Here is a 114740-nt window from a genome sequence, read left to right on the forward strand (position 1 = left end):
ATGGTTCTGCGGTGAGGTGATCGCCCTGACCTCCGTGCGCCCCCCGGCCGCCGGCCGTCCCGCCCCGCCCCGCCGTCCAGCGAAGCGAACGCGCCGGTCGGAGGCAACCGATGCCTTCGCCGTGCGGACACTGGGTGCGCCTGGTGGACAGGGCGTACGGTGGCGGCCCCGGTGGGTGAGCGGAGGCCGCGCATGGAGGCGCGCAGGGACGGCGGTCCGGTGACGCGCACCGAGCTCGTGACCGGCGACGTCGACGAGGCCCACGGCTATCTGGGCCGGACCTATGTCGGCCACCGGCCCCGGTTCAGCGGGGACCGGGCCGCGTTCCGGTTCCGGGCGGCGACGGCCACCGAGGGCCGTCTCTCGCTCGGCCGGATCACGCACACGCTCGGCACCCGGCTGGTCACCGACCCGCGCGACTTCCTCGTCGTGGTGAGCGTGCTGGACGGGGCGTACGCGGTGGAGGCGGGACGGGACGAGGCGCGGGCCGTCCGGGGCGGGTTCGTGGCGCTGCCGCCGGGCGGCCCGGCGCACGCCCGCTGGCCCGGCGCGGAACTCGGTATGGTGGGCATCACGCGGCCCGCGCTGGCGCGGGCGGCGCTGGAGGTCCTGGGCGCGCCGGTGACGCCGGTGCTGGCCGGTCCGCTGTCCGGGGACCGGGTGCGGCGGTGGTGCGGGGCCGTCCGGTTCGTGTCGCACGAGCTGCTCGACGAGGCGTCCGGCGCGGTGGGCCCGCTGCTGCGGTCGGAGGCCGTCCGGCTGCTGTCGGCGGTGTACCTGACGACGTTCCCGGTGCTGGTCGGTGAGCATCCTGGGGCGGACCGGACGCTTCCGGCGGCGGTGCGGCGGGCGCGCGCGTTCGTGGACGAGCACGCGCACCGGGACATCGGCCTGACGGAGATCGCCGAGGCGGCCCGGACGAGTCCGCGCGCCCTGCAGGACGGGTTCCGGCGCGTCCTCGGGACGACGCCGACCGCGTACCTGCGGGAGGCGCGGCTGGACGGGGCGCACCTGGCGCTGCGGGCGGCCGACCCGACGTCCGGCGACACGGTCGCGGCGATCGCGCGGGGCTGGGGTTTCGCGCACCTCGGCCGCTTCGCCGCCGCGTACCGGGAAAGGTTCGGCCGGACGCCCCGCGAGACCCTCCGCGAGTGACGAGGATCATTCCCGCAAGGGTCCCGGAATGTGATGGAGATCATTCCGGAGGTGCCGCCGGATTCCGGACGTCCGGGTCTACCTGCAGCCGATCTCGGCCAGGAGCTCGGCGATCGCCTGCCGTTCGATGGCGGGGTCGACCATCGGCGCGAGCGTCTCGATGTGCCGCATCAGGGCGTTGTGGAAGCCGGGGTCTCGTTCGGCCCGGTGCAGGGTCTCCGCCAGGGCCGCGGTGTCGCCGGGCGGGTAGTAGCCGGGGTAGTCCTCCCCCAGGAGGCCGACCGAGCCGGAAATCCGGGACGCGACGACGGGGACGCGCGCGGCCAGCGCCTCGGAGATGACGTTCGCCCCGCCCTCGTGGAGTGAGGTGAGCGCGAGGACGCGGCTGCGGGCGAGGATGTCCAGGGCGCGTTCGCGTTCGACCTGGCCGAGCCAGTCGTAGCGGAAGTTGCGGACGGCCTCGGCCGCGAGGGTCTCGGTGAGGGCGTCGTCCCGGCCCTCGCCGACGTGGGTGACGCGGACGCGTGAGTCGGCGGGCAGCAGGCGCGTCGCCTCCGCCAGGCGCAGCGGATCCTTCACCGGACGGACGTGGGCGAGGAACGCGACCTCGAACCGGTCGTCCAGCGGCGGACGCGGTGGGATCGCGGGCACCGACTGCACGATCACCCGCGTCCGCTCCGCCAGGGCGGGCCCGACCTGGCGGAGTCCGTGCGGCTGGAGCACGATCAGCCGGTCGGCCAGCGCCAGAACGGAACGGTCCACACCGGTGGCGTCCAGGTCCGGGTAGAGGTCGGTCCCGGTCAGCGCGATCACGATCGGGGCGTGGGGGTGCTCGGCGTGGAAGGCGCGCACGGCGTCCGCGCTCTTGCGGGCGTGCAGGGCGAGCAGCGCGGTGTGGTCGCCGCTCCGGTGTCCGCCCGCGACCTCCACCCGGTGGCCGAGGTCGTCGAGGATCCGGGCCCAGCGGCGCGCGGACACTCCGTTCCCGTACGTGCTGCCTGGCGTGGTCGGGGTGACGAGGAGGATCACGGGGAGACGGTACAGGTGCGCAGGCCACCGAGGATGTCCCGGCGGTCCTGCGGGAAGTAGTTGCGCATCGTGGTGCGGACGAACCGCCCGCGGGTCGCCCAGGAGCCGCCGCGCAGCACCTTGCGCCGCCCGAAGAACTGCTCGGAGTTCTCGGCGTAGGCGTCGCGCTCGAAGTTCGGATAGGCGGTGAAGTCGCTCGCCGTCCACTCCCAGACGTTCCCGATCATGTGGCGGCAGCCGGACGGGCCGTCGCCGTCCGCGCAGGCCCCGACGTCCGCGGGACCGGCGCCGCGCCAGTCCGTCGCGGCCTGCTCTGCGGTCGGCGCGTCCTCGCCCCAGGGGTAGGCGGCATGCCCTCCGCCGGTCGCGGCGAACTCCCACTCGGCCTCGGTCGGCAGCCTGCGGCCTGCCCACCGGCAGTAGGCGTCTGCCTCCCACCAGCACACATGGCCGACCGGGACGTCGGGTTCCAGGTCGAGCCAGCGGTCGAAGTGCCGCCGCTGCCACCCGCCGTCCGGTGCGGGACGCCAGTACAGCGGACGCGTCGCGCCCGTGGCGGCCAGCCAGGCGCCCTGGTCGCCCCACAACCGCGTGTCGGTGTAGCCGCCGTCCTCGACGAAGGCCGCGAACTCCGCCTGCGTCACCGGTGCCCTGGCGATCGTGAACGGCTCGACCCGGACCTCGTGCGCCCACTTCTCGTTGTCGTAGACGAACGGGTCGGACATGAGCGCGCCGAGGACGAACCGCCCGCCGTCCAGCCGGACGTCGCCGGGCAGCGCTCCCCCGCCCTTCGGGGCCGGGCCGTCGGTCAGGCCGGGCAGCTCCGGGGCCGGGTGGCCGAGGCCCTGCCGCGTGTAGGTGAACGCCTCGGTGTGCGTGTCGTAGTGATGGACCGTGTAGCGCGCGAAGTGCCGCAGCACGTCCGTCGCGTCCGTCCGGAGGACGCGCTCGGCGACACGTTCGGCCACCGCGCGCATGTACGCGACGGTCTCCGCGCAGGACGGCAGGGCCAGCCGCCACCGGGTGTCGTGCGGAATCGCGCCGGAGTCGTAGAGCGCGTCGCCGAACGGCAGCATCGGGTCCTCGCCGCACGCGTCACGTAGGACGAACTTCTCCTGAAACCACGCCAGATGCCCGATCTCCCAGATCAGCGGGTTGACCGTCGGGAGCAGCGGCCCCACCATCCGCTCGTCGTCGAGGTCGGCGACCAGCTGGACGGCGCGCTCGCACCCGTCGGCCACCCACCCGGCCAGGACCTCGTCCGCCACCGCCGAAACCCGCCCCATGCCGCCTCCCGGTCGCCGCTGCGGAGCCGCTTCTGCCGCGTCCCTCCACCGAGCGTGTCAGCGGACGTCCCGGCACTCCGAGACGTGACCGAAAGTGGCCTGTTGATCCATTTTTCACCGATTCCTTGTCGGCCGGGATGGCCCGGAGGCGGTGGGCTCGACCATGATCGGCTCAGGAGGTCAGCCATGCTGAAACGCGCGGCCGCCGTCGTCACGGCGGCCATCACTCCCCTGTCCCTGGTCGTCGGTGCAGTGCCGGCGCGCGCCGGCGAGCCCGCCGCGACGGTCGTCCCCGTCCAGGTCACCGGGGATCCCGCCAAGCGGTTCAACCTGGTCGTGCTCGGCGACGGGTACACCGAGGCCGACATGCCGGCGTTCCGGCAGAACGTCGACAAGCACCTGAACGTGCTGTGGAGCATCGAGCCGTACAAGTCGTACCGCAGCTACATCAACGTGTACCGGGTGGAGATCCCGTCGAGGACGTCCGGCGTCAGCTGCGACCCGGGTGTGAACGACGCCAAGAAGGACACGCCGCTCGGGATGTCGTTCTGGAGCGGCTGCCAGGCGGACGGCATCCAGCGGCTGCTCGTCATGAACGAGGACGCGGCGAACACGTACGCGGGCCTGGTCAAGGACGTCCCGGCGGCGAACCGGCAGATCCTCGCGCTGGCCAACAGCAGGACCTATGGCGGCGCGGGCGGCACGTACGCGACCGCGTCCGGCGGCAACGCCATGTCCGCGCTGATCTCCCCGCACGAGCTCGGCCACTCGGTCGGCGGGCTGGACGACGAGTACGACTACTACTACCGGGGCGTCCCCGGCGGGACGTACACCGGTCCCGAGCCCGACTCGATCCATCACACGCTGCTCACCGAGGCGCAGATGCGCGAGCAGCACAAGAAGTGGTGGCGCTGGCTCGGCGAGCGCAGCGAGGCGGGCGGGACGATCGGCCGCCACGAGGGCGGCATGTACTACAGCAAGGGCGTCTGGCGGCCGAGCGAGCACTCGATCATGAAGAGGCTCGGCTACTACTACGACCAGGTCGGCCGCGAGCGGATGACGCAGGCGATCTCGGCGAAGGTCGACCTCATCCAGGACTCCACGCCCGAGGGCACGGTCGGCGCGGACCGGGTGCTCTGGCTGGAGACCCTGCATCCCGTCGACCACGCGCTGCGCGTCGCCTGGACCGTCGACGGACGTGCCGTGCGCGCCGGCCACGATCTGGACCTGCGGGGTCTGCGCCTGAAGAGCGGCGTGCACCGGGTGAGTGTCTCGGTGGACGATCCGACCGGGTTCATCCGCGATCCCGCGGTCCGGGCGTCGTTCGCCAGGACGCGTTCCTGGACGGTCGACACGTCCGTGCGGACGCCGCCGGACGCCACGTCCCCCGGCTTCACCACGACGACGCCGACCGATCGTCCCGTCGGCGCGCACAGCGTCATCGCCGCGGAGACCACGCACCCGGCGACGTCCGCGCCGCGTGTCGAATGGCGGCTGGACGGACATCCCGTCAAGGCCGACCGCGACCTGCGCCTGCCGTCACTCCGTCCGGGGACGCACCGGGTCACCGCGTCGGTCGGCACGGAGACCAAGGCGTGGACGGTCGACGCCACGCCACCGACCGTGAGCGCCGAGGCCCAGCAGCCGCCCGCGGGCGACCAGCTCACGGTGAAACTCACCCCGACCGACGACCAGCCCGGATACGTGGTCGCGGAGTTCCGCGTGGACGGCGACGGTTGGTACAACTACTACGGCTGGCCGACGGACTCGACGCGTCCGTTCCTGTTCACCAAGACGGGGACGAACATCGACGACCTGATCTACGGCAAGCTCGCCTCCGGACGCCACACGATCGAGTACCGCGCGATCGACGCCGCCGGGAACTACGGGAAGCCGCGCAGCTTCACCGCCACCCTGCGCTGACCGCCCGGAACGGGAAGGTCCACCCGGCGTCCGGTGCGAACCGGGCGCCGGGTGGACGGACCGCGCGGGCAGGGCGGGGACTCAGGTGATCTTGCGGCGGTAGGTGAACGTGGCGAGGCCGTAGGCGACCACGAGGACGCCGAGGCACCAGGCGAGGGCCGTCCAGATGTCGTCCCCGACGGGCTTCTGGGCGAACAGCTCGCGGACGGTGTCGACGATGGACGTCACCGGCTGGTGCTCGGCGAAGGCGCGCACCGGGCCGGGCATGGTGTGGGTCGGCACGAACGCCGAGCTGACGAACGGCAGGAAGATGAGCGGGTAGGAGAACCCGCTCGCGCCGTCCGGCGACTTGGCGGTCAGCCCGGGGATGACGGCGAGCCACGTCAGCGTCAGGGTGAGCAGGATCAGGAGCCCGGCGACCGCGAGCCACGCCGGCACCCCGGCCCCCGAGCGGAAGCCCATGAGGAGCGCGACGAGCACGACGACCACGAGCGAGATCACGTTGGCGACCAGCGAGGTCAGCACGTGGGCCCACAGGACGGACGACCGCGCGATCGGCAGGGACTGGAACCGTTCGAAGATGCCGCCCTTCATGTCCAGGAAGAGCCGGAACGCGGTGTAGGAGACGCCCGAGGCGATCGTGATGATCAGGATGCCGGGCAGCAGGTAGTTCACGTACCTGCCGGTCCCGGGCTGGATCGCACCGCCGAAGACGTAGACGAACAGCAGCATGAAGGCGATCGGCATGACCGAGGTCGTGATGATGGTGTCCGGGCTGCGCAGGATGTGACGCAGGGAGCGGCCGAGCAGGGCGGAGGTGTCGCCGAGGAATCGGGGGGCCATCACTGTTCCTGAGGGGTCGCGGCGGAGGCGCCGGTGCTGGCGTCGGTGTCCTTGTCGCTCTTGTCGCTCTTGTCGCCGACGATGGCGAAGAAGACGTCCTCGAGCGTCGGCTGCTTCTCGACGTACTCGACCTCGGCGGGCGGGAGCAGCTCCCTGAGCTCGGTGAGGGTGCCGTTCACGATGATCCGGCCTTGGTGGAGGATCGCGATCCGGTCGGCGAGGTGCTCGGCCTCGTCCAGGTACTGCGTCGTGAGCAGCACCGTCGTGCCGCGCCCGGCGAGCTCCCGGACGGCGTCCCAGACCTCGATGCGCGCCTGGGGGTCGAGGCCGGTCGTCGGCTCGTCGAGGAAGATGACCGGCGGGTTCCCGACGAGGCTCATCGCGATGTCGAGGCGGCGGCGCATACCGCCGGAGTACGTCGCCACCCGCCGTGCGGCCGCGTCGGTGAGCGAGAAGCGTTCGAGCAGGCCGTCCGCGATCCGGCCCGGGTCCTTGAGGCGCCGTAGCCGGGCGACCAGGACGAGGTTCTCCCGTCCGGTGAGGATCTCGTCCACGGCCGCGAACTGGCCGGTGAGGCTGATGGACTCCCGGACGTCCGCCCCCCGCGTCGCGACGTCGAAGCCGTTGACACGGGCCGTCCCGGCGTCGGCCCGCAGCAGCGTGGCCAGGATGTTCACGACCGTGGTCTTGCCCGCCCCGTTCGAGCCGAGCAGGGCGAAGATGCTGCCGCGCGCGACGTCGAGGTCCACGCCGCGCAGCACCGTGAGCTTCTTGTACGCCTTCTCCAGCCCCCGCACGTGGATCGCCGGGGCCTGACGCTCGGTCATCGAACGGTCCTCCCTCTCTCCGGCCGCGGTCATTCGCAGAACACCTGCACCTTGCCGCTCGGGTCGTCGACGTCGACGCGGACGCCGCCGAGCTGGTCGACGAACTCCTCGACGTCCTGCGGCTTGAGCTCGGTGAGGTCGATGGGCACCCCGGACCTGCTCAGCTCCTCGTTCACCTTGGCGAGCGCCTGCGGCGGGACGAGGCTCGCGAGGCGGACCCCGGCCCGCAGCAGCTGGAGCGGGATCCGGATGTTGACCCGGCTCGGCTCGGCCCCGCCGGTCTCGGCCTCCGCGTGCACGACCACGCGCAGGTACTTCGGACGGGGGTTCGGGTGGGACGCGGCCCCGGACGGGGTCTCGGGCCGCTCCGGCTCGAGGGCGTCGATCAGCCGCTCGGCCTCGTCCACGGTGATCCTGTCCTCCGCCAGCAGGCTCAGGACCTGGCGGTGCTGCTCGTCCATGTTCTCGCTTCTCCTCATGTTCGCCTGAGAGTTCGTCCGGCGCTGACGGGCGCTCCCGTCCGGACGGAAGGGGTGGCGCACGAGCGCGGCGAGGAACACCTGGTCGTCGCCGCCGTGCTCACACCTCAGTTGTACATTGAGTTTTTTAACTCTGCAACGCCAGATTCTTGATTTCCTTGAACTTAAGGTTCGAAATTTTTGATCCGAGTGCGTTTTGCCTGCTCAGAAGGATCCCGGCCGCAGGGCACGTCGAAGCCGCGCCGGACGGCACGGGCCGGCTCGTCCAGATCGAGGGGTGGCCCGGCGGCGCGCAGGGGTGTGCGGCGGTGAAGGAAGCCGCGACTCATGCGGCGGAACGCCCAGGTCGGCGAGGCGCGCTGGGCGGGGCGGGGCGGGACTATGCGGGGGCTAGGAGCCCGCGAGGGCCTTGGGAGGGAGGGAGATGTCGGGCAGCGGCGGTGCGGGGTGGGCGCCGATGATGCTCAGCAGGGCGGTGGCGCGGTCGGCGCTGTTCGGCAGGGAGCGGGCGAGGGCGGTGGCCTGCTTCAGGAGGCGGGCGGCCAGTGGCGGGTCGCCCGCGGCGGCCTTGGCGATCTCGGCCAGGGCGCCGACGCGCGCGACGGGGTTGCCGATGGAGGCGGTCGTCCGGAGGGCGCCGGGAAGGTCGCCCGCGGCGACGGCCGCGACGACGGCGTCCAGGCTCGCCCAGTCGCGGTCGAGGGGGTCGTGCTGGTCGTGGACGGCCTCCCGGACCTCGTTCGCCAGCGCCAGGGCACGGTCGCCCCGGTCCGCGACCGCGAGGCCGCGGATGACGGTGAGGAGCAGGCCCGTCCGGACGTGGGGTTCGGGGGCGGAGCGGGCGACGCGTTCCGCGCGCTCGAAGTCGTTCCTGGTCACCGCGTTGCGGAGCAGTTCGTTCTGGACGAGGGAGCGCACGTGCTGGTCGGCGATGCGGGACAGGGCCGCGTCGGCGTGGTCGAGTGAGCCTCCGGCGTCGGCGATCCTCGCGATGTCGGCGAAGGCGAGGTCCCGGTAGCGCGCGGAGTCGATCGTCAGGGCGAGCGCGTGCGCGTGGGCGAGGTCGCCACGCGCCGCGTTCGTGATGATGAGGTCGTGGCGATCGCTCACTCGGCGGTCAGCCGCCCACGTGCACGGAGAAGCATGGGTAAAGGAAACCCCATCCGATGGTCTGCCGCCAGCATCGACGTGCCGGTGTCGACCCGCCGGACGGGGTCGCGCCCTGCCGTGTGGGCGAGGTCGCTCCGGTGGCTCAGACGCTGCGGAGCACGGAGACCACGACGCCCAGGATGGTGGCGTCGTCGCCGTCGATGTCCTCGTAGGCGGGATTGCGGGGCTCCAGGACGACGTGGCCGCCGCGGCGGCGGAAGACCTTGACCGTGGCCTCGTCGCCGAGCATCGCCGCGACGATCTGACCGGAGTGCGCCTCGGGCTGCTGCCGGACGACGACCATGTCGCCGTCGCAGATCGCGGCGTCGACCATCGAGTCGCCGCGAACGCGCAGGGCGAAGACGGTGCCGCGGCCGGTGAACTCGCGGGGCAGCGCCAGCGTGTCGTCGACGTGCTCCTCGGCGGAGATGGGCGCCCCGGCGGCGATGCGTCCGACGACGGGCACGGTCACCGCGGTGTCGGCGGGGGCGTGGTCGCCGGGCTCGCGGAGGAACGTCCGCACGTCGATCGGACGGGACACCGAGGACGACCGGGTCAGGAAGCCCTCGTCCTCCAGGGCCCGCAGGTGGCGGGAGACCGAGGACGTCGAGCGGAGCCCGACGGCGTCGCCGATCTCGCGCGTGCTCGGCGGGTACCCGTGCCTGACCACCCAGTCACGGATCGTGGCGAGGATGCGCTGCCGCCGCTCGGACAGGGCCGACACGTCCAGGCCCCCGAAACCGTCGAGATCATCGTAGGTGGTCACGTGCGGAATCGTAGAGGCCCCCTCTGACAACCCGCGGGACGCCCGTGTCACGGCGCGCGTCCCGCGGGCCCGTGGCGCGTGGCCGTGGACCGTGGCCGTGGACCGTTCCGCAGGCATGTGAGGCGTGCGAGGTGACTGGCGCTATCTGTCGTAATGCCGGGTTCTTTACTGGCACATTTCGGATCTTCCGGGCTTCGTGCTGCTGATCTAGCATCACGCTGACATCGCTTGGTCCCGAGTCCTGACACCCCGCCGCGGACCGCGGCGGAGACCGTCCCCCCGCCCGAGAGGACCCGATCGACATGACCCGACGTCTCATCGGGGCGGCCGTCGCCGCCCTCACCGCCGGCGCGCTCCTCGCTGGCCCCGCCGTCGCGGCGAACGCCGACCCCGCGCCGACCGCTCCCCGTCCCGCGCGTCCCGCCCCGACCGCGCCGCTGGCCGCGACGGACTACCACGCGATCGTCGCGCTGAGCAACTGCTCGGGCTCGGTCGTGCGCGGTCCCCTGTCCACCGACAACGACCCCGCGCTCGTCCTCACCAACGGCCACTGCAGCGAGCTCGGCATGCCCGGACCGGGCCAGGTCGTGGTGAACCACAGCTCCTCGCGGTCGTTCAGCCTGCTGAACAAGACCGGGACGGGCACGCTGGCCACGCTGCGCGCGTCCCAGATCGAGTACAGCACGATGACCGACACCGACGTCACGCTGTACAAGCTGCGCTCCACGTACGCGCAGCTCAAGTCCCAGTACGGCGTGGACGCGCTGCGCCTGTCGACGAACCACCCGACGGCCGGGACGGTGATCAGCGTGGTGTCCGGGTACTGGCGCACCACCTACAACTGCAGCCTCGACGCGTTCGTGTACCGGCTGCACGAGGCGGACTGGACCTGGAAGGACTCGCTCCGCTACACCGCGTCCTGCAACACCATCGGCGGGACGTCCGGCTCCCCGGTCATCGACAACGCGTCCGGGCAGGTCGTCGGGGTCAACAACACCAGCAACGAGAACGGCGAGACCTGCACGCTCGACAACCCGTGCGAGATCGACCAGAACGGCGCCACGACCATCCACCCGGGCATCGGCTACGGGCAGGAGACCTACCTGCTCGCGCAGTGCCTCACGGCCACCAACGACATCGACCTGACGCAGGCGGCCTGCCAGCTGCCCAGGCCCGCCTGACCCCCTCAGGCGGGTGAGTCCGGCCGGTGGGTCCGGCTGGTCGCCCCGAGCGGCCCGGGTGTTCGTGTTCGCCCCGCGAACGCCCGGGCTTCGCCGTTCCCCGGGGTCAGGCGTCCCGGACGGTGCGGCCGGAGATGTGCTCGAGGAAGCGGTGCAGGGCGGGGTTCGGGTTGTCGCGGGACCACGCGAGCGTGATCGGGACGGTCGGGACGGGATCGGCGAACCGCCTGATCAGGACGCCCGGAACGTGCAGGGCGGCGGCCTTGCCCTCGGTGATGAAGCCGATGCCGCGCCCCTGGGCGACGGCGTGCAGCATGTGCTCCTCCTCAGGCTCGGAGTGCGCGACGTCCGGGCGCACGCCCTCGCCGAAGACCTGGTCGAGCATGCGGTCCCACATGCGCGGGCCGTGCTCGCGCGGCCAGTACACCAGGGGGCGGCCCGCCACGTCCGCGCGCCGGAGCCGGCGCTTGCGCGCGAGCGGGTCGCCGCTCGGGACGGCCGCGACGATCGGCTCGTCGCCGATGGTGCGGAAGGCGAGGTCGTCGCGCGGGTCGTCCAGCATCCGCAGGAACGCCGCGTCGATGGAGCGCTCGCGCAGCCGCTGCTCGTCGCGGGCGGTGAAACCGCTGGTCACCCACACGTCCACGGCGGGGTGGGCGGCGCGGAAGGTGTCGACGAGCTCGGTGACGACGCTGCGCGGCGCGGACCTGGTGAGGCTGATCGCCAGGCGTCCGGCCTCCCCGGCGCCGTAGCGGCGGGCCAGGTCCACGGCGGCGTCGGCGCGGGCGAGGATGTCCCTGGCGGCGGGGAGCAGGGCCGTCCCGGCGTCGGTGAGCGCCACGCCGCGCCGGTTGCGCGCGAACAGCTCGACGCCGAGCTCCCGTTCGAACGCCCTGATCTGCTGGCTGAGCCCGGGCTGGGCGATGTGCAGCCGCCGCGCGGCGCGGCCGTAGTGCAGTTCCTCCGCGACCGCGGTGAAGTACCGGAGATGCCGCAGTTCCATGCACCTCACCCTACCCGCTGTGATCACTGCGGCTTATCACAGGCGAAGATCCTGGACTTGGACGCGGCAGCGCCGCGGGTGGCGGAATGGTCCCATGACTCAAGTGATCACCCCCCGTCCCCCGGACGTCGCCGCGGCCGCCTCGAGGCGCCGGTGGGTCGCGCTGGGCGCGGTCCTGCTGGCCACGTTCATGGGCGTGGTGGACGCGGCCATCGTGACCGTCGCCGTGCCGTCCATCCAGGACGGCCTGCACGCCACGTTCGGCGAGGCGCAGTTCGTGGCCGCCGGGTACACGCTGGCCTACGCGGTCGGGCTGGTCACCGGCGGACGGCTCGGCGACCGGTACGGCCGACGCCGGACGTTCCTCACCGGGGTCGTGCTGTTCGTGCTCGCGTCGGTGGCGTGCGCGGCCGCGCCGTCCGCGCTCGCGCTGGTCGGGGCGCGGGTCGCGCAGGGGCTGGCGGCGGCGGTCATGCTGCCGCAGGTGCTGTCGATCATCCAGGACGGGTTCACCGGACGGGCCCGGGCGACCGCGCTCGGCGCCTACGGCGCGACGATCGGGCTGGCGTCCATCGCCGGGCAGGTCGTCGGCGGCGCGCTGCTCTCCTGGAACCCGCTCGGCCTGGAGTGGAGGTCGGCGTTCCTGGTGAACGTCCCGATCGGGGCCGTCGCCCTGGTCGTCGCGAGCCGGACGGTGCACGAGAGCCACGGCGCACGCGCCCGGATCGACCTGGTCGGGGCCGGGCTGCTGGCACTGGCGCTCGTCGCGTTGCTGCTGCCGCCCGTCCTCGGGAAGGGGTGGCCGCTCGTCGCCGCCGGGGTCGCGGTCCTCGCGGTGTTCGCCCGGGTCGAGCGGCGGCAGGCCGATCCGCTCGTGCCCCTGCGGCTGCTGACGCAGCGGCGGGTCGTCCGGGGGCTGCTCACCGTCCTGGCCTTCTACACGGGCACGGCGGGGTTCTTCCTGCTGCTGGCCTACCACCTGCAGGCCGGGCTCGGCCTCGACCCGCTGGGCAGCGGGCTGGTCTTCGCGCCGCTCGGCGTCGGCTTCGCCGTGACCAGCCTGGCCGGACGCCGCCTCGGCGGGCCCGCCTTCGGCCCCGTCCTGATGACGGCCGGTCTCGGCGGGGTGCTGGCGGTCGTCCTGGCCGTCCCGCAGGACGGCCAGACCGTCTGGCTGCTGCCCGCCCTGGCCCTCTGCGGGGCCGGGCAGGGGCTGGTCGCCCCGCCGCTCATCGGCACGGTGCTCGGGGAGGTGGACCCGTCGGACGCCGGGGCCGCGAGCGGTGTCCTGCTGACCGCCACCCAGATCGCGAACGCCACGGGCGTCACGCTGATCGGCGGCCTGTTCGCCCGCGCCCTCGGTTCCACCCCCGGGACGTCCGGGCTCCCGTTCACGAGCTACACGCACGCGACGGCCGTGACGGCCGCGGCCGTGCTCGTCCTGGCCGCGGTCACCGGCCTGCTCACCCGCAACCGCTGAAACACGGACGTCGCGCAGCACCCGCGTGCCGAGGTGGCCGCCGCCCTGAGCCGGAGGCTCGGGCGGCGGACGCGGGTCACGGCCGGTAGTGGCGGAAGTTGACCGAGAGGCGGTTCGGGGCGACGTCCAGGACGTGCATCAGGGAGCCGTCCGGGCGCGGGAGGAAGGTCAGGGCCTCGACCTCGGTGCCGGACGGGAGGCTCGGCGTGAGGACCTGGGTGACGGCGCCGGTGTCGAGGGCGATCTCGTAGACGGCCTTGGTCCCTCCATCGGACGAGGCGTAGAGGTGGCCGTCGTAGACCTTCGCGCCCTGGACGTGCGGGATGGGCTGGCTGAGCGGGATGCGTTTGACCAGATGGCCGTCCGTGAGGCTGTAGGCGTTGATGGCGGTGGCGTCGTACTCGGAGGAGAGGAGGTAGCCGTCGCCTATGGCCGTCCAGGGGACGCCGTCGCGTTGGATGTCCTGGGGCAGGGAGAACGCGGTGCCCGTGTAGGCGAGCGTGGCGGCGTCGTAGATGGCGATGTAGGGGTGCTGGTACTTGCTGCCGTCCTCGATCGGGGCGTACAGCTTGCCGTTGTAGAAGTCGATGCCGCCGATGTGGTTGTCGCCTTGGAGTGCCAGCTGGGCGGGGATGGCCGTGGGCTTGGACGCGAGGGTCTTGCCGTCCAGGGAGACCTTGCTCAGGCCGTACTGCCAGGAGAAGTACCAGACGCTGCCGTCCGTCGTGACGCCCTGGGAACGCTGAAGGGCGTCGGTCAGGTAGTAGGTGTCGTTGGAGACCTGCTGCCAGGCGTCGGCGGACGCGGGCGCGGCGGTGAGGGTGACGGCCAGGGTCGCGGCGGCCAGGAGGCTCGGGACGCGTCGTCTCATCGGTTTCGGCGGGGGCGTGCGCATGGGAGCCGCTCCTCGAAGGGATCTCAGCCTTGCGGGTGGATGGTGCAGGGAAGTCCGGCGCAGGTGTCGATGATCCGGCCGGTGCGGAGGAAGGCGGCGAGCTGCGCCATGGCCTCGGCCGAGCCTCGCGTGTCGCCGTGCGGGTCGCTGCCGGCGGTGTTGGGGGTGTTGGTGAGGGGTGGCGCGGGGGTGCCGCTGTCCCAGATCACCAGGCCGGATCCCGTGGCCGGGAACCGGGTGAGGGCCGGCAGGTTCCAGAACGGGGTGACGTCGGGCTTGCGTCCGGGGGCGAGCGCGGGCCGCCGCACCGGGACGTCCCCCATGGTGCGCGCCATGACCTCGGTGGCGATGTTGGCGACCTGGTGGTCGCCGAACGCCTCGTGGACGAGGACCTGGTGCCTCGGGGTGCCGGGCAGCGGGTCGCGGGTGACGTGCGCGGCGTAGCCGTCGCCCTCGCCGCGGTCCCAGAGCATCTGGATGAGGTTCAGGACGAGCTGCTGTTCGAGCCTGTCCGGGTAGCTGATGTTGAGCAGCTTCTCGTACTGGGAGAAGTCGACGCTGCGGTTCAGCATCGTGCTGTAGTTGATGCCCGGGACGATCAGCGCGGACCGCCGCCAGTCGGTGGCGAGTGCGGTCAGCGCCACCCCCTGGATGCCGCCCTGGCTCGCTCCCGCGTACTCCAGACCGCCGCCGATGAGCGGACGTCCGCCGTCCGGCGAGCGGAACGCGGCGTTGCCGGTGAAGCCCTTCGGGTGGACGAGGTCGCGTCCGAGGAACAGGAAGTCCAGGTAGCTCTGCTGCTGCCGGTCCGGGACGGTGTTGAACCGGGAGACGTTCAGCAGGACGCTCGCGACGTTCGCGATGTCGCCCTGCGACATCCCGATCCAGTCGGTGGCGCAGAGCATGATGTCGTGCGCCTGCGCCGCGCGGCGCAGCTTCTCGCTGTCGATCTCGGACGCGCTGCCCATGAGTCCGTGCCCGTACAGGACGGGCTGCGCCGGTGCGGTGAGCGCGCTGCGCGGGATGTTGCAGCGGAAGTTCGCCTTCTGGACGTTGCCGGGGAGCTGCGCGGGCAGGCCGTCGCGTCCGTAGTGCAGGGACGAGCCGGGCGGACCACCGGGCAGGTCGAGGTAGCTGGGGACGTCGACGGTGCCCTCGACGCGCCGGGCCAGATACGGGTCCTGGTCGGTGGTGAAGTCGGTGACCTTCCCGACCTTGAACGCGGGCGCGCGCTTTCCGAGTTTGCGGAACGCGTCGTCCCGCATGTGGACGGCCCGCTCGGTGAGGCTCCGTGTGGACGCGACGGTGAAGTCCCAGGCCAGGTACAGCCCGGACGTGGAGACGTGGTGGCCGTTCAGTTCCTGGACGGTGTGGCGGAGGGCGGCGCCGCGCTCCTTCTCGATGCCGCCGATCGGGTGGCCCGACAGCATGCGCCGGACGGCGGGCGTCGCCTGGATCGCCTTCCCGTCCGCGGCCTTCAGGCCGCGCAGCAGCACGAGGTAGCGGTGGCCCTCGCGGAAGTTGCGGGCGGGACGCACCAGGAGCAGCCGCCGGGACTCGGGCGCGTTGGCGTCGAGTTCGGCGAAATAGGGCCAGCGTTCGCCGGTCGCGGCGTCCATGAGGACGATCGGCGCGTCCGGGGCGAGCGAACGGGCCATGTCGGTGATCGGGGCCGCGCCGGTCCGGGACAGGTCGAGGCCCGGGACGCGGGTGAGCATCGCCGAGCCCGGGGAGAAGCCGTCGCCGCGGTTCCACTCCTTGGGGTCGGCGGGGAGCACTCCCCCGGCGCGCGGGGTCGCGAGCAGCGACAGGTTCACGCGCCGTCCGGTCGCGGTGGACCGGTCGGGCACGGTGAACCAGTTGTTCGGGAAGGGCAGCATGCACGCCGCGGTATCGGCCGGGTCACACACGTGCGCCGCCACCGAGGTTCCCGCGGTGCCCGCCTCGGCCGCGGTGGCCGGGACCACCACGGCCGGGGCCGCCGTCGTGAGGAGCGCCACCAGCGCGGCCCCGATCCTCATCGGGCCGCCTGGATCTGACCGGCGATGATGCGGGCGTAGTTCGCCTCGCCCTGCTGGTTCGGGTGGAGCGGCGCGGCCGGGGACGTCGGCACGAACCCCTCCAGCCACTTGGCCGACGCCGACTGGCAGGCGTCGTGGCCGGTACTCGGCGTGACCAGGTCGATGTAGGTCATGCCGTGCCCGGCGGCCTGCCGCGCGATCACACCGTTCATGCGGTCGACGTTGCCCTGCAGCCAGTCGGCGTCGCCCGGCAGGACGGGCACGACGGGCCAGCAGCCGCCCGGTTTGATGTACAGGCCGTAGCCGGTGACCACGACGCGGGCCTGCGGCGACCGCTGCCGGATGCCGTCGAGGACGGCCGAGAGCTTCGGCTCGAACGCGTCGATGCGCGCGGCGACCTGGTCGACGCCGCCCTGGGTGTACTTGGTCTTGCAGGGCGTCCCGGTGGGAAGCAGGTTGACGCAGTCCTGCGCGACGCCGACGAGCCCGGCGTCGTTGCCGCCGATCGTCAGCGTGACGAGCTTGGTGTCGGCGGTCAGCGCGTCGAACTGCGGCGGCGCGGTTCCCGCGGGCTGCCCGAGGATGCTGAGGTTCTGCGGCTCGGTCATGTGCTTGGTCGCGGCGCCGCTGCACGTCACGTCGTTCAGGCCCGCGACGCCCAGCGTGGACGCGAGGTCGTGCGCGTAGTTGTGCGTGGAGCGCGCGCAGGCGATCTGGCCGGTGATGTCGGGGATCAGCGGGCCGGACGCCATCGAGTCGCCGAGCGCGACGTACTCGGGCGCGGCCGCGCGGGCGGCGGGCGCGAGCGCGAGGGCCGCGAGAGCCGCGGGGACGAGGGTGACGAGGGTCCGGCGGAGCAGGGGACGGGCTCTGAGGGGCACGGGGTCCTCCTTGGGGGGCGATGCAATACTCAGCCCGCCGGGCCCGATGACCATCAGGGAAATATCCAGAGATGGGCGGGAGATCCTGTGACCGAGACCAAACCGGCCGGTAGCCCCGCGTCCTCCGGCGGGCGGGGCGCCGCGCCGCCAGGCGGGCAGAACCCGACGCCGTCCGGCGGTGGGAGCGCCGCGCCGAGGATCGGCGGGGTTCCGGCGGACTCGCTGCTCGGCGCGCAGGTGCCCGCGCTGGCGCGCCGGATGGTGGCGACGTTCGCCGACCGTTTCCCGACCTACTCGGTGCTCCCCCGCGAGGAGCTCGCCGGGGACATCACCCGCGTCGTCGAGGGCAACCTGCGGGTGTTCGTCCGGACGCTGCGCACCGGACGGCTCCCCGTCCCGGCCGACCTGGCGGAGATGACGCGTTCGGCGGCCCGCCGCGCCGAGGAGGGCGTGCCGCTGGGCGCGGTGCTCTCGGCGTACCACCTCGGCTGGCGGATGGGCCTGGACGCGCTGGTCGTCCGCGCCGGACCGGCCGACCTGGACGCCGTCGTCGAGGTGCAGCGGATCCTGCTGGACGTCCTGCAGCTGGTGTCGGCGGCCGTCGCGGACGCCTACGTCGAGGAGCACCAGGCCCTGCACGGCCAGGACCAGGCGGCCCGGCACGAGGTGCTGTCCGCGCTGCTGGACGGCCAGGACCCGCGCGAGGCCGCCCGGCGCGCGGGCGTCCGCCCGGCCCCGGCGTACGCCGTCCTCACCCTGGCCCTCGGCGCCCACCCGGACGAGACCGACTCGGGGGTGAGCAGCAGCGTCGCCGCGCGCCGCAAGCTCCGGCGCATCCAGGCGGAGATCGACCACCATGGCGGGGACCGGGCGCTGCACGCGCTCAACGCGCACGGCGGGACGGCGCTGCTGCCCGTGGACGACCCGGAGACGGCCCTGACCGGCGGCTGGGAGCGGCTGACCGGCCTGGTCGCCCGCATCTCGGACCGGGCGGGCACGGCCGTCCACGCCGGGGTCGCCGCCACCTCCGCCGCGTCCGTCGCCGACGCCGCGCGGCAGTCGGCGGACATCCTGGAGATCGTCCGGATCACCGGGCGGTCGCCGGGGGCCTACCGGATCACCGACGTGCTGCTCGACTACCAGCTGTCCCGTCCCGGGCCCGCCCGCACGCACCTGGCCGGCCTGCTGGGCGTCCTTTCCGGTCACCCGGTCCTGCTCGAGACGCTGCGCGCGTACGTGGCCAGCGAGTTCAGCAGGCGGCGGGCCGCGCCGCTCCTGCACGTCCACCCGAACACCGTGGACTACCGGCTGCGGCGCGTCGCCGTCCTGACGGGCCTCGACCCGACCTGCCCCGGAGACCTCCCCCAGCTTCGCGCGGCGCTCGTCGCCCACGACTTCACCTCGTCCTGACCGCCCTCCTCGGGACGGTCGCCGCGAGCAGCGACGCACCGGCCATCCGCACCACGACGTTCATGCAGGCCCATCGCAGGGCAGGGATGACCTGCGAGAACGGGCCGAGGCCCGGCCCGGCCCGTTCGTGACGGCCGGAAGCGGATCCTCCGGATCCGGAGGATCTTTCGGCGGAGCTGTCACAGGGACCAGGGGCGTCCGGTCATAGCTGACGACCGGGTGGCGGACACCGCCCGGAACCGAAAAGGGGCAGAAATGAAGATCGTGGTCATCGGGGGCACCGGCCTCATCGGCGGCAAGATCGTGGCCAGGCTCGGGGAGCACGGCCACGAGGCGGTCGCGGCCGCGCCGAACACCGGCGTCAACACGCTCACCGGCGAGGGGCTGGCGGACGTGCTGGCCGGGGCGTCGGTGGTGATCGACGTGTCCAACTCACCGTCCTTCGAGGACGCGGCGGTGCTGGAGTTCTTCGAGACCTCCACCCGCAACCTGCTCGCGGCCGAGAAGGGCGCCGGGGTGGGCCACCACGTCGCGCTGTCGGTGGTCGGCACCGGGCGGCGGCCCGACATCGGCTACTTCCGGGCCAAGCTCGCCCAGGAGAAGCTGATCAAGGACTCGGGCATCCCGTTCTCGATCGTCCATGCGACGCAGTTCTTCGAGTTCGCGCGCCGGATCGCCGACGAGGCGACCGTCGACGGCTCGGTCCACATCCCGCCGGTGCGGTTCCAGCCGATGGCGGGCGACGAGGTCGCGCAGGCCGTCGGCCGGGCCGCGGTCGGCGCTCCGCTCGACAAGGGCGTCGAGATCGGCGGGCCCGAGCAGTACCGGATGGACGAGTTCTTCCGCGACGCCCTGTCCGCCTGGGGCGACACGCGCGAGGTCGTCACCGACCCGAAGGCGCACTACTTCGGCGCCGAGATGCACGACCGGGACCTGGTGCCGCTCGACGGCGCCGCCCTCGGCGAGATCACCTACGCCGAGTGGCTGCCGAACAACCCCGCCCCCGGCAAGTGACCCGCACGGAACAACGAGAAACCGGAGGAAGCACCGTGTCCGACGCTCCCAGCCCCACGTGGATGAACGCCCTGACCATGGTCCAGGACGCCGCCCCGCCGTCCATCCCCGCGGGCGCGCACGCGATGACCGTGACCATCGAGTACCCGCCCGGCGACGCGGGCGCCCCGCCGCACCGGCATCCCGGCCCCGCGTTCGGGTATGTACTGGAGGGCGAGATGCGGTTCGAGCTCGAAGGGCAGGGCGAGCGGGTCGTCAAGGCCGGTGAGGCCTTCTGGGAGCCCGGTGGGGACGTCATCCACTACCAGGACGGCAACGCCCGCGACGACGTCCCGGTCCGGTTCCTGGTCACGATGCTCTGCGCCCCCGACCAGCCGATGTTCGTGCTGGTGGACGAGGCGGAACTGGCCCGGCGCAAGCACCTGAGGAGCCCCGGCGGCGCCTGATCGCCGCACCACCGACCACCGGCGGGCGACGTCCTGTCCGTCGGTGGCGAGAGCACCGGTGCGTGGTCGCACCGGATCGGGGAGGTCGACCGTGTCCATGTCCTTGTCCGGGTCCTCGTCCGGGTCCTCGTCCGGGTCCGCGCTGACGGCCGAGTTCGACGACGTGGCCGGCTGGACCGCCGACGCCGTGGAGCGGCTCGGCGCGGCCTATGCGATCCCCGCGGCGTGCCGGGGCAGCGCGAACCCGGCCGCGCTGGCCTGGCTGGCCGAGGCGTGCGGGCTGTCGGCCGGAACCCGGCTGCTGGACGTCGGGGCGGGCCTCGGCGGCCCGGCCGCCTGGGCCGCCGAGCGGTTCGGCGTCCGGCCGATCCTGCTGGAGCCGATGCCCGCCGCGGGACGGGCCGCCGCGCGGCTGTTCGGCCTGCCCATCCTCGCCGCGGACGGCACCCGCATCCCGCTCCGGGACGGGTCGGTCGACGCCGCCTGGTGCCTGGGCGTGCTGGACATCGTCCAGGACAAGGCCGCCCTGCTCAGCGAGATCCACCGCGTCCTGCGGCCGGGCGGGCCGCTCGGCCTGCTCGTCGTCGTGGCGCAGGGACGGCAGCTCCTGCCGACGCCGGAGGGCAACGTCTTCCCGACCCGGCGGGAGCTCAGCGGGCTCCTGGACGCGGCGGGGTTCGTCCCGGTCCGGCAGATCGACCGTCCGGAGGACGTGCCGCCGTCCTGGAAGCGCAGGGCCGAGCGGGTCGCCGCGGTCGTCGCGTCCCGGCACCGGGACGACCGGGCGATGGCGCTCGCCGACCGGCAGGGCGAGCGGTTCACCCGGCTGTTCGACGCCGGGCAGATCGCGGTCCGGCTGGTGCACGCCGTCCGGCGGCCCGCGCCCCGCCCGGCGCCGCCGAACTGAACCATCTGTGAAGGAGTGAGATGAGCCGTCCGACCGGCGACAACGAGTTCGAGGTCGAGTTCGAGGCGGAGATCGAGGTGGAGCTGAGCCTCACCGAGTCCAGCGACGCCGGGTGGGTCGCCGGCCTGCCCGTCGCGGAATGGGCGTTCGACCCCGCCGACGCCGAGCGCGAGGAGATCGGGCTCCGCAACCTCCTCGGCGCCGCCCGGGAGCTGGAACACGGCTCCCGTCCCGACACCCCCGAGCGCTGAACCAGCTTTCCGAATTGAAGCGAGAGAACACTTTGAGCCAGGCAACACGACCGCAGTCCGCCCCGGGCATCTCGACGATCGAGGACCTTCGCGAGCACCTGCAGTGGGCGATCGAGCTGGAACACGCGACGCTGCCGCCCTACATGAGCGCCCTCTACTCCCTCGACCCCGACCGCAACCCCGACGCCGTCGAGGCGGTGGCCGGCGTCTTCGTCGAGGAGATGCTGCACCTGGCGCTGGCCGCGAACCTGCTGAACGCCGTCGGCGGCACCCCGCGCCTCGACCCGCCGCAGGTGCTGACCCCCCACCCCCGGCGCATGCCGCACGCCGACCCGTCCCTCGAACTGTCACTGCTGCCGTTCGGCCCGGACGCGCTCGACATGTTCCTCCGCCTCGAGCGGCCCGCGCCGCCCGGCGCGGCCGCGGAGGGCGAGGGCTACGAGACGATCGGGCAGTTCTACGACTCCGTCGAGGCCGGGCTGCGCGAGCTGTGCGACCGGCTCGGCGAGGAGAAGGTCTTCACCGGCGACCCGTCGTCGCAGGTCCGGTCGTCCCACTTCCAGCACACCGCGGGCGAGATGGTCGCGGTGACCGACCTGAAGACGGCGCTGAAGGCGATCGAGGAGATCGTCGAGCAGGGTGAGGGCGGCTCGCGCGGCACGGTCTGGGACGGCGACCCCAGCGTCCACCACCCCGAGCGGGACGAGGTCGCGCACTACTACCGCTTCCAGGAGCTCCGCGCCGGACGCCGCCACCGGCGCGGCGACACCCCGCAGTCCGGGCCGACCGGCGAGGAAATCGCGGTGGACCTGGAGGGCGTCGCCCCGATGCGTCCCAACCCGCGCCTGGACGACCACGCGCCGGGCCACCCGGTCCGCGTCGCGCAGGAGGAGTTCAACCGGACCTACGGGACGCTCCTGCAGATGCTGGAGGTGGCGTTCAACGGCGACCCGACGATGCTGCGTCCCGCGGTCGGCGCCATGTACAAGCTCAAGGGCCAGGCCCAGGCCCTGATGAGGATGCCCGACGGGGACGGCATGACCGCCGGGCCCACCTTCGAGTACGTCCCCGAGGAGGGCGGCGAGGGGGACGCGGCCTGACCGGCGCCGCCGTCCTCACCCCGAGCGTCCTGAATTCCTCCTGACGGACTGTCACAGATCGGCGGGCTGTCCTGTCAGAGCTGTCCGAGGGCCGGAGACACCTGATCACCGGCCCCGGAACCTGGGGAATGGGGCGATCATCGTGGGTGAGGCCGTGGCGGGGGCGGACGGCGCGGGCCGTCCGGCGGCGGACGGTGCGGACGGGCTCGACCACGCCCTGGCGGTCTACGCCGAGGCGCGGCCGAGGCTGTTCGGCATCGCCTACCGCATGCTCGGCAGCGTCACCGAGGCCGAGGACCTCCTGCAGGAGGTGTGGCTGCGCTGGCAGTCCTACGACCGCGCCGCCGTGGCCGACCCCGTCGCGTTCCTCGCGACGACGACCACGCGGCTGGCGATCAACGTCCTGCAGTCGGCGCGGGTCCGGCGGGAGAGCTATGTCGGGCCGTGGCTGCCGGAGCCGGTGGAGACGGCCGACGACCCGTACCTCGGGGCCGAGCGGGACGAGGCGCTGGGCTTCGCGGTGCTGCTCCTGCTGGAGCGGCTGTCGCCCACCGAGCGCGCGGCGTACGTGCTCCGCGAGGCGTTCGACTACCCGTACCCGCTGATCGCCGACATCGTCCAGGTCAGCGTGCCGGGGGCCCGGCAGCTGGTCAGCCGGGCCCGCAGGCATGTGCGGGCAGGGCGCCGTGCCCCGGTGGACACGTCCGAGCAGCGCCGCCTGCTGGAGGCGTTCGTGGCCGCCGCCCGCGTCGGGGATCTCTCCGGGCTGGAGAAGATCCTCGCGGAGGACGTGGTCAGCTACGCCGACGGCGGCGGGGCCGTCCGGGCCTCGCGGTTCCCGGTGGTGGGCGCCGAACGCGTCGCGAAGTACGTCCGGGCGTTCGCGGATCACTTCTGGGCGGGCGCGGACGTGCGGGTGGCCGAGGTGAACGGGCAGCCCGCGGCTGTGCTCAGCAGGGACGGCGAGCTGTCCGCCGTGGTCGCTCTCGGCGTCTCCGAAGGCGGTGTCGACCAGATCCACTGGCTGATGAACCCCGCCAAGATCGCGCCGATGGCGCACCGCGTCTGACGGACACCGGGTCCCCGGCCGGAGAGCGGCAAGGGACCCGGGGCCTTTCAGTGGACGTGCGGACCGCCGGTCATCTCCGGCTTTCCGGGCGGGACGAGCCACAGGGACAGGACGGCGGCCACGCCGGCGGTGACCGCGAACGCGGTGTACGCGCGGGTGAAGCCGTCGACGGACGGCGCGGCGGCGATGCCGGAGGCGGCGAGCGTCGAGGCGAGCGCCACGCCGATCGCCGCGCCCAGCTCGTGGAAGGTGTTGACGACGCCGGAGACCAGCCCGGCCTCGGAGTGCGTGACGTGCGCGAGCGCCGAGGTGGTGGCGGTGACGAACACCGGTCCCACGCCCGCCGCGGCGATCGTGATGCCGGGCAGGAAGTGCAGGGCGACGCTCCCGGTCGACGGGAGGAGCGTCAGCAGGCCGGTGCCGGTCGCCACCAGGCCGAGGCCGGCGACGGCGACCGGGCGGCGTCCGACCGTCCCGACGAGGCGTCCGGCGAGGTGGGCGCCGACCCCGGTGGCGAACGCGGCGGGCAGGAACAGCAGGCCGGTCCGCAGCGCGCCGATCCCCCGCAGGTGCTGGAGGTAGAGCGACCCGAGGAAGAACATCGAGATCAGCAGGCCGGACCCGATCAGCATCAGGAACCCGCCGACGGCGACCGGACGGCGACCCAGCATGCGGACGTTCATCAGCGGGTTCCGGACACGCCGCTCGACCAGGGCGAAGAGCGCGTAGAGCAGGACGGCGGCGGCCAGCGGCAGCAGCGTCCCGAGGGTGGGCCACCCGGCGTCGCCCGCGTGGACCATGCCGTAGATGAACGAGCCGGTGGCCGCGGTGACGGTGGCCGCGCCGAGCAGGTCGAGGTCGCGCGGGGCCGCTGCGCGCGCGGCGCCGAGCGTGGCGGGCAGGACGGCGAGCAGGACCAGCCCGACCGGGACGTTCACGAAGAACACCCAGCGCCAGCCGGGTCCGGCGGTGAGCGCGCCGCCGAACAGGACGCCCGCGGCGAAGCCGATCCCGCCGAGGGACGCCCAGACGCCGAGGGCCTTGTTCCGCTCGGGCCCGTGGAAACCGGTCGTGATGGTGGACAGCGCCGCCGGGGACAGCAGCGCCGCGCCGATGCCCTGGGCGACGCGTCCGCCCAGCAGCAGGGCGGCGTTCCCGGCGAGGCCGGTCGCGAGCGAGGCGACGGTGAACAGCGCCAGGCCGGTCAGCAGGACGCGGCGGGCGCCGAACGCGTCGGCGAGCCGTCCGCCGAGCGCCATCAGGCCGCCGAAGAACAGCGTGTAGGCGGTCACGGCCCAGGTCAGGGCGGTGCGGCCGAGGTGCAGGTCGGCGCCGATGTCGGGCAGCGCGACGTTGACGACCGTGACGTCCAGGATGAGCATGAACTGGGCGATGCTCAGCAGGACCAAGGCCCGCCAGCGGCGCGGGTCGGGCGCGCCGCCGTGCGCTGCGTGGCCGTGCGCCTCGCCGTGCGCTGCGTGCGCGCCCTGGGCCGGGTGCGGGTCGTGGGGGGCGTGGGGGTGGGCCACCGGACTTCTCCTCTGAACAAGGGACATAAACCGAACAGCACTGTTCGATTTAAGGTACCCCGACCCGGAGGCGAAATCCAACAGGCTTGTTCGACTTACGGGGTAGGGTGGGGGCCATGCCGAGTGCGGGAACCACGCGCCGCCGCGCGGACGCCGAACGCAACATCGCCGCGATCCTGGACGCCGCGACCGATCTGCTCGCCCGCGCGCCGGACGCCGGCGTCGGCGACATCGCCAAGGCCGCGGGCGTCGGGCGCGTCACGGTGTACGCCCACTTCCCGTCCCGCGAGGACCTCGTCCGGGCCGTCCTCACGCGGGCCATCGAGGAGAGCATGGCCGCGGTGACCGGAGCCGCGGGCGGCGAGGACGGCGACCCGCCGGACGTGGCGTTCGCGCGGCTGATCCGCGAGAGCTGGCCGGTCCTCAGCCGCTACGGACGCCTGCACGAGGCGGCGGTCCGAGCGCTGCCCGCCGAGGAGGTCCGCGAGCACCACGACCAGCCGATGGAGGCCGTCCGCGCACTGGTCGAACGCGGCCGCTCCACCGGCGCGTTCCGGACGGACCTGACCACGGACTGGCTGGTCACGACCGTCTACGCACTGCTCCACGCCGCCGCGGACGACGTCGCCGCCGGCGCGCTCGACCGGGACGGCGCGGCGGGCGTCCTCCAGACGACCCTTCTGTCGGTCCTGCGGCCCGCGCCCTGATCCACGCTTGACCTCAGGCCGGACGAGGTGGCCCGCCGGGCCCGGGAACTCTTCCGCTGAACGACGGTCCGCCGGACGGAACCGCTAGCCCGCGCGGGAGCCGAGCCGCCCCGCCGGGCCGAGCAGGAGAAGGACCGCGGCGACGCCGAAGGCCAGGCCCACGCCGAACGTGAGGGCGAACACCGTCGGCACGGACGTGATCGGCGTCGGGCCGGGCCACAGCGCGTTCCGGAACGCGGCCACGAGGTGGGTCGCGACGGCCCCGACGACGAACGAGGTCTCGGCCACGCGCCATCCCCGCGGACGCGGCGGACGGGCGAGGAAACCGGCGACGGCATTCGTCAGCAGGCAGAACGTCAGGAAGGCCGTCAGCTCGACGGCGAACATCCAGGTGGCGAGCAGCGGGTCGGTCCACCGCTCGCCGATCGCCTGCGCGGCGGTGATCCCGGTCGCGGCCACCAGGCTCGCCGTGGTGAACACGGCCAGGGCGTGCCGCCGCACCCGGTCGGCGACCTCCGGACGGGCCCAGCGTCGCAGCACCGGGGCCCGTGCCCCGAGCAGGAGGACGTCGCCGAGCCAGTCGTGGCTCCATCGGCCGGACGAGCCGCGCGGCGCGCGTCCCCGCCACAGCAGCGCCATCACGAACCCCGTGAGCAGCGAGTTCGCCACCAGGCCGCCGATCAGGAACGACGTCCAGCCGTTCCAGTCCGCGTGGCCGACGCGGCCGATGACGGCGGCCCACTCGGCGACGAGGGTCAGCGCGACGAGCGCGAGCATCGCCCCGGCCGCGCGCGCCGTCTGCTGCGCGCGGTCCGGGCCGCCGGGCGCGCGCCAGACGGGCAGCCGCAGCAGGACGACCGCCGCGAGCATCGGCACCGCGAACTGGCAGAGCGACACGGCCGCATCGTACGGGTCGTCCTGCCAGGGGCTCACCGCCCTGACCGTCTTGTCCTGGGTCGCGAACACCGTCAGCGCCTCGAACAGGCCCGCCGCCACCAGGCTCATCCCGATCACGCCCGCCCGCACGGGCGCCTTCCCGAAAGGTTCCACACGCCAATAGTACGCGCCCCGTAGTACGCGTTGTGTATTAGTTGGCGATGAACGGCCCCGCCCCGTTCGCGCGGCGGACCGCCGCTGCCTGATACTTGACGCGTACCAGGACACATCGGAGGGGGATCCGTGCAGGTCAACGACTCGCAGACGCTCGTGCTGTGCGTGCTGGCGAACGGCCCGATGCACGGCTACGCCATCAACACCGCGATCGAGGAACTCACCGGGAGCCGGCTCGGGCCGGGCAGCCTGTACGGCGCGCTCACCCGGCTCGAGGCCAAGGGCTTCGTCGAGCATCTGGACGGCGAGGGCCGCCAGCGGCCCGTCCGGCTCACCTCCGAAGGACGGCGGGCCCTCGAGGAGGAGCTGCGCGCGATGGCCCACGTCGCGGCGGTCGGCCTGCGCAACCTCGGCGCGTCCCCGGCCTGACCGCGCGTCCGGGCACGCCTGTCCCTGGAGGCGCTCCGTCAGCGGCCGATCTCGTCCAGCTCGGCGAGGTCCTTGCCGGCGAGGACGAGTCCCGCACCGGCGATGTTCTCGCGCAGGTGCGCCACCGAGGAGGTGCCGGGGATCAGCAGGATGTTCGGTGACCGCTGCAGCAACCAGGCCAGGGCGACCGACATCGGTGTCGCGTCCAGCCGGGCGGCGACGTTCGACAACGCCGAGGCCTGCAGCGGGGTGAAGCCGCCGAGCGGGAAGAAGGGCACGTAGGCGACGCCCTCCGCCGCGAGCTCGTCGATCAGCGCGTCGTCCTGCCGATAGGCCAGGTTGTACATGTTCTGCACGCACACGATCGGCGCGATCGCGCGGGCCTCGGCGACCTGTTCGGCCGTCGCGTTGCTCACGCCGAGGTGCCGGATCAGGCCCTGCCGCTGGAGCTCGACGAGCGTTCCGAACGCCTCGGCGACCGGCTCGGGCCGAGGCCCCTCGGCGTCGCCGAGCCGGAGGTCGACCAGGTCGAGCGTCTCCAGGCCGAGATCCTCGAGGTTCTCGTGGACGGCGCAGCGCAGGTCCTCGGGTCGCCGGGCCGGGGGCCAGCCGCCCTGCTCGTCGCGGATCGCGCCGACCTTGGTCGCGACGTGCAGCCCGTCGGGATAGGGATGCAGCGCCTCCCGGATCAGCCGGTTGGTGACGCGCGGGCCGTAGGCCCCGGCGGTGTCGATGTGCGTGATGCCGAGGTCCACGGCCTCGCGGAGGACGGCCAGTGCGCCGTCCCGGTCGGCGGGCGGGCCCATGACCCCGGGACCGGCGAGCTGCATGGCGCCGTACCCGAACCGGGAGACGGGCATATCGCCCAAGGTCCAGGTGCCGCCGGGAAGGGAGTGGGAGGACATGCTCGTACCTCTGTCTTCGTCCTTGGTGGTGTGTTGCGGAGGGAGCCTTCGCGGCTCCTCGTCCACCCTGGGGTAGTAGCTTCCTTATAGGAAGTAGGCACCTGAAAGTGCGTAGCACACCTCGTGCGGCGAAGGAGCGAGCGGTGGCGACGACGACGGCGGCTCAGCGGCGGGCCCAGGAGCGGGAACGGTCGAAGGTGGAGTACAACGCCTTCCTGGCGGCGTGTCCGAGCCGCGACCTGCTCAACCTGATCTCCGGCAAGTGGGTCGCGCTGATCCTCGCCGCCCTCGGCGGGGAGGGCTCGCGTCCGGGTGACGACTGCGCCCCCGGTGAACCCCGGGCGATGCGCTACTCGGAACTGTCCCGCACGCTGGACGGTGTCAGCCAGAAGATGCTGACCCAGACTCTGCGCGCGCTGGAGCGCGACGGGCTGATCAGCCGCGCCGTGGAGCCCACCGTGCCCGTCACGGTCACCTACGAGCTGACCGACCTGGGCCTCTCGCTGCGCCACATGGTGCGCGGCCTGAAGACCTGGGCCGAGACCCACATGGACGACGTGATCGCCAACCGCGCGACGTACGACACCGTCACGCCGTCTCCGGAGAGGTAGCGCCAGCACCACCGTCGGACGGAATCAGGAGCTACCGACAGCCGCGTCGCGCTCCCCGATGCTGGAGGCACAAGCTGCTGAAGGCGAGGTTCGGGGATGACGGTCATGGAGTTGGAGTCCACGCGGGACACGGCGGACGAGCTGGACGGACTCGGCTCCGACCGGTGCCGGGCGCGCCTGGCCCGGGGGACCCGCGGCCGCGTCGCACTGGAGGTCCACGTCCACGGCGGCCTGTACGACGTGACCGTGGCGGACGGCTTCACCCGGTCGCTGCTGCGCGGCGCGGTGCGGGGGCGGGGGTGGGTGCTCGCCTGGGGCCAGCTCCCGCCGGACGGTGCGCCGGTGCGGGTCTCGTTCACCGGCCGGGGCGTGGACGTGCCCGTGGACGTCCTGGTGTTCGGTGACCGGTTCTGGGTCGCCGAGGCGGACGTCCGGGCGCGGTCGGTGGTCGTGTCCGCGTCGTCCGAGCGGGTGACCTCGCGGCTGCGGACCGTCCGCCGGAGGTCACCCCGCCGGTGAGGGTCAGTCGCGCAGGCCGGCGGCGGTGGCGCCGGTCCGCGGCGGCCGGACGATCGGGACGAGCGTGGCCGCCAGGGCGATGAGCGCGCAGACACCGGCGGTGGCGGCGAGCGGCTGCCAAGGGACGACGAGCGACGTCGCGCCGGTCACGCGGCTCAGCGCCACCCACGTCCCGGCGAGGCCGACCGCCGTGACCGCCAAGGCCAGCACCACGCCCACGCACACCACCACGAGGGCCTCGCCCACCGCGACCCGCGCGACCTGGAGCGGCGTCGCGCCGGACAGGCGCAGGACGGCCTGGTCGCGTGACCGGTCGGCCGCCGCCATGGCCAGGGCGTTCGCGACCGCGATCCCGCAGTAGGCGAGGGCGATGCCCAGCGTCACCAGGATCCCCAACCTGCTGCTCCGCCCCGTTCCGGACGTCCCGTCGGCCGAACGCGCGGAGACGGTCTCCACACCGAGCCCCTTGGTCGCGGCGCGCAGCTCACGGGCCACCGCGGAGCGGTCGGCGCCCGCGCGGACGATCACGTCGACGCGTCCGGTCGGGGACGGGCCGCCGTGCGCGGACGTCAGGTAGGTCGCGCCGTCGTCCAGGCCGCTCTTCAGGACCGCCGCCACGCGCACGGAGGCGCGGGTGCCGTCGGCGAGCCACAGGTCCACGCGATCGCCGGGCCTCCGCTCCCACCCCTCGTCCACGACCAGCGCGTCGTCGCCGAGGCCGGTGATCGCGCCGCCGCTCACCTCCAGCCGCTCGGTCCTGCCCAGGTCACTCCCCCGGACGATCCGCGCGTCGAACCGGCGGAGCGTCCCGCCGTCGCCGACCGCGTACACCGGCGTCCGCCCTACCGGCACGGCCTCCACTCCCGGAACGGACCGCACCCGGTTCAGCGCCACGTCGCTGACGGCGCCGCCACCGCCGTCCGGCCGGACGACGAAGTCCGCGCGGACGCGCTGCCGTGCCTCGGCGGCCCTGGTCGCGTCCACCGAGGAGCCCGTGCCGAGCAGCGCGCCGGCCAGCCCGACCGTGACCAGGACGGGCGCGGCGACCGCCGCCGTCCGGCGGGCCGCGGCCAGGGTGTTCTCCCGCACCAGCAGCCCGGTGGCGCCGCCGGAGCGGGTCAGCGGCCAGGTGAGCAGCCGCGTCACCCGGGGCACGACGACGGGCGCGAGCAGTGCGGCGCCGGTGATCAGCAACATGATCGCCGGGGTGTACCCCTTGCGGTTCGCCGCCGAGGCCGGATCGCTCACGGCGGTCGTGGCCATGGTCGCGAGGCCGGAGCCGAACGCGGCCAGCCCGAGCAGCCACCGGACAGGCGTCATAGCGCGTCCCTCCACGCAGGTCTCCCGCAGCGCCTCGGCCGGACGCACCCGTCCCGCCCGCCGGGACGCCGCCACCACTCCGAGCAGCGACACCGTGAGGCCGGTCAGGAACGCGATCACGAGCGGCCAGGCCGACAGGGGGACACCGAACCACGACGGCGCGAGCCCGTGCCGCACGAGCCACCGCCCGAGGAGCCTCGCGGCCATCGGCGCCAGGGCGCAGCCCACGGCCGAGGCGGCCAGGCCGACCAGCAGCGACTCCGCCGTCAGCATCCGCCGGACCTGCCTCGGCGTCGCCCCGATGACGCGCAGCAGCGCCAGCTCGCGCCGCCGCTGCGCCACGGCCAGCGCGAACGTGGACGCCACGACGAACACCGCGACGAACCCGGCGACGCCCGCGGCGACGCCGAGCAGCACGCCGGTGTCGTTCAGCGCGCGGCGCTCGCGGTCCGGGTCGGGGTCGGCCTCGTGCCGGGACACGCCGGTGAGCACCTCGGCGGACGTCCCGGCGGCGCGGCGTGCGGCGTCCGCAGCGGCCGCGGAGCCTGCTGAGCCCGTGACCGCCAGGCCGTCCACGCGCGGGGACAGCCGCGCGGCCTCGCGGTCGGCGAAGAACACGGCGTGCTCGAACCCGGACTGCGCGGTGACGCCGGAGACCGTGTACGTCCGGATGTCGGCGCCGGTCACCACGTCGACGCGCTCGCCCGGCCGCCCGTCCCCACCAGCGAGGACGATCTCGCCGGACGTGCGCGGACCGGTCCCCGCGACGAGCCGGTACCCGCCGAACCGCGCCACCGACCAGGGGTGCCCGAGGTTCGTCGGGCCGTCGCCGACCACATGTGCGGGGAAGCTCCGGTCCGCGACGGCCGGAACGGCCGCCCTCACCTTCGCGACGAGTTCGGGCGGCAGCCCCTTCGAGGCTTCGAGCGCCCGGTGCTGCGTCCTCGAGCCCGCCGTCACGGTCAACGTCCGGACGGGCCGGACCACCGCGTCGGCCTGCGCGAACCGCTCCGGCCTCGGCCGGTGCGCCGGGTCGAGCGTCGCGGCGAGCGCGAGGCCCATGGCGGCGGTCATGGCCACGCCCAGGGCGAGCGCGACGAACGTCCCGGCCAGGGAGAGGCGGCGCGTCCGCAGCGTGGACAGGGCGATGCTCAGCACGCGCGCGCCTCCAGCCGGGTGACGTGCGCGGCGACCTGCTCGTGCGTGGCCATGATGATCGTCTGCCGCCGCTCGTCGGCCAGGCGGCGCAGCAGGTCGGCGGTGAGCGACGGGAGTTGAACCACGTCATCCATGCCCGGAAGTCAATCGGCGGACCGGCGACGGCACAGCGCCGCCAGTGCCACTCTTCGCGGTAGCGCAGGCGCTACCTTTCCTCGCCCGTCCGGTGGCGGTGCGGGCTCGGAGGCCGTTCTGTCCTACGGTGTCCGCATGGTGAGCACGACGGCATGGCAGGCCCTCCTCACGCGGCGTTTCCTGCTGACGGGCTGGCCGTGGCGGGCGATGGCGTACCTGGCCGGCGGCGCGGTCGGGGGATGCGCGTCGCTGCTGGTCCTGCTGCCCGTGTTCGTCCTCGGGGCGGTCGGTTCGGTCGTGCTGGTCGGCATCCCGGTGCTGGTCGCGCTGGGGTTGTGCGGGGTGCCGCTCGCCGCGTTCGAGCGGTGGCGCCTGGGGCTGGTCGACCGGCGTCCGGCGCTGGACGGGCATGTGCGTCCGGCGCGTCCGGGAGTGCGGGCGCGGGTGATGTGCCGGTACCAGGAGCAGGCGACCTGGCGGGAGCTGGCGTACGCGCTGCTGATGGCGACCGTGCTGTGGGTGTTCGACCTGGCCGCGCTGGTCATGACCCTGATCGTCCCGTGTGCGCTGCTCTCTGCGCCGTACGCGCAGTCGTTCGCCGACCCCGGCGACGACCGGATCCAGGTGCTGAAGCTCGTGTCGGTGAGCAGTGCCGGGCAGGCGTGGGCGCTGGTGCCGGCCGGACTGGTCCTGCTGCCCGTCGCCGCGTACGTCCTGACCGTGGCCGCCGCCGCGCGCGGCGCGCTCGCGCGGGTGCTGCTCGCCGGTCGTGAGGGCGAGCTGGGGCGGCGTCTCGCGGCGGTGACCAGGTCCCGGGCCGAGCTGGTGGACGCGTTCGAGGTCGAGCGGCGGCGCATCGAGCGGGACCTGCACGACGGAGCGCAGCAGCGGCTCGTCGCGCTGACCATGACGCTCGGGCTGGCGCGGATCGGCACCGGGGACGAGGCGTCCGCGCTGGTGGAGCAGGCGCACCGGGAGTCCAAGCTCGTCCTGGACGAGCTGCGGCGGCTGATCCGGGGCGTCCACCCCGGGGTGCTCAGCGACCGCGGCCTGCTCGCCGCCGTCGAGGACGCGGCGGACTGCTCCCCCGTGCCCGTCCACGTCGACCTGGAGCTGCCCGGACGGCTGCCGCGCGCCCTGGAGAGCACCGCGTACTTCGTGGTCAGCGAGGCGCTCGCGAACGTCGCCAAGCACAGCCGCGCCGGGCGGGCGGCGGTCCGGGGCGGGGTCGAGGCGGGCGTCCTCGCGCTGGAGGTCCACGACGACGGCGTCGGCGGAGCCGACCCGGCGGCCGGGACGGGGCTGACCGGGCTGGCCGCGCGGGTCGCGGCCGTCGATGGCAGGCTGTCGCTGACCAGCCCTCCCCAGGGACCGACCGTGCTGCGCGTGGAGCTTCCGTGGATCCCGACCGCCCCCTCCGGATAGTCCTCGCCGAGGACGGCCTGCTGCTGCGCGAAGGGCTGCCCGGCCTGTTCCGGCGGTTCGGGCACCGGACGGTCGCGGCGGTCGGCGACGCCCCGGCGCTGCTCGCCGCCGTGGCCGAGCACGATCCCGACCTGGTGGTCACCGACGTCCGGATGCCGCCGGGCTTCTCGGACGAGGGACTGCGGGCGGCGCTGGAGCTGCGCGCGACACGTCCCGGCCCGCCGGTTCTCGTCCTCAGCCAGTACGTCGAGCGCGACTCGGCCACCGAGTTGCTGACGTCCCGGGGCGGCGCGGGCGTCGGCTACCTGCTGAAGGACCGGATCGGCGACATCGAGGAGTTCGCCGAGGCGGTGGCCCGGGTCGCGGCGGGCGGCACCGCCGTGGACCCGGAGGTCGTCCGCCGCCTGCTGCTGCGCCGCCGCGACCCGCTCGCCGTGCTCACCCCGCGCGAACGCGAGGTGCTGGGATTGATGGCCGAGGGCCGCTCGAACGCGGCGATCGCCCGCGCCCTGGTGGTCAGCGACGCGTCGGTGGCCAAGCACATCCGCGGCATCCTGGCGAAGCTGGACCTGCCTCCGGGCGAGGACGACCACCGCCGCGTCCGCGCCGTCCTGACCTACCTGCGCGCCGACCCGCGCGACTGACGCCCGACCGAGTCAGGGTCAGGCCGGGCGGCGCGCGATGCCCAGGACCTGCGGGGCCGTCGGGAAGGGCAGGCCGGTGTCGGCGCGGCCCAGCCGGTCGAGCCGTTCGAGTTCGAAACCCGCCTTCCGGACGGCGGCGACCGTGTCGCGCCCTGTCCGGCAGCCGCCGACCATCCGGGGCCAGACGGTGGCGTCGAGGAGGTCCTGCAGCCGCGCCCGTCCGGGGGTCCCGGCGCGGACGTGCTCGAAGAACCGCAGCTCACCGCCCGGACGCAGCACGCGGAGCACCTCGGCCAGCGCCGCCGCCCGGTCGGGGACGCTGCACAGCACCAGCGAGGTCACCGCCGCGTCGAACGACGCGTCCACGGCGGGAAGCCGCGCCGCGGTGCCCGGCACGACCTCGATCGGGATCGGGGAGCGTCCGGCGGCGTCCTCGGCGGCCTCCCGGAGGCGGCCCTCGGGCTCCACCGCCAGGATCCGGTCGACCTCGGGCGGATAGAACGGGAAGGTGGAGCCGGTCCCCACGCCGATCTCGATGACGTCGCCGCGCAGGCCCTTGAGCAGTTCCGCGCGGGTCGGGGCGAGCTCCCGGTCCAGCGTCGAGATCATCCGCGCGTAGTACCGGGCGAACAGCGGATGGCCTCGGTCTCCGCCCACCTGCGACATCGTCTCTCCTCTCAGTCCTCCGACCTTCCTACCCTGCTCCATGTGGAGTCCGCGAGGGACGCCTAGGAGACGGTGACGCGACCCGGTTCGCCTTCGACGGCGCGTCCGACGAGCGCGGCGGGCAGGCCGCGTCCGCGCAGGTCGGCGATGAGGTCGTCCGGGTCGTCCGGGACGACGAGGAGGAGCCCGCCGGACGTCTGCGCGTCGTGCAGCAGGACGGCCAGCTCCAGCGGGACCCCGTCCGCGACGGCGACGAACTCGGACAGGTACGTCATGTTGGCCTTCGTCCCGCCCGGGACGTATCCAGCGGCGGCCAGGTCGAAGGCGCCCGGCAGCAGCGGGACGCTCTCGGCGCGGATCTCGGCGGCCAGCCCGGCGGCGCGCGCCATCCGGTGCAGGTGACCGAGCAGCCCGAACCCGGTGACGTCGGTGGCGGCGCGCACCCCGGCGGCGAGCGCGGCCTCGGACGCCCCGGCGTTGAGCGTGGTCATGGACGCGACCGCCGCGGCGACCGTGTCCGGATCCGCCTCGCCGCGCTTCAGCCCGGTCGACACGACCCCCGTCCCGATGGCCTTCGTCAGGACCAGGCGGCTCCCCGCGGTCGCCCGGTCGATGGCGAACAGCCGGTCGGGGTGCGCCATGCCGACGACCGCCATGCCGTACTTCGGCACGGGGTCGCTGATGGTGTGGCCCCCGACGACGAGGCATCCGCCGGCCGACGCCGCGTCCGCGCCGCCGCGCATCACCTCGCCGAGCGTCTCGACGGGCAGGTCGTCGCCGGGCCACGCGGCGAGGTTCACCGCCATCAGCGGACGGCCGCCCATCGCGTACACGTCGGAGAGCGCGTTGGTGGCGGCGATCCGTCCCCAGTCGTACGGGTCGTCGACGATCGGAGTGAAGAAGTCGGTGGTGAGGATGAGGGCGCGCTCGTCGTCCAGCCGCATCACGGCCGCGTCGTCGCCCTCGGCCGCGCCGACCAGCAGGTCGCCGGACGCGGGCGCGAATCCCGGCCCGAGCGAGGCGAACAGCCCCTCCAGCTTGGAGAGGGGCAGCTTGCAGGCGCATCCCGCGCCCGGAGACAGCGACGTGAGCCTGACGACCTGCTCGGCGGGTGCGCTCATGCGACGTCCTCCACCATCTCGACGGTCAGGGAGGTTCCGTCTCGGACGCTACCCGTCGAGCGTCCGCCCCGGAAGGCCGGACGCTCGACGGGTGGCGCCTCCCCGACGCCGCACGGGGCCTACCAGGCGTACGCCTCGGGGGCGGGCTTGGCGCCGTTCAGGCCGGGCGCCGGGAACAGTTCGTCCAGCTTCGCGAGGGTGTCGGCGTCGAGGGTGATGTCGAGGGCGCGCAGCGAGCCGTCCAGCTGCTCGACCGTCCGGGGGCCGATGATCGGGCCGGTCACGCCCTCCTGCGCGAGCAACCAGGCCAGGCCGACGTGCGCCGGGTTCTCACCGAGGTCGGCGGCCAGCTTCTCGTACTCCTCCAGCGTGTCGCGGTGCCGCTCGAGCGTCTCGGCCCACAGGCCCTTGCCGCTGCGCTCGGCGACGCCCTCGCGGTGCTTGCGCAGGACGCCGCTGAGCATCCCGCCGTGCAACGGCGACCACGGGATCAGGCCCACGCCGTAGTGCTTGGCCGCGGGCAGCACCTCCAGCTCCACCCAGCGCGACATCAGGTTGTAGATCGACTGCTCGCTGACCAGGCCGAGGAAGTGCCGCGTCCGGGCGGCCTCCTGCGCCTGCGCGATGTTCCACCCGGCGAAGTTGGACGACCCGAAGTACAGCACCTTGCCCTGCTGGCGCAGGACGCTGAACGCCTCCCAGATCTCCTCCCACGGAGTGCTCCGGTCGATGTGGTGCATCTGGTACAGGTCGATGTAGTCGGTCTGCAGGCGCTTCAGCGACTTCTCGACCTCGCGCCGGATGTGCAGCGCGGACAGGCCGCCGTCGTTCGGCCCGTCCCCCACCCGCATGTACACCTTCGTGCCGAGGACGGTCTTCTCGCGCCGTCCGCCGCCCTGGGCGAACCAGCGTCCGATGATCTCCTCGGTGGCGCCGTCGCCGTGCTCCCGGCCGTACACGTTCGCGGTGTCGAAGAAGTTGACGCCGTGCCCGTGCGCGGCGTCCATGATCGCGTGGCTGTCCTCCTCGGACGCCTTCATGCCGAAGTTCATCGTGCCGAGGACCAGCCGGGACACCGACAGGCCGCTACGTCCGAGACGCGTGTACTCCATATGACTCACCCTCAAAGTTTTCGTTAGCCGCATCAACTGCGATGCGATGAACGTACTACTTGCAACATCCATGTTGCAAGTAGCCCGCAAACGGCGACTCATCCGTATACTTTGGGCATGACAACTCAGGAGCACGCGACCTCACCGAAGGGCACCCGTCCACTCCGCGCGGACGCCGAGCGGACGGTGACGACGATCCTCCAGGCGGCCGAGCGGACCCTCGCCCGCGACCCGGCGGCCACGATGGAGCAGATCGCCGAGGCCGCCGGGGTAGCCCGGACGACCGTGCACCGGCGCTTCGCCACCCGCGAGGCCCTCGTCGAGGCCCTCGGGACGTGGGCCGTCCGGCGCCTCGCGGACGCGGTCGAGGCGGCCCACCCCGACACCGCGCCGCCGCTGGTCGCGCTCTACCAGACGACCGCGAACGTCCTCGAGGTGAAACTCGACTGGGCGTTCGCGATGAACCAGGCGTCGTCGCCCGCCCCGGACGTAGCGCACGTGACCGCCGGGATCCGCGAGACGTGCGAGCGCCTGCTGCGCCGGGCGCAGGACGCGGGCGTCCTGCGCGACGACGTCGACATCACCTGGACGCGGCGCGCGTACTACGGCCTGATCCACCAGGCGACCCTGCACCGCACGGACGGGGACGACACCGGCACCCTGGCGACGCTCGTCGTCGACACCCTCCTGCGCGGCGCCGGCACCGGCTCCCCCGGCCGCCTCTGACCGCCCCGGCACCCCTCCCGCATAACCGGGACGCGTATAGTCCCGGTTATGCGTATGGGCGAGGGCGTCGAGTGGGGCCTGCACTGCTGCGTGACCCTGGGCTGGCTGGAGGATCAGGCCCCCGTCTCGATCCGGCGGCTGGCGCTCTGGTTCGACCTCCCGCAGGAGTACCTGAAGAAGCGCCTGCAGGCCCTGGGCCGGGCCGGGATCCTCGCGTCCAGTCCGGGCGTCCGCGGTGGCTGGTCGCTGGCGCGGCCACCGGAGAAGATCACCGTCATGGAGGTCGTCGCCGCCCTGGAGGACGGCCTCGACCTCTTCGTCTGCACCGAGGTCCGGCAGCGCGGCGTCGGCGGCGAGAACGCCACCGAGGCGGAGTTCGCCAGGACGTGCGGCATCTCGTCGCTGATGCGCCGGGCCGAGTTGGCCTGGCGCCGCGAGCTGGCCGCCCACACCATCGCCGACCTGATGGAGCACAGCCCGCGGGGCGCCGACCGCACCCGCCGCGACTACCTGCGCATGAACGACTGACCCCTGGCCCGCCCCCGGGCCTTTTTCTTTGAGAGGAACAGGGATGTCGAATATCCCGATAGATCGTCCTACGGAAGCCCCCGTTTCCGCCGGGGAGCCTCGGGCGCGGGACGGGGCGCGCGGGCTCGGCGCCACGGCGATCCTCGCGCTCGGCACGTTCGCGGTCGGGACGGACGCCTACGTGGTGGCCGGTTTCCTGCCCGCGATGGCCCACTCGCTGCGCGTCTCGGAGTCGGCCGCCGGGCAGTCGGCGACGGTGTTCGCAGTCACCTACGCCGTGCTGTCCCCGGTTCTGGCCACGCTGCTGGCGCGGGTGCCACGCCGGGCGCTGCTTGTCGGCGCGCTGGTCGTCCTCGCGGTGGCCAATCTCGGGTCGGCGCTGGCGCCGGACTTCGGGCTGCTGATGGCGAGCCGGGTGCTGGCCGCGTTCGGCGCCGCCGTGTTCACCCCGAACGCGGGCGCGGTCGCGTCGTCCCTGGTCGCGCCCGCCCAGCGGGCCCGCGCCCTGGCCGTGGTGATCGGCGGGCTGACGATGGCCACCGCGCTCGGCGTCCCGCTGGGCAACCTCGCCGGACGGTTCCTGGACTGGCGCGCGACGCTCGGCCTGGTCGCGGCGCTGTGCGCGGTGGCGGCGGCCGGCGTCCTCGCGGCGATGCCCGCGCTGCCCGGCGCTCCGCCCATCCCGCTGCGCCGTCGCCTCGCCGCCCTCCGCGAGCCGGGCGTCCTGGCCGTCCTGCCGCTGACGGTGGCCGGGATCGCCGCGGGGTACGGCCTGTACGCGTTCGCCGTCCCGGTGCTGCGGGCCCTCGGGACCGGGCCGTCCCAGGAGGTGTGGCTGCTGTTCCTGTACGGGGTCGGGGCCGTCTTGGGGAACCTGCTCTCGGGCGCGCGGGTCGACCGGCATGGGCCCGTCCGCGTCCAGGCGGTCGGGTTCACCGGGCTCACGGTCACGCTGGCCGCGTTCGCCTGGGCGGCGCACGTGGGCGTCCACTCGCTGCCACTGACGGCCGTCCTGATGGTCGCGTGGGGCACCGCGACCTGGTTCCAGACCCCGGCGCAGCAGGTCCGCCTGATCAACGCCGCCCCGGACGAGACCGCCGTGGTCATCGGCCTGAACGCGGCCGCCCTGTACGGCGGCATCGCGCTCGGGACGGGCCTCGGCGGTCTCCTGCTCCCGGCCGGCGCGGCCCCGGCCCTCGCGGTCAGCGCCGTCCTGGCCTTCCTCTGCCTCCCCTACCTCCGGGCCACGCGGCGCTTCGGCTGACCCGGGAGCGGGCGGCGTCCGGTCAGGACGCCGCCCAGGGGCGGAGCTTCTCGGGGTTCCGGACGCCCCAGAGGTGCTTCACCCGGCCGTCCTCCTCGAAGTCGAACGTGAACACGACCGCGATGGCGCCCTCGTGGCGCACGACCAGGCCGGGCTGGGCGTTGACCGTCTGCTCCAGGACCTCCATGCCCGGCGCCATGTCCAGCACCCGGACCAGGTAGCGGGCGATCGCCTCGGCGCCCTCGACCGGCTCGAGCAGGGCCGAGACGACACCGCCGCCGTCGCCGACCGCGACCGCGTCGGGGGCGAGGACGGCGACGAGCGCGCCGATGTCCTTCGCCTCCCACGCCCGCCTGAGGTCGCGGACGACGCGGGCGCTCTGCGCCACCGGGACGGCGGGCGTCCGCGACGCCTCCAGGCGCCGGCGGGCCGAGACCGCCAGCTGGCGGCAGGCCGCCGGGGTCCGGCCGACGATCTCGGCGACCTCGGCGAACGGGTAGCGGAACACGTCGTGCAGGACGAACGCCACCCGCTCGGCCGGGGTCATCGACTCCAGGACGACCAGGAACGCCATGTTGATCGACTCGTCCAGGGTGACGCGCTCGGCCGGGTCGGCGTCGCCGTCGCCCGGACGGGCGTCGATCCGGCCGGGGACCGGCTCGGGAAGCCAGGCGCCCACGTAGCTCTCGCGCCGGACGCGGGCCGAGCCGAGCACGTCCAGGCAGATGCGGCCCGCGACCTTCGTCAGCCAGGCCGCGGGATTGTCGATCGCGTCCTGCCGTTCGCGCGGCATGGCGTACCAGCGCGTGTAGGTCTCCTGGACGACGTCCTCGGCGTCCGCCAGGGAGCCGAGCAGCCGGTAGGCCAGGCTCACCAGGTGCCGGCGCTCGCTCATGACCGCGTCCAGGCCGCCGCCGGGGCCTGAGGCGTCCGGGTCGCTGCGGGTGTCCATGGGTGTCGCCGTCCCCTCGATCGGTCTCGTCCGTCATCGGTACGACGAGACGGCCGTCCGGAAAGTGAGGTCGGCGCCCGCCTCACATTCCGCGCCGCCGCGTCGTCGTAGCCCCGAATACCACTTTCCACCCGAAGACAGGGAAACGCGACATCATGACCACTCTGATCAGGCTCAGCGAGCTCGCCGGTGACTACGTCCTCGACGCCGGGCGCTCGCGCATCGGCTTCGTCGCCCGGCACACCGTCGGCGGCAAGGTGCGCGGCGCCTTCCAGGAGGTCGAGGGGGACGCGCGCCTGGACCTCGCCGACCCGGCCGGTTCCCACGTCCGCCTGACGATCCGCTCCGAGAGCCTGGACAGCGGGAACAGGCAGCGCGACGCCCAGGTGTGCGGCATGTTCCTCAAGACGGGGAGGCACCCGGCCCTCACCTTCGCCTCCACGGAGGTGCGGCTCCTGGACGACTCGGCCTTCCGGATCACCGGCGACCTGACCATCCGCGGCACGACCCGGCCGGTCACCATGGACTTCATGGTGACCGGTACCGACGCCGACGGCGCCGTGACCGCCGTCGGCCGGACCACCGTCCAGGCCACCGACTGGGGCGTGAAGACCGCCCTGACCAGGCCGTTCGTCAGCGCGAAGGTGGAGCTGGACATCGAGGTCACCGCGGTCCGGCGCCCCTGACCGGCCCGGAGGGCGGGGACGGGCGCGCCGCCCCCGCCGTCTCAGGCCGCGATCACTCGGACGGCCGGGCGTCCTTCCCGCCGCCCTGGCCGCCGTCGCGGCCGGGCTGACCGTCGCGGTCGCCGTGACGGCCGTCCGGGCGGTGGTCGCCGTGCCCGCGGTCACCGTCCTTACCGGACGGGGGCTGCCCCACGAAGGCGGCCGTGCGGGTGTCGCCGCTGCGGGTGCCCTCCACGTGGACGGTGGCGCCGGTCTTGATCGAGTCGATCTTCTCCCCGCGGCCGACACGTGTGTCTGACTTCACCGTCCACGTCCAGTCGGTGCCGTCGTCACTCCGGACGGTCAGCGAGGTCGCGGACGCGGCCGTCACCTTGCCGCTCTGCATGTCCTGCAGGACGTACGCGCCGCTCTCGTCCTTCACGGTGACCTCCCCGTGCAGCGGGGCGAAGCGGCCCTGCCCCGGGCCGTGCCCGTGGCCGCGGCCGTCCGCCTGGCGCTGCCCGGACGTGCCGGACTTCCCGGCGTTCGCGGAGCCGTCGGCCAGCGCGGGCAGGCCGACGGCCACCCCCGCGACGGCTCCGGCGGCGAGCGCTCCCGTGACCACGCCGATGGCGAGCCTCTTGTGCATGGTTACCTCCAGATCGTGCGGTCGGATTCGGACCACAGGGAAGGAACCGCAGATGAGAGCCCTCTTCGCGGATCATGAGAGAAGCATGAGAGGACGGCAAAGTCCGGCGCTCACACCCGAGCCGGATATCTGCGCCGAAGAAGAGGCCTGACCGTCAGAACGGCCTCTCGCGCAGCTCCTGGGTCGCGTCGCGGTACGCGGCGGCGACGCGGGTGAACATCTCCAGCATCAGCGCGGCCTGCTCGGGGCCGAAGTGCTCCGCGACCTTCCCCAGGTGCCGCTCCGACGTCCTGGCCTCGGCGTAGTACTTCTCCATGCCCTCCGCGAGCGGCTCGACGATCACCGCGCGCCGGTCGTGCGGGCTGCGCGTCCGCCGGACGTAGCCGCCGCGCTCGAGCCGGTCGACCAGGCGGGTCGCCGACGCCGACGGCAGGTCGAGCTCGGCGGAGATCGCCCCGACCGCGAGCGGGCCCCGCATCTCCATGAGGATCAGCGCGGCCACGTCCACCGTCTGCAGGCCGAGCCGGTCGGCGACCGACTGGTTGTGCAGCATGAACGAGATCACGAACTCGCGGTACAGATCCGCCGCCTGGCTCTGACTCTGGGGCACCGTTCAACTCTACTCCCATGCGATGTATCTTCGATTCGGAGATACATCGGATGGGAGATAACTATGGACGTCATCGTGATCGGCGCCGGCGTGGGCGGACTGGCCGTGGCCCGGCGGCTCCTGGCGGACGGGCACGCCGTCCGCGTGTTCGAGCGGGCCCCCGAGCGCCGGTCGGGCGGCGCGGCGCTCACCATCTTCGGCAACGGCGCGGCGGTGCTGTCCGACCTCGGCATCGACCTCTCCGGTGTCGGCGGACGCATCGACCGGATCGACGCGCGGACCGCGTCCGGAAAGCTCCGCACAAGGATGGACCTCGCCCACACCGCCGAGACCTTCGGCTTCCCGACCCGGTCGATCTCCCGGCGGCGGATCGTGGACCTGCTCTCCGACGGCCTGCCGGACGACCTGATCCGCTACGGCACGGCCTGCGTCCGCGTGACGCACGACGCCGACTCGGCGACCGCCGAGTTCGAGGACGGCACGACCGCCGTCGGCGACCTGGTCATCGGCGCGGACGGCATCCACTCGGTCGTCCGGCGGCAGCTGTGGGGCGACGGGACCGTCGAGCCCGCGTCGTTCGGCACCTGGCAGGGGCTCAGCCCGATCGACATCGACATCACCGACACGACCCTGCACTACATGATCACCGGGAGGGAGGGCGCGTGCGGGCTGATCCCGGCCGGTCCGGGACTGCTCCAGTGGTGGTTCGACGTCCGCTGGAAGCCCGCCGACCCGCGCCCGGAGGCGCCGCTCGACATGCTGCGCCGCCGGTTCGGGCACTGGGCCTACCCGGTGCCCGAGGTGCTCGCCGCGGCCACCGACGACGACCTGGACTTCTTCGGCCACCGCTGGAACAAGGTCCGGCGCGTCTGGGGCGAGGGCCGGGTCACGCTGCTCGGCGACTCCGCGCACACCATGCCGCCCACCCTCGGCCAGGGCGCGAACCAGACGTTCGAGGACGCCTGGGTGCTCGGGCGCGAGCTGGCCGACGAGAGCGTGAGCGTTCCGGACCGCCTTCGCGCGTACGAGCTGGCCCGCTACCCGAAGGTCAACCTGGTCTCCCAGATGGCCAAGCGCAACCCGGCGAACCTGCGGATTCCGCCGCTGCTCGGGAGGCGCGTCCCGGAGACGGCCCAGACCAAGCTGCTCGTCCGGTTCAGCAACCGGCTGACCGAGGGGCCGCTTCCGACCGGCGAGCGCGTCCCGCCCGCGGCGGCGAACGCCTGACCGCTCAGAGGGGCAGGACGGACGAGGGCGCGGGGACGCCGAGCGGCGCCGCGGCGGGCGTGAGGCGTCCGGTGTCCGGGTCGCGGTGGAAGACGGTCACGGTGTCGGAGCGCTGGTTGGCGCAGAAGAGCAGGCGGCCGTCCGGGCTGAGCGCGATGTCGCGGGGCCAGGCGCCGCCGCAGGAGACGACCTCGACCGGCTCGAGCGCGGCACCGTCCGCCACGGTGGCGTGGACGGCGATCGTGTCGTCGCCCCGGTCGGTGCTGTAGACGTGGGCGCCGTCCGGGGAGACGCGGATCGCGGCCGAGGAGTTGTCGGCGGGGTTCGCGGCGTCGCGGCGGGTCGGGAGCTCGGCGCCCGGTTCGAGGCGTCCGGACTCCGCGTCCCAGGCGCAGACGATGAGCGTGCAGGACAGCTCGTTGATGAGGTACGCGTGCCGCCCGGACGGATGGAAGACCAGGTGGCGCGGGCCCCGGCCGTCCGGGACGCGTGCGGTGCCGTGCAGGTCGAGGCGGCCTTTGACGGGGTCGAACGCGTAGACGTGGACGCGGTCCGCGCCGAGGTCGGTGCACAGGACGAACCGTCCGTCCGGGGAGATCGCGGCCATGTGCGCGTGGGATCCGGGCAGGTGGGCGATGGCCTGGAAGGGTTCGGTGGCGGCGATCCGCCCGTCCGGGCCGGTCGGGAAGACCGACAGGACGCCGTCGCCGTAGTTCGCGACGAACACGAACGGCGCGTCGGGATGGACGGCGATGTGGCACGGCAGCGCTCCCCCGCTCGCCGCCCCCGCGACCGGCTCGCCCAGGCCGGTCCCCTCGTCGAGCGGCACCGACACGACGCGTCCGGGGACCTCTTCGAGGACGGTGTGCAGCATGCCGTGGCGCGCGTCGAACGCGACGTAGGACGGCTCGACGAGCGACAGCGCCCCCTCGTCCGTCACCGTCCCGGACGCGTCGTACCGGGCGAGGCGGAGGGCCACGCCGGGGACGGGCCCGGAACCGCCGATGATCAGGCGGCCGGAGGTCTGCGGGGTGTGATTCACGATGCGTCCCTGCTCTGTGCGCGAGTCCCACGGTCGAGTGACCCGTTCAGACGATCAAGGTAGGCCCGGACCGGCCCGAACGTCAGCATGCCGCTCGCGGCGCCGGCGAGTTCCCCCGCCGCGGGTTCGAGGGCGTCGCGCAGGCGGCGCGCCGCGGTCCGGTCGTCCAGGCGGAGGGCGATCTCGGCGTGCAGGCAGGAGCGCGCCTCGAACAGCAGGTCACGGGGTGAGGGCGGGATGTCCCGGGCCGCCCGTTCGGCCTCGTCGCGGCGTCCGCGCAGGAGGAGGAACAGCGGCCGCGCCCAGGGTTCGTAGGGTCCCCAGTCCATGTCGGCGAGGTCCGCGAGGTCGGGCGCGTCCGTCGTGAGGCGCAGGCCGAGGAGCGCGAGCGGCAGGAGGCCGTGCTCGACACCGCTCATACCGGTTCCGTCGAGGCGGGCCGCGGCGCGGCGGTAGGCGTTCTCGGCGTCCGGCGACCCGGCCGCCGCCAGGCGCAGCGCCGCGTACCAGTCGGTGAAGACGCCCACGAGCGGGAGGTCGTAGCGCTCGGCGAGCGCGTCGGCGGCGGCCGCGTGCCGGTCGGCCGCGTCGAAGTCGGCCAGCGCCGAACGCGACTGGACGAGGATGAGATGCGCCAGGACCTCGTACGGGACGAGCCCGTGCTCGCGCGCGAGCGTCAGCAGCTCGTCGGCGATGTCCGCGCGCTCTCCGGCCAAGCCCGCGCGGTGAAAGGTCTGCAGATAGCGGGCGTTGAGCGCGAACGCGAGCAGCAGCGGATCGGCCACGGACCGGGCGAGGCGCTCGGCCTCTCGCGCGGACGATTCGCCGCGCCCGCCGGGGTCGGCGCGCAGCTCCATGCCGATGGTCGCCAGGAGGCGCGCGCGTTCCGCCGGGTGCTCGTCCGGCGGGAGTGCCGTGAGCAGGCGCTCGGCCGTCTCGGCCGTGCGTTCGGCCAGGTCGGGGTCGTCGCTGGACGTCCAGTTGGCGGGCAGGTCGAACGCGCCGAGGACGCGTGCCGCGAGCAGCGGATCGGCGAGGTGCTCGGCGGCCTCGAGCGCGGCCGACCGTTGCCACCGGGCTCCGGCGAGGTCGCCGGTGAGCGCCAGCGCCCGGCCGAGTCCCATGCGGACGTCCAGGAGTTCGCGCGTCTCCATGCCGTCCGCGTGGTCGAGCGCGGCGCGCCACCAGCGCAGAGCGCCGCGCGGCTCGACGCGTCGTTCGGCGCGTTCGGCGGCGGCACGGGCGTGACGCGCGGCGGACGGTCCGCCGGGGCCGCGCAGCAGGTGGTGCGCGATGGCCTCCACGTCGCCCGGACGGTCGCGCTCGATCAGCTCGGCGGCGCGGGCGTGCCAGCGGACGCGCCGCGCGTCGAGGAGACCGGCGTAGAGGGTCTCGCGGATCAGCGGGTGCGCGAAGGCGAGCCGTCCGCGCCCGGGTTCGATGAGGAAGCCCGCGCGCAGGCCCTGCTCGACCGCGTCCAGAACCTGCTCCTCGTCTCCGGCAAGCGCTATGAGGACGTCCAGGTCGATGGCGTCGCCCAGGACGGACGCCCTGGTCAGGACGGCGCGCGTCCCGTTCGGAAGGCCGTCGAACCGGTGCCGGAGGACGTCGCGGACGCCGGCGGGCACCTCGTCGAGCGTCCCGTCCGCCTCCCACAGGCGGACCAGCTCGCGGACGAAGAATGGATTGCCGCCGCTGCGCGTCCTCACGGTTCGTACGGCCTCGTCCGGCATCGGGCCACGGGCGACGGCCCGGACGAGCCGGTCGGTGTCGGCGGCGGGGAGCCCACCGAGGTACACCCGGGCGGGTTCGGCGCGGGCGAGCCGGGCCAGTGTCTCGGCCAGCGCGCCGGGGATCTCGCCCGCCCGGAACGTCCCGGCGACGAGGATCCGGCCGGGGCCGGGGCCCTGGCCGGGATCGGCGGTCGCGAGGACGGTCAGCAGTGCGAGCGTCTCCTCGTCCGTCCAGTGCAGGTCGTCGAAGACGAGCAGCAGCGGACGACCGGCCGCCAGCCGGGCGAGGTGGTCGGCGATCGCGCGGTGCCGCAGGAACCGCGCCCTGAGCGGGTCGGCCTCCTCGTCCTCGGGGACCTCCGGCGGCGGCTCGTGGCCCGCCGCGACGAGGTCCCGGACGATCTGCTGCCACGGCCATCCGCCGGGCGCGCCGGGGATCTCGGGCGCCGCGCCGCGCGCGGTCGTCCATCCCCGGGCCGCCAGCCGCTCCGCGAGGACGCGCGTCAGCGCCGTCTTGCCGGTGCCCGGGCCGCCCGACACCAGCGCCAGCCGCGGACGGCCGGTCGCGGCGGCCTCCTCCAGCGCCGCCAACTCGTCCGAGCGTCCGACGAACGCCTCGCCCCGCGCCTCGGGCCGTGTCTCGGGCGGGACGGCCTCGGCCTGTCGCTCGAGCCGGGCGGCCTCGGACGGGAGGAGACTCGGAGCCTGGGCGAGGATGTCGGCTTCGAGTCGCCGCAGGTCCTCGCCCGGATCGAGGCCCAGTTCGTCCCGCAGGACGTCGCGGGCCCGCCGCAGCGCGCCGAGCGCGTCGCCCTGCCGCCCCGACCGGTACAGCGCGAGCGCCAGCAGCGCCCAGGCGTCCTCGCGCAGCGGATGCGCCCCGGCATGGGCTTCGAGATCGGGGACGGTCTCGGCGGCGCGGCCCAGGTCCAGGAGGGCGTGGGCCCGGCGTTCGACCGCCAGCAGCCGTAGTTCGGTCAGCCTCGCGATCTCGGCGCGGGCCCAGTCCTGATCGGCGAACTCGGCGTACGCGGGGCCGCGCCACCAGCCGAGCGCTTCGTCCAGGCGGGCGCGGACCTCGGCAGGCGGCAGTCCCTCGGACGCGGCGACCGCCTCCCGGAATCGTTCGGCGTCCACGGCCCCGGGCGCGACGCGCAGCGCGTAGCCGGGCGGGACGGTCACCAGCAGCCGGGACGGCGTGCGCGGCGGACGGTCCGGCTCGAGCGCCCGGCGGAGCGTCCCGACGAAGGTCTGCACCGCGCCGAGCGCCTTGGCGGGCGGGTCGTCCCACAGGTCGTCGACCAGCCCGGACGCGGACACGACCCGGCCGCCGGCGACCAGCAGCCGCGCCAGGACGGCCCGGGGCCGCGCGCCCCGGACCTCGATGGGCCGCCCCCGGGCGTCCGCGACCGTCAGCGGCCCCAGGACGCCGAACGTCACCTCCCCCACGTCCACCACGCTATCGGCGTCCGGCGATCACCTGGCGAGCAGGTCGCGCAGGGCCCCCGCGACCTCCGCGGGAGCCTCCTCGGCCATGAAGTGGCCGCAGGTGACGGTGCGGTGGTCCAGGTCGTCCGCCCACGCCCGCCACAGCTCGGCGGCGTCGAAGCCGAGCGCCGCGCCCCAGTCCTGCTGGAGGACGGTCACGGGCATGGCCAGCCGCCGTCCGGCCGCGCGGTCGGCGCGGTCGTGCTCGACGTCCACGCCAGCCGAGGCCCGGTAGTCGGCCACGATGGACGGCACGGCCTCGCGGCTCGCCTTCAGGTACGCGGCGCGCACGTCGGCGGGGATCGCGTCCGGGTCGTTCGCCCAGAGGTCGAGGAAGTGGCCGAAGAACGCGTCCGCGCTGGCGGAGATCATCTGTTCGGGCAGGCCGGGCGGCTGCGCCATCAGGTACAGGTGGAAGCCGACCGCGCCGCCGACGCCGCGCATCACGTCCCACATGTCGAGCGTGGGCAGGACGTCCAGGGACGCCAGGCGGGTGACGGCGTCCGGGTGGTCGAGCCCGGCGCGGATCGCGACCAGCGCGCCCCGGTCGTGCCCGGCCAGCGCGAACCGCTCGTGGCCCAGCTCGCGGGCGAGCGCGACGACGTCGGCGGCCATCGCCCGCTTGGAGTAGGCCGTGCCGGACGGATCCGCGGGCTTGTCGCTGTCGCCGTATCCGCGCAGGTCAGGGCAGATCACGGTGTGATCGGCGGCCAGGTCGGCGGCCACGTGCCGCCACATCAGGTGGGTCTGGGGGAAGCCGTGCAGCAGCACGACCGGGCTGCCCGAGCCGCCGACGGCCGCGTTCAGCGCGACCCCGTCGGCCACCTGGACGCGCCGGTACGCGAATCCCTCGATCTTCATGACGTCCCCGTTCGCAAGTCGTTCCTCTTGGACGTCCCCAGCCTGAACGCCCCCGATCAGCCGCCGATCAGTCAGCGATCAGCGGACGCGGGTCACCCGCCCCGCGCCTCCCGGCCCCCACGCGGGCGCCGACTGTGAGGTGGTTACGCTCGGCGTCGATCGGGAGGAAGGGCGAGACATGCGGTATGTGGTCATCGGGGCCGGGGCGATCGGGTGCTCGATCGGCGGGCGCCTGCATCAGAGCGGGCACGATGTCGTGCTGGTCGCGCGGGGCGAGCACGGGCGTGTCCTGCGCGAGGACGGCCTGACGCTCATCACGCCCGAGGAGCGGCTGCGGCTGCGCGTCCCGGTCGTCTCCGGCCCGGACGAGTTGGACCTGACGCCGGACGACGTGCTCGTCCTCGCGGTGAAGACGCAGGACACCGTCGCGGCGCTCGACGCCTGGCGCGACCGCCCGGTGCCCGGCGGCGGGACGGCCGGTGAACGGCTGCCGGTGTTCTGCGCGCAGAACGGCGTCTCGAACGAACCGATGGCGCTGCGCCGCTTCCGCCGCGTGTACGGGGCGTTCGCGCTTCTGCCGTCGTCGTTCCTGACACCGGGCGAGGTCGTCGCGCCGTGCGCGCCGATGACCGGCCTGATCGTCCTCGGCCGCTACCCGTCGGGAACGGACGACACCGCCGAGCACATCGCCGCCGACCTGGCGGCGTCGAGGTTCCGCGCCGAGGTCGTGTCCGATCTGCCGCGCTGGAAATACCTCAAGCTCCTCGGAAACCTCGAGAACGCGGTCGAGGCCGTGTGCGGGGAACGCTCCCTCGACCTGTACGCCCGCGCGCTGGCCGAGGCCGAGACCGTCCTGGCCGCCGCGGGGATCGACCACGCCACCAATGAGGACATCGCCGGGCTGCGCGGCGACGCGGTCGAGGTGCGGCCCATGGAGGACGTCCCTCAAACACGGAACTCGTCCTGGCAGAGCCTCGCGCGCGGCGGTTCCCTCGAGACCGACCACCTCAACGGCGAGATCGTCCTGCTGGGCCGCCTCCACGGCGTCCCGACCCCGGTCAACGAGGCGCTCCTCGAGGCAGCCAACGAGTCCGCCCGCCTGAACCGCGCCCCCGGCGAACTCACCCTCGAGCAACTGACCGCACGCATCACGGCCTGAGCACCAAAGCTCCGGAACGCCCTCGCGCCTTCCGAGATCCGGAAGGATCTCGGAAGGCGCGATCAGGTGCGGTCGGCGTCGCCGGGCGGGCCGGTCAGTTGGTCTTGCCCCAGACGTAGGCGCCGGCGCCCATCAGCAGGAGGCTGATGCCGCAGAAGACGGCGCGGATGGTGTTCCAGGTGGTCCAGCGGCCGGAGTAGTCCGTCCAGACCTTGGCGGCCTCGGTGACGTCGTGCGGGATCTTCACGTTCGCGAGGTGGTTGTTCATCGGGACGTTGATCGCGGCGGTCGGCACGAAGGCGCCGACGAAGTAGACCGCGGCGGCGGCGAAGAACAGCCAGGCCGCGGACTTCTGGCCCATGACCAGCAGCAGCACCCCGGCCGCGATCGCGACCACGGGGGCCAGCATGAACGCCGCCAGGAACGCCGGGTTCTGGATCTTCTGGTTGACGGCGTTCATCGCCGCGATCGCCGACGAGGCCTTGGTGGCGTTCAGGCCCGGCATCACGCCGACCGAGAACCCGAAGAACGTCCCCGCCATCGCGGCGGTCATCAGGATCGAGAGGGCCGCCGACGCGGTGGCGAACTGGAAACGCATGGTGGGGAGTTCCTTCCGGGTTCTTCGTCGTGGGGTGTGCGTGGGGTGTGCGGGGTGCGCGTGGGGTGTTCGGGCGGTCAGGAGGTCCAGGCTCCGGCGGCGGCGGCCTCGCGGACGTAGTCGCGGAAGTCGCGCGGCTCGCGGCCGAGGGCGCGTCGCACGCCGTCCGCCGGGCTCGCGTTCCGCCCGTCGAACAGGGTGGTGAACAGGTAGGTCATGAGACCGACCACCTCGTCCGGGACGCCGTCGCCGGTGAGCGCCGCGGCGAAGGCGTCGGGGGTGAGCGAGCTGAAGCCGACCTCGTCGCCGGTCAGCTCGGAGATCTCGCCCATCGCCTCGGCGAAGGTCAGCGCGCGCGGGCCGGTGACCTCGTAGACCTCCCCGGCGTGCCCGTCCTCGGTGAGGGCCGCGGCGGCGACGTCGGCGATGTCGGCGGCGTCCACGAACGGCTCGGGCACCTCGCCGACCGGCAGCCCCAGGTGGCCCGCGCGGATGTACACGGCGAAGTCGGTCTCGTCGAAGTTCTGGAAGAACCAGGCCGCGCGGACGACCGTCCAGTCGACGCCGGAGGCGCGGACGATGTCCTCGCACTCCTCGGCCTCCTTCTCGCCGCGCCCGGACAGGAGCACGATCCGCCGGACGCCCGCGTCCGCCGCGGCGCCGCAGAAGGCGGCGATGGCCTCCGGCGCGCCGGGGACGGCCAGGTCGGGGGCGTAGGCGAGGTAGACCGCGCGGACGCCGTCGAGGGCGGCGGCCCAGGTGGCCTGGTCGGTCCAGTCGAAGGGGACGTCGGCGGAGCGGGAGCCGACGCGGACCGGGACGCCCAACTCGGTCAGCCGCTCGGCGACGCGCCGGCCGGTCTTGCCGGTGCCGTTGAGGACCAGGGTCAGTTCGTGCTGCGTGGTGTTCGTCATGTCCTCTAGTCAACCGGGGTGGATGATCACCGAACATGGTTGAGGCTCCCGGCCGCATAATCAAGCGTCTAGGGTGCCGACATGGACACCCTGGCCGACCTTCTCGACGGCCCCCGGGCTCGGGGCGCCTTCCTGCTGCGCATGGTGATGGAGCCGCCCTGGTCGGTGCGGGTCGAGGACCGCGCGCCGCTGAGCGTGATGATCGTCCGGACGGGCGAGGCGTGGGTGACGCCGAAGGACGGCGAGCCGGTCCGCTGCGGTCCCGGGGACGTGGCGATCGCGCGCGGCCCGGACTCCTACGTCGTGTCCGACGCCCCCGGGTCCCCGCCGCAGTGGATCATCTACGAGGACGGGTGCACGACGCTGTTCGGCGCTCCCCCGGACGACTCGATGGCGTTCGGCGTCCGCACGTGGGGAAACGCCCCGGACGGCCCGACGACGCTGCTCGTCGGCACCTACTTCGCGCAGGGCGCGGTCGAGCGCAGGCTGCTGGCCGCGCTGCCGGACCTGGCCGTCCTGCCCGCGTGGGACTCCCCGCTCGCCGCGCTGCTCGGCGACGAGATCGTCCGGGACGCGCCGGGCCAGCCCGTCGTGCTCGACCGGCTGCTCGACCTGATCCTCATCGCGGTGCTGCGGGCCTGGTTCTCCCGTCCGGGCGCGCGGCCCCCCGGCTGGTTCGCCGCGCACGGCGACCCGGTCGTCGGCCCGGCGCTGCGGCTCCTGCACGACCAGCCGGCCCGGCCGTGGACGGTCGCCGACCTCGCCGCCGCGGCCGGGTCGTCCCGGGCGGCGCTCGCCAAGCGGTTCGGCGACCTGGTCGGCGAGCCGCCGATGTCATACCTGACCGGGCTGCGCCTCGCGCACGCCGCCGACCTGCTGCGCGGCGGCGACCAGACGCTGGAGGCGATCGCGCGGAAGGTCGGCTACGGCAGCGCGTTCGCGCTCAGCTCCGCGTTCAAGCGGGAGCGCGGCGTCAGCCCGCAGGAGTTCCGGAGCGGCGCGTACGCGGGCGGCTTCGGGACGGAGCGTGAACAACCGGGAACGTCTTGATCGGAATCAGCGTTAAACCAGGGTAGAACCGGGTCCCGCTGTGGCATGATGCGGGATTCCGTTCGAACGATCACGAGGAGTGAGATGACGACCAAGCCGGCCGAGGACGAACTGGTCACCGTGTTCACGCGGGCCGACCTCGGCGGTGACGGGAGGCTCGACCTGATGGAGTTCGCGCTGGTCCTCGACAGCATCGGGCTGTCGTGGAACAGGGCCGCGACCCAGGACAGGTTCGAGAGAGCCGACACCGACCATGACGGCTTCATCTCCCTCGCGGAGCTGCGCGTGCTGCTGTCGGCCCAGGTCTGGGACGACGCGGCCGTCTGACGCTCCGCCACCGCCGGAACAACCACAGGGCCGTCCCCCTCGGAAGGGGGACGGCCCGACGCGTCTCTGATCAGACGGCGCGGCCGCGCAGTTCGCGGTAGCGGCGGACGAGCGCGGCGGTCGACGCGTCCGGGGTGTCGCCGGACGGCTGCTCGGCCGTGAGCGCCGGGGTGAGCTGGTTGGCCATGACCTTGCCCAGCTCGACGCCCCACTGGTCGAAGGAGTCGATGCCCCAGACCGTCCCCTGGACGAACACGATGTGCTCGTAGAGGGCGATGAGCTGGCCCAGCGTGGACGGCGTCAGCTTCGGCACCAGGATGGTGTTGGTCGGCCGGTTGCCCGGCATGACCTTGTGCGGGACGACGTCCGCGGGCGTGCCCTCGGCGGCGATCTCCTCGGCGGTCTTGCCGAACGCCAGCGCGGTCGTCTGGGCGAGCAGGTTCGCGACCAGCAGGTCGTGCATGCCGGGGGCGCCGTCCCCGGCGCTCGCGTCCTCGAACGGCTCGGCGAAGCCGATGAAGTCGGCCGGGACGAGCCGGGTGCCCTGGTGCAGCAGCTGGTAGAAGGCGTGCTGGCCGTTGGTGCCGGGCTCGCCCCAGAAGATCTCACCGGTCTGCGCGACGACGGGCGCGCCGTCCGCCCGCACCGACTTGCCGTTCGACTCCATCGTGAGCTGCTGGAGGTAGGCCGGGAAGCGGGCGAGCCGCTGGCTGTACGGCAGCACCGCCCGGGTCTGCGCGCCGAAGAAGTCGGTGTACCAGACGCCGAGCATCGCCATCAGCACCGGCATGTTCTTCTCGAACGGCGCGGTGCGGAAGTGCTCGTCGACCGCGTGGAAGCCGTCGAGCATCTCGCGGAACCGGGCCGGGCCGACCACGACCATCAGGGACAGGCCGATGGCCGAGTCCATGGAGTAGCGTCCGCCGACCCAGTCCCAGAAGCCGAACATGTTGTCGGTGTCGATGCCGAAGTCGGCGACCCGCTCGGCGTTGGTGGACACCGCGACGAAGTGCTTCGACACCGCCTTCTCGTCGCCGAGCCGCTCGACCAGCCAGCGCCGCGCGACACGCGCGTTCGTCAGCGTCTCCAGCGTGCCGAACGTCTTGGACGCGACGATGAACAGCGTCGTCTCCGGGTCGAGCCCGGCGAGCGTCCCGGTGATGTCGGCCGGGTCGACGTTTGACACGAACCGCGCGTCGATCCCGGCGTCGGCGTAGTCGCGCAGGGCCTCGTAGGCCATGGCCGGGCCGAGGTCGGAGCCGCCGATCCCGATGTTCACCACGGTCGTGATCCGCTTGCCGGTGAAACCCGTCCACTCCCCGGACCGGACGCGGTCGGAGAACTCGCCCATCCGCTCCAGGACGGCGTGCACGTCGGCGACGACGTCCTGGCCGTCCACGGTCAGCTCGGCGTTCGCCGGGAGCCGCAACGCCGTGTGCAGGACGGCCCGGTCCTCGCTCACGTTGATGTGGGCGCCGGAGAACATCGCGTCGATCCGGGCGCGCAGCCCGGCCTTCTCCGCCAGCGCGACCAGGCGGGAGATCGTCTCGTCGGTGGCGCGGTGCTTGGAGAAGTCCAGGAAAAGGTCCCCCGCCGTCACCGTCATCCGCTCGGCGCGCGCCGGGTCGTCGGCGAAGAGGTCCCGCAGGGTGCGCGTCGCCAGCTCCCCCTGGTGCTCCGACAACGCCGACCATTCGGATGTCTCGGTGATATCAGCCATAACCCCTCATCTCATCAGCCTGTCCGGCGGCACCGGCCGCGCCCCCGCGCTCACGCCGCCGAACTCTCCCTGCGATCATAGGGAACCGGTGCGTCACCCGAGTAAAGCCGCTCGCGGTCCCGTCTGTTCCCGGTTCCGGGCACGAGCCGGCGGGACGGCGGAGGCGTAGGTAGAGCAGGGCCGCGCCGGTCACCACCAGCGGCCAGAGCAGGTAGCGCCCGGACATCAGCAGCAGCGCGGCCACGGCGGCGAGCGCGACGGCCGCCGCGCACCACCCGGCGCTCCGCCGGGGCAGCAGCCGCAGGGCCGCGGCGACCCCGATCGCGTACACCGCGACGAACGACCCGGTGGTGAGCAGGACGAGCGGACGCGGGCCGAGACCGGTCACCGAGACGACCGCCAGGGCCAGGAACGACAGGGCCGAGTTCGCGGCCAGGCTGCGCCGCGGAACCTCCCCGGCGACGCTGCCCCGGCCGAGCCAGGCGGGCAGCCCGCCGTCCCGGCCGAGCGCCGACCCGAGCTTGGCGGCCCCCGCGTAGTAGGCGTTCATCGCGCCGAGGGTGAGCAGGAGCGCGGCGCCCGCGGCCAGCCAGCGGGCGCCGCCGCCGAGGCCGCGCGCCATCAGGTCGCCGAGCGGCGCGGCCGAGTCGGCCGCGCCGGGGCCGAGCACGGTGATGATCGCGAACGCGACCAGCAGGTACAGGACGCCGACGACGGCCACCGCCGCGCCGGTCGCGCGCGGCAGGTCGCGCGCCGGGCGGCGGAACTCGGCGGCCAGGTGCGTGATGGCCTCCCAGCCCGCGAAGCTCCACACCAGCAGCGCCGCCGCCGGTCCGACGGCCGTCCAGCCGTGCGGCGCGAACGGCCTGAGGTTGCCGGTGTGGGCGTGCGGCAGGGAGAACGCCACCGAGACGAGCAGCAGCGTGACCAGCAGCCCGGCGAGCGCGAACTGCAACCGGCCGGACGCCTGGAGGCCGACCGCGTTCGCACCGGTCACGACGGTCATGAGCAGCGCGGCGGTGAGCAGGACGGTCGTCCGACCGCCGCCCGCTGCCTCGGCGACGTACGAGCCGCCGAACAGGGCGGCGGCGGCCGCGCCCGGCGGGACGGCGAAGTAGAAGCACCAGCCGACCACGGTGGCGGCGCGCGGGCCGAACGCCAGCCGCGCGTAGGTGGAGACGCCGCCCGCGTCGGGGTGGCGGGCGCCCAGCGCGGCGAACGTCCCGGCCAGCGGCACCGACACCACGACCAGCAGCGCCCAGGCGAGCAGCGACGCGGGCCCCGCCGCGCGGGCGGCGAGCGCGGGCAGGGCGATCACGCCCGTGCCGAGGACCGCCCCCACGTACATCGCGGTCCCCTGCCCGAGCGTGAGCCGCCCCCCGGCCGCCACGCCCGCGCCCGTGTGCGCGCCCGTGCCCGTGCCGACGCCAACGCCTGCGCTCGTGCCGACGCCTGCGTCCGCGCGCGTTCCGGTGGCCACGGCCGCGCTATCGCTGGTGGGGGTGGGGTTGAGTTCGGTGTCTTTCACAAGACCCAAGCGTCGGGCGGACGCCTCACCGCCGCCAGGGAGATAAGCGCCGTCCTGCGTAGAATTCCCGTCATGAGCGGACACGTCGTCGGGCTGGCCGTGACGCCGGGGACGCCGGTGTTCGAGCTGGCCGTCCCCTTCGAGGTCTTCGGGCTCGACCGCAGCGACCTGGTCGACCCCTGGTACGAGCTGCGGACGTACGCGGCCGAGCCGGGGCCGCTGCCGTCCACCGGAGGGCTCAGCCTGGTCGCCGGGCACCGCCTGGACGACCTGGCGGAGGAGGCCGACACGGTCCTGGTCGCGGCGCTGTCCCGACCGGCGCAGCTCGCCCCGCCGCCCGGCCTGGTCGCGGCCGTCCGGGAGGCGCACCGGCGCGGCCGCCGGATCGTCGCGCTCTGCACGGGCACCTACATCCTGGCCGCCGCCGGGCTGCTGGACGGACGCCGCGCGACCACGCACTGGCTGAACGCCAACGACTTCGCGCACCGCTTCCCGGACGTCGACCTCGACTCCGGGCCGCTCTACATCGACCACGGCGACGTGGTCACCACCGCGGGCTCGGGCGCGGCGATCGACGTGTGCCTCCACCTGCTGCGGCACGACCACGGCGCGGCCGTCGCGGCCGAGGTGGCGCGGCGGATGGTCGTCCCGCCGCACCGGGAGGGCGTCCAGCCCCAGTTCACCCCTCCGGCGGTGGGCGGCCACCGGGACGGCGACCTCGCGCCGGCGCTGCGCTGGGCGGCCGAGCGCCTGCGGGAGCCGCTGACCGTCGCGCAGCTCGCCCGGGTCGCGCACATGAGCGAGCGCACCCTGACGCGCCGCTTCCGCGACGCGCTCGGCGTCTCACCGCTGCAGTGGCTGCTCCAGCAGCGCGTCCGGCTCGCGCAGGAGCTGCTCGAGACGACGGATCTGCCGGTCGAGGAGGTCGCCCGCGAGACCGGCTTCGGCAGCGCGGCCAACCTGCGCTACCACTTCGTCCGGGTGGCCGGGGTGTCGCCGCAGTCGTACCGGCACGTGTTCCGGGACCGTCCGGCCGCGGCCGCCGCGGACACCGATCAGGCCGGGGGCGCGCTCCCCCGGCCTGATCTCGTCTCCCGGAACTGAGGTCGTTCCCTGGGCCGTCCTCGTCAGTCGACGGCGCCCAGGGTGATGCCTTCGACGATGTGCCGCTGCGCCGCGACGGCGACCAGCAGCACCGGGACGATCGCGATCAGCGACGCCGACATGATCAGGTTGTACTGCGTCTGCGTGGTCATCTGGGACTGGAACACCGCCAGGCCCTGCGAGACGACCTGCATCTTCGTCGTGTTCACCGCGATCAGCGGGAACAGGAAGTTGTTCCAGTTCTGCAGGAACAGGATGATCCCGAGGGCGGCCGTCGCGGGCCGGGCGAGCGGCGCGTACACCTGCCAGAAGATCCGCAGCTCGGACGCGCCGTCGATGCGGGCGGCCTCGCCGAGCTGGCGCGGCGCGCCGAGGAAGAACTGCCGGAACAGGAACGTCCCGAGCCCGGAGGCGATGTTCGGGACGATCAGCCCCTGGTAGGTGTTCAGCCAGTGCAGGTCGCCGAGGATCTGCGCCACCGGGACGATGATCGCGCTGAACGGGATCATCAGGCCGCTCAGCGCGACGACGAACAGCAGGCGGCGGCCGGGGAAGTCGAACATCGCGAACGCGTAGCCCGCGAGCATCCCGGCGGCGAGCTGGCCGAGCGTCGCCGCGACCGCGAACACGACGGTGTTGACGAACCAGCGCGCGAACGGCGCCTTGCCCCAGGCGTCCGGGATGTTCGACCAGTGCCACTCGGTCGGCCACAGCGGCGCCGCCGGGTTGATGATCTGCCCGTTGGACTTGACGGCGGTCAGCGCCATCCAGAGCAGCGGGAACATCACGATGAGCACGGCCAGGCCGAGCAGCGTGTACACCACCGCGCGGTGGACGAGGATCCTAGGCACGGTCGTCCCTCCGGCCGAGCATCGCGATCTGCAGTCCGGTGACCGCGAGGGAGATCAGGAACAGCAGCATCCCCATCGCGTCGGCGCGGCCCGCGTCGAACTTGGCGAAGCCCTCGTCGTAGACGTAGTACAACGCGGTGCGGGTGGCGCCGTCCGGCCCGCCGGACGTGAGGACGTAGATCTGGGTGAAGGTCTGGAGCCCGGTCAGCGTCGTGACGACCAGGATGAGCAGGGTGTTGCGGCGCAGCATCGGCCACTGCATGTGCCGGAACCGTCCCCACGTGCCCGCGCCGTCGACGCTCGCCGCCTCCAGCACGTCCTGCGGGATGGACTTGAGCGCGGCGAGGTAGAGGATGACGTTCTGCCCGAAGAACTGCCAGGTGCCGAACAGGATCACCATCGCCAGCGCGGGACCGGGACGGGACATGAAGTCGATCTCGTCCATGCCGAGCCCGGACAGCAGCCGGTTGAGCAGCCCGAAGCGGGGCGCGAACAGGTTCGACCAGATCAGCGCGGTCGCGACGGCGGGCACGACGAGCGGGATGATGAACGGCGCGCGCAGCCTCCGGGTCCCCGGCACCCGCGCGTTCAGCAGCAGCGCGAGGGCGAGCCCGAGCAGCATCGTCAGCAGCACGAACGCGACGGTGTACTCGGCGGTCACGCCGAGGGTCCGGCCGCCGCCCTCGGCGAGCATGTCCTTGTAGTTGCGCAGGCCGACGAACTTCAGGGACGTCCCGAAGACGTTGCCCTTCTGGAGGCTGCGCCACCCGAGTATCACCAGCGGGACGATCGAGAACACCACGGTCAGCAGGACCGTCGGCGCGACGAACAGGTACGCCAGCCCCCAGGTGCGCCGGTCGGCCCGGGAGCGCCGGGACGCCCGCGGGCGTCCCGCGGCGCGGACGCGCCCGAAGCCGCGGACCCGGCCCGCGCTTCCGGCGGCGTCCGCGTCCGCGGTCACCGTGCTCCCGGCGATCCGGCTCAGCCCTGCTCCTTCAGCGCGGTGTCGGCCTTGCCCGCGGCGTTGGCGAGGGCCTGCTGGGCGGTCTCCTGCCCGCGCAGCGCCTTGTTGATCTCGGTGTAGAGCGCCTCGGACACCGCGGTGTAGGCCGGGGTCATCGGACGTCCCTTGCCGAACTGCAGGCTGTCGGCGAACGTCTGGTAGTACGGGTCCTTGGCGATGTGGTCCTTCAGCTCGGGCTGCTGGAGCTGCTCGGGCGCGGACGGCAGGCCGCCGTTCGCTGCGGCGAGATGCGCCCCGACCTGCGGCGTCGCGAGGTACTTGATGAACTCCAGGCCCGCCCGCTCCTGCGCCTTGGACGTCTTGAGCAGCGCCGCGACCTCCATGCCGACCGACGTGGACTGGCCCACGTCGCCGCGCGGCAGCGGCGCGACGCCGAAGTCGATCCCGGCCTTCTTGAAGGTGTCCACGGCCCACTGGCCGTTCGCCATCATCGAGACGGTGTGGCTGGCGAACGCGGGCGCGCCGTCGAAGCTGCCCGCCTGCGCGAAGCTGGTCGTCGGCGCGGCCTTCGCGGACATCAGGTCGACCCAGGTCTGCAGCGCCTTGACGCCCTGCGGCGAGTTGAACGCCGACTTGGCGCCGTCCGGGGTCAGCATCTCCCCGCCGTTGGCGCGCAGCAGCGGCATCCACGCGAACGTGATCCACTCGGCCTCGCCGAGCGGGACGTAGTAGCCGAACCGCTTCTTGCCCGTGTCGGTGAGCTTCTTGGCGTCCTCGACGAGCTCGGCCCAGGTCGCGGGCGGCTTGGCGATGCCCGCGTCCTTGAAGTCCTTCTTGTTGTAGAAGAGCACGATGTCGCCGACGCCGGAGCGGGCGAAGCCGAGCTGCTTGCCCTTGTAGAACAGCGCGTCCTTGATGCCCGGGTACAGGCCGCCCGCCTGCTGCTTCAGGTCGCCGTCGAGCGGGATGAGCTTGCCGCTCTGCGCGATCTCCGGCAGGTCGGAGGCGTTCTGCGTCATCAGGACGGTCGGCTGGGTGTTCGACTTGATCGCCGAGATGACCTTCGGCAGGTACTGGTCGGCGCTCGCGATGAACTCGCCCTTGGAGTGCAGCCCGGGGTGCGCCTTGGCGAAGTCGGCGTCGACCTGTTTGATCTGGTCCGGGGTCCAGCTCGTCGTCCAGTAGGTGAACGTGGCGGGACCGGCGCTGCCGTCGTCGGACGATTTGTCGGACGAGCCGCCGCACGCGGCGGCGGCGAGCAGAAGGGTGGCGACCGCGGCAGTGGGTCGCAGGATTCGGAGGGACCGCTCAAACATGGTGATCACTATCTAGTCGCTTCCCGGCAGCGTCAAGGTTCCCCGAGTGTGATCTCTTCTGTTCCGGTAGGAAATCATCGGAGCACGGTGAACCCTATCGTCACGGCTGCTCCGCGCCGCCGCGCGGCGACCGCGGTGACGCTGTGCACGCCCGGCGGCAGCGCGCCGGTGACGAACTCGTGCTCCTGGTTCACGGCGTAGTTGAACGTGCCGCGCCGGTCGGCGACGCAGGCGTGCGGCGCGCGGCGCGTGCCGTCCAGGGTGAGCCGCACCGCCTCGCCCGGACGCCAGCCCGAGCCGTGCACGACGAACGTGGTCGAGCCGTCCCCGTGCGGCTGGTTCACCACGAGCTTCGGCGTCGTCCCCGGACGGTCCTTCTCGCCGCCGACCGGCGGGGGCGGGTCGCCCTCTCTCTGCTGCGCGGGCACCGGCCCGCGGTTCTGCGGCGGCGGCGCGGGCTTGTCGCCGCCGGGCGTGAGGTAGCGGCCGAACAGCGCGCCGACCCCGATCAGGACGGCCGCGAGCGCGGCGGCGGTGAGCGGTGCCGCGAGCCCGCCCGCCCGCTTCCGGTGCTGTTCCGTGCGGGGCCCGCTCGGCCCGTTCGGCGCGTCCGAGGTGGACGCGATGTCGCGCGCGGCCGGCTCGCCGGCGGCCGCCGGTGCGGGTTCCGCGTCGCCGCGTCCGTCCGCGAAGCGGGGCGGTTGCGTCAACCGGATGGTCGGACCGGCGCGATGCGCGTCCACGACGGCGAGCGCGGCGTCCGGCAGGTAGCTGCGCGCCGGGTCGGGGCCGGTGTCGGAGCGCAGGTCCGGCGCGACCATCGCGATGATCTCGGCCGGGGTGGGACGGGCCCTCGGGGCGCGGGCCAGGCAGCCGCCGACGAGCTCGGCGAGCCCGGACGGCAGCCCGGACACGTCCGGGTCCTCGTCGAGCAGCTGCGCCACCAGCTCCAGGACGGTCCGTCCGGAGTAGGGGCCGTGGCCGGTCGCGGCGAACAGCAGGGTCGCGCCGAGCGAGTACACGTCGCTGGCGGTGGTGACCTCGCGGGCGCCGCGCGCCTGCTCGGGGGCCATGAACGCGGGCGTGCCGACGGTCGCGTGGCTGTGCGTCATCCCGGCGCGCTCAGCGGCGCGGGCGAGGCCGAAGTCGATGACGCGCGGGCCGTCCGGGGCGACGAGCACGTTGGACGGCTTCAGGTCGCGGTGCACCAGCCCGGCGGCGTGGATCGACTCCAGCGCCTCGGCGCATCCGGCGGCGAGCCAGCGCGCCGCGTCCACCGGCAGCGGCCCGGCCGCCCGGACGAGCCGCTCCAGCGACGGCGCGGGGACGTAGGCGGTGGCGAGCCACGGGACCGGGGCGTCCGCGTCGGCGGCGATCACCGGCGCGGTGTAGACGCCGCTGACCCGGCGGACCGCGCCGACCTCCCGCGCGAACCGCTCCCGGAAGTCGGCGTCGTCGGCGAGGCCGGCGTGGACGGTCTTCACCGCGACCAGCCGTCCCGCCGCCGACCGGCCGAGGTACACCCGGCCCATCGAGCCCGCGCCGAGGCGGGCGAGCAGGGGGTAGGGGCCGACCGTGCCGGGGTCCCCCACGCCCAGGGGGTCCAGCGGGCCGGTGCTCACGTCCATCGCGCCTCCCGGCAGCACCTCGGCCCCATGGTGCGCACGCGGAGGTCACGGGCCGGTACCGGCGGTGCCGCGCGGCCGACTGCGGCCACCGCCGAACCAGAGGGACGTCCGGGACGTACTACGACGGCCGTCCCGCGTGTCGCTCCGGGACGGCCGCCGTGGCGGGACGGTCAGCCGATGCTCTGCGGGACGTTCCAGGGGTTGTCGTCGCGCAGCGGCGGGGGCAGCAGCTCCTGCGGGCAGTTCTGGTACGCGACCGGACGCAGGAAGCGCTCGATCGCCGCCGTGCCGACCGAGGTCGTCGCGGGGCCGACCGTCGCCGGGAACGGGCCGCCGTGCTGCATCGCGGACGTGACCGACACCCCGGTCGGCCACTGGTTCCACAGCAGGCGCCCGGCCCGGTCGGCGAGGGCGCCGGCCAGCGCGCCCAGCTCCGCGGCCTCCCCGGCCTCGGCGTGCAGGGACGCGGTGAGCTGGCCGGGGAGCCCGGCGAGCGCGCCCGCGACGTCCTCGATCCGCTCGTACAGGACGGCCAGCCCGAGCGGCCCGAAGCACTCCTCGGACGCGGCGTCGAGGTCGGCGGTGAACGCGGCCAGGTCCATGGCGAGCAGGCGCGGGGCGGTCGGGTCGTCCGGCCACACCAGGGTCCGCACGCCCGGACGGTCCGCCAGGGCGCGCGAGGCGCCCGCGAAGCCGCCTGCGATGCGGTCGTTCAGCATCGGCGCGGCGGACGCGTCCCCCATCCTGCGGGCGATGGCGTCGAGCAGGTCGCCGTCCGCCGGAAGGAACACCAGGCCGGGGTTGGTGCAGAACTGGCCCGCGCCCTGGGTGACCGACCCGGTGTAGCCGTCCGCGATCTCGTCCGCGCGCGCCTTGGCGGCGGCGGGGGTGACGACGACGGGGTTGACGCTGCCGAGCTCGCCGTAGAACGGGATCGGCACCGGGCGCTCGGCGGCGATGCGGGCGAGCGCGAGCCCGCCGCGCTGGGATCCGGTGAACGCCGCGGCGGCGGTGCCCGGGTGGCGGAGCGCCGCGACGCCCGCGTCCTCGCCCTCGATCAGCGCGAACACGCCGTCCGGCGCGCCCGCGTCGTGCAGCGCCGCCGTGATGATCTCGGCGGTGCGCCGGGACAGCCGGGGGTGCCCCGGGTGCGCCTTCACCACGACGGGGCAGCCCGCCGCCCACGCCGAGGCGGTGTCGCCGCCCGCGACGCTGAACGCGAACGGGAAGTTGCTCGCCGCGAACACCAGCACCGGGCCGAGCGCGGCCCGGTAGCGGCGCAGGTCGGGCCGGGGGCCGGTGGGCCACGCGGGGTCGGGGCGGTCGATCCGAACGTCCAGGTAGCGGCCCTCGTCCACCTGCTCGGCGAACAGCTTCAGCTGGAAGGTCGTCCGGGTCAGCTCGCCGTTCAGCCGCGCCGGGCCGAGGTGCGCCTCGGCGTCGGCGAGCCCGACGAGTTCCGCGCGGTGCTCCTCGAGCGCGTTCGCGACCGCGACCAGGGCCGAGGAACGGCTGCGGGGCGCGGCGGCCCACTCCGGCGCGGCCTCGGCGGCCGTGGCCATCACGACGTCGACCGCGTCGACGGCGGTGTCGCTCACGGGTTTCTCCCTTCGGGGTTGGTGGCCGGGACTGCGTCCCCGGCGGAGTCGACCGGCTTCAGCCGGAACGTTTCAGAACCTCTGCGGAGGACGCGTCAGAGGACGAAGCCCTCGGGGAAGGGGTCGCCCGGGTCGAGCGTGTAGGTGGCGGTCCCGGTGATCCAGGCCCGTCCGGAGAACTCCGGCAGGACGGCGGGCAGCCCGCCGACCTCCGTCGTACCGGTGACCCGGCCGGTGAAGTTCGTGCCGATGAAGGACTCGTTGACGAAGTCGGTGTCCAGGGCGAGTTCGCCGCGCGCGTGCAGCTGGGCCATGCGCGCGCTGGTCCCGGTGCCGCACGGCGACCGGTCGAACCATCCGGGGTGGATCGCCATCGCGTTCCGGCTGTGCTCGGCGTTCGAGCCGGGCGCGAGGAACTGGACGTGCTTGCATCCGCCGATCAGCGCGTCCTCGGGGTGGACGGGCCGGTTCCGCTCGTTGATCGCGTCCATGATGGCGAGCCCGGCCTTGAGGATCTCGTCCTTGTGCGAGCGCTCGAACGGCAGGCCGACCGAGTCCAGGTCGAGGATGGCGTAGAAGTTGCCGCCGTACGCCATGTCGTAGCGGACCGTCCCGTATCCGGGCACGTCCACCTTCGCGTCCAGTTCGAGCGCGAAGGAGGGGACGTTGCGCAGGGTGACCCTCTCGGCGCGGCCGTCCCGCACGGCGACGCGCGCCTCGATCAGCCCGGCCGGGACGTCCAGCCGGACGACGGTCTCCGGCTCGGTGACCTCGACCATGCCGGTCTCGACCAGCACGGTCGCGACGCCGATCGTCCCGTGCCCGCACATGGGCAGGAACCCGCTCGCCTCGACGTAGACCACGCCCCAGTCGGCGTCGTCGCGCAGCGGGGGCTGCAGCAGCGCCCCGCTCATCGCGGCGTGCCCGCGCGGCTCGTTCATCAGGAAGCCGCGCAGCCCGTCCAGGTGCTCGATCGCGTGGCGGCGGCGCTCGGCCATGGTCGCGCCGGGGATCGGCGCGACGCCTCCGGTGACGACGCGGGTCGGCATCCCCTCGGTGTGGGAGTCGACCGCGGAGATCGCGCGGGCCGCGCGCATCAGGCGGCCTTGCGCTGCTCGAGGGCGGCGATGGCGCGTTCCATGTCGGCGACGACGCCGGCGCGGTGCTCGGGGGTGAGCGGGCCGCGCGGCGGACGGCACGGGCCGCCGTACCGTCCGACCATCTCCATGCCGAGCTTGATGGCCTGGACGAACTCGGTGCGCGAGTCCCAGCGGAACGCGGCGACGAGCGGCTCGTACAGCGCCCGCGCCTCCTCCAGCTTGCCCGCGGTGGCGAGCTCGAACAGCTCGGCGGACTCGGCCGGGAACACGTTCGGGAAGCCCGCGAACCAGCCGGTCGCGCCCATCAGCAGCGCCTCGAGGGTGACGTCGTCGGCGCCCGCGACGATCTCCAGGCCCGGGGCCTTCTCCTTGATCTCCAGGATGCGGCGGACGTCGCCGGAGAACTCCTTGACCGCGACGATCCCGTCGATCTGCGCGATCTCGGCGAGCAGGTCGGGGGTGAGGTCGACCTTGGTGTCGATCGGGTTGTTGTAGGCCATCACCGGCAGCCCGGCGGACGCGACCGCCTCGTAGTGCGCGATGACCTCGCCCCGGTTGGCCCGGTACATGGTCGGCGGAAGGCAGAGGACGCCGTCCGCGCCGTCCTCGGCGGCCAGCTCCGCCCAGTGCCTGGCCTGGTGCGATCCGGGGCCGTGGACGCCGACGACGACCACGCCGTCCTTGCCGACGGCCTCGATCGCGGTCTTCGCGACGCGGCGGCGCTCCTCGTCGGTCAGCGACGAGTACTCGCCGAGCGAGCCGTTCGGGCCGACGCCTCGGCAGCCGTTGTCGACCACCCAGCGGCAGTGCTCGGCGAACCGGTCGTAGTCCACCGAGAGGCCGGCGGGCGCGGACGCGTCGTCCCGGTACGGCAGGGCGGTCGCGACGATGACGCCGCCGAGGCTCTCGTACTTCTTCTCACCGCTCACGGGTGCTGTTCTCCTTCTTTCTCAGGGGGCCCTGCGGGGGGTCGCTGCGGGGGCGCCGCCAGCTCGCCGAGCCGGATCGGCTGGGCGACCGGACGGCGGTGGTGGCTCGCGGACGCCAGGCCGGGCACGGCGCGTTCGGGCGTCCGTCCGCACAGGTCGGCGACCGTCGGGCCGCAGATCCTGGCCTGGCAGGGGCCGAGCCCGGCACGGGTGCCGAGCCTCACGGCGCGGGGGGCGCCGGTGGCCGGGTCCTCGGCCGCCGCGCGGAGGGTCCGGTAGTCGGTCTCCTCGCAGCGGCAGATCAGGGTGTCGGGGCGCAGCCAGCCCGGCCAGCCGGTCCCGACCGGGTGCGCCGCGGCGAGCCGGGCGGCGAACGCGCGGCCCTGGTCGCGGCGGCGTACGACGGAACGAACGGCCTGGTCGGACGGGTCGCCGCCCGCGGCCGTCCAGCCGGCGAGCAGTCCCTCGGCGCGGGCGGCGGGCGCGCCGGCGACCCCGGTGATCTCACCGGCCGCGTACACGCCGGACGCCGTCGTGCGCTGCGCCTCGTCCACGTGGACGAAGCCGTCGCGCAGCTCGCATCCGGCGGCGACGGGCAGTTCGAGCTGCGGGCTGAAGCCGTGCGTCACGCACACCGCGTCGACGGCGACGGTGCGCTCGGTGCCGGGGACGGGCGTCCAGTCGGCGGTGAGCCGGGCGGTGACGACCTCTTCGACGCGGCCGTCGCCGCGCGCCTCGACGACGGCGCGTCCGAGGCGGTAGGGGACGCGGCGCCGCGCGAGCAGTCCGGTGTACTCGGCCAGCTCGGCGGCCTTGCCGCTCTGCGACGCCAGCTCCCACGGGCGCCTCGACCAGCCGCGCAGGACGGTCGCGGCGGGGTTGGCCTCCAGCACCTCGCGGACGTCCGATCCGGCCTCCAGCAGGGACGCGGCGACCGGCAGCAGGAACGGCCCGGAACCGGCGACGACGACCCGGTCGCCGACGACGACCCGCTCCCCCTTCGCGAGGGCCTGGGCGGCTCCGGCGGTGAACACGCCGGGGAGTTGCCAGCCCGGGAACGGCAGGACGCGGTCGTGCGCGCCCGTCGCGAGGACGAGGGCGTCGGGCGAAAGGACGCGTCGCGCGCGTCCCGTCCCGTCGGCGGCGCCGCGCAGCACGTGGACGTGCGGCGCCGTCCTCTCGTCATCGCTTCGCTCGAGGGACCAGACCGAGGAGTCGGGCCACCATTCGGCGCGCGGGTGGGACAGGACGTGTGCGCGGAGCCGGTCGAAGTCGTCCCAGCCGTGGTGCAGGTGGCCGGGGTTCTCGGCCTCGTACTCGGCCGGGAGCATGCGGTGGTACTGGCCGCCGGGACGGTCCGACGCGTCCAGGAGGGTGACGCGGGCACCGGCGCGCAGCGCGGCGGCAGCGGCGGCGAGCCCCGCCGGCCCCGCCCCGACGATCACGACGTGCCCGCTCATCGCTCCTCCCCCGGCTCGCGCGACTGGGTGGTGACGACGTCGCCGTCGCAGACGCGGCGGCGGCAGGCCCGCACGTCCCGGTCGCCGTTCACGGTGACCAGGCAGTCGAAGCAGACGCCGATGCCGCAGAACACGCCGCGCGGAGCACCGGACGGCCCGGACCGCCAGGCGTGGCGGCCGTCCGCGAGCAGCACGCCCGCGACGGTCTGCCCGGCCGTCCCGGACACCGGGACGCCGTCCACGGTGATCGTCAGCGGGGTCGCGCGGCGCCGGACGGCGTCCGTGCTCGCGGGGACGATGCGGGGGCTCACGCTGCTCCTTCCGAAGCGTCGGCGCCGAGGACGGCGGGCCGGTCGGCCCGGAACGGCTCCGGGCCGAGGGACGGCGCGGACCCGGTGACCAGCTCGCGCAGCAGGAGCGCGGTGCCGACCGACAGGCCGATGCCCGCGCCCTCGTGGCCGGTGGCGTGCCAGAGGCCGGGCAGCCGCGGGTCGGGTCCGATGACCGGCAGGTGGTCGGGGACGTAGGGCCGGAACCCGCCGTACGCGCGCATCACCTGCGCGTTCGCCAGGCCCGGGTACAGTCGCAGCGCCTTGCGGGCGATCTCGGCGAGGACGTGCGGGCGGATCCGGTCGTCGAACCCGACGCGGCGGCGGGCCGAGCCGAGCAGGACGGTCCCGGCGCGGGTGGACTCGACGACGGCGGAGGTCTGCAGGTCCTGCGCGCCGCTGCCGACCGCGCCGACGTAGTCGGCGTCGTAGACCTTGTGGAAGACGGTGGGCGGGAGCGGCGTGGTGACCAGCACCTCGCCGCGCCGCGGCCGGACGTCGACCGGAGCGCCGAGCCGGGTCGCGGTCTCCCCCGACCAGGGCCCGGCGGCGTTCACGACGAGGTCGGCGGGCAGCACGCCGCCGGAGGTGCGGACGCCGGTGAGGCGGCCTCCCTCGACGCGCGCGCCGAGCAGTTCGCAGCCGGTGCGGAGTTCCGCGCCGTGCCGCAGGGCGTCGGCCAGGAGCGCGGTCGCCGCGCCGGACGGCTGGACCTGCGCGTCGTCCGGGTAGTGGACGGCGGCGGCGACGTCGCGGGTGAGGTGCGGTTCGGCGGCGGCGAGGGCCGCCGCGTCCATCGGCTCGGCGGTGACCCCGACGGCGCGCTGGCCCTCGGCGAACCTCTCCAGCTCGCGGGCGCCGTCCTCGGTCGTCGCGACGACGATGCCGCCCTTGGGGTCCCACTCGACGGAGGAGACGGCGGGCAGGTCCTCGAGGATCTCGGGCCACAGCCGCCGGGACAGCCGCGCCAGTTCCAGCTCCGCGCCCGGCCCCTTGTCGGAGACCAGGATGTTGCCCTCGCCGTGCGCGGTGGTCGCCGCCGCGGGGCCGCCCCGGTCGAGGACGGTCACCGCGAACCCGGACCGTGCCAGCTCCCGCGCGCAGGCGGCGCCGACGATTCCGGCGCCCACGACCACGACGCGCATGCGTTCCCTCCAGCTCGTTCGTTAAACCGAACGCTTCGGAGGCTATGACGCGCGTTCACGCCATGTCAACGGTCCCGGGTGGCCGGGTTCACGGAGTTTCGACCAGGCAAGGCGGCCCGGCCTTGGCGGAGTGAAGCCGCTGGTCAGAACGGTACTGGAGGAGCAGCACCGAGCGGACCGGGCCGGAAAGGGCGGTGTAGCTGTGCGGGAGCAGGCCGTCGAAGCCGACGTAGTCGCCGGGGCCGAGCTCGACCTCCCGTCCGTCGACCCGAACGCCCAGCCGCCCGGCCTGGACGATGGTGTGCTCGGTGCCGACGTGGCCGAGGGAGTCCTGCCGGGAGTCGGCCCTGACCTGCTGGTCGTACACCTCGAAGATCGCGTCGCCGGACTCGATGCCGCGCAGCGGGCGCAGGTCGACGCCCTCGCCGGACAGCACCTCCACGTTCGCGGCCCGGACCACGGTCAGCCCGCTGCGCCGGTCGCTGTCCAGAAGGTCGGAGATCGGCACCTCAAGGGCCCGGGACAGGCTGAACACGGTCTCGATCGTGGGGTTGCCCGCACCCGCCTCCAGCTGCGACAACGTCGCCTTGCCGATCTTGGACCGGCGGGACAGCTCCGACAGCGACAACCCGCGTTCGGCGCGCGCCCGGCGGAGGTTCTCCGCCAGCATGTCGCGCACTGATTCGCTCACCCGCGTTCCCTTCGTCGTCCGGCCGGGGCGGACCGAGCCCCACCGGCGTTCGCTTTACCGAACGAGTATAGGGCGAGGCCGCCCGGACGCCCTCGCAGGCGTTCGAGCGGCCCTCACACCGCGCCCCGGCCTGCTACCAGGGAAGGGGGCCCGCCGCGTCGGCGTAGGTGCCGGTCGGGCCGTCCGGGGCCACCTGCGCCATCCGGACGATGATCTCCGCGCCCTCCTCGACGGTCTGGTGTCCCGCGTGCTGGTTGAGGTCGGTCGCGGTGTAGCCGGGCTCGACCGCGTTGATCCGCATCTCCGGGAACGCGGCGGCATACCTGACGGTGATCATGTTGACCGCCGTCTTGGACGTCGGGTAGGCCACGCCGGGGTAGGCGGCGTGCGGCGTCCCCGGGGTGGCGGCCCTCGCCAGGGACGCGAGACCGCTGCTGACGTTCACGATGACGGGCGCGTCCGACCGCTTGAGCAGCGGAAGGAACGCGTGCGTCACGCGCACCACGCCGAACACGTTCGTCTCGAAGACGGACCGGAGGGCGTCCGCGGTCAGCTCCTCGGCCCCCGGGACGCTCCCGTCCGGGTTCCGCCACTCGACGCCCGCGTTGTTGACCAGCACGTCCAGCCCGCCGTCCGCCTCGATGGCCTTGGCGGCGGCCTCGACGGACGCGTCGTCGGTCACGTCCAGCTGGACGAACCGCGCGCCCAGCTCCTCGGCGGCCCGGCGGCCCCGCTCGGGGTCCCGCGCGCCGACGTAGACGGTGTGACCGGCCTCGACGAGCCTCCGCGCGGTCTCGTGACCCAGGCCCTTGTTCGCTCCGGTGATCAGTGTCGTCGTCATGGCTCCAGCCTTCCCCCGGCCGCCGACCGTCACCAGTCGACCGGTTTTCCTGGGAACGGCAGTACCAGGAAAGCGGCCCGGCCCGCGGGCACACTGGGATCATGACGACCACGGATTTCGGCCGGACGGTGCGGATCTGGCGCGACCGGGTCCAGCCCGACGCGGCCGGACTTCCGGCGGGCGGACGGCGGCGCGCGAGCGGGCTGCGCCGCGAGGAGCTGGCCATGCTCGCCGGGATCTCGGCGGACTACGTGACCCGGCTCGAGCAGGGCCGCGCGTCCCACCCGTCCGGGCAGGTCGTGGAGGCGCTCGCGCGGGCGCTGCGGCTGTCCGGCCAGGAGCGGGACCACCTGTTCCGGCTCGCCGGGCTCGTCCCGCCCGGCCCGGACACCGTGCCGCGGTTCCTCACCCCCGGCGTCCACCGGCTGCTGGACCGGATGACCGGCACGCCCGTCGCGGTCTACGACGCGGCCTGGACGATCCTGCTGGCGAACCCGCCGTACGCGGCGCTGATGGGCGATCCGTCGGGGTGGCGCGGCATCGAACGCAACGTGGTGTGGCGGCACTTCCTCGGCCCGGGCGGGTGGGCCAGGCACACGCCGGAGGAACTCCTGGACTTCCACTCCGCGCTGGTCAGCGACCTGCGGGCGGCGTCCGCCGCGTACCCGGCCGACCTGGCGCTGCGGAACCTCATCGCCGGGCTGCGGACCGGGAGCGAGCGGTTCGCGCGGCTGTGGGACTCCGGCGTCGTCCACCGGCACGAGCTGCATTCCAAGATCATCGACCATCCGCGGGTCGGCGTGATCGAGCTGGACTGCGACATGTTCACCGTGACGGGCGCCGACCTGCGCGTCATCGTCTACACGGCCGAGCCTGGCACCGAGGACGCCGAGAAGCTCGCGCTCCTCACCGTCCTCGGCACCCAGTCGCTCACCGGCTGAGCGCCCGCCGCCCTCGGCCCGTCAGGTGCGCTTGGCGACCAGGGTGAGCAGGTCGTACTTGGCGACCGACTCGCCCTTCTGGTTGGTGACGTCCACGTCCCAGCGCACCTCGCCGTGGTCCGCGCCCTCGCGCGGGATGAGCTGCTTGGCGGTGAGCGTCGCGGTCATCTCGTCGCCCGGGTAGACCGGGGTGAGGAACCGCAGGCCCTCCAGGCCGTAGTTCGCCAGGACGGGCCCGGGGTCGGGGTCGACGAACAGCCCCGCCGCGAACGACAGGACGAGGTAGCCGTGCGCGACCCGCCCGTCGAAGAACGGGTTGGCGGTGGCGGCCTCCTCGTCCATGTGGGCGTAGAACGTGTCGCCGGTGAACTCGGCGAAGTGCTCGACGTCCTCGAGGGTGACCCGGCGCGGCCCGGCGACGACGGTGTCGCCGACGCGCAGGTCCTCCAGGTGCTTGCGGAAGGGGTGGTCGGTCGTGACCGTCCGCTCGGCGCCGGCCACCCAGCGGCCGGTGATGGCGGTGAGCATCGCCGGGTCGGCCTGGACGGCGGTGCGCTGCATGTGGTGGAGGACGCCGCGCAGGCCGCCCAGCTCCTCGCCGCCCCCGGCGCGCCCGGGACCGCCGTGGACGAGGGCGGGCATCGGCGAACCGTGCCCGGTGGACTCCTTGGCGTCCGCGGCGTTCAGGACGAGCAGGCGGCCGTGCCAGGGCGCGGCGCCGAGGACGACCGTCCGGACGAAGCCGGCGTCGGCTGACACGACCGACCCGGCGAGGCTGCCCCGGCCGCGCGCGGCCAGCTCGACGGCCTGCTCGGCGCCCTCGTACGGGATGAGCGTGGAGACCGGGCCGAACGCCTCGATCTCGTGCGGCTCGGCCCGGGCGGGGTCGTCGGCGCGCAGCAGGATCGGGGACATGAACGCGCCGCGCTCGGCGTCGGCGTCGACGACGTCCACGCGGGCGGGGTCGCCGAACAGGATCGTCCCGGCGTCCAGGAGGCCCTTGAGCGAGCGGCGGACCTCCTCGCGCTGCTCCAGCGTGGCGAGCGCGCCCATCCGGACGTCCGGGTTCGCCGGGTTCCCGACCGTGACCTTCGCGAGCCGCGCCCGGACGGCCTCCGCGACGTCGTCCATCCGGCCCGCGGGGACGAGCGCGCGGCGGATCGCCGTGCACTTCTGGCCCGCCTTCACCGTCATCTCGGCGACCAGCTGCTTGACGTACAGGTCGAACTCGGGCGTGCCGGGCACGGCGTCCGGGCCGAGGATCGAGACGTTCAGCGAGTCGGCCTCGGCGTTGAACCGCACCGCGTGCCGGACGATCGCCGGGTGCACGCGCAGCCGGGCGGCGGTGTCGGCGGAACCGGTGAACGCGACGACGTCCTGCTCGGTGACGTGGTCGAGCAGGTCGCCCGCCTCACCGGTGAGCAGCTGGACCGACCCCTCGGGCAGGATCCCCGACGCGATGATCAGTTCGACCAGCCGGGCGGTCAGGTAGGCGGTCTGCTCGGCGGGCTTGATCAGGCTCGGCATCCCGGCGAGGAACGCGGGCGCGAGCTTCTCCAGCGGCCCCCACACGGGGAAGTTGAACGCGTTGATCTGGACGGCGACACCCTGCAGCGGCGTGCAGATGTGCTGCGCGACGAACGTCCCGCCCTTGCCGAGCGGCTCGACGGCGCCGTCCACGAAGACGGTGTCGTTGGGCATCTCGCGACGCCCCTTGCTGGAGTAGGCGAACAGCGTGCCGAAGCCGCCGTCCACGTCGAACCGGGAGTCGCCGAGCGTCGCGCCCGTCCGGGCGGACAGCGCGTACAGCTCCTCGCGGTGCTCACGCAGATGGGACGCCAGGGCCTTGAGCAGCGCGGCGCGCTGGTGGAAGGTCAGCTCGCGCAGCGCGGGCCCGCCGACGCGGCGGCCGTACTCCAGGGCGGCGGCGCGGTCCAGGCCCCCGGTCGAGATCCGCGCGACCTCCTCGCCGGTCACGGCGTCGCGCAGGGGCGCGCCCTCGCCGTCCCCCTCCTGCCAGGAACCGGACAGATAGCTGCGCAGCACGCTCACGGGACCTCCTCGTCCGCACCGGGGCGCGCCGCGGCGCCGTCCCCCCGTGTTACCGACCGAACGTTCAGTATTTTCACCCCGCCGCGGCGGCCGTGTCGAGCGACCCGGCCCGCCGGCCCGGCCGGGCGCGCCTCCCTCGTTCCCTGTTTTCCCCGGCGACCTGGCCAAACACCCTGATCCAGGGCATGACAGACTGGCGCCCATGAGTTACGCCGCCGACGACAAGCGCTATGACCGGATGGACTACCGACGAAGCGGGCGGAGCGGCCTCAAGCTGCCCGCGATCTCGCTCGGGCTGTGGCACAACTTCGGCGACGACCGTCCCGTGGACGTCCAGCGCGCGATCCTGCGGCGCGCCTTCGACCTCGGTGTGACGCACTTCGACCTGGCCAACAACTACGGACCGCCGTACGGCTCGGCCGAGCGGAACTTCGGCCGCCTGTTCCGCGAGGACTTCGCGCCCCACCGGGACGAGCTGATCATCTCCACCAAGGCGGGCTACGACATGTGGCCCGGCCCGTACGGCGAGTGGGGCTCGCGCAAGTACCTGCTCTCCAGCCTCGACCAGTCGCTGTCCCGCATGGGCCTGGACTACGTCGACATCTTCTACAGCCACCGTTTCGACCCCGAGACGCCGCTCGAGGAGACGATGGGGGCGCTCGACCACGCCGTCCGCTCCGGCAAGGCCCTGTACGCGGGCATCTCGTCCTACTCCCCCGAGCGGACGGCCGAGGCCGCCGAGATCCTCCGCGAGATGGGCACGCCGCTGCTCATCCACCAGCCGTCCTACTCGATGCTGAACCGGTGGGTCGAGGGCGGCCTGCTGGACGTCCTGGACGACAAGGGCGTCGGCTGCATCGCGTTCTCGCCGCTCGCGCAGGGGATGCTGACCGACAAGTACCTGGACGGCGTCCCGGAGGGGTCGCGGGCCAGCCAGGGCAAGTCCCTGTCGCCGGACCTGCTGACCCCCGAGTCCCTCCGGCACATCCGCGCGCTGAACGAGATCGCCCGGTCGCGCGGCCAGTCCCTGGCGCAGATGGCCCTGGCCTGGACGCTGCGCGACCGGCGCGTCACGTCCGCGCTGATCGGCGCGAGCAGCGTCGCGCAGCTGGAGAACAGCCTCGCCAGCCTGGGGAACCTCTCCTTCAGCGCCGAGGAGCTGGCCGCGATCGACCGGGACGCGGTGGAGGCAGGCATCAACATCTGGGCGTCCTCCAGCGCCCGCTGACCGGCGCCCACGCCCCGGCCGGTGCCTGTGGGCGCCGGCCGGGGCGTCGGTGAGCGCCTACTTCTCGTCGGGGTCGATGTCCCAGGCGGGTTCGGCGACGTCGGCGAACGGCGACTCGCGGAGCCGGGTGAGGGGGTCGAGCCACTCGTCCGGCCATCCCGCGTCGGAGCCGCCGCGGTACACCAGACGCAGCGCGAGCAGGTGTGCGGCCGTGTGCCCGCCCTCCAGGAGCGCGTGGACGGCCGGCAGCGCCTCCCGGGTGACCGCTCTCTGGCCGTAGTGGCCGCCGAGGCTGAGCTGTTGGTAGACCTTCTGCGCCAGGACGGGACGGTCGCGCAGCAGATGCGCCAGCGCCGTCAGCCCGGTGACGAGGTCGGCGTCCGTCTCCCGGTCCGCGTTGAGCAGCGCCACGTGAAAACCCGCCGCCGTCTCGGTGTGGAGCGGATACCGCGCGAGGACGCCCGCGGCCTCACGCAGCAGCGGCTCGGTCCAGTCCTCGTCGGCGGACGTCAGCGCCAGGTTCTGCAGACTCTCCGCCAGCGACTTGAGACGCCGCCGGGCGCCCGGTTCCGGGGCCAGCCGGGCGAGGACGTCCAGGATCTCGTCCCGGACCGCCCCGACGCGGACCAGCGACGCGAGCACCATCACCTCGGTGTCGCCCGCCGGATCGTCCGGGTCGGCCACGGCGGCCAGGGTCTCGGCGTGGCCGCCGGGATACCAGCGCGCCCAGACGGCGAACGCCTTGCTTCCCCGGAACAGCACGCCCGGCATGTCGCCCGACGCGTTCAGGCACGCCTTGATCAGCGTCGCCATGGCCGGGCGGGTGTCCAGTGCGTACTCCGCGGGCGCGGCCTCGAAGAGCGCCCGGAGCAGTTCCTCGGACGGGTGGTCGCGCGGAGCCTCGGCCAGGGCTTCGAGCGCGCGCGGATCGTCCGGGAGGCTCCGCAGCGCGACGGCCACGGCGACCCGGACGTCGCGGTGCCGCGCCGGATCGCGCCAGGCGCGCAGCAGGGCGTCCAGCGCGCCGGGCGGGCGGTGCCGCCCGAGCAGCCGGGCCGCCTGCTTGCGCACGGTCACCTTCGTGTCGCCCGAGGTCAGCGCGGCCCCGAGCGCGGGTCCGAGGACCGAGGGGCGGACGCGTCCGGCGCACCGCGCGAGGCCGGCGACGGCCACGGCCGACGCGGGGCCGCGCGCCATCTCGAGCAGCATCGGCAGGGCGTCCAGGTGACCGGCGGCGGCCTCGATGGCCGCCTCCGCCATGGCGCCCTCCGAATCCCTCACCCACGTGCTCAGGTCCGGGAGGTGGTGGGGCAGGCGTCCCAGTGAGGCGATCGCCCGCATCCGGTCGGCCACGTCGAACGCCTCGTCGCGGGCCGCCGCGTCCAGGGAGATCCCGGCGGCGCGCAGTTGCGCCGGGGTCCAGTGGCCGGGGCGAGCGTCCTTGAGGTCCGGGATCCAGGGGCCGAACCGGTTGCCCGGGTCGCGGTCGAGGGTGAGCACGTCGGTGCGGCGGTTCGCAACCGCGCGCCAGACGCCGGGCAGCGCGATCGTCGCCGGATCCTCGGCGAGCAGTTCGGCGGCCCGTCCGGGGTCCCGCGCGAGGTAGAGGCGCGCCGCCTCGCCACCGACGTCCTCGGGTGCGTGGAGCACGGCCTCGCGCAGGTCGCCGTCCAGGCCGGTCGGGCGCCGCCCGAAGGACGCCGCGACCGCGACGAGCACCTCGTGGTCGCCGCGCTCGCGAGACGCCCGGAGGTGCGGCGCGAACGCCTCGAGGACGGCGGCCTCGCCACCGCGGGGGACCACCCGGTCGAGCCGGTGGTCGTCGGGGATCCACCTTCGGCTCCCCCGCCTCCGGTGGTGCCGCGGCCGCTCGGTGTCCGGGGCGGGACGCAGCGCGCCCGCTCCGAAGCGTCCGAGCAGGCCCGCGAGCGCGCCGGTCGCCCACGCGGTGAGCGCGAGATCGGCCCGGTGCCGCAGGACGCGGACGGCCAGGCGGCGGACGGCCCGCATCGTCTCGGGCGAGGTGTCGCGGGACTCGATGACGGCCGTGGTCAGCACGCCCAGCGGCTCCGCGCACGCGTCGGACAGGACGCGCGGGCTGAGCGCGGCCACCGCGTCGAACAGTTCGGCGCGCAGCGGGTCCGGCTCGTTCCGGACGCGCCGCGCGATCGCCGCCAGATGTCCGGCGACGGCGGCTGGATCCCCGGTGCGGGCCGCGTTCGCGAGCAGCAGCGTCCGGGCGAGGCCGCGCCTGCGGGGGTCACCGCCCAGGGACGCCTCGACCAGCGTCTCCGCCGCCTCGCCGTACGGCAGGAACGAGGTCAGGCGGAGCAGGTCGTCCGGGTCGTCCAAATACTCGCGGGAGGATTGCCGGGCCGACGCGTGCCCGTCGAGGAGGCGGCGCGCCTCGCCGGCGGCCGTGTCCGGGGACAGCCATGGCAGCATCGGCATGACCGTCCACGCCGGGGCCGTCCCGTCCCGTTCGCCGAGGGCCAGCCGGAACACGCGGTCGCGGCGGTGCGGCGGCAGGTCCGCGAGCATCGACGCGTTGCCGAACGGTCCCCTCATCAGGCGCCCGGCGACCTCGTCGTCCGACCAGAGCCGCGGCCTGAACACGCTGCGGGCGGGCCGCAGGCTCCGCTGCCCGGCGAGCAGCTCGGCGAACCCCGCCGGATCCCTGCGGTAGAGCGCGTTCAGGGCCTGCGCGGGCAGGCGGCCGGCGTGACGCAGCAGGCCGGTGCGGACGAACACGTCCCTGGCCTCGTCCGGACGGGCCTCGGCGGCCGCGACGATTCCAGGACCCCGCCGGTTCAGGAACCGCCAGGGGGTTCCGCCGTCCTCGCTCAGCTCGCGTTCGGCCAGACCGAGGAACGCGTCCGGGTGGCGCGCGGCCAGGACGCGCCACATCGTGACGACGTGCGCGAGGTCCGGCAGCAGCCGGTCGACGGTCTCGCTGGAGCAGGCGGGCAACAGCATCGCGGCGTCACGGTCGCCGTACCGGGCCCGAACGTCCGGCAGGAGCCGGTCCGCGAGCGCCGTCCGGCGGGCGTGCAGCAGCGTCCTGTAGACGGATCGCCGCAGGTCGGTGGGCGCGTCGTCCAAGGCGCGGGCGACGGCGTCGTCCGGGACGGGCAGGGTGCGGACGGCCCGCAGCGCGGCCTTCCGCAGATCCATGTCCGGCCCGGCGAGGACGTCGGCGACGTACTCGAGGTCGCGTGCGGCCATCGCCATGTGCAGCGCGACGTGCCGTCGGTACGGGAGGGGACCGGACAGTTCGGCGAGCAACGCGTCCAGTTCGGGGGTCCCGGCGATCCGCCGGGCGTGCAGGGCCAGCGCGCGCATCCGGTGCGGGTGGGCCAGGGGTTCGACGTCTGCCAGCAGCCGTTCGGCCGCGGTGGGGCTCATCGGCCCGGGCGGAGTACGCCCTTCCGGTTGATCATGCCGATGATGATGACGGACCGGGCCCCGGCGCCGCAACCCGGGTCAGTGGGCGTGGTCGAACCGGGCCAGCGTCGGGTCGGCGATCAGGCGCGCGAGGTTCGCGCGGCTCTCCTCGTCCACGCACGAGTAGACGACCAGGCGCGTCCCCGGCCGGGCGCTCACGTCGAACGAGGTGGTGCGCGTCGCGATCCGCCCAAGCCTGGGGTAGAAGAAGTCCTTCTGGCAGGGCTTCGGGATCGCGACGTCCTGGTTCCGCCAGACCTCGGCGAACCGCGGGCTGGCCTCCAGGAGCCGCTCGACCAGGCGCTGGAAGCTCGGGTCATCCCGGTGCCGGACGTACCGGTACCGGAACATCGCGACGTTCTCGGCGATCTGCTCGTCCAGGTTGGAGCAGGGGTTGCAGCACTCGGGGAGGGTGTAGATCTGCCACATCGAGTTCCGCTCGCCCTCCGGCGCCTCGGTCACCCAGGGCACCAGCGCCCGGAACGCCTCGTTCCAGGCCAGCGCGTCGCTCTGCGGGTTGGACACGACGGCGGGCATCGGCCCGAGCCGGTCCATGATGGCCTGGACGTCGTCGCTGAGCGCCGACCGGACGTCCGGCTCCGGCGGCGCGGCCACCTCGGACAGCCGGTACAGGTGCTGGCGCTCGACCGGGTCGAGGCGCAGCGTCCGCGCCACCGCGTCCAGCACCTGCGTGCTGACGTTGATCGGACGGCCCTGCTCCAGCCACGTGTACCAGGTGACGCCCACCCCGGCGAGCTGCGCGACCTCCTCGCGCCGCAGGCCGGGAGTCCGCCGCCGGGGCGCGGGCGGCAGCCCGACGTCCTCGGGCGCGATCCGCGCCCGCCGACTCCGCAGGAACGCCGCCAGCTCGTCCCGCCGCCGCCGTCCCGCGTCCGTCCGCCGTTCCGTCACCGTCGCCGTCACTCCCCCAGTCTCGCCGACACCGGCACCATGATCCAGGTGCTGTCGATACCAGGATCGACCACCACCCACTTGCCGAATGCGGTCAATCACCATGCGAACCGTGCAATGTCTGATGATGAGGGCTATTGCGGAGCGTAGCGTCTCGTGTGGTCTGCGACACGGGACGGTTCCCGTGCCACCGGCAGACGGGAGGCGTAGTTGAGAAACTTCGCGGCGCCGCGGCGCATGGTCGCGGCCCTCATGGCGGCGGTCCTGGCGCTCGCCCTCGTTTTCGCCCTCCAGGAGAGGGCCCACGCGCAGCAGAATCCCGGCGACCGCCACCGGCCCGCCACCTGGAACATCCAGGGCGGACGGGACCGGTGGGCGGGCGTCTACACGCTGACGAACTTCCATGACGTGATCGCTTTGCAGGAGGTGCCGAGCACCCCGCCCGCCGGGGCCCGGGCGACCGGCCGCAGGCTGGGCGAGCTCCGCGAGTACCGCTGGCGGGAGGGCAGCCGGGGACGGGAGGTCTACCTGTACATCCTGCGCACGCCGTCCCGGAACCTCGGGATGGTCACGACCTGGCGGGCCGACGACTTCGCGACCGTCGCCGGCCCGTACCGTCCGCTTCTGGTCGTCGTCAACCACAACACCAACACCATGTTCGGGTCCGCCCACGCCTCGGCCCGGGGCGGCGGCGACGCGGCCACCCTCGTCCAGCGCGGTCGCGACTGGGCCCACACCCGCGGCTACAACTGGGCCGTGCTCGGCGACTTCAACCGCGATCCCGGACGACTCCAGCGGCCGTCAGGGTCCTACCTGTACAACGCGGGGCAGGCCACGCAGCGGGCGGGCGGTGAACTCGACTACATGGTGTCCAACGTGAACACCGACAACTGGCAGGCGACGGTGCTCACCAACCGCGGCAGCGACCACTGGCCCGTCGGGTTCACCACGTTCCGGGCCGCGGGCGGCGACTACCCGACGGTGTCCATCAGCAGCGACAGCAACGGCGGCGTCCTGGACGTCCTGGGCGGATCGGCGGCCAACGGCGTCCACGTCGACGTCTACACCGACCGCGGCACCCCGAACCAGCGCTGGCAGCTCCACTACCTGGGCGCCGAGCCCGGCCCGGCCAACTACCGCCTGTTCAGCGGCATCCCCGGCACCTGGTGCGTCGACGTCGAGGGCGGGCCGAACTCGAGCGCGGGCAGCCTGAGCAACATCTGGCGCTGCCATGCCACCGACGGCACTCCCCAGACCACCCACTGGTGGCTGGACACCCAGAACTTCAACCTGACCCACCCGTACACCGACCAGCCGAACCGGTACCGCATCAAGAGCCATGCCAAGGGCCTGTACCTGAACGTCCTCGGCAACAGTCACTCGAATGGTGCGCTCGTGGGCGAGTACTGGTTCCAGTGGTCCGACAACGAGTACTTCCACATCCACCCCGAGGCCCCGTAGGCGCGAGGTTCAGGCACTTCCGGCCCCGGCCACCATCCGGCCGGGGCCGTCCGCGCCGCAAGCCGGACGGCCACATGTGCCTGCCGGACGCGTCGGCGGACCTGTGGCGGGTCTGCCAGGTGGTGTCAGTACCAGTATCAAGGGGCTCTCGGCACCGGTATCGAGTCGGACAGATGCTTCATGCATGACAATTCCGACCGAACGCATGAAGGGCGTGCGGGCGTCCTCCGCACGGTCTACCGGTCCGATGCTGGCGTTGCTGCTCATCGGACAGTTCATGGCCATTCTCGACGTCAACATCGTCAACGTCGCGCTGCCGACGCTGCGCGCGGACCTGCACGCCAGCGGCGCCAGCCTCCAGCTGGTGGTGGCCGGGTACATCATCGCCTACGCGGCGCTGCTCATCACGGGCGCGCGCCTCGGCGACCTGCTGGGGCACCGGACGGTGTTCCTCGGCGGGCTCGCCCTGTTCACGGTCGCCTCGCTGGCCTGCGGGCTGGCGCCGACGACCGGGTTCCTCATCGTCGTGCGGTTCCTGCAGGGCATGGGAGCGGCGCTGATGACGCCGCAGGTGATGAGCATGATCCAGCGCGGGTTCCAGGGGCCCGCGCGGGCCCGGGCGCTCAGCCTGTACTCCATGGTGATCGCGGGGGGCGTGGTCGTCGGGCAGGTGCTCGGCGGGCTGCTGGTCAGCGCCGACCTGCTCGGGTCGGGCTGGCGCCTGGTGTTCCTGGTGAACGTGCCGATCGGGGTGGCGCTGTTCGCGGCCGGGCCGCGGCTGCTGCCCCGGGCGGACGAGGACCGGCGCGGGGGCCTGGACCCGGTGGGGCTCACCGTCCTCACCCCGGCGCTGGTCCTGCTCGTCGTGCCGCTGATCCTGGGCCACGAGCTGGGCTGGCCCGCGTGGGGCTGGGCCGCGCTGGCGGCCAGTGCCGTGCTGTTCGTCGTGTTCACGCTGGTGGAGCGGCGGTTCGCGGCGCGTGGCGGACGTCCGCTGATCTCCGGGCGGGTGCTGCGGGCGCCGGGCGTCCTGGTCTGCGCCTTCACGCTGCTGTTCGGCCCCGGCTCCTGGGGCTCGTTCCTGTTCACCACCACGCTGCACCTCCAGGGCGACCTGAAGATGACGCCGTTGCGGTCCGGCCTGGCGTTCGTGCCGTGCGTGGCGGCCTTCGCCGTCGTCAGCCTCTACTGGCAGCGGGTTCCGGTCCGGTGGCACCGCCGGATGGTCCCGATCGGCTTCGCGATCGCGGCGCTCGGCTACCTGTGGGTCGGGCCGCTCGCGTCGGGGGGCGCGGCCTACCTCGCGCTCACCACGGTGATCGGGTTCGGGCTCGGCGTGATGCCGATCGTCATGACGACCGCACTGGCGAACGTCCCCGCCGAGGACGCCGCCGACGCCAGCGGGCTGCTGCTGACCATCATGCAGGCCGGGCAGGTGCTCGGCATCGCGACGAGCGGGACGCTGTTCCTCGTCCAGTTCGAGAACAGCGGCTCGACCCGGCACGCCGAGTACGCGACCGGCTGGTCGCTGGCCGCCCTGGCGACGGTCGCCGCGCTCTGCGCGCTGATGATGAACCGGCGCCGGACGACCCCCGCCGCGGACGACCAGGCCGAGCGTCTCTCGGTCGCCGTCGAGGCGTAGCCGTGGCGGGACGCGGAACCGCCCGCACCGGACGTCCCCGGTGCGGGCGGCCCCGTCCTCACGACGCGGTCACTCGACGTCGACCCATCCGAAGGTGCGCTCGACGGCCTTGCGCCAGCCCGCGTAGCCGGACTCGCGCTGCGCCTCGTCCCAGTGGGGCGACCAGCGCTTGTCCTCGTTCCAGTTCTGGCGCAGCTCGTCGGTCGAGTTCCAGAAGCCGACCGCCAGGCCCGCCGCGTACGCGGCGCCGAGCGCGGTGGTCTCGGCGACCACCGGACGCGACACCGGGACGCCGAGGATGTCGGCCTGCATCTGCATGCACAGCTCGTTCGCGGTGACGCCGCCGTCCACCTTCAGGACGTCCAGCGCGACCCCCGAGTCCTCCCGCATCGCCTCGACGACGTCGCGGGACTGGTAGCAGATCGCCTCCAGCGTCGCGCGGGCCACGTGGGCGTTGGTGTTGAACCGGGACAGCCCGACGATCGCGCCGCGCGCGTCGCTGCGCCAGTACGGCGCGAACAGGCCCGAGAACGCGGGGACGAAGTAGACGCCGCCGTTGTCCTCGACCTGCGCTGCGAGCGACTCGCTCTGCGCCGCGCCGGAGATGATGCCGAGCTGGTCGCGCAGCCACTGGACGGCCGATCCGGTGACCGCGATCGAACCCTCCAGCGCGTAGACGGGCGCGGCGTCGCCGAGCTTGTAGCAGACGGTGGTGAGCATCCCCGCTTTGGAGCGGACGAGTTCCTGGCCGGTGTTGAGGAGGAGGAAGTTGCCGGTGCCGTAGGTGTTCTTGGCCTCGCCCGGGGAGAAGCAGACCTGCCCGACCGTCGCGGCCTGCTGGTCGCCGAGGTCGCCGGTCAGCGGCACCGCGCCGCCGAGCGGGCCGTCCGCGCGGGTCATGCCGTAGGGGTCGGGCGCGGACGAGGGGCGGATGTCGGGGAGCATCGCGCGCGGGATGCCGAAGAACGACAGGAGCTGGTCGTCCCAGTCGAGGGTCTCCAGGTCCATCAGCATCGTGCGGCTGGCGTTGGTGGGGTCGGTGACGTGGACGCCGCCGTCGACGCCTCCGGTGAGGTTCCACAGCAGCCAGGTGTCGATGTTGCCGAAGACGGCCTCGCCGTTCTCGGCGGCCTCCCGGACGCCGTCGACGTTCTCCAGGATCCACTGGATCTTGCCGCCGGAGAAGTAGGTCGCGGGCGGCAGCCCGGCGCGGTGCCGGATGGTCTCGCCGCGCCCGTCGCGCTCCAGGGCTGAGGCGATGCGGTCGGTGCGGGTGTCCTGCCAGACGATCGCGTTGTAGTAGGGACGGCCCGTCCGGCGGTTCCACACCACGGTCGTCTCGCGCTGGTTGGTGATGCCGAACGCGGCGAGGTCGGCGTGGGACAGGTTCGCCCGGTTGAGGGTGGACTGGATGACGGCGCGGGTGCGCTCCCAGATCTCGGTCGGGTTGTGCTCGACCCAGCCCGCCCGGGGCAGGATCTGCTCGTGCTCGAGCTGGTGGCGGGCGATCTCGTTGCCACCGTGGTCGAAGATCATGAAGCGGGTGCTCGTGGTGCCCTGGTCGAGGGCTCCGACGAAGTCGGCCATCGGCGCTGCTCTCCTCGTTGGTCGGGGTGGGGGGACGGGCGGTCAGGACGCCTTGGTCGGCACGTCGTACTGCGGTTCCGGGTGCTCCTCCGGGCCCTCGGCCTCGTCGGACCCGGTGAGATGGTTCCCGATCAATACCAGGTAGAGGCCCGCGCCGACGACCCCGCCGATCAGCGGGCCGACGATGGGCACCCAGAAGTAGAGGTCGTGGTTCTGGTCGCGCCACGCTCCCCCGTAGCCGGTGATGTACTCGGCCAGGCGCGGGCCGAAGTCGCGGGCCGGGTTGATGGCGTACCCGGCGTCGGTGCCCCAGGCCATCCCGATCGCGACGACGAGCAGGCCGATGAGCAGGGGCGCGAGGTTGGCCAGCGGCGGCTGGTTCTTCAGGTCGGTGAGGGCGAGGACGAGGAACAGCAGGATCGCGGTTCCGATGATCTGGTCGCGGAGCGCCCCCCAGTGACTCACCGGGAGCGTTCCATTGCCGGGCAGTGTCGAGAACACGCCCTGGGTCTTGACGGTGTGGCCGGGGTCGGCCTTGGCCAGCACCTCGGTGTAGTTCCACCGGACGATCAGCGCGGCCACGAACGCCCCGGCGACCTGGGCGCCCACGTACGGGACGACCTTGCGCCACGAGAAGCCCTTGAACACCGCGAGGGCGAAGGTGACGGCCGGGTTGAGGTGTCCGCCGCTGATGGTCGCGGACGCGTACACGCCGAGGGTGACGCCCAGGCCCCAGGCCCAGGCGATGCTGTCGTGGTTCCCGATCCCTCCCGCGACGACCTGGGCCACGACGCCGACGCCGAACAGGATGAGGATCAGGGTTCCGGCGAACTCGGCGGCCATCTCGCGGCCCAGCCCGGTCAGCCGGAAGGACGTTCTCAGTCGTTCCGCCATGGTCTCCTCCTCAGGGGCGGTGTGACGTGAGACACAACTGCCGCGAAGGTAAGTACTGTGAGCGAAATCGGTCAAGCCCTATCCCCCGGACCGGATCAGGTATATGGGCGCCCGCGCGGCATGTCCCTCCGCCGGTGGCGATCGCGGAGACTACGGCCATGACGCGAGCTCAGGACGCCCGGGATCCGGCGCCGGCGGTGGGCCCGACCTTCGGCGCCGAGGTGATGGCGACCGGCGTCGTCTCGGTCGGCCTGCATCTCGTCCGCGCCGGGGGCCTCACCGAGGCCCTCTCGGTGGCGCTGCTGGTCGTCGCCGCCCTGCTGTGGGTGCTGCTGTGCGCCCTGTTCCTCGAACGGCTGCTCCGCGAACCGCACCGCTGGCGGGACGAGGCGTCCACCCCGGCGGCGTTGACCGGCGTGGCCGCCACCGGCGTGCTCGGCACGCGGCTGACGTTGGCGGGCGGGGCGGAGGCCGGGGCCGTGCTGCTGGTCGTCGCGTTCGTCCTGTGGGCCGTGCTGCTGCCCGCCGTCCTCGGCAGGCTGCGCGGACGGCTGCCCGGGGCCGCGTACCTGGTGTGCGTGTCCACGCAGTCGCTGGCCGTCCTCGCCGCGACGGTCGCGCCGCCGCTGCACGCGGGCTGGCTCATGTGGCCCGCGCTGGTGGCGTTCGTCGTCGGCGTCCTGCTGTGGCTGCTGGTGGTGGCGCGGTTCGACTGGCGGCAGCTGGCGGTCGGACGCGGCGACCACTGGGTCGCGGGCGGCTCGGTGTCGATCTCGGCACTGGCGGCGTCGAGGCTGGTCGCGGACTCGGCGCCGCTCCGCTGGGCGCCCGTCCTGCACGGCGCGCTGCGCGGCCTCGCGCTGGCGCTGGTGCTGTTCGCGTTCGCCTGGTACGCCGTCCTGGTGGTGTGCGAGGTCCGCTGGCCGAGGCCCGGGTACGACGTCCGGCGCTGGTCGACCGTGTTCCCGCTGGGCATGACGTCCGTCGCGGCGATCACGTGCGGGGCGGCCGAGAGGGCCCCGTGGCTCACGTCCGCCGGGAAGGTGCTGCTGTGGCCCGCGGTGCTCGTGTGGGGCGTTGTGGCGGCCGGTGCGGTGCGGACACAGGTCCACGCGAACCGGAAGGCCCATGGGCGATGATCGGCTCCCAGAACGCGCGTCAGCGGCGGCTGGGGGATCTTCAAGCGCGCGTCAGCGGCGGCTGATGGGCTCCCAGCCGCGCTGCGGTGCGCGGGTGGCCGGGCCCCGCGCTCCCCGGGCGCGGTACACGATGTACGGGCGGAACAGGTAGAACCACGGCGCGGCGAACGCGTGGATGAGCCGGCTGAACGGGAACAGCGCGACCAGCACCATCCCGACCAGCGCGTGCAGCTGGTAGAGGAGGGGCACGGACGTCATCAGGTCCGGATGGGGACGCAGCAGGAAGATGTCGCGGAACCACGGCCCGACGGTCACCCGGTAGTCGTACGGCCCGTTGATGCCGTTCGCGACGACCGTGCACAGCGTCCCGAGCAGCAGCGAGCCGCCGAGGAACACGTACATCAGCTTGTCGTTGCGGGTGGTGGCCGAGAACACCGGGCCGCTGACGCGCCGCCGGTAGATGAGCATGCCGAGCCCGACGAGGGCCGCGACGCCCGCGATCGTCCCGCCGACGACCGACACCAGGTGGTAGGTGTGCTCGGCGACGCCCAGCGCCTCCGTCCAGCTCTTCGGGATGACCAGGCCCATGACGTGGCCGAGGATCACGAACAGCAGCGCGTAGTGGAACAGCGGGCTGGCGATGTTGAGGATCCGCGTGCCGAACAGCTCGGACGAGCGGGTCGTCCAGCCGAACTTGTCGTAGCGGTACCGCCAGACCGTCCCGCCGACGAGGAGCACGATCGTGAGGTAGGGCAGCACGGCCCACAGCAGAAGGGTCATCGGAGGTTCCCCCGGTACGGTTCGAGCCCGACGGTCTCGGCGGGCGGTCCGGTGCGGGCCAGCCGCAGCGCCTCGGCGCGGTCGCGCGGCGACGCGCCCGGCAGCGTCGCGCAGACGGCCTCGACCGGCGCGGCGTACGGCGACCCGCGGTCGGCCAGGGCGAGCCGCAGCAGCTCGATCCCGGCGCGGTGCTCGGCGAGCAGGTCCGCGCCGCCGTGCAGCGCCGCGAACTCCAGCACCACCGGCAGGTAGTCGGGCAGTTCGCCGCCGCCCGCGAACTCGGCGCCGGCGGCGCGGTACCGCTCCTTGAGCGCGACGAGCGACGCGCCCCGGCGGCGGGTGTCGCCGTCGCGGTAGTAGGTCAGGTGCAGGCAGCAGCGGCGGCGCAGGTCGAACGTCTCGACGTAGTGCTCGGCCAGCGCGGACGGCGTCGTCGCGTCCATGTGGTCGAGGAACGCGGAGAGGCGTCCGGCGGCGTCGTGGCGGCCCAGGCCCCCGACGGCCTCGCGCAGCAGCGGGCGGCGCTCGTACAGGGCCGGGCCGGGGTAGTCGAGCAGCAGCGACGCGGCCTGCCACACCGCGGGCCCCGCCTCGCGGCTCACGACCCGCCCCCGTCCTCGCGGGGCGCGCGGTCCCCAACCTCGCGATTCATGACCCGCCCCCGTCCTCGCGGCCCGCATGGTCCCCGTCCTCGCGGCGCGTGTGGCCCCCTTCCTCGCGGCGCGTGTGGTTCCCGTCCTCGCGGGGCGGGTAGTCCTCGTCCTCACGGGGCGGGAACATGCCGTCCGGACGGCCCTTGCCGTCCCAGTTGAGGAGGTTCGCGCGGCCCTTGCGGTCGCCGAGTTCGCCCAGCGAGCCGCTGGTCTGGCGCTGCCTGAGCGCGTGGAAGGTCTCGACCGAGACGTTCGGGGGGCCGCCGGACGACTCGCCGAACGGCCCGCGGCTCTCGCCGGGTCCGCCGTAGTCGACGGGGCAGGCGGTCTCCTCCAGGGCGGCGGCCTCGGCGTGCGCCTGCGTCGGGATGACGTAGCGCTCGTCGTACTTCGCGATGGCCAGCAGCCGGTACATGCCGTTCATGTCGGCCTCGGACATCCCGACCGCGGCGGGCTTGCCCGGGTCGCCCGGGTCGCCGAGGTTGCGGTCGCGCATGTAGGAGCGCATGGCGGCGAGCTTCCGCAGGACCGCCGTGACGGGCGGGGTGTCACCGGCGGTGAACAGCCCGGCGAGGTACTCGACCGGAATGCGCAGGGTCTCGATCGCGCCGAACAGGTTGGACGCGTCCTCGCCGTCGTGGCCGGTGTTGCGCAGTGCGTCCACGACGGGCGACAGCGGCGGGATGTACCAGACCATCGGCATCGTCCGGAACTCCGGATGCAGGGGCAGCGCGACCCGGTACCGGTTGATCAGCGCGTGGACGGGCGAGCGGCGCGCGGCCTCGATCCACGCGTCCGGCACGCCGTCGCGCCGGGCCGCCTCCCGCACGGACGGGTCGTCCGGGTCGAGGAAGACGCCGAGCTGCGCCTCGTACAGGTCACGGTCGTGCGGCGTGCTCGCGGCCTCGGTGACCCTCTCCTGGTCGTAGAGCAGGACGCCGATGTAGCGGAGCCGCCCGACGCAGGTCTCCGAGCAGACCGTCGGCAGGCCGACCTCGACGCGCGGGTAGCAGAAGGTGCACTTCTCGGCCTTGCCTGTCTTGTGGTTGAAGTAGATCTTCTTGTACGGGCAGCCGGTGACGCACATGCGCCAGCCCCGGCAGCGGTCCTGGTCGACCAGGACGATCCCGTCCTCCTGGCGCTTGTAGATCGCGCCGGACGGGCAGGCGGCCATGCACGTCGGGTTGAGGCAGTGCTCGCAGATGCGCGGCAGGTAGAACATGAACGCGCGCTCGAAGTCGAGCCGGATCTCGCCGGAGATCCGCTCGGCGACCGGGTCGCGGTCCAGCAGGTCCGGGCCGCCGCCGAGGTCGTCGTCCCAGTTGGCGCTCCACTCCACCTTCATCGGACGGCCGCTGACCAGCGAGTACGGCCGCGCGACCGGCATGTCGTCGCCGAGCGGCGCGGTGGTGAGCGTCGTGTAGTCGTAGGTCCAGGGCTCGTAGTAGTCGTGGAGCGTCGGCATCACCGGGTTGGAGAAGATCCGCAGCAGCCGGGTCATCCGGCCGCCCGCGCGCGGGACGAGCCGTCCCCGCCGGTCCAGGGCCCAGCCGCCCTTCCAGCGGTCCTGGTCCTCGTAACGGCGCGGGTAGCCCTCGCCGGGACGGGTCTCGACGTTGTTGAACCAGACGTACTCGGTGCCCGCCCGGTTCGTCCACGCCTGCTTGCACGTCACCGAGCAGGTGTGGCACCCGATGCACTTGTCCAGGTTCATCACCATGGCGAGCTGGGCCATGACCCGCATCAGTACGTCACCTCCTGGGAGCGGCGGCGGATGACGGTGACCTCGTCCCGCTGGTTGCCGGTCGGTCCGTAGTAGTTGAACCCGAAGGACAGCTGCGCGTAGCCGCCGATCAGGTGGGACGGTTTGACCAGGACCCGGGTCAGCGAGTTGTGGATGCCGCCGCGCCGTCCGCTCCGTTCGGCCTTGGGCATGTCGATGAGCCGGTCCTGCGCGTGGTGGTAGTACACGGTCCCGGCGGGCATCCGGTGGCTGACGATCGCGCGGGCCGGGACGACGCCGTTCCGGTTGACCATCTCGACCCAGTCGTTGTCGGCGACGCCGAGGAGCTCGGCGTCGGGGACGCTCATCCACACCAGCGGCCCGCCGCGCGACAGCGTCAGCATGAGCAGGTTGTCCTGGTACTCGGAGTGGATCGACCACTTCGAGTGCGGCGTCAGGTACCGGACGGTCAGCTCGGCCTCGCCGTTCGCGCCGAGCGTGGGCTCGCCGAAGAGCCGGTGCATGTCGAGGGGCGGCCGGAACACCGGGAGCTGCTCGCCCAGTTCGGCCATCCACGCGTGGTCGAGGAAGAAGTGCATCCGCCCGGTGAGGGTGTGCCAGGGCTTGGAGTGCTCGACGTTGATGGTGAACGGCGAGTAGCGGCGGTCCGGGGCCTCGATGCCCGACCATTCGGGCGACGGCCCGACGGCGGTGGGCCGCGCCTGCGTGTCGGCGAACGTGATGCGGCGTTCGGCGCCCTCGGCGGCCAGCGTCCCGAAGGACGTGCCGGTGCGCTCGGCGAGCTGGGCGAAGCCCTGCGCGGCGAGCCTCCCGTTGGACGTCCCGGACAGCCTGAGGATCGTCTCGGCCCATTTGCCGTCGGTGTCCAGCAGAGGCCGGTTCCCGGCGTCCACGCCGTGCCGTTCGCGGAGCCATCCGATCTCGCGGTCGGGCGTGAACGTGACGCCCTTGACCGGCAGCCCGGCCTGCTCGGCCTTCGGCCCGAGGACGGCCATCTGCCTGCCGATCGCGGTGTAGTCGCGTTCGACGACGGTGAAGGACGGGCCGGTCCCGGTCGCCGCCCCGTGCGGCGCCCCGGTCTCGCCGGGGGTGTCGTGGCCGAGCGGGAGGACGACCAGGTCGCTCCGGGTGTCGAGCCGTCCGGCGGCGAGCTCGCTGAACCGGCGCGCGATCGTCTGGAAGGCTGCCAGGTCGCTGCGCGCCTCCCAGGGCGGGTCGACGGCCGGGGTGAACGCGTTGACGAACGGGTGCATGTCGGTCGAGGACAGGTCGTACTTCTCGTACCAGGTCGCCGCCGGGAGGACGACGTCGGACATCAGCGTCGTGGACGTCATCCGGAAGTCCAGGGAGAGCAGCAGGTCGAGCTTGCCCTCGGGGGCCTCCTCGCGCCACGCGACGTCCTCGGGCCGCCGTCCGGGCGGGGCCTGGTCGGTGAACAGGCTCGAGTGCGTGCCGAGCAGGTGCTTCTGGAAGTACTCGGCGCCCTTCCCGGACGAGCCGAGCAGGTTGGCCCGCCAGACGGTGAGGATGCGCGGCCAGTTCTCCGGGGCGTCGGGGTCGTCGCAGGCGAACGCGAGCGAGCCGTCCGCGAGCTTGGACTCGACGTACTCCTTCGGGGCGAACCCGGAGCGGTCGATCTCGTCGGCCAGGTCGAGCGGGTTGCGGTTGAAACCGGGACAGAACGGCATCCAGCCGCCGCGGATCGACTGGGCGGACAGGTCGGCGGTGTGCTTGCCCGTGAACAGGCCGCGCGCGAGCGGCGAGGCGAGCGCGTCGGCGAGGTACCCGTCGTAGCGCCACTGGTCGGCGTGCAGGTAGAAGTAGAGCGTGCCGGGGAGCTGCCGGGGCGGCCGGTTCCAGTCCAGGCCGAACGCGAGCTGCGCCCATCCGGTGAACGGGCGGACCTTCTCCTGCCCGACGTAGTGCGCCCAGCCGCCGCCGTTGCGGCCCTGGCAGCCGGTCAGCATCAGCAGCGCCAGGAACGTCCGGTAGACGGTGTCGGAGTGGAACCAGTGGTTCGTCCCGGCGCCGAGGACGATCATGCAGCGGCCGTCCGTGCGCTCGGCGGTCTCGGCGAACTCGCGGGCGATCCGGATCGCGGTCGCGGCGGGCACGGAGGTGATCTCCTCCTGCCAGGCCGGGGTGCCGACCGCGGACGCGTCGTGGTACCCCGTCGGCCACTCCCCCGGAAGTCCGGCGCGCGCGACGCCGTACTGCGCCATGAGCAGGTCGAACACCGTCGTGACGAGCCTCCCGCCGACGCGCCGGACGGGAACGCCTCGGCGGAGCGTGCCGCCCGAGCCGTCCGGGAGGTCGAAGCGCGGCAGCAGGACCGTCGCCGTCTCCGCGGCTCCGTGCAGGCTGAGGACGGGGTCGATGTCACCGAGGTCGAGGTTCCAGTGGCCCTTGCCCGCCTCGGTCCAGCGGAACCCGATCGAGCCGTTCGGGACGGCGGGACGGTCCGTCCTCGCGTCCAGCAGGACGGTCTTCCACGCGGCGTTCTCGCCCGCGCCGCCCGCGCTGCCCGCGCCTGCAGCGCCTCCCTCGGCGCCCAGGTCGGACGCCGTGAGGAAGCGGCCGGGGACGTGGTCGTCGCCGTGCTCGTCCAGGGTGACGAGGAAGGGCAGGTCGGTGTAGCGCCGGACGTAGTCCAGGAACCGCGGCGTCTCCCGCTCGGCGAAGAACTCCTTCAGGATGACGTGGCCCATCGCGAGCCCGAGCGCGCCGTCCGTGCCGGGATGCGGGTGCAGCCACTCGTCGGCGAACTTGGTGGCGTCGCTGTAGTCCGGCGCCATCACCACGACCTTCTGGCCGCGGTAGCGGGCCTCGGCCATCCAGTGCGCGTCGGGCGTGCGGGTGACCGGGACGTTGGAGCCCCAGAGCATCAGGTACGCGGCGTCCCACCAGTCAGCGGACTCGGGCACGTCGGTCTGGTCGCCGAACACCTGGGGCGAGGCGACCGGCAGGTCGGCGTACCAGTCGTAGAACGACAGCATCGCGCCGCCGAGCAGCGACACGAACCGCGACCCGGCCGCGTGCGACACCATCGACATCGCCGGGATCGGCGAGAAGCCCGCGATCCGGTCGGGCCCGTACGTCGCGATCGTGTGGACGTGCGCCGCGGCGACCATCTCGACCGCCTCGTCCCAGCCGATCCGGACGAGACCTCCCTTGCCGCGCGCCGACTGGTAGCGGCGCCGCTTCTCGGGATCGCCGGTGACCTCGGCCCAGGCCGCCACCGGGTCGCCGGTGCGGGCGCGCGCCTCCCGGAACATCTCGACCAGCACGCCGCGCGCGTAGGGAAAGCGGACGCGCGTGGGCGAGTAGGTGTACCAGGAGAAGGCGGCGCCGCGCGGGCAGCCGCGCGGCTCGTATTCGGGCCGGTCCACGCCCACGGACGGATAGTCGGTCTCCTGCGTCTCCCAGGTGATGATGCCGTCCTTGACGTACACCTTCCAGGAGCAGGACCCCGTGCAGTTCACACCGTGCGTGGACCGGACGACCTTGTCGTGGCTCCACCGGTCCCGGTAGAACACGTCGCCCTCGCGTCCGCCCTCCTTGAAGACCGTGCGCAGGTCGGCGGACCCCGTCCCCTTCGTGAAGAACCGGCCGGTGCGCAGCAGCGCATCGCTCATGACGTACCCCCGGGGCGATATTCCCCTCACTCTGGGTAGTTAAGCCATGGCTGATCGGATCGGTCTCGGGGGGACGGGCATGACGGAGGTCGGGCAGGGCACCGGGCAGGACACGGGGCCGGAGGCGGCGCTGCGCCACGGGCAGACGCGCAACCTGGCGCTGGCGACCTGGACGTTCGCCATCAACTTCTGGGCCTGGAACATGATCGGGCCCCTCGCCTCGCACTACGACAAGGACCTGCGCCTGTCGGCGTTCCAGACCTCGATGCTGGTGGCCGTGCCGGTGCTGGTCGGGTCGCTCGGCCGGATCCCGGTCGGCGCGCTCACCGACCGTCACGGCGGGCGGCTGATGTTCGCGGTCGTGTCGCTCCTGTCGATCATCCCGGTGCTGTTCGTCGGGTTCGCCGGGTCGTCCTACGCGCTGCTGCTGGTCGGAGGGTTCGTGCTCGGCCTGCCCGGGACGGTGTTCGCGGTCGGCGTCCCGTTCTGCAACGCCTGGTACGAGAAGGCGCGGCGCGGGTTCGCGACCGGCGTGTTCGGGGCGGGCATGGGCGGGACGGCCCTGTCGGCGTTCTTCACACCCCGGCTGGCCGACTCCATCGGCCGCACCCAGACCTATGTGCTCGTGGCGGCGGCACTGGCGGTGACCGCGGGCGTCGTCTACCTGCTCGCGCGCGACTCGCCGCTCTGGAGGCCGTCCAGCGAGCCGATCACGCCACGGCTGGCCGCCGCCGCGAGGATCCCGACGACCTGGCGGGCGTGCCTGCTCTATGGGTTGGCCTTCGGTGGATTCGTGGCCTTTTCCACCTACCTGCCGACCTACCTGAAGAACGTGTACCACTTCTCCGCGGTGGACGCCGGGATGCGGACGGCCGGGTTCTCCCTGGCCGCGGTCGTCGGCCGTCCGCTCGGCGGGACGCTGTCGGACCGGGTCGGGCCGCGCGCCGTGCTGATCTTCTCGTTCTCGCTGACCGCCGTGATGGCGGTGGTCGCCTCGTTCTCCCTCCCCCCGGAGCTGCGCGCGGGCACCACGTACGTGCTGCTGGCCCTCGCGCTCGGGCTCGGCACCGGCGCGGTGTTCGCCCTGATCGGAAAGCTCGTCGAGCCGTCCAAGGTGGGCAGCGTGACCGGGCTGGTCGGCGCGGCCGGCGGGCTCGGCGGCTACTTCCCGCCGATCCTCATGGGCCTGGTCTACGGCGCGACCGGCTCGTACGTGATCGGCCTGCTGCTGCTCGCGGCCTGCGCGCTCGGCGCCGTGCTCTTCACCGCGACCGCCTTCCCCAGGCGCACGGGACGCGAGGCGGCCGCTAATGGGGACGGAACGCCTCCGCCAGCCACCAGGACGGATGATCGGACGTGACCTTCGCCTGGACCACCAGCGGACGGTCGCGGGGCCCGGACAGCCAGTCCCGCACCGGCTCGAGGTCCTCCACCCGCCGGACGGTCAGCGCGTCGCAGCCGTACGCGCGGGCGACGCCGGCGAGGTCGGCGGGCGGGAACGTGACCGTGTCCAGGGCGTGCCCGTGCGGGCCGAAGTGGTGCACCTCGGCGCCGTACGCCTCGTCGTCGTAGACCACGACCAGCAGCCCGAGGCCGAGGCGCGCGGCGGTGTCCAGCTCGACCGCCGACATCATCGCGCCGCCGTCGCCGAGCGCCGCGACCGTGAGCCGGTCCGGGCGGGCCAGCGCCGCGCCGACCGCCGTCGCGAGGCCCAGGCCGATCGCCTGGAAGCCCTGCGTGAAGACCAGGCCGTCCACGTCGGGGACGTCCAGGTACATCGTGGGGTAGCCCATGAAGTTGCCGGAGTCGACGGCGACGGTGCGTTCGGCGGGCAGCAGGTCGTCCAGGGCCACGCTGAGGGCGCGCGGGTCGATCCGGACGCCGTCCGACCGGTCCTTGAACGGCAGGTCGCGCCAGCGGCCCTCGGCGGCGACGCGTCCGGCGACCGCGCGGGTGCGGTAGCCGCGGATCCGGTGGCGGCGGCGGGCGAGCTCGGCGTCCACGGCGAGCGCGGTCTCGGCGGCGTCGCCGATGAGGCCGAGGTCCACCGGGCGGTGCGCGCCGAGCGCCTCGGCCTCCACGTCCACCTGGACGAGCCGGGCGTCCTCCCCCACCAGGGCGCCGTGCCGCAGCGTCCAGTCGTTGAGCGCGCAGCCCCAGCCGACCAGCAGGTCCGCGCGGCGGATCAGCTCCGCGGCGACGGGCGTCGCGAACCCGCCGCTGACGTCCAGGTCGAAGGCGTCGCCGCGGAACAGGCCGCGCGCGACCGCCGAGGTGGCGAGCAGCGCGCCGCAGCGTCCGGCGAGCGTGCGCAGCGGGCCGCCCGCGCCGGACAGCCGCGCGCCGCGTCCGGCGAGGAACACCGGGCGCTCGGCGGCGGCGAGCGCGTCCGCGAGGCGGGCGAGCGCGGCGGGCGGCGGCACCGCCAGCGGCGGGACGGCCGGCTGCCAGGCCGTCCCGGTCGCGTGCGGGGCCCGCGGGACGCAGTCGCCGGGCCCGTCGTAGGGCGCGGTCTGGACGTCCAGGGGCAGGCCGAGCACGACGGTCCGGCGGGCGGCGACGGCGGTCCGGCAGGCGCGGGCCAGGTCGGACAGCGCCGTCTCCGGCGAGTGGATCCGCTCGGGGACGGCCCCGACGGCGCTCGCCAGCGCCGCCTGGTCGATCCGGAAGTTGGACCGCACCGCCGAGGCGGCGACCTCGCCGGTCAGCACCAGCAGCGGCGTGCGGCTCTTGGCGGCCTCGGCGATGCCGGTGAGCGCGTTGGTCAGGCCCGGCCCCTGGTGGACGCTGAGCACGCCGAGCCCGCCGCCGACCCGCGCGTAGGCGTCCGCCATCGTCGCCGCGCCGCCCTCGTGCCGGGCCGCGACGAACCGGGCGCCGCCCTCGACCAGCGCGTTCGTCACCTCGAAATTGCCGCTGCCGACGACCCCGAACACCGTGTGCGCGCCGAGCCGGGCCAGCGCCCGCCCGACCGCCCGGGCGACGTTCACCGGTCGACCAGCGCGAGCACCCGGCAGGGGCTCCCCGAGCCGCCGACGATGGGCAGCGGCGCGGCGACGAGGACCGCGCCGCGCGCCGGAAGGCGGTCCAGGCTCCGGAGCTGGGTGAGGCCGTACTTGCCCGCGCCGAGGAAGTGCGAGTGGCATGGGAACGGCGGGTCGAAGCCGTGCGCCGCGCCCGCGTCGGTGCCGACCGTCTCGACCCCGATCCCGAGGATCGGCGTCTCCTCGGCGAGCCATCGCGCGGCCTCGGTGGAGACGCCCGGCCACACTCCGCCGTTCAGGAACGCCTCGGCGTCGTCGGAACGCGCGTCCCAGCCCGTCCGGTAGAGGAGCCAGCCGCCGCTCGGCAGCGTCCCGTGCGCCTTCTCCCACGCGCGGACGTGGTCGATCTCCAGCAGGAAACCGGGATCGGCGGCTGCGTGCCCGGACGCGTCCAGCACGACGGCGGGCGCGACGAGGCGGGCCGGCGCGACCTGGGAGACGTCCTCCCCGTCGCGTCCGGTCGCCCAGTGGACGGGCGCGTCGAAATGCGTGCCGACGTGCTCGCCGGTGACGATGTCGTTCCAGTACCAGCCCGGTCCGCGCTCGTCGTAGCGGCTGATCTCGCGCAGCGAGAACGGGACGGTGTTGGCGAACGGCTCGGGGAGCCGCAGGATCGGGGTCCGCTCGGTCAGCGGCGCGGTCAGGTCGACCACGTCGAGCGAGCCGTCCGCCACGGCGGCGGCCAGGGCCCCGGCTGAGAACGCGGACTCGGTCACGGCGGCCTCCTCGTTCCCCGAGAGTCGCGACGCTCGGATCTCCCCGAACGTAACCGGACCGCTGCGCCTTGAAAAGACGCGTCCGGGGACCGCCGGGTTAACCCGATGCGACGGCGGAGCCGCCCGGCCGACATAGCCGTTTAGCCGACCTGGCGGCCGAGGCTTCCCTCCAGGAGGGCCAGCAGTCCCGCGAGCGCGGCCGCCAGCTCGGCGTTCCGCTCCGGGCCGAGGCCGTCCAGCAGGGACGCCTCGTACTCGACCTGCTCGGACAGCAGCGGGTCCAGCAGGGCCCGGCCGTCCTCGGTCAGGGACACGTGCTGGACGCGCCGGTCCCGGTCGTCCACGCGGCGCTCCACCAGGCCGCGTTCGGTCAGCGCGCGCAGCCGCTTGGTGACCGCCGCGCCGGACGCGAACGTCTCACGCGCGAGCCGTCCCGGGGTCACGTCCGGACCGAGCCGGTACAGCGCGGTGAGCGTGTCGTACTCGGGACGGGCCAGACCGGCGCGACTGTGCGGGGTGTCGGTGGCGTGCTGGAGCAGCGCCGCGCACCGGTTCACCCGTCCGATCACGGCCATCGGCGTGGTGTCCAGGTCGGGCCGCAGCTCCTGCCACTGCCGCAGCACCTCGGTCACCGCGTCCCGCACAGGGGGACCTCCGGCTGCGTCGTCCGTGGTCATCAGGCGGCCTCTCGATCGGCGGGGGCGGCGGCGGTGAGGGTGGCGAGCGCGCGGTGGCCGTCGCGTTCGGCGCGCTCGACGCGTTCGGCGGGGAGGGCGCGCTGCCACCACTCGCCTTCGGCGACGTCCACGGCGTCCCGCAGGTCGACGAGGGCGGCGGTGACGCGGTCGCGGAGCGCGGCGACCGTGCCGGGCGCGGCCCTGGTCACGGCGTGCGTCTCGGCGACGGCGGCGGACAGCCGAGCAAGCGCGCCGTCGATGCGCCCGGACGCGCGCCGGTTGGTGATCAGGACGCAGCCGAGCAGCCCGACCGCGGCGCCGACGCAGGTGTCGAGCCAGCGGTCGCCGACCAGCTCGCGCGCGGGCTGGTACCCGGCGAACTCCACCATGCTCAGCGCCATCGGCGTCACGAACACCGAGCCGAGCCAGTAGTTGCGGGACATCCCCGCCTCCGCGCCGAACTGCGCGGCGAGCGCGACCAGCACCAGCGCGAACGGGCCGATCCCGATCACCGGCAGCAGCGCGGTGAACAGCGCGAGGCCGAGCAGGTTCCCGAGCACCCGCTGGAGGGCGCGCCGCCAGGTCAGCACGAGGTTCGCCTGGAAGATCGCGGCGGCCGTGACGACCGCCCAGTAGGGCCGTCCGACGCCGAGGAGCATGGTCAGCCAGCCCGCGGCGGCCGCGCTCACGCCCACGCGGGTGGCGACGGGCAGCAGCGGCGAGCCCCGCCGGAGCGCGGCCAGGACGGCCCGCGTCCCCTGCGGACGGGACGCCGCCCGCGCGCGCCGCTCGTCCGCGATGCCCGCGAGTTCACCGGTCTCCGCCGCGTCCGTTCCGGCCGGGACCGGGACGGGCCGTCCGCTCCGCAGGGCCGCCGCCCAGGCGAGCAGCCGCCCCTGCGGCGCGGACGCGCCGCCGAGCACCGACTCGGCCCGCACGACCAGCCTCTCCAGCGGGACGCGCCGCTCGGCAGCCCCCGCCGGGAGCAGGAACAACGTGTGCCAGGCGGCGTTGATCGCGGTCGCCGCGTCATGCCGCGCCCGCGCCGCCGCCGAATCCGTGCCCGCCGAGTCAGCGTCGGCGGCGTCCGCCGCGGGGGGCGTGGCGCGGCGGAGGCGGGCGGTGGCCTCCAGCGCCCGGGCGACGGCGAGGCGTTCCGGGCCGTCCGGGCGGACGAGGGCGGGCGCCATGCACACCAGCCAGGAGATCACGGCCCCGGCGAGCCCCAGCCCCACGTGGAGGGGCACGTCCGCGAGCCGCTGCGGGACGAACGCGCAGCTCGAGGCGACGAACGTGAAGATCACGTTGCCGGGCGGGCCGATCCGGGAGGCGTCGCTGACCAGCTTGTGCCCGGCGGCGAGCAGGGCCGCGACCGCGACGCGGATCGCCACGTCCTCGGTCAGCGCGGCGGTGGTGAGCGCGATCGCGAGGCTCGCCAGCATCAGCAGCGCGAGCCGGGCGAGCGTGCGGGCGCGGGCGGCGTACGGGCGGCCGTGCGCGTAGAGCGCGACGAGCGAGCCCGCCGAGGTGTAGAGCGCGAGGTCGAGGCGGCCGAACGCGAGCAGCGTCAGGTTCGGGATCGCCGACGCGACGACCGCGCTCAGCGCCGCCTTGAACCAGGTGTCCGAGCCCCCGCCGAGCTTCAGCACCCCGCGCACCGGCAGCGGGCGCACCAGCGCCCCTGTCCCCGTTCCCGCCCCGTCCGTCACGATCCCCCTCAAAGCTTCACAAGTATTTCACTTGTAAAATATCAGACAGAGCGGGATGCTACCGGCACCGGGTGGATTAGGCTTACCTAAGCAGAGACGAACAGCGGAGGGCGTATGGCAACCGAACCGAGGACGGCGGACCGCGAGCGCAGGGGCGGCCGGAAGACGCATCGCGGGGTCGTGCTGCGCACCGAGCGCCTCACCCCGCACATGGTCCGGGTCGTCCTCGGCGGCGACGGGCTGGCGGAGTTCGACGCGGGCGAGTACACCGACCACTACGTGAAGCTGATGTTCGGACGGCCCGGCGTCACCTACCCCGAGCCGTTCGACGTCGAGCGGATCCGGGCCGAGTTCCCGCGCGACCAGTGGCCGACCGCGCGCACCTACACCGTCCGCTCCTGGGACCCCGAGACCCGCGAGCTGGCCATCGACTTCGTGATCCACGGCGAGGACGGCCTCGCCGGGCCGTGGGCGGACGCGGCGCAGCCGGGCGACGAGATCTCCTTCATGGGCCCCGGCGGCAAGTACGCGCCGGCCACCGACGCCGACTGGCACCTGTTCGCCGGGGACGAGAGCTCCCTGCCCGCCATCGCGGCGGCGCTGGAGCGCGTCCCGTCCGGCGTGCCCGCCCTGGTCTTCGTCGAGGTCCCGGACGCCTCGGAGGAGCAGGAGCTGTCCACCCCCGCCGACGCGAAGATCACCTGGCTGCACCGGGGCGACCGCCCGGTCGGCGCGGCCCTGGTCGAGGCCGTCCGCGCGCTGGACCTCCCGGACGGCCGCGTCCAGGCGTTCGTGCACGGTGAGGCCGGGTTCGTCAAGGACCTGCGCCGCTACCTGCGGGTCGAGCGGACGCTCCCGATGGACCTGATGTCGATCTCCGGCTACTGGCGGGTCGGCCGCGACGAGGACGGCTGGCAGGCCGGCAAGCGCGTCTGGAACCAGCAGGTCGAGCAGGAGGAGGAGCAAGCGCTCTCCTCCTGACCCCGGACGGCCGGGGTCAGGACGTGGGTTCGGCCTCGGCCTCCGGCACGTCGTCGCCCGGGCCGGCCTCAAGGCCCGCCACGTCGTCGACGACACCGGGAGCGTCGGCGAAGCCGGGCAGCCAGCGGATCACCTCGTCCCGGAACCGGCCCTCGGCCTCCAGCTGGCACAGCACGCCGCCGCAGCCCGCCATCGCCCGCCACACCGCGAGGTACTGCGGCGGCAGCCGCAGCTGCCGCGCGATGCTGCCCGGCCGCATGTCGGTGGCCATCGCGAGGCTCCGGCCGGTCTCCCGCCGCAGCCACTCCCGGGTGTACTGGAAGGTCTCCTGCGTGAACGGCGTCGCGTGCGGGACGACCAGGTCGGCGAACTGCCCGGGGTCCACCTCGGCGTCCGGGGCCAGGAAGCCCTCGGCGATGGCGTTCTCGACCATCTCCTCCGGGTCGCCGCCGGTGCCGATCGCCACCATCCGGCCGAGCGACCAGAGCAGCTCGTCGGAGACGCGCGCGGCGCCGCCGAAGTCCATGACGCCGAGCCGCCCGTCCGCGAGCAGCCGGAAGTTGCCCGGGTGCGGGTCGATGTGGATCAGCCCGCAGCGGGACGGCCCGGACAGCAGGAACCGGAAGAGCAGCAGCCCGGCCCGGTCGCGCTCCTCCTTGGTCCCGGACGCGATGACCTTCGACAGCGGCGTGCCTTCCAGCCACTCGGTGACCAGCACGTTCCCGGACTGCGCGACGACCGCGGGGACGACGAAGTCCGGGTCGCCGGCGTAGGCGTCGTGGAAGGCCGTCTGCGCGGCGGCCTCGTCCACGTAGTCGAGCTCCTTCTCCAGGCGGCGCCGCAGGTCGGCGATCACCGGCTTGACCTCGATGCCCGGGAACAGCGGGTTGATCAGGCGGCTGATCCGGGAGATCTGGTTGAAGTCGCTCATCAGCGCCGCGCCCGCGCCGGGGTACTGCACCTTGACCGCGACCGTCCGGCCGTCCTCCCAGACGGCCCTGTGGACCTGCCCGATCGACGCCGCCGCGGCCGGTTTGTTCTCGAACGAGGTGAACCGGTCGCGCCAGTCCCGGCCGAGCCCCTCCGCCAGCACCTTGTGCGTGGTCGCGGCGGGCATCGGCGGGGCCGCCTCCTGCAGCCGGGTGAGGCTCGCGCGGAACGGCGCGGCCAGCTCGTCCGGCAGGCCCGCCTCGAAGATCGACAGCAGCTGGCCGACCTTCATCGCGCCGCCCTTGAGCTCGCCGAGCACCGCGAACAGCTGTTCGGCGGTGCGCCGCTGGACCTCCAGGGCGACCGCCTCGGCGGGTTTGCCCAGCGTCCGCTTGCCCAGGCCGAGCGCGGTGCGGCCGGCGAAACCGAGGGGCAGGCTCGCCAGCTTGGCGGTGCGGGTCACCGCACGCCGGGGGATGTCGCTCACGTCGCGGACCGTCCTCACTCCCGTAGGGAATCCATCCCCATTTTCCCCGGCTTAGACCGAATTCGTCATACCGGACGGGAAGATCGCCGGAGCCGGTCTCAGCGGCCCGGCCTGACCAGCGGGAACGCGATCGTCTCCCGGATCGACCGTCCGGTGAGCGCGATGAGCAGCCGGTCGACGCCCATGCCCATGCCGCCCGCCGGGGGCATCCCGTACTCCAGCGCGCGCAGGAAGTCCTCGTCCAGCTCCATGGCCTCGGGGTCGCCGCCCGCCGCGAGCAGCGACTGCTCGGTGAGCCGCTGCCGCTGCAGGATCGGGTCGATCAGCTCGGAGTAGGCGGTGCCCAGTTCCATGCCGAAGACGATCAGGTCCCACTTCTCGGCCAGGCGCGGGTCCTTGCGGTGCGGCCGGGTCAGCGGGGACGTCTCGGACGGGAAGTCGCGGACGAACGTCGGCGCGGCCAGGTGGTCCTCGACGAGCGCCTCGTACAGCTCCTGGACCAGGCGCCCCTGCCCCCACTCGGGATCGGCCTCGACGCCCGCGCGCGCCGCGTGCCGCAGGACGTCCGGACGCGGGGTGTCGGGGGTGACCTCCTCGCCCAGCGCCCGCGACACCGAGCCGTACACGGTGATCTGGTTCCACGGCTCGGCGAGGTCGTGCTCCACGCCGTCCCGGACGACCACGGTGGTGCCGAGGGCGGCGCGGGTGCCCGCCAGCACCAGCTCGCGGGTCAGCTCGGCCATCGTGTCGTAGTCGCCGTACGGCTCGTAGGCCTCCAGCATCGTGAACTCGGGGTTGTGGGTGGCGTCCACGCCCTCGTTCCGGAAGTCGCGTCCCATCTCGAAGACCTTGCCGAGGCCGCCGACCAGCAGCCGCTTCAGGTACAGCTCCGGCGCGATCCGCAGGTAGAGCCGCATGTTGTAGGCGTTGATCCGGGTGGTGAACGGGCGGGCCGTCGCGCCGCCGTGGATCGGCTGCAGGATCGGCGTCTCGACCTCCAGGTAGCCGCGCGCCCGCAGCACGTCCCGGACGGCGCAGACCGCGTCGCCGCGCATCCGCAGCATCTTCCGCGACTCGTCGTTGGCGATGAGGTCGACGGTCTTGTGCCGGACCCGCGCCTCGGGGTCGGCGAGCCCGGCGCGCTTGTCCGGCAGCGGGTGCAGGCACTTGGCGGTCAGCTTCCACTCGGACGCCAGGACCGACAGCTCGCCCGTCCGGGTCGTCATGACCTCGCCGGTCACGCCGACCTGGTCGCCGAGGTCGAGCATCTGCCTCCAGCGGCGCAGCGGATCCGGTCCGAGCACGTCCGCGGCCAGCATGACCTGGACGTCGCCCGACTCGTCGCGCAGCGTCGCGAACACCAGCCCGCCGTGGTCGCGCTCGAGCATGATCCGTCCGGCGATCGCGGCCGTCTCCCCGGTGCGGGCGTCGGGGACGAGGCCGCCGTACCGCGCGCGCAGGCCCGCGGCGAGGGCGGTGCGCTCGAACCCCAGCGGGTAGGGCTCGATGCCCGCCGCCTCGATCCGCTCCAGCTTGTCGTGCCGGACGCGCTCCTGCTCCGACAGGCGGCGGCGCGGAGCCCGGTGCTTCTCGGCGGCCTCCTCCAGCCGTCCGATCTCGGCGAGCAGTTCGGGGGTCGGCTTGGCGTTCGCGGCGCGGTCCAGGCGGCGCCGGGACAGGCTCGGCAGGAACCCCTCGGCGCGCGCGTAGGCGAGCCCGAGGTGGATCAGGCCGCCCGCGCCGGAGCTGAAGCAGACGTACCTCGGCACCCACTCGGGGTGGTACTTGGCGTTGGACAGGTACAGCGACTCCAGCTGCCAGAACCGGGACGCGAACGACAGCACCCGGTAGGCGGCGCGGACCAGCGGTCCCGCGCCGATCTGCGAGCCGCGCTCGAACACCGAGCGCAGCATCGCGAAGTTCAGCGAGATCCGGGTCGCCCCGACCGACCCGGCCTTCTCGATCAGCCGGACGACCATGAACTCGTTCAGCCCGTTCTCGGCGGCGCGGTCGCGGCGCATCAGATCCAGGGACAGGCCCGTCCGGCCCCACGGGACGAACGACAGCAGCCCGCGCAGCCGCCCCTCGGGATCGAAGGCCTCGACCATCACGCAGTGGCCGTCGGTCGGGTCGCCGAGCCGTCCGAGCGCCATCGAGAAGCCGCGCTCGGTCTCGCCCTCGCGCCACTGGTCGGCGCGCTGCAGGATGCCGGCCATCTCGGCCGCGGGGATCTGGGCGTGCCGCCGGATCCGCACGGTGTACCCGGCCCGCTCCACCCGCCGGACGGCCTGCCGGACCTGGCGCATCTCCCGGCCCTCGAGGTTGAACTCGGCCACCTCGATGATCGCCTCGTCGCCGAGTTCCAGGACGCCGAGGCCGTGCCGGCGGTACTCGACGGCGGCGCGCTCGCCGACGCTGACCGCGCCGGGCGTCCAGGAGTGCCGGCGGCACTCGGCGAGCCACTCCTCGATGGCCTGCCCCCACGACTCGGGGTCGCCGAGCGGGTCGCCGCTGGCCAGGCAGACCGAGCCCTGCGCCCGGTAGGCGATGCCCGCCCTGCCGTTCGGGGCGACGACGAAGTCCTTGTCGCGGCGCAGCGCGAAGTAGCCGAGCGAGTCCTCGTCGCCGTAGCGCAGCAGCAGCTCGCGGGCGCGCAGCTCCTCCCCCGGGCTCAGCACCGCGTCGCCGCGCGAGGGCCGGAACAGCGCCCACACGGTCGCGACGAGCAGGCCGCTGCCGAGGACGCCGAGGATCAGGTCCACCCAGCCGGGGACGTCCACGTCCACGGTGTGGCCGGTGACCCGGGCGCCGAGGACGGTCTGGAGGGCGGCGTAGACCGGCTGGGTCCAGAACCCGCCCGCCGGATTCCGGTCGGTCAGGGCCACCAGCAGAGTGCCGAGGACCCCGCTGACCAGCACCATCGCCCCGCCGACCCGCCAGGCCAGGCGGAGGTTGGCGCGGTCGGGCAGGGCGCTGAACTCATGCCGCGCCGCCCAGACCGCGACCAGCGCGAGGGCGTAGCAGGTCGGCGCGATGTAGGTGCCGACGCCGAGCGGGAAGTCCGGGTCGGGCGCGACGGTGAACACCACGGCGGCCGAGAGGTAGAGCAGGAAGAACAGGCTGAGCAGCACCAGCGTCAGCCGCCAGGCGGACTTCTTGCGCCGCCGGACCCCGGTCGCCAGCAGCAGCATCAGCAGGCCCCAGATCAGGCTGGGCACCCAGGCGAAGTAGCCGATCCAGCGCAGCAGCCAGATGGCGTCGAGGTCCTCTATGAGGCCCGCCGACAGCCAGGACAGGACCGAGACGACGCCCGACAACGTCAAATACCACGACAGTCCCGTCGGAACAGCCCGGATCACAGCTCTGGCGCGCACTCGTCCCCCGACACGGTCTTCCCCGAAGGCCCGTCCCGCCGGGCCTTCGGGTCAGCGTACCCGCGCGCTCCCGAGGTCGGCCCGCAGCCCCGCGACGTGCGCCGATCGCGCCGTCCGGTAGAACGGGCGCAGCGCCGCCAGCGTGACCGCCAGCATGGCGGAGACGACGATCCCGTCCAGCCAGTAGTGGTTCGCGGTGCTCACGACCACCAGGACGGTGAGGACGGGGTGCGCCAGCCAGAGCCAGCGCCAGCGCGTCCGGCACGCGACGATCAGCCCGACCGCCACGATGATCGCCCAGCCGATGTGCAGGGACGGCATCGCCGCGTACTGGTTGGCGACGGTGTCGGTCTGCGGCGCGCCGTAGACCGACGGCCCGTACTTCGCCCCGGTGTCGATCAGGCCGGTGAAGGTGAGCATGCGCGGCGGCGCGAGCGGGACGGTCAGGTGCAGCGCGAGCCCGGCCCCGGTCAGCGCGACGACGACCCAGCGCACCCACCGGTAGAACGCGGGCCGCCGCAGGTACATGAACAGCAGGAACCCGGCCGTCGCCGGGAAGTGCACGTAGGCGTAGTAGGAGTTCGCGAGCTCGATCAGGGTCTGGCTGTGCAGCAGGCCGTTCTGGACGGCCAGCTCGCTCGGCAGGTGCAGCCGGCGCTCGATGTCCCAGACGTCGCGGGCGTTGCGGAACGCCTCGGCGACGCGTCCGGTGGCCACCAGGCGGCCCGCCTTGTAGATGCCGAAGAGCACCGCGATCAGCAGCAGTTCGCGGAGGGCGCGGGGACGGGACGCGGCGGCCGGGGCCTCCGTCGCGTCCGGCGTCTCCGGCGCCTTGAGCGTTTCCGGCGTCCCGGGCGTTTCCGAGGTCTCCGGGAGGCGGAGGTCGACGGCGGTGGTGGGGGCGGGAGCGTCCGGCGCGGGGACCGGAGAGGCGTCCGGGGAGGCGGCGGGCGACGCCTCCCCGCCCGTCCCGGACGCGTGGCGCGGTGAGGGTGCGCGCCACCAGACCGGCTGCTGGAGGAGGTTCATGTCCGGGTTCCTTGGGGGTGGGCGGAATGGAGGGAGGGGGAAAGAGGGCCGCCGCCTCGGATCACGAGGCGGCGGCCCTGGGTCATCTGCCGGAGGTGACGGATCGGCGCGGTCCGGCGGACGGTACGTCGCCGTCGCCCTCGCCGTCCCCGTTCGCGGGACCGGAACCGGCGCCCTCGCCGAGGACGTGGCGCAGCTTCTCACCCTCCACGTCCACGTTGGGCAGGAGCCGGTCCAGCCAGCGCGGCAGCCACCAGGCGGCCTTGCCGAACAGCGCCATCACGGCGGGCACCACGGTCATCCGGACGAGGAAGGCGTCGAAGAACACGCCGGCCGCCAGGGCGAAGCCCATCAGCTTGATCATCGACTGGTCGTCGCTGATGAACCCGGCGAACACCGCCATCATGATCACCGCGGCGGCGGTGACCACCCGCGCGCCGTGCCGGAACCCGGCGACGACCGCGTCCTTGGGGGCCGCGCCGTGCACGTGGTCCTCGCGCATCCGGGTGACCAGGAACACCTGGTAGTCCATCGCGAGCCCGAACACCACGCCGATCATGAAGATCGGCATCAGGCTCATGATCGGCCCGGTGGTCTCCACGCCGATCAGCGACGCGCCCCAGCCCTTCTGGAACACCGCGACCACCACGCCGAACGTGGCCGCGACGGTGAGCAGGAAGCCCAGGGTCGCCTTCAGCGGCACCAGGATCGACCGGAACACCAGCATGAGCAGGATGAACGCGAGCCCCACGACCAGCGCGAGGTAGGGCGCGAGGGCGCTTCCCAGCTTGGCCGAGATGTCGATCCCGATCGCGGTCTGGCCGGTGACCATCGCCTCGGCGCCCGTCCGCGCGCGCAGGCCGTCGCTCTTGTCGCGGATGGCCGAGACCAGGTCCTCGGTCGCCTTGGTGCTCGGGCCGCTCTTCGGGACCACGGTCAGCAGCGCGGTGTCGCGCGCCTGGTTGGGCACCGGCGGGGTGACCACCGCGACGTCCGGCATGCCCTTCAGCTGCCCGGACAGGTCGCCGGCGGCCTTCGTGACGTCCCCGGACCCGTGCACGACGACCATCAGCGGGCCGTTGAAGCCGGGGCCGAAGCCCTCGGAGACCATCTGGTACGCCTTGTACTGCGAGCTGGACGGCGCGGAGGACTCCTCGCCGGGCATGCCGAGCCGCAGGTCCAGCGCCGGGAGCGCGAGGACGCCGAGTCCGGCGACCGCGAGCAGCAGCACCGCCACCGGACGGCGCACGACGAACCGCGCCCAGCGCTCCCCGGCCGCGGTCCTCCCGGGCTTCGGGCCGCCGCGCAGGCCGCGGATCCGGCCGCCGATGACGCGGCGTCCGGCGAAGCCGAGCATCGCGGGCAGCAGGCTGAGCGCGATGAGCACGGCGACGATCACCGCGAACCCGGCGGCGACGCCCATCTCGGTGAGGATCGGGATGCCGACGACGCCGAGGCCGACCAGCGCGATCACGACGGTCAGGCCCGCGAACACCACGGCCGACCCGGCGGTGCCGACGGCGCGTCCGGCGGCCTCGTCACCGGGCCTGCCCTCCGCGAGCTCGTGCCGGAACCGGGAGGTGATGAACAGGGCGTAGTCGATGGCGACGGCCAGGCCGAGCATCAGCGCGAGCGTGGAGGTGGTCGAGCTCATGTCGATCAGGCCGGTCGCGGCGGTGATGCCGCTCATCGCGATCGCCACGCCGAGGATCGCGTTCAGCAGCGGCAGCCCGGCGGCCACCAGCGAGCCCAGCGTGATGATCAGCACGACGGCGGCGATGGCGAGGCCGATCAGCTCCGACGCGCCCTGCTCGGGCATGGCCTGGGTGGCGCTGCCGCCCATCTCGACGGTCAGTCCGGCGTCGCGTCCGGCGCCCGCGGCGCTGTCGAGGGCGTGCCGCGAGGACTCCTTCACGTCGACCTGGGTGACCTTGTAGGTGACCTGGGTGAGCGCGGTGCGCTGGTCCTGGGAGAGCGCCTTCGCCTCGTACGGGTCGACGACCTGGGCGACCTGCGAGCCCGTCCGCAGCTTGCCGACGACGTCCTCGACGGCCGCCTTGGTGGCGGGCTCGGCGAGGGTGTGGCCGGCGGGCGCGCGGATCACCACGCGCGCGGTCGCGCCGTCCGCCGACGCCTGCGGCATCTTGTCGTTGAGCAGGTCGATGGCCCGCTGGGCCTCGGTGCCGGGGATGGAGAAGTCGGTGGACGTCGGGCCCTTGAGCACGGCGGCGCCCACCCCGAACAGGACGAGCAGCCCGACCCAGATCAGGGCGACGAGCCCACGCCGTCGGTAGGAGAACCGGCCGAGCCGGTAGAGGAAGGTTGCCAAAAGAAGATCCCATCGATGCCGGAGACGCCGGAGGGCGGTCCGGTCTCACGGACGGTGCACGGTCGAAGACCTCGCGACGGGCTGTGTCGCCAGGCTCTCAGGGGTGGGTCCGCCGAAAGGGGGTGTCCGGCCGGGGCAGGGCGGCGCGCCCCGGCCGGAGGCATGTCATCCGGACGGGTCGGCCGAGACCGCCGCCAGGGCGGCCTCCCGACCCGGGGTCGGCCGGTCCGGTTCGGGCAGGCCCGCGCGGAACTGGGCCAGGGCCGAGTCGACCAGTTCGGGAAGGTCCGCGACGCCGCCGCCGTCCAACCAGAGGTTGACGGTGACGCGCATCATCATCCCCATGACCCCGGCGACCAGGTGGGGATACAGGTCGCGGGTGGGGTCGGTGCCGGTGCGGGCGGCGATCACGGCCGCCGCCTCCGCCTGCATCTGGCCGAGCCCGCAGAGCTGGGACGCGACCAGCGAGGGGTCGGCCCTGACGATCCGCAGCAGCGCGACCGTCTCCCCGAACCGGTCCGGCGGCGTGATCACCTCGTGCAGGACGGCGCGGACCGAGTCCCAGACGGGCTCGTCCGCGGGGCGTCCCGCGAGACCGGTGAGCAGCGCCCGCGCCGCGTCGGTCAGCGGGGCGACGATCGCCTCCTCCTTGCCGGGGAAGTAGTTGTGGAAGGTGCGGGTCGACACGCCCGCCGAGGCGGCGATCGCGTCGACGGTGACGCCCTCCACGCCGTGCTCGAGCGCCAGCCGCGTCGCGGCGCGGCTGAGCGCGTCGCGGGTCGCGGCCTTCTTGCGCTCGCGCAGGCCCATCTCCACCGTCATGCCCTCGACTCTAGACTTCTTTGCAGGCTCTGCAAAATTGCAGAGCCTGACTTCTTGCGTGAGGTGCAACACACCGGGCGCCGAAACGCCGACCGCCCGGCTCGTCGACCAAGAGGTCGATGAGCCGGGCGGTCGCTCGGGCCGGTGCGCGTCGGCGCCGGGGACGGACGGCCTCGGCGGGCCGTCGGCGTTGGCGGGCCGTCAGTAGGTGAGCGTCGGGGTCTCCTGACCGTTCCCCTGGTAGATGCCCTGGTAACTGAATTCGGGCAGCACCCGGTACTTGCCCTTCGCGGGGATGGTGGAGGTCTCCCACGTGCAGACCAGCGTGGCGCAGGGCGGGGAGGTCCAGCGTCCGGCGTTGGTCTGGTCGGCGGCCCGCTTGAGGACCAGGATGATCTGCATCTGGTTGGCGGCGATCAGCTTGGGGTCGTCGCGGGACGCCGTGGGGTCCAGGGTCGCACGCAGACGCACGGACTGGCCGTCGAAGCGGATGCACGCCGTCAGGAAGTGGGCCCTCCTGTCGGCCTGGACGCGCGGACCGCACTGCCAGTCGGTGGGCTGCGGCGCGTTCCCGCCCCCGCCTCCGCTCGCCCCGGGGCCGGAGCTCTTCGGCGCGCCCGAGGAGGGCGAGGCTCCCGGTGAGCCGCTCGGGGAGGCCGATCCCGAGCCGGACGCCGACGGCGTCGCCCCGGGCGACTTCTTCTTGCCCTTGCCGGACGGCGTCGCCGAGCCGTTCGGCTTCCCGGCCGTGAGGGTCCCGTGGGACGCCTCGGCCGCCGCCTTGGCCTGCCCCTTGTCGGAACCGCCGCCCCCGCCGGTGAGGGCGAGCGTGACGCCCGTGGCGGTGACGGCGGCCACGACGGCCGCGCCCACGCCGATGAGCGTGCCGCGCCGGGGGCCGCCGCTCTTCCTGGGCCCGGCGAGCGTGCCGTCCGGCGAGCCGCCGGGGCCGGTGAGCCCACCCTGGTGCATCCCGGGCGCGCCCTGCTGCATGAAGACGCCTTGCGGCAGGGAGGCGCCCTGCGGCAGGGACGAACCGGGCGGAAGGGAAGCCCCCTGGGGCAGCGAAGCGCCCGCCGGGAAGGTGCCGTTCGGAAGCGACGCGCCGGGGTGCGTCCCGGACGGCCCGCCCGTCATGGACGGCCCACCCATCGCGGACGGCCCGCCCGTCATGGACGGTCCGCCCTTCTGCCCCGAACCGGCCGGGACGGTGATCGCGAACCGGCCCTGGTGGTTCGCGCGGGCGTACTCGATCAGGCGCCGCCCCAGGTCGAAGGCGCCGATGCGGGCCATCGGCTGCTTCTCGAGGCTCTGCTCGAGCAGCGTCCACAGCTCGGGGGGCAGGCCGGGCAGCGGGGGCGGCGGGACGTGCAGGTGCTCGTGCAGGACCGCCGAGATGCTGCCGCCGCCGAACGGCTGGCGTCCGGCGAGCAGCTCGTACAGGGTGACGCCCGCGGCGTAGACGTCGGCGGGCGGACCGGGCTCGTGCCCCTCGAGGACCTCGGGCGCCATGTAGCGGGGCGTCCCGACGATGTTGCCGGTGGCGGTGAGGTCGTCCCCGGACGCGATCCGGGCGACGCCGAAGTCGGCGAGCCGCACCGGCGCCTCCGGCGCGCTGTGGTCGAGGAGCACGTTGGCGGGCTTGAGGTCGCGGTGGACCAGGCCCGCCTCGTGCACCGCGACGAGGGCCGCGCAGACCTGGCCGACCAGCCAGGCGGCCTCGGCGGGCGCCAGCGCGCCGCCGCGCCGCCCGCGGTACTCGGCGAGGTCCTCGCCGGTCACCATGTCCATGACCAGGGCGAGCCGGTCACCCTCGACGACCAGGTCGTGGACGGTCACCACGTTCGGGTGCCGGACCCGCAGCAGCGCCGTGCGCTCCCGGACGAACCGGGTCACCGCTGCCGGGTCGGCCGCCAGTTCCGGCCGCAACACCTTGACCGCGCGCTCCTCGCCGGTCACGCGGTCCAACGCCCGCCACACCACGCCCATGCCGCCCTGGCCGATCATGCCGACCAGCGTGTAGCGGCTCCCGAGCGCCGTGCCGTCCCCGTGCATCCTGCCTTACCCCCATATTGTGAAGATCAGGTCATTATGGCGGTGACCGGTCACTTCAGGGGAAGTCCAGCGTAGTTTTCGGCAAGTGACGCCATGGCGGGCGCTGATCCTGCCACGTATTCGAGGTGCGCCCGCTGCAGCCGCCGGGCGAACGCGTCGGCGTCCGGGTCGACGTGCAGCAACGTCGTCATCCAGTAGGAGAAGTGCTCGGCCCGCCACACCCGGCTCAGGCACGTCGCCGAATAGGCGTCCAATAGCGCGCTTGTACCGGACGTGTACCGCTCGGTCAGCGCGCGGGCGAGGATCGTCACGTCCGACACCGCAAGGTTGAGGCCTTTGGCCCCGGTCGGCGGGACGATGTGGGCCGCGTCCCCGGCGAGGAACAGCCGGTCGTGCCGCATCGGCTCGGCGACGAAGCTGCGCATCGGCGTGACCGACCGCTCGGTGATCGGGCCGGACTTCAGCTCCCAGCCGCCCGGGGCGCCGAACCGGGTGGCCAGCTCGTCCCAGATCCGCTGGTCGGACCACCCGGCGAGGTCCTCGTCCGGCGCGACCTGGAGGTAGAGGCGGCTGACGGACGGCGAGCGCAGGCTGTGCAGCGCGAAGCCGCGCTCGTGGTGGGCGTAGATGAGCTCGTCGGTGGACGGCACGACGTCGGCGAGGACGCCGAGCCAGGCGAAGGGGTAGTCGCGGGCGAACGTCCGGACGTCCGGGACCGCGCGGCGGCTCACGCCGTGGAAGCCGTCGCAGCCCGCGATGTAATCGGCCTCCAGCTCGTGCGTCACGCCGTCCTGGCGGAAGGTGACCGTCCCGGTGGACGGGTCGACCGTGAGCACCTCGGTCTCGAACCGGACGTCGCCGCCGTCCGCGAGGCGCAGCTCGACCAGGTCCTTCACGATCTCGGTCTGCGCGTAGACGGTGACCGTCCGGCCGGTGAGGTCGGTGATCGGGATCCGGTGGCCCGCGCCGCCGAACCGCAGCTCGATGCCGTGGTGGACCAGGCCCTCCCGGTCGAGCCGCGCGCCCGCGCCGCTGTCGCGCAGCACGTCGGTGGTGCCCTGCTCGAGCATCCCGGCGCGCTGCCTCCGCTCCACGTAGGCGCGGTCGCGGCCCTCCAGCACCACCGACGCGATGCCCTGCCGGTGCAGCAGGTGGGACAGCAGCAGACCCGCCGGTCCGCCGCCGACGATCGCGACCTGCGTGCGCATGGATCCTCCTCGGTCCGGCCGTCCCGCCCGGGACGGCGCACGGCGCTCTGCCCGGGGACGGGGGTCCCCGGGGATTCAGTCGAAGGGACTCGGCTACTCCGCGTCCGGCCCAGTCTGGACGTCCGGACGCGGCGAAGCGAGGTCCTCGCCGGGCACCGGATCCGGGTCGGATGCGGACTCGGGGACGTCCGGAAGGAAGGCGGCGTCCTCCCGTGGAGCGGCGGTTCCCGCGTCCCAGTGGACGGCGAGGTCGCGGGACAGGGCGCGCGCCGCCGTGGCGAGGGGCGGCAGGAGCCGTCGCGGGTCGGCGCCGCGCGTGCGCGCGACCAGCGACAACGCGGCGACGACCGCGCCGTCCCGGGCCCGGACGGGCACGCCGACCGAGCACGCGCCGGCGGTCATCTCGTCCCGCGTCACAGCGTAGCCCCGGCGGCGCGTGGCGGCGAGGTCGCGGCGCAGCTCGTCCGGGTCGGTGAGGGTGGCGGGCGTGTGCCGGGTCAGCGGCGCGGCGAGGACGGCCTCGCGCACGGCGGCGGGCGCGTGCGCGAGCAGCACCTTGCCCGCCCCCGTGGCGTGCAGCGGCAGGTCGGCGCCGACCTGCGTCACCACCGGCACCGAGCGCCGCCCGCGCAGCCGCTCCACGAACAGCGCCCGCCCGTCGCCCAGCACCGCGAGCTGGACGTTGTCGTGGGTCACCTCGTAGAGGTCCTCCATGTGCGGGAGCGCCAGCTCGCGCAGGCCGCTGACGGCCGGGGCGCGGCTGCCGATCCGCCACAGCCGGGTGCCGATGCGGTAGGAGCCGTCGTCGGGCGTCCGCTCCAGGAACCCTCCCGCGGTCAGCTCGCCGATCAGGCGGTGCCCGGTGGACGGCGGCAACCCGGCCCGGCGGCATATCTCGCTCAGTGTGAGCCGGACGTCGCCGGGCGCGAACGCCTCCAGGATCGCCATGACCTTGCCCGCCGCCGTCGGCGGACGCCTCGTGTCCACGCCCGCTACTCCGCCCCGTCGAGTTCGGCCAGGACCCGCTGCGCGACGCCGAACGCCGAGTTCGCGGCGGGGACCCCGCAGTAGACCGCCGTCTGCAGCAGGACCTCCTTGATCTCGTCGCGGGTCAGGCCGTTGCGCAGCGCGGCGCGGACGTGCATCGCGAGCTCGTCGTGGTGGCCGCCCGCGACCATCGCGGTGAGGGTGATGCAGCTGCGGGTCTTGCGGTCGAGGCCGGGACGCGCCCAGATCTCGCCCCACGCGTAGCGGGTGATGAGGTCCTGGAAGTCGGCGGTGAAGTCGGTCGTGCGGTCGATCGCGCGGTCGACGTGCGCGTCCCCGAGGACCTCCCTGCGCGTGGCCATCCCATCAGCGTGCCTCTGCTGGTCGATGCGGCGCCGCTCATCAGAGCCGGTCCGCATGTCGTCGCCGGTCATTCGGCGATCCCCTTCCAGGTTCGGGTGAGGTGGTGGAGGAGCGCGTCGGTGACGGCCCCGGCCTGTTCGACGTTGGCGAGGTGCCCGGCGTGGTCGACGACCGTGAGCACCGAGTCGGGGATGTGCTCGGCGAGGACGCCGGCGTGCCCGTGCGGCGGGGTCGGCAGGTCCTGCGCGCCCGCGACGACCAGCGTCGGAGCGGTGATCCGGTCGAGGCGTCCGGTGAGGTCGAAGTCCGCGAGCGCCTCGCAGCAGGCGGCGTAGCCGTCGGGCGCGGCCGTCCGGTTCATCGCGACGTACGGTTCGGCGCCGGCGGGCGCGAAGTCCGGCGTGAACCACCGGGACGGCGCGGACGCGGCGACCCCCTCGACTCCCTCGCGGCGCACCAGCGCGGCGCGGTCGCGCCACGGGCCGGGCTCGCCGAACCTCGGGGACGTGCAGAGCAGCGCGAGGCTGGCGACGCGCTCCGGCGCACGCAGGGCGGCCGTCATCGCGACGGCTCCGCCGAGCGAGATCCCGGCGACCGCCGCGCGTGCCGCGCCCGCCTGGTCGAGCAGGTCGACCACGGCGTCCGCGAGGTCGTCGACGCCGAACGGGCCGTCCGGGACGGGCGCGCCGCCGTGGCCGGGCAGTTCGTAGCGCAGCACGCGCCAGTGCCCAACGAGCGCGGGCAGCTGCGGGTCCCAGAGCGCGGACGTCGTGCCGAGCGAGGGGCCGAGGACGACGAGGGGGGCGTCCTCCGGACCGTCGAGGCAGTGGACGAGTTTCACGTGCGGGTCTTCCTGTATTCGGTGAGGGCGCGGTCGACCAAGGCGCCCGCCGCGCGGACGTCGGCCGACGGGTCGCGCCCGGGGAGCAGCTCGACGAGGTCGTCCAGGTGCGCGCGCATGCGGTCGGGGCGCACCTCGACGCCGTCCAGGAGCTCGGCGGTGGTCGCGGCGGCGCCACCGGTGAGCCGCAGGCACTCGCGGAGCGGCTGCCATTCGGCGTGCCACTCCCCCGCCGGACGCTCGTGCGCCGCGGCCTGTACGGTCAGCAGCACCTGGACCTGCGCCGGGACCTGGAGCGCCGCCGACCGGACGAGCGTGGCGAGCGCCGGGTTCCGCTTGTGCGGCATGGCCGACGAGCCGCCCCGGCCGGGCGCGGCCGGCTCGGCGAGCTCGTCCACCTCGCTCTGCGCGAGCAGCGCCACGTCCGTGGCGATCTTGCCGAGTGCGCCCGTGACCAGGGCTGACGCGCACGCGAGATCCGCGATCGGGGTGCGCCGGGTGTGCCAGGGCAGGACGGCCCGGTCGAGGCCCAGCTCGTCCGCGAACGCGCCCGCCAGCGCGGGACCGTCCGCGCCGTAGGCGGCGAGCGTGCCGACCGCGCCGCCGAGCTGGACGGGCAGCGCGACCGACACCAGCCGGTCACGGCCCTCCAGGCAGCCGAGCAGCCACTGCGCGGCCTTCAGCCCGAACGTCGTCGGCAGCGCCTGCCGGGACAGCGTGCGGCCCGGCATCGGCGTGTCCCGATGCCGTTCCGCGAGCTCCGCGAGCAGCGCCAGGACGCGGCCCAGCGTCCCGGTGATCTCCCGGCGGGTCCGCGCGGCGACCAGCATGCCCGCGGTGTCCATGATGTCCTGGCTGGTCGCGCCGTGGTGGACGTGCCGTCCGGCGTCCCCGGCGAGAGCGCGCAGGTCGGCGACGAGCGGGACGACGGGGTTGCCCGCGCCGCGGGCCCTTCGGGCGAGCCCGGCGGGGTCGGGCCGCGCGGCGCGGGCGGCTTGGGTGATCGTGTCCGCGGCGTCCGCCGGGACGAGGCCGAGCCGCGCCTGCGCGCGGGCCAGCGCCGCCTCGGCGTCCAGCAGCGCGCGCAACCACGCGGCGTCGCCGGTCAGCGCCTCGGCGGCCGTCCCGGCGCGGACCGGGGACAGCAGGCCGACGTCCAGCGGCCCGTCCCCGGCGGCGTCGGACGGCCGCTCATCGGACGGCTGGTCAGAGGCCAAGGAAGACCGTCTCCCGCTCGCCCTGCAGGCGGATGTCGAAGCGGTACGTCCGGGCGTCCTCCGCCTCGGCCACCAGCGTCGGACGGCGTCCGGCCGGGACGGCCGCCAGCAGCGGGTCGGTCGCGTGCGCGTCCGCGTCCTGCGGGAAGTAGAGCCGCGTGCGGACGGGCTTCAGCAGCCCGCGCGCGAACACCAGCACCGCGATGTGCGGGGCGTCCTGGCCGTTCGCGCCCGGCTTCACCGTCCGGAACCAGTACTGGCCCGCCGGGTCGGTGCCGCAGCGGCCGAACCCGGAGAAGTCGTGCGGCGCGCGGCGCAGCCCGCCGGGCCCGGCCGGGGTGCGGCCGTCGGCGTCCGCCTGCCAGATCTCGATGAGCGCGTCCGGGACGGGGTCGCCCGCGCCGTCCAGCACCCGG

The 114740-nt window shown here is 73.7% G+C and carries 99 protein-coding genes (1 of these 99 cut by a window edge); 33 read left to right on the forward strand and 66 right to left on the reverse strand.

Annotation, left to right across the window (positions count from 1 at the left end; genetic code table 11):
• Positions 1-192 precede the first annotated feature (192 nt).
• On the forward strand, positions 193-1155 hold the full coding sequence (locus AB0L06_RS07275; protein ID WP_500230043.1) for a helix-turn-helix transcriptional regulator: 963 nt from the start codon (positions 193-195) through the stop codon (positions 1153-1155).
• A gap of 78 nt (positions 1156-1233) precedes the next feature.
• On the opposite strand, the gene senB is transcribed toward AB0L06_RS07275, so the two are convergent.
• Positions 1234-2184, reverse strand: coding sequence for a selenoneine biosynthesis selenosugar synthase SenB (gene senB / locus AB0L06_RS07280; protein WP_500230044.1), 951 nt, complete (start codon positions 2182-2184; stop codon positions 1234-1236).
• Positions 2181-3470, reverse strand: coding sequence for a selenoneine synthase SenA (gene senA, locus AB0L06_RS07285; protein ID WP_500230045.1), 1290 nt, complete (start codon positions 3468-3470; stop codon positions 2181-2183). Before senA ends, senB begins: the two co-directional genes overlap by 4 nt.
• Positions 3471-3656: 186 nt before the next feature.
• On the opposite strand from senA, the gene AB0L06_RS07290 reads away from it, so the two are divergent.
• Positions 3657-5393 (forward strand): M64 family metallopeptidase, encoded by a 1737-nt coding sequence (locus AB0L06_RS07290; RefSeq protein WP_500230046.1) that lies wholly within the window; start codon positions 3657-3659, stop codon positions 5391-5393.
• Between the two features lie 81 nt (positions 5394-5474).
• Here AB0L06_RS07290 and AB0L06_RS07295 read toward each other — a convergent pair whose 3' ends face one another.
• The 5 genes from AB0L06_RS07295 to lexA all read right to left on the reverse strand — a co-directional run bounded on the left by AB0L06_RS07295 (position 5475) and on the right by lexA (position 9466).
• The gene (locus AB0L06_RS07295; RefSeq protein ID WP_500230047.1) at positions 5475-6236 is read right to left on the reverse strand and encodes an ABC transporter permease; all 762 of its coding nucleotides are present in this window, start codon (positions 6234-6236) and stop codon (positions 5475-5477) included.
• Positions 6236-7063: an ABC transporter ATP-binding protein gene (locus tag AB0L06_RS07300; protein ID WP_500230048.1), complete on the reverse strand. Its 828-nt coding sequence runs from the start codon at positions 7061-7063 to the stop codon at positions 6236-6238. Before AB0L06_RS07300 ends, AB0L06_RS07295 begins: the two co-directional genes overlap by 1 nt.
• 29 nt (positions 7064-7092) lie before the next feature.
• The gene (locus tag AB0L06_RS07305; RefSeq protein ID WP_500230049.1) at positions 7093-7524 is read right to left on the reverse strand and encodes an SHOCT-like domain-containing protein; all 432 of its coding nucleotides are present in this window, start codon (positions 7522-7524) and stop codon (positions 7093-7095) included.
• Positions 7525-7932: 408 nt separating this feature from the next.
• Positions 7933-8652: a hypothetical protein gene (locus AB0L06_RS07310; RefSeq protein WP_500230050.1), complete on the reverse strand. Its 720-nt coding sequence runs from the start codon at positions 8650-8652 to the stop codon at positions 7933-7935.
• A 142-nt stretch (positions 8653-8794) separates the two neighbouring features.
• Positions 8795-9466, reverse strand: a complete 672-nt coding sequence (gene lexA, locus AB0L06_RS07315; protein WP_500230384.1) for a transcriptional repressor LexA — start codon at positions 9464-9466, stop codon at positions 8795-8797.
• A gap of 293 nt (positions 9467-9759) precedes the next feature.
• On the opposite strand from lexA, the gene AB0L06_RS07320 reads away from it, so the two are divergent.
• Entirely contained in the window at positions 9760-10638 is an 879-nt protein-coding gene (locus AB0L06_RS07320; protein ID WP_500230051.1) for a S1 family peptidase, read from the forward strand.
• 106 nt (positions 10639-10744) lie between these two features.
• Here AB0L06_RS07320 and AB0L06_RS07325 read toward each other — a convergent pair whose 3' ends face one another.
• Positions 10745-11641: a LysR family transcriptional regulator gene (locus AB0L06_RS07325; RefSeq protein WP_500230052.1), complete on the reverse strand. Its 897-nt coding sequence runs from the start codon at positions 11639-11641 to the stop codon at positions 10745-10747.
• 94 nt (positions 11642-11735) lie between these two features.
• Between AB0L06_RS07325 and AB0L06_RS07330 the strand changes: the two genes are divergently transcribed.
• Positions 11736-13121, forward strand: a complete 1386-nt coding sequence (locus AB0L06_RS07330) for an MFS transporter (protein WP_500230053.1) — start codon at positions 11736-11738, stop codon at positions 13119-13121.
• A 76-nt stretch (positions 13122-13197) separates the two neighbouring features.
• Here AB0L06_RS07330 and AB0L06_RS07335 read toward each other — a convergent pair whose 3' ends face one another.
• Genes AB0L06_RS07335 through AB0L06_RS07345 form a run of 3 tightly spaced genes read right to left on the reverse strand, consistent with a single transcriptional unit; the run spans position 13198 to position 16918 of the window.
• Entirely contained in the window at positions 13198-14016 is an 819-nt protein-coding gene (locus AB0L06_RS07335; protein WP_500230054.1) for a DUF6923 family protein, read from the reverse strand.
• Between the two features lie 23 nt (positions 14017-14039).
• Positions 14040-16037, reverse strand: a complete 1998-nt coding sequence (locus tag AB0L06_RS07340) for a hypothetical protein (protein WP_500230055.1) — start codon at positions 16035-16037, stop codon at positions 14040-14042.
• Positions 16034-16918: an SGNH/GDSL hydrolase family protein gene (locus AB0L06_RS07345; RefSeq protein WP_500230056.1), complete on the reverse strand. Its 885-nt coding sequence runs from the start codon at positions 16916-16918 to the stop codon at positions 16034-16036. The genes AB0L06_RS07340 and AB0L06_RS07345 overlap by 4 nt, the downstream gene beginning before the upstream one ends.
• Positions 16919-17005: 87 nt before the next feature.
• Between AB0L06_RS07345 and AB0L06_RS07350 the strand changes: the two genes are divergently transcribed.
• From AB0L06_RS07350 to AB0L06_RS07380, 7 genes are all read left to right on the forward strand, one after another.
• Entirely contained in the window at positions 17006-18328 is a 1323-nt protein-coding gene (locus tag AB0L06_RS07350; protein ID WP_500230057.1) for a PucR family transcriptional regulator, read from the forward strand.
• Positions 18329-18583: 255 nt separating this feature from the next.
• A complete protein-coding gene (locus AB0L06_RS07355) occupies positions 18584-19342 on the forward strand; it encodes an SDR family oxidoreductase (RefSeq protein WP_500230058.1) in 759 nt (252 codons plus the stop codon).
• Positions 19343-19377: 35 nt separating this feature from the next.
• Positions 19378-19788, forward strand: a complete 411-nt coding sequence (locus tag AB0L06_RS07360) for a cupin domain-containing protein (protein WP_500230059.1) — start codon at positions 19378-19380, stop codon at positions 19786-19788.
• A 97-nt stretch (positions 19789-19885) separates the two neighbouring features.
• A complete protein-coding gene (locus tag AB0L06_RS07365) occupies positions 19886-20695 on the forward strand; it encodes a class I SAM-dependent methyltransferase (RefSeq protein WP_500230385.1) in 810 nt (269 codons plus the stop codon).
• 20 nt (positions 20696-20715) lie between these two features.
• Positions 20716-20946, forward strand: coding sequence for a hypothetical protein (locus AB0L06_RS07370; RefSeq protein WP_500230060.1), 231 nt, complete (start codon positions 20716-20718; stop codon positions 20944-20946).
• A gap of 14 nt (positions 20947-20960) precedes the next feature.
• Positions 20961-22046 (forward strand): ferritin-like domain-containing protein, encoded by a 1086-nt coding sequence (locus AB0L06_RS07375; protein ID WP_500230061.1) that lies wholly within the window; start codon positions 20961-20963, stop codon positions 22044-22046.
• 142 nt (positions 22047-22188) lie between these two features.
• Positions 22189-23115 carry an RNA polymerase sigma-70 factor gene (locus AB0L06_RS07380; RefSeq protein ID WP_500230062.1) on the forward strand — a complete coding sequence of 309 codons (927 nt, stop codon included), beginning with the start codon at positions 22189-22191 and terminating at the stop codon, positions 23113-23115.
• Between the two features lie 47 nt (positions 23116-23162).
• Here the strand turns inward: AB0L06_RS07380 and AB0L06_RS07385 are convergent, their stop codons facing one another.
• On the reverse strand, positions 23163-24644 hold the full coding sequence (locus AB0L06_RS07385; protein WP_500230063.1) for an MFS transporter: 1482 nt from the start codon (positions 24642-24644) through the stop codon (positions 23163-23165).
• Between the two features lie 116 nt (positions 24645-24760).
• Between AB0L06_RS07385 and AB0L06_RS07390 the strand changes: the two genes are divergently transcribed.
• Positions 24761-25351: a TetR/AcrR family transcriptional regulator gene (locus AB0L06_RS07390; protein ID WP_500230064.1), complete on the forward strand. Its 591-nt coding sequence runs from the start codon at positions 24761-24763 to the stop codon at positions 25349-25351.
• A gap of 84 nt (positions 25352-25435) precedes the next feature.
• Here the strand turns inward: AB0L06_RS07390 and AB0L06_RS07395 are convergent, their stop codons facing one another.
• Complete coding sequence (locus AB0L06_RS07395; RefSeq protein ID WP_500230065.1) at positions 25436-26401, reverse strand: hypothetical protein; 966 nt, start codon at positions 26399-26401, stop codon at positions 25436-25438.
• 129 nt (positions 26402-26530) lie between these two features.
• Between AB0L06_RS07395 and AB0L06_RS07400 the strand changes: the two genes are divergently transcribed.
• Positions 26531-26830, forward strand: coding sequence for a PadR family transcriptional regulator (locus AB0L06_RS07400; protein ID WP_500230066.1), 300 nt, complete (start codon positions 26531-26533; stop codon positions 26828-26830).
• Positions 26831-26868: 38 nt separating this feature from the next.
• On the opposite strand, the gene AB0L06_RS07405 is transcribed toward AB0L06_RS07400, so the two are convergent.
• Positions 26869-27735: an aldo/keto reductase family oxidoreductase gene (locus AB0L06_RS07405; protein WP_500230067.1), complete on the reverse strand. Its 867-nt coding sequence runs from the start codon at positions 27733-27735 to the stop codon at positions 26869-26871.
• 143 nt (positions 27736-27878) lie between these two features.
• On the opposite strand from AB0L06_RS07405, the gene AB0L06_RS07410 reads away from it, so the two are divergent.
• The gene (locus tag AB0L06_RS07410; RefSeq protein WP_500230068.1) at positions 27879-28346 is read left to right on the forward strand and encodes a winged helix-turn-helix transcriptional regulator; all 468 of its coding nucleotides are present in this window, start codon (positions 27879-27881) and stop codon (positions 28344-28346) included.
• Positions 28347-28442: 96 nt separating this feature from the next.
• The gene (locus tag AB0L06_RS07415) at positions 28443-28865 is read left to right on the forward strand and encodes a hypothetical protein (RefSeq protein ID WP_500230069.1); all 423 of its coding nucleotides are present in this window, start codon (positions 28443-28445) and stop codon (positions 28863-28865) included.
• A 3-nt stretch (positions 28866-28868) separates the two neighbouring features.
• On the opposite strand, the gene AB0L06_RS07420 is transcribed toward AB0L06_RS07415, so the two are convergent.
• Both AB0L06_RS07420 and AB0L06_RS07425 read right to left on the reverse strand, forming a co-directional pair.
• The gene (locus tag AB0L06_RS07420; protein ID WP_500230070.1) at positions 28869-31343 is read right to left on the reverse strand and encodes an FtsX-like permease family protein; all 2475 of its coding nucleotides are present in this window, start codon (positions 31341-31343) and stop codon (positions 28869-28871) included.
• Positions 31337-31477: a hypothetical protein gene (locus AB0L06_RS07425; RefSeq protein ID WP_500230071.1), complete on the reverse strand. Its 141-nt coding sequence runs from the start codon at positions 31475-31477 to the stop codon at positions 31337-31339. Before AB0L06_RS07425 ends, AB0L06_RS07420 begins: the two co-directional genes overlap by 7 nt.
• A gap of 136 nt (positions 31478-31613) precedes the next feature.
• On the opposite strand from AB0L06_RS07425, the gene AB0L06_RS07430 reads away from it, so the two are divergent.
• Both AB0L06_RS07430 and AB0L06_RS07435 read left to right on the forward strand, forming a co-directional pair.
• Positions 31614-32903: a sensor histidine kinase gene (locus tag AB0L06_RS07430; RefSeq protein ID WP_500230072.1), complete on the forward strand. Its 1290-nt coding sequence runs from the start codon at positions 31614-31616 to the stop codon at positions 32901-32903.
• The gene (locus AB0L06_RS07435; RefSeq protein WP_500230073.1) at positions 32876-33547 is read left to right on the forward strand and encodes a response regulator; all 672 of its coding nucleotides are present in this window, start codon (positions 32876-32878) and stop codon (positions 33545-33547) included. The genes AB0L06_RS07430 and AB0L06_RS07435 overlap by 28 nt, the downstream gene beginning before the upstream one ends.
• Before the next feature lie 18 nt (positions 33548-33565).
• On the opposite strand, the gene AB0L06_RS07440 is transcribed toward AB0L06_RS07435, so the two are convergent.
• From AB0L06_RS07440 to AB0L06_RS07450, 3 genes are all read right to left on the reverse strand, one after another.
• A complete protein-coding gene (locus AB0L06_RS07440) occupies positions 33566-34213 on the reverse strand; it encodes a class I SAM-dependent methyltransferase (protein ID WP_500230074.1) in 648 nt (215 codons plus the stop codon).
• A gap of 62 nt (positions 34214-34275) precedes the next feature.
• Positions 34276-35334 carry a selenide, water dikinase SelD gene (gene selD / locus AB0L06_RS07445; protein ID WP_500230075.1) on the reverse strand — a complete coding sequence of 353 codons (1059 nt, stop codon included), beginning with the start codon at positions 35332-35334 and terminating at the stop codon, positions 34276-34278.
• 119 nt (positions 35335-35453) lie between these two features.
• Entirely contained in the window at positions 35454-36446 is a 993-nt protein-coding gene (locus AB0L06_RS07450) for an aldo/keto reductase (RefSeq protein ID WP_500230076.1), read from the reverse strand.
• A 117-nt stretch (positions 36447-36563) separates the two neighbouring features.
• Here AB0L06_RS07450 and AB0L06_RS07455 point away from each other — a divergent pair, with 117 nt between their 5' ends.
• Genes AB0L06_RS07455 through AB0L06_RS07465 form a run of 3 tightly spaced genes read left to right on the forward strand, consistent with a single transcriptional unit; the run spans position 36564 to position 38964 of the window.
• A complete protein-coding gene (locus AB0L06_RS07455; protein WP_500230077.1) occupies positions 36564-37172 on the forward strand; it encodes a TetR/AcrR family transcriptional regulator in 609 nt (202 codons plus the stop codon).
• Between the two features lie 48 nt (positions 37173-37220).
• The gene (locus AB0L06_RS07460) at positions 37221-37700 is read left to right on the forward strand and encodes an RrF2 family transcriptional regulator (protein ID WP_500230078.1); all 480 of its coding nucleotides are present in this window, start codon (positions 37221-37223) and stop codon (positions 37698-37700) included.
• Between the two features lie 43 nt (positions 37701-37743).
• The gene (locus AB0L06_RS07465; RefSeq protein WP_500230079.1) at positions 37744-38964 is read left to right on the forward strand and encodes an MFS transporter; all 1221 of its coding nucleotides are present in this window, start codon (positions 37744-37746) and stop codon (positions 38962-38964) included.
• Positions 38965-38986: 22 nt separating this feature from the next.
• On the opposite strand, the gene sigJ is transcribed toward AB0L06_RS07465, so the two are convergent.
• Positions 38987-39916, reverse strand: coding sequence for an RNA polymerase sigma factor SigJ (gene sigJ / locus AB0L06_RS07470; protein ID WP_500230080.1), 930 nt, complete (start codon positions 39914-39916; stop codon positions 38987-38989).
• 155 nt (positions 39917-40071) lie between these two features.
• Between sigJ and AB0L06_RS07475 the strand changes: the two genes are divergently transcribed.
• On the forward strand, positions 40072-40602 hold the full coding sequence (locus AB0L06_RS07475; protein WP_500230081.1) for a YceI family protein: 531 nt from the start codon (positions 40072-40074) through the stop codon (positions 40600-40602).
• Positions 40603-40654: 52 nt separating this feature from the next.
• On the opposite strand, the gene AB0L06_RS07480 is transcribed toward AB0L06_RS07475, so the two are convergent.
• Both AB0L06_RS07480 and AB0L06_RS07485 read right to left on the reverse strand, forming a co-directional pair.
• The gene (locus tag AB0L06_RS07480) at positions 40655-41230 is read right to left on the reverse strand and encodes a DUF5666 domain-containing protein (protein WP_500230082.1); all 576 of its coding nucleotides are present in this window, start codon (positions 41228-41230) and stop codon (positions 40655-40657) included.
• A 154-nt stretch (positions 41231-41384) separates the two neighbouring features.
• Positions 41385-41840: a MarR family winged helix-turn-helix transcriptional regulator gene (locus AB0L06_RS07485; RefSeq protein ID WP_500230083.1), complete on the reverse strand. Its 456-nt coding sequence runs from the start codon at positions 41838-41840 to the stop codon at positions 41385-41387.
• Between the two features lie 63 nt (positions 41841-41903).
• On the opposite strand from AB0L06_RS07485, the gene AB0L06_RS07490 reads away from it, so the two are divergent.
• The gene (locus tag AB0L06_RS07490; protein WP_500230084.1) at positions 41904-43067 is read left to right on the forward strand and encodes an FAD-dependent monooxygenase; all 1164 of its coding nucleotides are present in this window, start codon (positions 41904-41906) and stop codon (positions 43065-43067) included.
• A 4-nt stretch (positions 43068-43071) separates the two neighbouring features.
• Here the strand turns inward: AB0L06_RS07490 and AB0L06_RS07495 are convergent, their stop codons facing one another.
• Genes AB0L06_RS07495 through AB0L06_RS07505 form a run of 3 tightly spaced genes read right to left on the reverse strand, consistent with a single transcriptional unit; the run spans position 43072 to position 48191 of the window.
• A complete protein-coding gene (locus AB0L06_RS07495; RefSeq protein WP_500230085.1) occupies positions 43072-44109 on the reverse strand; it encodes a lactonase family protein in 1038 nt (345 codons plus the stop codon).
• A complete protein-coding gene (locus AB0L06_RS07500) occupies positions 44106-47291 on the reverse strand; it encodes an ATP-binding protein (RefSeq protein WP_500230086.1) in 3186 nt (1061 codons plus the stop codon). Before AB0L06_RS07500 ends, AB0L06_RS07495 begins: the two co-directional genes overlap by 4 nt.
• 27 nt (positions 47292-47318) lie before the next feature.
• Positions 47319-48191, reverse strand: a complete 873-nt coding sequence (locus AB0L06_RS07505) for an alpha/beta fold hydrolase (RefSeq protein WP_500230087.1) — start codon at positions 48189-48191, stop codon at positions 47319-47321.
• A 178-nt stretch (positions 48192-48369) separates the two neighbouring features.
• On the opposite strand from AB0L06_RS07505, the gene AB0L06_RS07510 reads away from it, so the two are divergent.
• Positions 48370-49350 (forward strand): ketopantoate reductase family protein, encoded by a 981-nt coding sequence (locus AB0L06_RS07510; RefSeq protein WP_500230088.1) that lies wholly within the window; start codon positions 48370-48372, stop codon positions 49348-49350.
• Between the two features lie 94 nt (positions 49351-49444).
• On the opposite strand, the gene AB0L06_RS07515 is transcribed toward AB0L06_RS07510, so the two are convergent.
• Together AB0L06_RS07515 and AB0L06_RS07520 are read right to left on the reverse strand one after the other, a co-directional pair.
• Complete coding sequence (locus AB0L06_RS07515) at positions 49445-49948, reverse strand: anthrone oxygenase family protein (protein WP_500230089.1); 504 nt, start codon at positions 49946-49948, stop codon at positions 49445-49447.
• Positions 49949-50025: 77 nt separating this feature from the next.
• Positions 50026-50862 carry an NAD(P)H-binding protein gene (locus tag AB0L06_RS07520; protein ID WP_500230090.1) on the reverse strand — a complete coding sequence of 279 codons (837 nt, stop codon included), beginning with the start codon at positions 50860-50862 and terminating at the stop codon, positions 50026-50028.
• Positions 50863-50943: 81 nt separating this feature from the next.
• Here AB0L06_RS07520 and AB0L06_RS07525 point away from each other — a divergent pair, with 81 nt between their 5' ends.
• Together AB0L06_RS07525 and AB0L06_RS07530 are read left to right on the forward strand one after the other, a co-directional pair.
• Positions 50944-51912, forward strand: a complete 969-nt coding sequence (locus AB0L06_RS07525; RefSeq protein WP_500230091.1) for an AraC family transcriptional regulator — start codon at positions 50944-50946, stop codon at positions 51910-51912.
• A gap of 84 nt (positions 51913-51996) precedes the next feature.
• Positions 51997-52239 (forward strand): EF-hand domain-containing protein, encoded by a 243-nt coding sequence (locus AB0L06_RS07530; protein WP_500230092.1) that lies wholly within the window; start codon positions 51997-51999, stop codon positions 52237-52239.
• 70 nt (positions 52240-52309) lie between these two features.
• On the opposite strand, the gene pgi is transcribed toward AB0L06_RS07530, so the two are convergent.
• Both pgi and AB0L06_RS07540 read right to left on the reverse strand, forming a co-directional pair.
• A complete protein-coding gene (pgi, locus tag AB0L06_RS07535) occupies positions 52310-53959 on the reverse strand; it encodes a glucose-6-phosphate isomerase (RefSeq protein ID WP_500230093.1) in 1650 nt (549 codons plus the stop codon).
• Positions 53952-55487, reverse strand: a complete 1536-nt coding sequence (locus AB0L06_RS07540) for an APC family permease (protein ID WP_500230094.1) — start codon at positions 55485-55487, stop codon at positions 53952-53954. The genes pgi and AB0L06_RS07540 overlap by 8 nt, the downstream gene beginning before the upstream one ends.
• A 72-nt stretch (positions 55488-55559) precedes the next feature.
• Between AB0L06_RS07540 and AB0L06_RS07545 the strand changes: the two genes are divergently transcribed.
• The gene (locus tag AB0L06_RS07545) at positions 55560-56591 is read left to right on the forward strand and encodes a GlxA family transcriptional regulator (protein WP_500230095.1); all 1032 of its coding nucleotides are present in this window, start codon (positions 55560-55562) and stop codon (positions 56589-56591) included.
• Between the two features lie 23 nt (positions 56592-56614).
• Here AB0L06_RS07545 and AB0L06_RS07550 read toward each other — a convergent pair whose 3' ends face one another.
• From AB0L06_RS07550 to AB0L06_RS07605, 12 genes are all read right to left on the reverse strand, one after another.
• Positions 56615-57442, reverse strand: coding sequence for a carbohydrate ABC transporter permease (locus AB0L06_RS07550; protein WP_500230096.1), 828 nt, complete (start codon positions 57440-57442; stop codon positions 56615-56617).
• Positions 57435-58403 (reverse strand): carbohydrate ABC transporter permease, encoded by a 969-nt coding sequence (locus AB0L06_RS07555; protein WP_500230097.1) that lies wholly within the window; start codon positions 58401-58403, stop codon positions 57435-57437. The genes AB0L06_RS07550 and AB0L06_RS07555 overlap by 8 nt, the downstream gene beginning before the upstream one ends.
• A gap of 20 nt (positions 58404-58423) precedes the next feature.
• Entirely contained in the window at positions 58424-59722 is a 1299-nt protein-coding gene (locus AB0L06_RS07560; RefSeq protein WP_500230098.1) for an ABC transporter substrate-binding protein, read from the reverse strand.
• 74 nt (positions 59723-59796) lie between these two features.
• Positions 59797-61350, reverse strand: coding sequence for a serine/threonine-protein kinase (locus tag AB0L06_RS07565; protein WP_500230099.1), 1554 nt, complete (start codon positions 61348-61350; stop codon positions 59797-59799).
• A gap of 170 nt (positions 61351-61520) precedes the next feature.
• Positions 61521-62948, reverse strand: a complete 1428-nt coding sequence (locus tag AB0L06_RS07570) for an aldehyde dehydrogenase (NADP(+)) (protein WP_500230100.1) — start codon at positions 62946-62948, stop codon at positions 61521-61523.
• Positions 62949-63043: 95 nt separating this feature from the next.
• Positions 63044-64045 (reverse strand): proline racemase family protein, encoded by a 1002-nt coding sequence (locus AB0L06_RS07575; RefSeq protein ID WP_500230101.1) that lies wholly within the window; start codon positions 64043-64045, stop codon positions 63044-63046.
• Positions 64045-64977: a dihydrodipicolinate synthase family protein gene (locus tag AB0L06_RS07580; RefSeq protein WP_500230102.1), complete on the reverse strand. Its 933-nt coding sequence runs from the start codon at positions 64975-64977 to the stop codon at positions 64045-64047. Before AB0L06_RS07580 ends, AB0L06_RS07575 begins: the two co-directional genes overlap by 1 nt.
• Complete coding sequence (locus tag AB0L06_RS07585) at positions 64974-66437, reverse strand: FAD/NAD(P)-dependent oxidoreductase (RefSeq protein ID WP_500230103.1); 1464 nt, start codon at positions 66435-66437, stop codon at positions 64974-64976. Before AB0L06_RS07585 ends, AB0L06_RS07580 begins: the two co-directional genes overlap by 4 nt.
• Positions 66434-66748 (reverse strand): (2Fe-2S)-binding protein, encoded by a 315-nt coding sequence (locus tag AB0L06_RS07590; protein ID WP_500230104.1) that lies wholly within the window; start codon positions 66746-66748, stop codon positions 66434-66436. The genes AB0L06_RS07585 and AB0L06_RS07590 overlap by 4 nt, the downstream gene beginning before the upstream one ends.
• The gene (locus tag AB0L06_RS07595) at positions 66745-67911 is read right to left on the reverse strand and encodes an NAD(P)/FAD-dependent oxidoreductase (RefSeq protein ID WP_500230105.1); all 1167 of its coding nucleotides are present in this window, start codon (positions 67909-67911) and stop codon (positions 66745-66747) included. The genes AB0L06_RS07590 and AB0L06_RS07595 overlap by 4 nt, the downstream gene beginning before the upstream one ends.
• Before the next feature lie 88 nt (positions 67912-67999).
• Positions 68000-68602, reverse strand: coding sequence for a helix-turn-helix domain-containing protein (locus AB0L06_RS07600; RefSeq protein ID WP_500230106.1), 603 nt, complete (start codon positions 68600-68602; stop codon positions 68000-68002).
• A 133-nt stretch (positions 68603-68735) separates the two neighbouring features.
• Positions 68736-69443 (reverse strand): SDR family oxidoreductase, encoded by a 708-nt coding sequence (locus AB0L06_RS07605; RefSeq protein ID WP_500230107.1) that lies wholly within the window; start codon positions 69441-69443, stop codon positions 68736-68738.
• Positions 69444-69544: 101 nt separating this feature from the next.
• Here AB0L06_RS07605 and AB0L06_RS07610 point away from each other — a divergent pair, with 101 nt between their 5' ends.
• Positions 69545-70384 carry a helix-turn-helix transcriptional regulator gene (locus tag AB0L06_RS07610; protein WP_500230108.1) on the forward strand — a complete coding sequence of 280 codons (840 nt, stop codon included), beginning with the start codon at positions 69545-69547 and terminating at the stop codon, positions 70382-70384.
• A gap of 21 nt (positions 70385-70405) precedes the next feature.
• Here AB0L06_RS07610 and paaZ read toward each other — a convergent pair whose 3' ends face one another.
• A complete protein-coding gene (gene paaZ / locus AB0L06_RS07615; protein ID WP_500230109.1) occupies positions 70406-72436 on the reverse strand; it encodes a phenylacetic acid degradation bifunctional protein PaaZ in 2031 nt (676 codons plus the stop codon).
• Between the two features lie 202 nt (positions 72437-72638).
• Between paaZ and mgrA the strand changes: the two genes are divergently transcribed.
• Positions 72639-73664, forward strand: coding sequence for an L-glyceraldehyde 3-phosphate reductase (gene mgrA, locus AB0L06_RS07620; protein WP_500230110.1), 1026 nt, complete (start codon positions 72639-72641; stop codon positions 73662-73664).
• 57 nt (positions 73665-73721) lie between these two features.
• Here mgrA and AB0L06_RS07625 read toward each other — a convergent pair whose 3' ends face one another.
• Together AB0L06_RS07625 and AB0L06_RS07630 are read right to left on the reverse strand one after the other, a co-directional pair.
• Complete coding sequence (locus AB0L06_RS07625) at positions 73722-77069, reverse strand: HEAT repeat domain-containing protein (protein WP_500230111.1); 3348 nt, start codon at positions 77067-77069, stop codon at positions 73722-73724.
• A 78-nt stretch (positions 77070-77147) separates the two neighbouring features.
• Entirely contained in the window at positions 77148-78032 is an 885-nt protein-coding gene (locus AB0L06_RS07630) for a helix-turn-helix transcriptional regulator (protein ID WP_500230112.1), read from the reverse strand.
• A gap of 198 nt (positions 78033-78230) precedes the next feature.
• Between AB0L06_RS07630 and AB0L06_RS07635 the strand changes: the two genes are divergently transcribed.
• Positions 78231-79481: an RICIN domain-containing protein gene (locus tag AB0L06_RS07635; protein WP_500230113.1), complete on the forward strand. Its 1251-nt coding sequence runs from the start codon at positions 78231-78233 to the stop codon at positions 79479-79481.
• 184 nt (positions 79482-79665) lie between these two features.
• Positions 79666-81123 (forward strand): MFS transporter, encoded by a 1458-nt coding sequence (locus AB0L06_RS07640; RefSeq protein ID WP_500230114.1) that lies wholly within the window; start codon positions 79666-79668, stop codon positions 81121-81123.
• 69 nt (positions 81124-81192) lie between these two features.
• On the opposite strand, the gene glpK is transcribed toward AB0L06_RS07640, so the two are convergent.
• Positions 81193-82710, reverse strand: a complete 1518-nt coding sequence (gene glpK, locus AB0L06_RS07645; protein ID WP_500230115.1) for a glycerol kinase GlpK — start codon at positions 82708-82710, stop codon at positions 81193-81195.
• A gap of 42 nt (positions 82711-82752) precedes the next feature.
• Positions 82753-83604, reverse strand: coding sequence for an MIP/aquaporin family protein (locus AB0L06_RS07650; RefSeq protein ID WP_500230116.1), 852 nt, complete (start codon positions 83602-83604; stop codon positions 82753-82755).
• Positions 83605-83762: 158 nt separating this feature from the next.
• Between AB0L06_RS07650 and AB0L06_RS07655 the strand changes: the two genes are divergently transcribed.
• Positions 83763-84743, forward strand: a complete 981-nt coding sequence (locus AB0L06_RS07655; RefSeq protein ID WP_500230117.1) for a tellurite resistance/C4-dicarboxylate transporter family protein — start codon at positions 83763-83765, stop codon at positions 84741-84743.
• Between the two features lie 51 nt (positions 84744-84794).
• Here AB0L06_RS07655 and narI read toward each other — a convergent pair whose 3' ends face one another.
• The 4 genes from narI to AB0L06_RS07675 are packed head-to-tail and all read right to left on the reverse strand — an operon-like array spanning position 84795 to position 91555.
• A complete protein-coding gene (narI, locus tag AB0L06_RS07660) occupies positions 84795-85523 on the reverse strand; it encodes a respiratory nitrate reductase subunit gamma (protein WP_500230118.1) in 729 nt (242 codons plus the stop codon).
• A complete protein-coding gene (gene narJ, locus AB0L06_RS07665; RefSeq protein ID WP_500230119.1) occupies positions 85520-86125 on the reverse strand; it encodes a nitrate reductase molybdenum cofactor assembly chaperone in 606 nt (201 codons plus the stop codon). The genes narI and narJ overlap by 4 nt, the downstream gene beginning before the upstream one ends.
• Before the next feature lie 46 nt (positions 86126-86171).
• On the reverse strand, positions 86172-87920 hold the full coding sequence (gene narH / locus AB0L06_RS07670) for a nitrate reductase subunit beta (protein WP_500230120.1): 1749 nt from the start codon (positions 87918-87920) through the stop codon (positions 86172-86174).
• Positions 87920-91555 (reverse strand): nitrate reductase subunit alpha, encoded by a 3636-nt coding sequence (locus AB0L06_RS07675; protein ID WP_500230121.1) that lies wholly within the window; start codon positions 91553-91555, stop codon positions 87920-87922. The genes narH and AB0L06_RS07675 overlap by 1 nt, the downstream gene beginning before the upstream one ends.
• 79 nt (positions 91556-91634) lie before the next feature.
• Here AB0L06_RS07675 and AB0L06_RS07680 point away from each other — a divergent pair, with 79 nt between their 5' ends.
• Positions 91635-92915, forward strand: coding sequence for a nitrate/nitrite transporter (locus AB0L06_RS07680; RefSeq protein WP_500230122.1), 1281 nt, complete (start codon positions 91635-91637; stop codon positions 92913-92915).
• Here AB0L06_RS07680 and AB0L06_RS07685 read toward each other — a convergent pair.
• From AB0L06_RS07685 to AB0L06_RS07700, 4 genes are all read right to left on the reverse strand, one after another.
• Positions 92863-94545, reverse strand: coding sequence for a thiamine pyrophosphate-binding protein (locus tag AB0L06_RS07685; protein ID WP_500230123.1), 1683 nt, complete (start codon positions 94543-94545; stop codon positions 92863-92865). The two genes, AB0L06_RS07680 and AB0L06_RS07685, sit on opposite strands and share 53 nt — an antisense overlap.
• Complete coding sequence (locus AB0L06_RS07690) at positions 94542-95315, reverse strand: cyclase family protein (protein WP_500230124.1); 774 nt, start codon at positions 95313-95315, stop codon at positions 94542-94544. Before AB0L06_RS07690 ends, AB0L06_RS07685 begins: the two co-directional genes overlap by 4 nt.
• A gap of 140 nt (positions 95316-95455) precedes the next feature.
• On the reverse strand, positions 95456-95992 hold the full coding sequence (locus AB0L06_RS07695) for a MarR family winged helix-turn-helix transcriptional regulator (protein ID WP_500230125.1): 537 nt from the start codon (positions 95990-95992) through the stop codon (positions 95456-95458).
• Positions 95992-97665 carry an FUSC family protein gene (locus AB0L06_RS07700; protein WP_500230126.1) on the reverse strand — a complete coding sequence of 558 codons (1674 nt, stop codon included), beginning with the start codon at positions 97663-97665 and terminating at the stop codon, positions 95992-95994. Before AB0L06_RS07700 ends, AB0L06_RS07695 begins: the two co-directional genes overlap by 1 nt.
• 150 nt (positions 97666-97815) lie before the next feature.
• Between AB0L06_RS07700 and AB0L06_RS07705 the strand changes: the two genes are divergently transcribed.
• A complete protein-coding gene (locus AB0L06_RS07705; protein WP_500230127.1) occupies positions 97816-98682 on the forward strand; it encodes a siderophore-interacting protein in 867 nt (288 codons plus the stop codon).
• A gap of 16 nt (positions 98683-98698) precedes the next feature.
• Here AB0L06_RS07705 and AB0L06_RS07710 read toward each other — a convergent pair whose 3' ends face one another.
• The 12 genes from AB0L06_RS07710 to pcaG all read right to left on the reverse strand — a co-directional run.
• Positions 98699-100099 (reverse strand): ABC1 kinase family protein, encoded by a 1401-nt coding sequence (locus AB0L06_RS07710; protein WP_500230128.1) that lies wholly within the window; start codon positions 100097-100099, stop codon positions 98699-98701.
• Between the two features lie 98 nt (positions 100100-100197).
• A complete protein-coding gene (gene lysX / locus AB0L06_RS07715; RefSeq protein WP_500230386.1) occupies positions 100198-103458 on the reverse strand; it encodes a bifunctional lysylphosphatidylglycerol synthetase/lysine--tRNA ligase LysX in 3261 nt (1086 codons plus the stop codon).
• 66 nt (positions 103459-103524) lie between these two features.
• Complete coding sequence (locus AB0L06_RS07720) at positions 103525-104502, reverse strand: phosphatase PAP2 family protein (RefSeq protein ID WP_500230129.1); 978 nt, start codon at positions 104500-104502, stop codon at positions 103525-103527.
• A gap of 82 nt (positions 104503-104584) precedes the next feature.
• Positions 104585-106831, reverse strand: a complete 2247-nt coding sequence (locus tag AB0L06_RS07725; RefSeq protein ID WP_500230130.1) for an MMPL family transporter — start codon at positions 106829-106831, stop codon at positions 104585-104587.
• Between the two features lie 165 nt (positions 106832-106996).
• On the reverse strand, positions 106997-107653 hold the full coding sequence (locus AB0L06_RS07730; protein ID WP_500230131.1) for an acyl-CoA-like ligand-binding transcription factor: 657 nt from the start codon (positions 107651-107653) through the stop codon (positions 106997-106999).
• Between the two features lie 201 nt (positions 107654-107854).
• Positions 107855-109708, reverse strand: a complete 1854-nt coding sequence (locus AB0L06_RS07735) for a serine/threonine-protein kinase (RefSeq protein WP_500230132.1) — start codon at positions 109706-109708, stop codon at positions 107855-107857.
• Between the two features lie 50 nt (positions 109709-109758).
• On the reverse strand, positions 109759-110916 hold the full coding sequence (locus tag AB0L06_RS07740; protein WP_500230133.1) for a 4-hydroxybenzoate 3-monooxygenase: 1158 nt from the start codon (positions 110914-110916) through the stop codon (positions 109759-109761).
• A 93-nt stretch (positions 110917-111009) separates the two neighbouring features.
• The gene (locus AB0L06_RS07745; protein ID WP_500230134.1) at positions 111010-111903 is read right to left on the reverse strand and encodes an IclR family transcriptional regulator; all 894 of its coding nucleotides are present in this window, start codon (positions 111901-111903) and stop codon (positions 111010-111012) included.
• 5 nt (positions 111904-111908) lie between these two features.
• Positions 111909-112337 (reverse strand): 4-carboxymuconolactone decarboxylase, encoded by a 429-nt coding sequence (gene pcaC / locus AB0L06_RS07750; protein WP_500230135.1) that lies wholly within the window; start codon positions 112335-112337, stop codon positions 111909-111911.
• Entirely contained in the window at positions 112334-113107 is a 774-nt protein-coding gene (gene pcaD / locus AB0L06_RS07755; RefSeq protein ID WP_500230136.1) for a 3-oxoadipate enol-lactonase, read from the reverse strand. Before pcaD ends, pcaC begins: the two co-directional genes overlap by 4 nt.
• Positions 113104-114324, reverse strand: coding sequence for a 3-carboxy-cis,cis-muconate cycloisomerase (gene pcaB, locus AB0L06_RS07760; protein ID WP_500230137.1), 1221 nt, complete (start codon positions 114322-114324; stop codon positions 113104-113106). The genes pcaD and pcaB overlap by 4 nt, the downstream gene beginning before the upstream one ends.
• Positions 114314-114740 carry the 3' portion of a protocatechuate 3,4-dioxygenase subunit alpha gene (pcaG, locus tag AB0L06_RS07765; protein WP_500230138.1) on the reverse strand. It continues 143 nt past the right edge of the window, so the window shows 427 of its 570 coding nt (coding positions 144-570); the start codon falls outside the window, past its right edge; the stop codon is at positions 114314-114316. The genes pcaB and pcaG overlap by 11 nt, the downstream gene beginning before the upstream one ends.

Source organism: Spirillospora sp. NPDC052269 (assembly GCF_040679435.1).
Classification (GTDB): domain Bacteria; phylum Actinomycetota; class Actinomycetes; order Streptosporangiales; family Streptosporangiaceae; genus Spirillospora.

What these genes read in the sequence shown, in the direction of transcription:
- AB0L06_RS07465 (WP_500230079.1), top strand. Translation starts at nt 37,744, where the DNA reads ATGTCGAATATCCCGATAGATCGTCCTACGGAAGCCCCCGTTTCCGCC.
- AB0L06_RS07455 (WP_500230077.1), top strand. Translation starts at nt 36,564, where the DNA reads ATGACAACTCAGGAGCACGCGACCTCACCGAAGGGCACCCGTCCACTC.
- AB0L06_RS07440 (WP_500230074.1), bottom strand. Translation starts at nt 34,213, where the DNA reads ATGTCGCAGGTGGGCGGAGACCGAGGCCATCCGCTGTTCGCCCGGTAC.
- AB0L06_RS07565 (WP_500230099.1), bottom strand. Translation starts at nt 61,350, where the DNA reads ATGGACGTGAGCACCGGCCCGCTGGACCCCCTGGGCGTGGGGGACCCC.
- AB0L06_RS07335 (WP_500230054.1), bottom strand. Translation starts at nt 14,016, where the DNA reads ATGCGCACGCCCCCGCCGAAACCGATGAGACGACGCGTCCCGAGCCTC.
- AB0L06_RS07505 (WP_500230087.1), bottom strand. Translation starts at nt 48,191, where the DNA reads ATGAAGATCGAGGGATTCGCGTACCGGCGCGTCCAGGTGGCCGACGGG.
- AB0L06_RS07610 (WP_500230108.1), top strand. Translation starts at nt 69,545, where the DNA reads ATGACGACCACGGATTTCGGCCGGACGGTGCGGATCTGGCGCGACCGG.
- AB0L06_RS07735 (WP_500230132.1), bottom strand. Translation starts at nt 109,708, where the DNA reads ATGCACGGGGACGGCACGGCGCTCGGGAGCCGCTACACGCTGGTCGGC.
- AB0L06_RS07295 (WP_500230047.1), bottom strand. Translation starts at nt 6,236, where the DNA reads ATGGCCCCCCGATTCCTCGGCGACACCTCCGCCCTGCTCGGCCGCTCC.
- AB0L06_RS07585 (WP_500230103.1), bottom strand. Translation starts at nt 66,437, where the DNA reads ATGAGCGGGCACGTCGTGATCGTCGGGGCGGGGCCGGCGGGGCTCGCC.
- AB0L06_RS07605 (WP_500230107.1), bottom strand. Translation starts at nt 69,443, where the DNA reads ATGACGACGACACTGATCACCGGAGCGAACAAGGGCCTGGGTCACGAG.
- senA (WP_500230045.1), bottom strand. Translation starts at nt 3,470, where the DNA reads ATGGGGCGGGTTTCGGCGGTGGCGGACGAGGTCCTGGCCGGGTGGGTG.
- AB0L06_RS07480 (WP_500230082.1), bottom strand. Translation starts at nt 41,230, where the DNA reads ATGCACAAGAGGCTCGCCATCGGCGTGGTCACGGGAGCGCTCGCCGCC.
- AB0L06_RS07425 (WP_500230071.1), bottom strand. Translation starts at nt 31,477, where the DNA reads ATGGATGACGTGGTTCAACTCCCGTCGCTCACCGCCGACCTGCTGCGC.
- pgi (WP_500230093.1), bottom strand. Translation starts at nt 53,959, where the DNA reads ATGGCTGATATCACCGAGACATCCGAATGGTCGGCGTTGTCGGAGCAC.
- AB0L06_RS07525 (WP_500230091.1), top strand. Translation starts at nt 50,944, where the DNA reads ATGGACACCCTGGCCGACCTTCTCGACGGCCCCCGGGCTCGGGGCGCC.
- mgrA (WP_500230110.1), top strand. Translation starts at nt 72,639, where the DNA reads ATGAGTTACGCCGCCGACGACAAGCGCTATGACCGGATGGACTACCGA.
- AB0L06_RS07740 (WP_500230133.1), bottom strand. Translation starts at nt 110,916, where the DNA reads ATGCGCACGCAGGTCGCGATCGTCGGCGGCGGACCGGCGGGTCTGCTG.
- AB0L06_RS07325 (WP_500230052.1), bottom strand. Translation starts at nt 11,641, where the DNA reads ATGGAACTGCGGCATCTCCGGTACTTCACCGCGGTCGCGGAGGAACTG.
- AB0L06_RS07405 (WP_500230067.1), bottom strand. Translation starts at nt 27,735, where the DNA reads ATGTCCTCCCACTCCCTTCCCGGCGGCACCTGGACCTTGGGCGATATG.
- AB0L06_RS07655 (WP_500230117.1), top strand. Translation starts at nt 83,763, where the DNA reads ATGACGCGAGCTCAGGACGCCCGGGATCCGGCGCCGGCGGTGGGCCCG.
- AB0L06_RS07305 (WP_500230049.1), bottom strand. Translation starts at nt 7,524, where the DNA reads ATGGACGAGCAGCACCGCCAGGTCCTGAGCCTGCTGGCGGAGGACAGG.
- AB0L06_RS07390 (WP_500230064.1), top strand. Translation starts at nt 24,761, where the DNA reads ATGCCGAGTGCGGGAACCACGCGCCGCCGCGCGGACGCCGAACGCAAC.
- AB0L06_RS07355 (WP_500230058.1), top strand. Translation starts at nt 18,584, where the DNA reads ATGAAGATCGTGGTCATCGGGGGCACCGGCCTCATCGGCGGCAAGATC.
- AB0L06_RS07430 (WP_500230072.1), top strand. Translation starts at nt 31,614, where the DNA reads ATGGTGAGCACGACGGCATGGCAGGCCCTCCTCACGCGGCGTTTCCTG.
- AB0L06_RS07475 (WP_500230081.1), top strand. Translation starts at nt 40,072, where the DNA reads ATGACCACTCTGATCAGGCTCAGCGAGCTCGCCGGTGACTACGTCCTC.
- AB0L06_RS07650 (WP_500230116.1), bottom strand. Translation starts at nt 83,604, where the DNA reads ATGGCGGAACGACTGAGAACGTCCTTCCGGCTGACCGGGCTGGGCCGC.
- AB0L06_RS07560 (WP_500230098.1), bottom strand. Translation starts at nt 59,722, where the DNA reads ATGTTTGAGCGGTCCCTCCGAATCCTGCGACCCACTGCCGCGGTCGCC.
- pcaC (WP_500230135.1), bottom strand. Translation starts at nt 112,337, where the DNA reads ATGACCGGCGACGACATGCGGACCGGCTCTGATGAGCGGCGCCGCATC.
- glpK (WP_500230115.1), bottom strand. Translation starts at nt 82,710, where the DNA reads ATGGCCGACTTCGTCGGAGCCCTCGACCAGGGCACCACGAGCACCCGC.
- AB0L06_RS07575 (WP_500230101.1), bottom strand. Translation starts at nt 64,045, where the DNA reads ATGCGCGCGGCCCGCGCGATCTCCGCGGTCGACTCCCACACCGAGGGG.
- AB0L06_RS07595 (WP_500230105.1), bottom strand. Translation starts at nt 67,911, where the DNA reads ATGCGCGTCGTGGTCGTGGGCGCCGGAATCGTCGGCGCCGCCTGCGCG.
- narI (WP_500230118.1), bottom strand. Translation starts at nt 85,523, where the DNA reads ATGACCCTTCTGCTGTGGGCCGTGCTGCCCTACCTCACGATCGTGCTC.
- selD (WP_500230075.1), bottom strand. Translation starts at nt 35,334, where the DNA reads ATGAGCGCACCCGCCGAGCAGGTCGTCAGGCTCACGTCGCTGTCTCCG.
- AB0L06_RS07680 (WP_500230122.1), top strand. Translation starts at nt 91,635, where the DNA reads ATGACGGAGGTCGGGCAGGGCACCGGGCAGGACACGGGGCCGGAGGCG.
- AB0L06_RS07640 (WP_500230114.1), top strand. Translation starts at nt 79,666, where the DNA reads ATGACAATTCCGACCGAACGCATGAAGGGCGTGCGGGCGTCCTCCGCA.
- AB0L06_RS07520 (WP_500230090.1), bottom strand. Translation starts at nt 50,862, where the DNA reads ATGACGAACACCACGCAGCACGAACTGACCCTGGTCCTCAACGGCACC.
- AB0L06_RS07510 (WP_500230088.1), top strand. Translation starts at nt 48,370, where the DNA reads ATGCGGTATGTGGTCATCGGGGCCGGGGCGATCGGGTGCTCGATCGGC.
- AB0L06_RS07290 (WP_500230046.1), top strand. Translation starts at nt 3,657, where the DNA reads ATGCTGAAACGCGCGGCCGCCGTCGTCACGGCGGCCATCACTCCCCTG.
- AB0L06_RS07330 (WP_500230053.1), top strand. Translation starts at nt 11,736, where the DNA reads ATGACTCAAGTGATCACCCCCCGTCCCCCGGACGTCGCCGCGGCCGCC.
- sigJ (WP_500230080.1), bottom strand. Translation starts at nt 39,916, where the DNA reads ATGGACACCCGCAGCGACCCGGACGCCTCAGGCCCCGGCGGCGGCCTG.
- AB0L06_RS07320 (WP_500230051.1), top strand. Translation starts at nt 9,760, where the DNA reads ATGACCCGACGTCTCATCGGGGCGGCCGTCGCCGCCCTCACCGCCGGC.
- narH (WP_500230120.1), bottom strand. Translation starts at nt 87,920, where the DNA reads ATGCGGGTCATGGCCCAGCTCGCCATGGTGATGAACCTGGACAAGTGC.
- AB0L06_RS07730 (WP_500230131.1), bottom strand. Translation starts at nt 107,653, where the DNA reads ATGACGGTGGAGATGGGCCTGCGCGAGCGCAAGAAGGCCGCGACCCGC.
- AB0L06_RS07460 (WP_500230078.1), top strand. Translation starts at nt 37,221, where the DNA reads ATGCGTATGGGCGAGGGCGTCGAGTGGGGCCTGCACTGCTGCGTGACC.
- AB0L06_RS07695 (WP_500230125.1), bottom strand. Translation starts at nt 95,992, where the DNA reads ATGACCACGGACGACGCAGCCGGAGGTCCCCCTGTGCGGGACGCGGTG.
- AB0L06_RS07675 (WP_500230121.1), bottom strand. Translation starts at nt 91,555, where the DNA reads ATGAGCGATGCGCTGCTGCGCACCGGCCGGTTCTTCACGAAGGGGACG.
- AB0L06_RS07490 (WP_500230084.1), top strand. Translation starts at nt 41,904, where the DNA reads ATGGACGTCATCGTGATCGGCGCCGGCGTGGGCGGACTGGCCGTGGCC.
- AB0L06_RS07720 (WP_500230129.1), bottom strand. Translation starts at nt 104,502, where the DNA reads ATGAACCTCCTCCAGCAGCCGGTCTGGTGGCGCGCACCCTCACCGCGC.
- AB0L06_RS07415 (WP_500230069.1), top strand. Translation starts at nt 28,443, where the DNA reads ATGACGGTCATGGAGTTGGAGTCCACGCGGGACACGGCGGACGAGCTG.
- AB0L06_RS07275 (WP_500230043.1), top strand. Translation starts at nt 193, where the DNA reads ATGGAGGCGCGCAGGGACGGCGGTCCGGTGACGCGCACCGAGCTCGTG.
- AB0L06_RS07370 (WP_500230060.1), top strand. Translation starts at nt 20,716, where the DNA reads ATGAGCCGTCCGACCGGCGACAACGAGTTCGAGGTCGAGTTCGAGGCG.
- AB0L06_RS07545 (WP_500230095.1), top strand. Translation starts at nt 55,560, where the DNA reads ATGAGCGGACACGTCGTCGGGCTGGCCGTGACGCCGGGGACGCCGGTG.
- AB0L06_RS07450 (WP_500230076.1), bottom strand. Translation starts at nt 36,446, where the DNA reads ATGGAGTACACGCGTCTCGGACGTAGCGGCCTGTCGGTGTCCCGGCTG.
- AB0L06_RS07515 (WP_500230089.1), bottom strand. Translation starts at nt 49,948, where the DNA reads ATGCGTTTCCAGTTCGCCACCGCGTCGGCGGCCCTCTCGATCCTGATG.
- AB0L06_RS07300 (WP_500230048.1), bottom strand. Translation starts at nt 7,063, where the DNA reads ATGACCGAGCGTCAGGCCCCGGCGATCCACGTGCGGGGGCTGGAGAAG.
- AB0L06_RS07530 (WP_500230092.1), top strand. Translation starts at nt 51,997, where the DNA reads ATGACGACCAAGCCGGCCGAGGACGAACTGGTCACCGTGTTCACGCGG.
- AB0L06_RS07625 (WP_500230111.1), bottom strand. Translation starts at nt 77,069, where the DNA reads ATGAGCCCCACCGCGGCCGAACGGCTGCTGGCAGACGTCGAACCCCTG.
- AB0L06_RS07340 (WP_500230055.1), bottom strand. Translation starts at nt 16,037, where the DNA reads ATGAGGATCGGGGCCGCGCTGGTGGCGCTCCTCACGACGGCGGCCCCG.
- AB0L06_RS07705 (WP_500230127.1), top strand. Translation starts at nt 97,816, where the DNA reads ATGGCAACCGAACCGAGGACGGCGGACCGCGAGCGCAGGGGCGGCCGG.
- AB0L06_RS07365 (WP_500230385.1), top strand. Translation starts at nt 19,886, where the DNA reads ATGTCCTTGTCCGGGTCCTCGTCCGGGTCCTCGTCCGGGTCCGCGCTG.